Consider the following 111,413-nt stretch of genomic DNA (forward strand, 5'->3'; position numbering starts at 1 on the left):
TCGTCGAGACTCTTGGGGCGCAGCGCGGCGTCGACGTCGTCGGCGCGGCGGGCGGAGGAGAGGAGGCGATCGGTGTCGGTCATTGGTTGAGTCGGCTCTCTTCCGCAGCCTTTTTCATGGCCGGGTCAACGATGTAGCGGTCGATTTCCGACAGGCTGCGCGGCGGTGAAAAGGGCCTGCCGCGGGTGGGGACTGCAAAGAGACGCACCTCCTTATCCCGCTGCACCATTCCCGACACCGGGACAAAGACCGCCCCCCTCGTCTCGCCCATATCCACGCAGTTGGTGCCCCAAGGATATACGGGCAGCTCGATCGTCACGACCTTCTTGCCAACGGCACGTGCAAAAGGCTTGGAAAGCCGGGCCCGGACCTTCAGCCCATCGGTGGAGAGAATCCGGACCTGGATCGCATCCAAAGCGCCCTTGGGCCGCTCACCGAAGAAATAGTACTTCATGTTGCCGCCATCGACACAGGCATGGGCATCAGCCGCAAGCGTGGCAGCTGCGAGAAGCGCAGTGGCACAGAGTGACATCATGCCCCTCATCCCAGCAACCCGCTCAGCAATGCCGGATGGAAGCCCCAGCCCAGGAACCCGCACAGCCCCATGAACAGCCCGAAGGCGCCGAACGCCCAGCCGGCCCAGAGCAGCGATGCGCTCTCGACCAGCGCGGCGACTGCGGCGATCGAGATGGCGGTGGAGACCGCGGCGTCGCTCGCGTCGAACTGGTCGTCATGGACGTTGAGCGCGTCATACTGATCGCTCAGCGCCTTCGCGTCGGCGGCGAGCCGGGGCGCCTCGGCCTTGTATTTGGCGATGTCGCGGTCGAGCCCGGCGAGTACCGGCGCGGCGCGCATGGGCTCCGCGAGCGCGGCGATCTGCACCCGGCTCGCCTCGGCGACGTGCTGCTTGGTCTTGGTCGCCTGATATTCGTTCCACTTGTCGACCGAGGCCGACTGGGCCTGCTGCATCGCCTGGACGATATTGCCGTCCTTGATCCCGCACAGCCCCATGAACACCGAAAGCACGACCACGGTGATCGCCACCTTGCGGTTGAGCGACTTGTCCTTCGCCTCGGCGCTGACTTCGATTTCCATGGTCCCGCCCTATCCTGCCCGCAGCGATGCGACTAGGTCCCGGGCATGCCCCGCCCCGACCTGCTGCTGATCACGAACGTCCCCGCCCCGCTCCGCGCGGCGCTGGCCGAGCGCTTCACCCTGCACGAGGGCGATCCGGTACCCGGCATCCGTGCCGTGGTGGGAGGCGGCATGGCGCGGATCGACGCTGCACTGCTCGACCGGCTGCCGGACCTTGAGATAGTCGCGATCCACGGCATCGGCCATGACGGCATCGACCTCGCCGCGCTGCGGGCCCGCGGCGTGCGGCTGACGCTGACTCCGGACGTGCTGACCGAGGATGTCGCCGACCTCGCCATTGCGCTGATGCTGGCGGTGCAGCGCCGGGTGGCGGCGAACGATGCGCTGGTGCGCAGCGGCGGCTGGGCTGCGCCGCTTGGGCGCCGGGCGAGCGGTCGCCGGATCGGCATCTTCGGGCTGGGCCGCATCGGCCATGCCATCGCCCTGCGCGCAGCGCCCTTTGCCGGGGAGCTGCTCTACAGCGCGCGCTCCGAGAAGCCGGTGCCGTGGCGCTTCGTCCCCGACATCGCCGCGCTGGCCGAGGCGAGCGAGGTGCTGATCCTGGCGGCGCCCGGCGGGAGCGACACGCAGAACATAGTCGATGCGGCAGTGCTCGACCGGCTCGGACCGAACGGCGTGCTGGTCAACATCGCCCGGGGCAGCCTGGTCGACGAGACGGCGCTGGTCACGGCGCTTGCCGAGGGGCGCATCGCCGGTGCCGGGCTCGACGTGTTCGCCGAGGAGCCCGAGGTACCCGAGGCGCTGAAGGCAATGCCGCAGGTGGTGCTCGCTCCCCACCAGGGCAGCGCAACCGAGGAAGGCCGTGCCGAGATGCGCGACCTGGTGCTCGCCAATCTCGACGCGCATTTCGCGGGCCGGCCGCTGGTGACACCGCTGATCTGACGCGCGAACCTCAGCCATCACCGAGCGGCCTGCTGAGATCCTCGCCGCATTGCTTGCAGCGGCGGGTGGGGAGTGCGTCGCTCCGCGTGCCGTTGGGCCTCCCGCAATTCGGGCAGGCCGATAGCAGCGAAAGCCATGCCGAGCCGGCGACTGCGACGAGCAGCGGAAAGAACACCAGAATGAGCAGCGACCACGGCAGGAGAAAGAAGCCGCAAAATGCGATCGCAAAGAAGACCGGCGGCAGCACCAGGCTCATCCAGGAGAGCTGGTACGAGCTCCACCGCTCGGTGAGATAATCTTCCAGACTCATGTGGCCGCCCTTGCGCCGCCGGCAGCGCCTCCCCGCCCGCCCGCCAACCGGGCTGGCAACCGAGGCGACAGGCGCTCAGTCATAATGCTCGACCGTGCCGGTGATGCTCAGCCAGTCGCACTGCCGCTCCTCGAACACCGAGATGCTCGGCGCCGGAAAACCGGGATCGGCGAAAAGGCCGACAGGGACCGCAATCGTGTCCGGGATGCCGCCGCCGACATACCAGACATTGCCGCCGCAAATCGGGCAGAAGTGGAAGCTGGCCGGCGCGCCGCCGCTTTCGGACACGGCAACCCATTCGGTCGACCGGCCGGAGATCGTCACCTTGTCGGAGGGGAAGCGCGCCTGCACCGCAAAGGCCGAACCGCTGCGCCGCTTGCAGTTGAGGCAATGGCAGACCGAGATGCGCACCGGCTCGCCCGCGCATTCGGCCCGGAGCTGGCCGCAGCGGCAGGAGGCGGTGCGGGTGGTCACTTCGCCGCCTTGCGCAGCGCGAGGCGCACCAGCGCGTCGAGCGTCGCGCCCGTGCCCAGTTCGTCGGCGGCGGCATTGACCGCGCCGCTGGCCTCGGCCGGCTTGAAGCCGAGATTGAGCATCGCCGACACCGCATCCTGCGCCGCGCCGCTCGCCGGGGCCGCGCCGGGGGTGCCGCCGGCCAGCGCCACGCCGCCGGCCTTGTCCTTCAATTCGTTGACGATGCGCTGGGCGAGCTTGGGTCCCACGCCATTGGCCCGGGCGATCATCGCCGCATCGGCACGGGCGACGGCGGTCTGCACTTCCTCGGGCGAGAGGATCGAGAGGATCGCCAGCGCCACCTTGGCACCGACGCCCTGCACGCTGGTGAGATGGCGGAACCAGTCGCGCTCGCTCGCCGTGGCGAAGCCCATCAGCCGGATGGAGTCCTCGCTGACCAGCATCTCGGTGTGCAGGGTCGCGAACTCGCCGACCGCGCCCAATGCCGCCAGCGTGCGGGCCGAGGCGCCAGCGAGATAGCCGACGCCGTTGACGTCGATCACCACGCTGTCGATCCCGGTCGCTTCGATGCGGCCCTTCAGATGCGCGATCATGCCGTTCGTCTCCGCCGTTCGACCGCCCGGTTGGGCAAAAATGTTGAATCCCTTGAATCGCCACGCATGCGCGGGCGAGGCAAGATCGAGGGTCGAGAGGGATGCCGGCTCACCACCGGTACATAAGCGGAACAGCCGGGCGTAGGAAAGCGAAATCACCCCGCGGGTTCTGGCGGAATGCCGAGGGGCGCCCCAATTCGCGACTGCCGATTGGGCGGCGAACGACGACGAGAAAGGAGCGGGCTTCTTGCTCGCTGCTTAACATCTCTTCCGTCATCCCGGCCCTGAGCCGGGATCCCGCTTCTTCTTTCGGAACACGATAGCGGGACCCCGGCTCAGGGCCGGGGTGACACAGAAGGATGCCCTAACGCAGCCCCAGGCGCGCGCTGGCGAGGTGATGGGCGTGGCAGATCGCCACGGCGAGCGCGTCGGCGGCATCGGGGCCGTCGATCTTCACGCCGGGCAGCAGGCGCGAGACCATGGCGTGGACCTGCTCCTTCTCGGCATTGCCGACACCCACCACCGACTTCTTGACCGTGCTCGGCTTGTACTCGCCGACATCGATGCCGGTCCGCGCGGCAGCGCACAGCACAACCCCGCGCGCCTGGCCGAGCTTGAGCGTCGACTGGGCGTTGGAATTGACGAACACCTCCTCGACCGCGGCGGCTTCCGGCGCGTGATCGGCGATCAGCGCGGCGAGCATGGCATCGAGATGGGCGAGGCGGCGCGGCAACGGCGCCTGGGCGTCGGTCTTCAGCTTGCCGTTGGCGAGGTGCGACAGGCGATTGCCCTCGGCACGGATCAGCCCCCAGCCGGTGGTGCCGAGCCCGGGATCGAGGCCTAGGATGATCATTGTTCGCAGGTTCCGGGCTTTTGGACAGGCCCCACCCCAACCCCTCCCCCGAGGGGGAGGGGCTTTGAGTGCGGCTGGCTTAGCCCCTCCCCTTCAGGGGAGGGGTTGGGGTGGGGCAAGCCGGACCAGCGATCGGACCCCTCCCGCAATGCGCTGGCGATCGTCAGGACGACACCGTCCAGATTGTCCCACACCTGATGGTTGGTGAACCGCAGCGTCGCAAACCCCTTGGCGGCGAGCCGCGTGTCGCGGCGATCGTCATATGCTGCGTCGTGCGTGTCGCCATCGACCTCGACGATCAGCCCCTTCGAGGGGCAGAAGAAGTCGCAGATGTACGGGAAGATCACATGCTGGCGGCGGAATTTGTGGCCGAGCTGCGAATTGGAGAGGTTGCGCCAGACCCGCACCTCCAGCTCGGTGGGGTTGCGGCGCATTTCATGGGCTCTGTCGAGAAGTTCGCGTTCGGTTATCACTGCCCCACCCCAACCCCTCCCCTAAAGGGGAGGGGCTTTAGAGTAGCAGCTCAGCCCAGCTTCTCCATCACCGCGTCCGAGACTTCGTAATTGCCCCACACCGTCTGGACGTCGTCATCGTCGTCGAGCGCGTCGATCAGCTTGAACAGCTTGGTCGCGTCGTCCTCGTTCACGTCGACCATGGTCTGCGGGCGCCAGGCGAGCTTGGCGCCTTCGGCTTCGCCGAGCACCGGCTCCAATGCCTTGGCGACTTCGTGGAGGTCGCCCTGGGCGGTCCAGATCTCATGGCCGTCCTCGGAGCTGGTCACGTCCTCGGCGCCGGCCTCGAGCGCTGCTTCGAACACCTTCTCGGCGTCGCCGACCTTGGCCGGATAGTTGATCAGGCCCATGCGGTCGAAGCCGTGGCTGACCGAGCCGGCGGTGCCGAGATTGCCGCCATTCTTCGAGACCGCGGTACGCACGTTGGTGGCGGTACGGTTGCGGTTGTCGGTCAGCGCCTCGATGATCAGCGAGACGCCGCCCGGGCCGAAGCCCTCGTAGCGGATCTCTTCGTAATTCTCGCCGTCGCCCTTGCTCGCCTTGTCGATCGAGCGCTGGATATTGTCCTTGGGCATCGACTGCGCCTTGGCCGCGGCGATCGCGGCGCGCAGGCGCGGGTTCATGTCGGGATCGGGCAAGCCCATCTTGGCGGCGACGGTGATTTCGCGGCTGAGCTTGGAGAACATGCTCGAGCGCTTCTTATCCTGCGCGCCCTTGCGGTGCATGATGTTCTTGAATTTGGAATGGCCTGCCATTGCGCTTCTCTTGAATTTGGTCGGGCGGCTTTAGGCCAGGCGCGGGGGGATGGGCAATGCTTGCCCCGAATATCGTCACCCCGGCCAGATACGTCATCCCGGCGAAAGCCGGAATCTCGTGCCACAGGCCGTTCGCTTGCCGCCTGAGATCCCGGCTTTCGCCGGGATGACGCCAACGTCAGATGCCCAGCGCCTGCTTGTAGGTCTCGAGCAGCATCTCCGCCTCGTCGCGGTGATGCTTCTCCATCTTCCGCAGGCGGACGATGTTGCGCATCGTCTTCACGTCGAAGCCGGTCGACTTGGCTTCGGCATAGACATCCTTGATGTCGTCGGCGATGCCCTTCTTCTCTTCCTCGAGGCGTTCGATCCGCTCGATGAAAAGGCGCAGCTGCTCGGCGGAAATCGAATCGGACAAAGGAAAGCTCCTGGAAGAATCTGTTCGGAAAGGGGCGCGATTATCGGAGCGCGGGGCGCCGCTCAACCCCCATCCGCGACGAGGCGAGGGTCCGCGTCTTCCCTCGATTGCCCCGTGCGACCGCCGCCGCTATCCGGAAGCCATGCCCCTTTTCCGCCGAATCGCGCTTCTCGCCGCCGCCACGCTTGCCCTTTTGCCCGCCACGGCGCCAGCCCAGACCCGGCCGACGCCGCCGGTCCAGCTGCCCCCGGCGATGCGGGTGCCGGCTCCGGCGACGATCCGCCCCGCACCGATCCCGATCGAGAAGCAGCCCTTCGCCGCCGAGATCGCCGCGTTCGAGGCGCGCGACAGGGTGGCGAAGCCGGTCAAGGGCGGGGTGCTGTTCCTCGGCAGCTCGAGCATCCGGATGTGGACCGACCTGGCGAAGGATTTCCCGGGCCATAACGTGATCAACCGCGGCTTCGGCGGATCGACCATCCCGGACAGCATCCGCTATGTCGACCGGATCGTGACGCCCTATGCGCCGAAGACGGTGGTCTTCTACGCCGGCGACAACGACCTGGAGGCGGGGCACACGCCCGAGGAGGTCTTCTCCGACTTCCAGGTGCTGGTCGGCAAGATCCGGCTGCGCTTGCCCCAGACGCGCATCCTGTTCGTCTCGATCAAGCCAAGCCTGTCGCGCTGGCGGCTGATCGACGGCATCCGCGCGACCAACGCGCTGGTGCGCGACCATGTCGCGACCGATCCGCTGCTCGGCTATGTCGATATCGTGCCGGGGATGACGGGCCCGGACGGCAGGCCCCGCCCCGAGCTGTTCCTCGGCGACGGGCTGCACATGACCCGCGCCGGCTATGACATCTGGCGCGCGGCGGTGGGCAAGGCGATGAAGTGGAAGCTGCCGCCGCTGCCTGCCCGCCCTCCGGCGCACGGTACCGGCAAGCCGCCGGCGAAGCCGGTCAGCGGCCCGGTTCGGTCATCGAAGGCGGGTCACTAGCCGGGAAGCTCTCGTCGAGCGCCTCGTCCAGCTCGTCATCGAGCACCTGGTTCTTCTTCAGGCTCTCTTCCATCCGCGCCAGCTGCCCGGGCGTGGCCTCGCCCTGGTGCTGCGCCTTCCACTCGGAGAAGGGCATGTCGTAGATGATGCGGCGCGCCTCGTCCTTGGCGATTCCGGGGTCCGCCTCGACGATCCAGTCGGCCAGGCAGTTGCGGCAAAAGCCCGCCAGGCCCATCAGATCGATGTTCTGCGCATCGGTGCGATGGCGGAGGTGACGGACGAGCGTGCGGAACGCTTTGGCCGCCGTAGCGTCGTCCAGTTTGTCGAGATCGTCCATTTATCACACCTCAGCGGTTGATCCTCCGCGATATGAGGCTAGAGCCAGCCGGGCACAAGCCGAGGATATGACAACGATGACAAAGGCAATCAGCCCCCGCACGCGCAAGGTCCGCATCCTCGCCACGCTCGGCCCCGCCAGCGCGACGCCCGAGATGATCGCGAAGCTGTTCGAGGCCGGCGCCGACGCGTTCCGCATCAACATGAGCCATGGCGACCAGGCATCGAAGGTGCCGCTGTTCGCGGCGATCCGAGGCCTGGAGAAGAAGTACGGCCGCCCGACCACGATCCTGGCCGACCTTCAGGGCCCGAAGCTGCGCGTCGGCAAGTTCGCCGACGGCAAGGTCCAGCTGGTCACCGGCCACGAGTTCATCCTCGACCGCGACAAGACGCCGGGCGACGCGACTCGCGTCGAGCTGCCGCACCGCGAGATCTTCGAGGCGGCGCACGAGAATGCCCGGCTGCTGCTCGACGACGGCAAGCTGGTGCTGCGCGTCCTCTCGGTCGCGCCCGACCGGCTGACCACGATCGTCGAGGTCGGCGGCGCGCTGTCGAACAACAAGGGCCTGAACGTGCCCGACATGGTGCTGCCGCTCGCCGCCCTCACCGAGAAGGACCGCAGCGACCTCGCCTTCGCGGTCGAGCAGGGCGCCGACTGGATCGCGCTCAGCTTCGTCCAGCGCCCCGAGGACCTGATGGAAGCCCGTCGCCTGATCGGCGGCAAGGCGGCCCTGCTCGCCAAGATCGAGAAGCCCTCGGCCATCGCCCGCCTCGACGAGATCGTCGAGCAGTGCGACGGCGTGATGGTCGCCCGCGGCGACCTGGGCGTCGAACTGCCGCCGCAGACCGTGCCGCCGATGCAGAAGCGCATCGTCGAGACCGCGCGCCGCATGGGCCGCCCGGTGATCGTTGCGACGCAGATGCTCGAATCGATGATCGAATCGCCGTCGCCGACGCGCGCCGAGGTCTCGGACGTCGCGACCGCGGTCTATGACGGCGCCGACGCGATCATGCTCTCGGCCGAGAGCGCCGCGGGCAAGTGGCCGGTCGAATCGGTGGCGATGATGAATTCGATCGCCGATGCGGTGGAGCGCGATCCGGCGCATGGCGACCGCGTCCACTTCACCGTGCTGCGCCCCGATCCCACCACGGCGGACGCGCTGGCCGAAGCGGCGAAGAACATCGCGCGCACCGTCTCGGCTTCGGGCATCACCTGCTTCACCACCTCGGGCTCGACCGCGCGCCGCATCGCCCGCGAGCGCCCGCCCGTGCCGATCCTGGTGCTGACCCCGCATATCGACACCGCCCGCCGGCTCGGCCTGCTCTGGGGCGTGCACGCGGTGCACACCCGCGACGTCGATTCGTTCGAGGAGATGGTCGCCAAATCGAAGCGGATGGCGCTGCGCCACCATATCGCCGCGGCGGGCGACCGCGTCGTGCTGTGCGCCGGCGTGCCGTTCAAGACGCCGGGATCGACCAACGTGCTGCACGTGGTGACCCTGGTCGGCGACGAACTGAAGAACCACCCGGGCAAGGAAGGCCCGGACGCGATCTGATTTCCACTGTGTCATCCCCGCGAAAGCGGGGCCCATCTCGAGCGCGCGCCGCGAATATGGCGGTTGTGCTTGAGGATAGTCCGGGAGATGGGTCCCCGCTTTCGCGGGGATGACGACAGGGGTTTAAAGCAGCCCCAGCGCCTGCATATCCGCGCGCAGCCTGTCGGCATCGGTGAAAAGCAGCCCGCGCAGCCCCGCGTCGTTCGCCGCGGCGACATTGTCCTCGCGATCGTCGACGAACACCGCGTCCGGCCCCTCCAGCCCGAATCGGGCGAGCGCCAGCGCGTAGATTGCGGGATCGGGCTTCACCAGCTTCTCGTCGCCCGAGACGACGATATCCTGGAAGCGATCGAACAAGGCCGATTCGCGGTTGCGGAATTGCGGCCAGAACTCGCCCGAGAAATTGGTGATCGCGAACAGCGGCACGCCCGATTCGTCGAGCTCCGCGACCAGCTCCGTCATGCCCGGCAGCGCATGCGGGATCTGTTCGTCGAATCGCGGACCCCAGAGCGCGATCATCTCGGCGAACTCGGGGTGCGCGGCGGCCAGCTCCGCCGAGGTCTCGGCAAAGGGGCGGCCAGCATCGTGCTGGAAATGCCACGCCTTGGTGGCGACGTTACCTAGAAACGCGTCGAGCGCCCGATCGTCACCGATCAGGCGCTCGTACAAGTACCGCGGATTCCAGTCGTAGAGGACGTTGCCGACGTCGAAGATGACGGCAGCCGGCGCCTCCACGCGCAGGATCAGCCCTGGCGGGCCTTGAACCGCTTCTGGGTCTTGTTGATGACGTAGATGCGCCCACGACGACGGATCACGCGGTTGTCGCGATGCCGATCCTTGAGCGACTTCAATGAATTCACGATCTTCATGACCGATTCGCTTCTCAATTATGGAATGCCGGAAAGAGGGGCTCGCCTAGTGACCGATCCCCGCCAAGTCAAGGCAGGAGTCGCCCTGTCGCGGTGCGGAACCGACTCGACCTGATCCGTGTTGGAGGGCAAACGGGAGACGTTCCGTTCGCGAAACAGGAGTACGCCCGCGTGAAGAAGCCGCTCAGCATCGCCCTGCTCGTAGCACTGGGGGCCTGCGCGCCCACCTACCGCCCCCAGCCGATCGACGTGACCCGCTACCATCTGGGCAATCCGATGGAGCGCACCACGGTGGCGGTGGAGCCGATGGCCAACACCGATTCGTTCGGGCCCGAATACCAGGCCTATTCGGACGCGGTGCGCGCCGAGCTGGAGCGGCTGGGCTATGTCCAGTCCACTAGCAGCACGCCTTCGGGCTATATCGCCGCGGTCGCCTTCCGCCGGACCAGCAAGGGCGCCTTCAAGGAGCCGCCGCCCGTGACCATCGGCGTCGGCGGGGGCAGCTTCAGCGGCGGGCGCCGCGGCGGCGTGGGCGTCGGCGGCGATGTCGGCTTCGGCATCGGCGGCAAGGTGCGCGAGCTCTACCAGACCGAACTGTGGGTGCAGCTGCGCCGCCGCAGCGACAACACCACCGTATGGGAAGGCCGCGCCCAGAGCGGCAGCGTGAGCGGCACGGATCCCGATCAGCCGTCCGTCGCCGCCGCGCGCATGGCCAAGGCGCTGTTCAAGGACTTCCCCGGCGAGTCCGGCATCACTATCACGGTGAAATGACCATCCAGATCAATTCCGGCTTCGACTCCGGCAACATCCGCCTCGTCGGCATCGAGGGCGACCGCGTCGACCTCGAGATCGTCACCGATCACCTGTCCGACTTCTACCAGTGGTTCCATTTCCGCGTGGCGGGCGCGAAGGGGCGTACGCTCACCTTCCGCCTGCTCAACGCGGGCGGGGCGGCCTATGCGTTCGGCTGGCCGGGCTACAAGGCGCGCTGGTCGACCGACCGCGAGGCGTGGCGCACCGCCGATTCGTCCTATGCCGACGGCGTCCTCACCTTCACCAAGACGATCGACACCGACCTGGTGTGGTTCGCCTATTTCGCGCCCTACTCGATGGAGCGCCACCACGACCTGGTCAGCCGCATGGCACTGATGCCCGGCGTGTCGCACCGCGAGCTCGGCAAGACGCTCGACGGCCAGCCGATGGACCTGCTGACGCTCGGCACCGGCCCCAAGACCGTGTGGATCTATGCCCGCCAGCATCCGGGCGAGAGCATGGCCGAGTGGTGGGCCGAAGGCGCCCTCGAGTTCCTCACCGATCCGACCAACCAGACCGCGCTCGCCCTGCGCGAAAAGGCCGTGTTCCACATCGTGCCGAACATGAACCCGGACGGCTCACGCCGCGGACACCTGCGCACCAACGCCGCGGGCATCAACCTCAACCGCGAATGGCATGCGCCGACGATGGAGAAGAGCCCCGAGGTGTTCCTCGTCAAGGCGGCGATGGACGAGACAGGTTGCGACTTCGCGATCGACGTGCACGGCGACGAGGCGATCCCGGCCAACTTCCTCGCCGGCTTCGAGGGCATCCCCTCCTGGACCGACGAACAGGGCGAGAAATTCTACGAATATGCCCGCCGCCTCGCCAAGGCGACGCCCGACTTCCAGCTCGACCTCGGCTACGAGAAGTCGGCGCCGGGCCAGGCCAATTTGTCCATGTCGACCAACCAGCTCGCCGAGCGTTTCGGCGCAGTGTCGATGACGCTGGAGATGCCGTTCAAGGATCACGAGGCGAACGCCGATCCGGAGTTCGCCTGGTCGCCCGCGCGCTGCAAGACGCTGGCGCATAGCTGTCTTGAGACTTTGGCAGGATTTATCGACCAAGTCTGAGGAAAGCCGCGATTTCGGGGAGGGGAATCGATGTCCGTTGCAATGATGCTGGCGCTCGCCCTTGGGCAGGCGGCGCCGGTCCGCGATCAGCCGATGATATTCTTCTACCTCGAGCCGGCGGACGGCGATCCGGCGCTGCTGCGCGGCGCGCTGCCCCAGGATATCGTCAGCTGGGCGTCGGCGGCGGACTATCCCGCCGCCGCGCTCGCCGCCGGGGAACGGGGCGAGGCGCGCGCGGTGGTGCGTGTCGATGCTTCGGGCGCGATGGTCGAGTGCGTGCCCGACTCCTCCCCCACGCCCTTTGCCGGCGTGATCTGCCCGGTGCTCAAGCGCAGCGCACGCTTCCGCTACGCGCTCGACCGCAGCGGCAGGCCGGTGGCCGACCGGATCACGATGCGCCTGCGCTTCGAGCCCAGGCAGCTGCCCCCCGCACCGCCCGCGATGGGGTGGCAGGGCGGGACCAGTTTCGAGCTGCTCGAGAACCGCCAGAGCCTGTCGCTGACGCGCGAGCCGGATTGGGCGAGCTTCGCGCCCGCGCCGGCGCGCAAGGGCGATGTCGCGGTGAGCCTGTTCGCCTATAATTTCCGCCCGGACGGCCGCCACCAGCTGGTCTGCAACGTGCTCGGCGGCCGCAAAGACACCGCACTGGAGGACGCCACCTGCCGTGCGCTCGCCTCGGCCAGCTTCAGGCCCGTCGGTGCGGAGCGGAGCGGCAGGATGACGCTGCTGGTGCGCTGGAAGGGCAAAAAGGCCGGCGTTGAGCTTCCGAAGCGGGCGCGCGGCACCCCGCTGGGCTTTGTCGTGGCGACACGCAATCGGCGGCCGGGCCTTAGCGGCACGGTCCGGGTCGATCTGCGCTTCCCTGTGGAGGGCAAGCAGCCGATCTGCCGCGTGACCGGATCGTCGGGCAGCGACGCGGCCGATATCGCCGCATGCCAGTATTTCGAAAGCCAGCCCTATCTGCCTCCGGTCGACATCTTCGGCCGCAAGGTCGAGGGCAGGCAACAGACCTCGCTGAGCTTCTATTCATGACCGAAATTCGCGAAGGCGGGCTCGACGATGCCCGGGTCCGGTCGCTGCTCGAGCAGCATTTCGCCGGGATGCTGGCCAATTCGCCCAAGGACAGCTGCCATTTCCTCGACCTGTCCGGCCTGGCCGCGCCCGACGTGACCTTCTGGAGTGTGTGGGACGGCGAGGAGCTGCTCGGCTGCGGGGCGCTGCGCCAGCTCGATCCGGAGCATGGCGAGATCAAGTCGATGCGCACCGCCTCGGAGCATCTGCGCCGCGGCACCGGCGCCAGGCTGGTCGGGCACATCCTCACCACGGCGCGGGCGCGGGGCTACAAGCGAGTGAGCCTGGAGACCGGATCGGGCGAGGCCTTCGACGCCGCCCATGCGCTCTACCGCCAATTCGGCTTCACCGATTGCGGACCGTTCGGCGACTATCGCGAGGATCCGTTCAGCCGGTTCCTGTCACGGGTGGTCTAGGGGATAACGCTATCGGGCCTTCAGTTCCCCGGCGAAAGCCGGGGCCCAGGGTCACAAGCGAGACGGCAGAGAAACCCTGGGCCCGGCTTTCGCCGGGGAACAGGAATGCCTGCAATCAATGTAGGATTTCGCGTGTCAGCCCTTCCCTTGCGGAAAGGGGATCAGTGCATCACCAGCTGGGCGACCGGCAGGGCCGGGGTGATATAGGCCATGCGCTCGGCCTCGATCGCCTCGATGTGCGACAGGCGGTTGTGGAGCGCGCTGGGATCGGGGAGCAGCGAGACCTGCTTGGCGGCAGCGATGCTGCGGCGCGGGCGGGCCGGGGGCATCGCGCGGCGGGCATCGTCGGCCATCATCTCGAAGCGCGGCGTCTCGGCGGCGATCTCGGTGAGCAGCTTGGTCGCCTGCTTGGTGATCTGGCGGATACGCTCCTTGGTCACGCCGGTGTCGTTCGAGACCTCGTCGAGCGTGGCGCTGTCGAACAGGCGGCGCTCGACGATCCGGCGATCGCGGACCAGCTTGGCCTCGAGCTGCTCGAGAGCAACCGGATCGACCGTCTTGAACGGGCCTTCGCGGCGGACCGGGGCATCGGCCTTCTTGGTGCGGGGACGGCGGCGCAGCGCCTCGACGCCGACCTTGCGGAGTTGGTCGACATAGGCGTCGATGAGCTCGGAGACGGCACCCTCGGCGAGATAGTCGGCGGCGGCGGCCTCGGTGCGGGCCAGGGCGAATTCGTCCTCGATCATCGCCTCGGGGCTGATCTCGTCGCCATCGGGCGAGGTGGCGAGGGCGGAGAGCGAGACGGTGGTCGCCTCGACCTTCTTCGCCGACGGGCGCTGGTCGGTCATCAGACGGAAGCGCAGGCTCTGCAGCTCGCCGCGGATCTGCCAGTTCACGAAAGTAGTGAACTGCGCCTTGGTGGGATCATAGCCTTCGATCGCGCGGTGGACCGCGATGGCGCAGACCTGCTCTGCATCTTCCCAGTGGGCGGTGAGGCCGTACTGGCGGACGAAGTGGCGGATGCGCGGGGCGATCAGCTTGAGAATCTGGGCGAAGGCACGATCGACGGTGACGCGCTGGCGGTTGGTCTGCGGCACATCCTTCGGCGTGTTCTCGAGGACGATGGCAACGGCGGCTTCGAGCGCGATCGTGGTCTTCGACATGTCTGCAATCCCCTGCTTCTGCAGCCGCTCGGCTGCTGTCGTGAGGGGTTTATGAACGGCGACTCGGGCGGCGAATATTCGGCGGGAACCCTTATGGTAGTCGCACCTTACGGATGAATCCGGGGCCGGGCGGGAGACATTTCGTTAACCATCCCGCGCGACTCGCGGACTCCTCTCAGGCGAAGACCTCTTCGAGGAAATGCGTCATCGCCTGCCAGCTGCGGCGATCGGCCTTGGGCTCATAGACCACGCCCGGAATGGTGGAGGTCTTGCGGTCCTGATCGGTGAAGGCGTGGCCGGCATGGCCATAGGCATGGATCTGCCAGTCGGCGCCCGACTCGGTCAGCTCCTGCGCCAGCGCCACGGTCTTTTCGGGCGGGGCGACCGGGTCTTCCCAGCCATGGCAGACCAGCAGCTTGGCCCGAATCGGATCGGTATTGGCATAGTCCGGCCGGTCATAGACGCCGTGGAACGACACCCCGCCGAGTATCGGCAACCCGCTGCGTGCCATGTCGAGCACGCATTTGCCGCCGAAGCAGAAGCCGATCGCGGCGAGCCTGGCCGAATCCACGGGCCCGAAACCGGCCAGCGCTTCGAGCGCGGCGGCCAGCCGGTCGCGCAGCAGGCCGCGATCCGCGTTGAGCGCGTCCATATATTCGCTGCGGTTGGGCGAATCGTGGGTCACCCGCTTGCCCTGGCCATAAATGTCCGCCGCCAGCGCGACATAGCCGAGCTTGGCCAGGTTCTCGGCATGGACGTTGTCCGCCTCCTTCTGGCCGAGGATATTTGGGAGGACGAGCACGCCCGGGCGGGCGGTGGTCACTTCGTCCTCATAGGCGATCACGCCCTCGAACGGGCCGCCGGGGCCCTGGTACACCAGAGTCTGTCGAACGATCGCCATCGCCTGTCTCCCTTGTCCCGCTCGCTCCTGCCGCTAAGGACGCTCGCAACCGGTTGCAAGGAGTTCGCATGCCCAAGCTCGTCCTGATCCGCCATGGCCAGTCGGCCTGGAACCTCGAGAACCGCTTCACCGGCTGGTGGGACGTCGACCTGACCGAGCAGGGCGTGCAGGAAGCGCGCGACGCCGGCACGCTGATGAAGGACAAGGGGCTCGACTTCGACCTGTGCTTCACCAGCTTCCAGAGCCGCGCGATCAAGACGCTGCACCTGGCGCTCGAATCGATGGGCCGGCTGTGGCTGCCCGAGGAGAAGAGCTGGAAGCTCAACGAGCGCCATTATGGCGGCCTGACCGGGCTCAACAAGGCCGAGACCGCGGCGCTGCACGGCGACGAGCAGGTGAAGATCTGGCGCCGCAGCTTCGACGTGCCGCCGCCGCTCCCCGAGGAAGGCTCGCCCTGGGACCTCGCCAAGGACACCCGCTATCACGGCGTGGCGATCCCGCAGACCGAATCGCTGAAGGACACGATCGCGCGCGTGCTGCCCTATTGGGAAGAGACGATCGCGCCGGAGCTAAAGGCCGGCAAGCGCGTGCTGATCGCGGCGCACGGCAATTCGCTGCGCGCGCTGGTCAAGCATCTGTCGGGCATTCCCGACGACGAGATCGTCAGCCTGGAGATCCCGACCGGCCAGCCGATCGTCTATGAGCTGGACGACCAGCTCAACGCGCTCGACCGCTACTATCTCAACGAGCGGTGAGATGCGCGGCGCGGCCCTGATCGCCGCACTCGCACTGATGGGGTGCGGGCGTGATCCCTTCGCCGATGCGCAGCGCGCGATCGACGACGGCTCCGCCCGTGCCGCCATCCAGAAACAGCTGGACGGCTATCGCCAATGCGCCGGGTTGCTGAACGGTTTCCTGCCGCTCGACATGCCTGTCGACAAGGGTGCGGCACCGCCGCCCGGCGTGGCCGCGCTGGTCGAGCTCGGGCTGATCCGCCCGGCGGGCATGGGCTACGCGCCGACCGCGCTTGCCCGGCCGCAGCTCAAGCTGCGCGACATCGGGGCGGACAAGAAGCCGGTCGAGCTCTGCTATGGCCGGCGGGTGGTCACCGGGCTGAAGATGAAGCCCCGGGACGCGGGCGATACCGTTCCGCAGCTGCTCTATCGCTTCCGCATCGTCGACGCCCCGGCCTGGGCCCGCGATCCGCGCATCACCCGCAGCTTCGCCGGCATGAACGAGGCGCTGGCCCGCGAGCATGTCGCGCGCGACTTGGTGATGTACCGCGACGGCAAATGGGCGATCGGCGAGAGCGGGATCGAATCCTACCTCCACGACATCGCGCTGGACCGGCAATATTTCGCGCCCTGCCCGCCGGTGGAGGGGAAGAAGGTACATGGCTGCCGGTAGCGGAAACGCTGAACTATCCACGGTAGTAGGCGGGAGCCCGCATTTAAACTGACGGCGGTAACCCCCATCGAATCACCCGTCCAATGGGTGTCTCTCACTTTCTGGAGAGCACTCATGGCAAACCTACCTTCTCGATCGACCGCCAAGCGCATTCGTCCGCGAGCGCTTTGGTATCACGACAACTGCATCATTCCTGTTCTCACGGAAGTGTTGCCCTCTCCCGCCCTTCCCTCTAGTCAGCCCGCTTCCAACAGCATGGGGCAAGACGTGGCACCTCTGGTCGGCATCATCATGGGCAGCACTTCCGACTGGGAGACGATGCACCACGCCGCCAAGATCCTCGAAAAGCTCGGCGTGGCGCACGAGACCAAGGTCGTCTCCGCGCACCGCACCCCGCAGCGCCTCTATGACTATGCCACCGGCGCGGCGGAGCGCGGGCTCAAGGTGATCATCGCCGGGGCCGGCGGCGCGGCGCACCTGCCGGGCATGGCCGCTTCGATGACGCATCTGCCGGTGCTCGGCGTGCCGGTCGAATCCAAGGCGCTGAAGGGCATGGACAGCCTGCTCTCGATTGCCCAGATGCCCGGCGGCATCCCCGTCGGCACGCTGGCGATCGGCAAGGCCGGCGCGATCAATGCCGGGCTTCTGGCGGCCGCGATCCTGGCGACGGCGGACGAAGCGCTGAGCGAGCGGCTCCAGGCCTGGCGCGCGGCGCAGACCGAGAGCGTGGCGACCGATCCCGAATGAGCGGCATCCTGCCCCCCGGATCGACGATCGGCATCCTCGGCGGAGGGCAGCTCGGCCGCATGCTCGCCGTCGCCGCGGCCCAGCTCGGCTACCGCACCCATGTGCTGGCGCCCGACGAGGAGAGCGTCGCCGCGCAGACCGCATCGAGCTACACCCGTGCCGATTATCACAGCCGCATCGTCCTCGACGAGCTCGCCGCCCAGTGCGACGTGGTCACCTATGAGTTCGAGAATATCGCGATCGGGCCGGTCGAGCATCTCGCGAACAAGGTGCCGGTGCGCCCCGGCGCGCAGAGTCTGTCGATCGCGCAGGACCGGGCGCGGGAGAAGGCGTTCGTAGCAGCCTTGGGAGGCCGCACCGCGCCCTGGGCGCTGGTCGAGACGCGCGAGCAGCTCGACGAGGCCATCGCCAAGATCGGCGCGCCGTCGATCCTGAAGACGCTGCGGCTCGGCTATGACGGCAAGGGCCAGGTGCGCATCCGCGACGTGGCCGAGGCAGCTTCGGCCTGGGAGGAGATCGGGGAGCGTCCCGCGATCCTCGAAGGTTTTGTGACGTTCACCCACGAATTCTCGATCATCACGGTTCGCGGCGTCGATGGCAGCCTTGCGAGCTATCCGCCGCCCTGGAACGAGCACAAGGACGGCATCCTCGACAAGTCGACCGTTCCCGCCCCCGCCGAGATCGCCCGCCACTGGACCGAGGCCGCCGCGCTCGCCGGCCGGGTGGCCGAGGCGCTCGGCCATGTCGGAGTGCTGACGCTGGAGTTCTTCGCGACCGACGAGGGTCCGGTGTTCAACGAGATGGCACCGCGCGTGCACAATAGTGGGCACTGGACGATCGAAGGCGCGGAATGCTCGCAGTTCGAGAACCATATCCGCGCGATCTGCGGACTGCCGCTCGGGTCGACGGCGCTGACCGGCACCCAGGTGGAGATGGAAAACCTGATCGGCGCGGATGCGGACCGCTGGGCCGAACTGCTCGCCGAGCCGGGAACGCACCTGCACCTCTATGGCAAGGGCGATGCCCGGCCGGGGCGCAAGATGGGGCATGTCACGCGGGTGAAGCGGGGCTGAGGCCAGCGCTCCAATCCGTCACCCCGGCCTTGTGCCGGGGTCCACTAAGCCTCTCGCGCTACGCGTTGAGCCTCTTGTCCATGACTCGCCTCCCGGTGGACCCCGGCACAAGGCCGGGGTGACGAGGTTGGAGGCAAGCTCAGTGCGCCGCCTTCCTCGGCACCAGGTGCAGCGCCCCGGCGATCACCGAACCGACGATCAGCCCGCAAATGCCCGCACCGATCGCGCCGACCAGCCACTCCACGAAACCCTGGGCGAAGGGCACGGCATGGCCCGCCACCTCAGCGAGGTGGTGGACGAAGTGCGGGATCGCACCCAAATGGAACACCTCCAGCCCGTGCAGCAGGATACCGCCGCCGACCCAGACCATCGCCGCCACGCCGATATGCGACAGCGCCTGGAGCAGCACCGGCATCGCCTTGACCAGGAACTCGCCGGTCCGCTTGGCGCTCGCCGAGGGGCGCTTGCTCAGGTGGAGGCCGATATCGTCCATCTTCACGATCAGTGCGACCACGCCGTAGACGCCGACGGTGATCGCCACCGCCACCGCGGCCAGCGCGGCGGCGCGCATGCCGAGCGTGGCGTCGGGCAGCTCGGCCAGCGCGATCGCCATGATCTCCGCCGAGAGGATGAAATCGGTGCGGACCGCGCCGGCGACCTGGCGCTTCTCCAGCTCGGCCGGGGTGTCGATCTCGGCGACTTCCTCCTCGGCATGATGGCCGGCCAGCGCTTCGAGGATCTTCTCTGCCGCCTCGAAGCAGAGGTAGGAGCCGCCCAGCATCAGCAGCGGGGTCACCGCCCAGGACGCGAAGGCGCTCAGCAGCAGCGCGACCGGCAGGATGAAGAGCAGCTTGTTGCGCAGCGAGCCGAGCGTGATCTTCCAGATGATCGGCAGCTCGCGGTCCGGCGTGAGGCCGACGACATAGCGCGGGGTGACCGCGGCATCGTCGATCACCACGCCCGCCGCCTTGGTCCCCGCCCGGCCCGCGGCACCCGCCACGTCGTCGAGCGAAGCCGCCGCCAGCTTGGCGAGTGCGGCAACGTCATCCAGCAATGCAACCAGACCGCCCGCCATGTGATCCCCTTTTGTGAATTGTGGTTCAGCCCATAGCGGAGCCGTTGCGCGGTGCAACGCTCGCGCCCACGCCATTTCTCCCCGTGGCCGGGATTGGGCCATCCCCTCCCCTGACCCCTCCCGCAAGCGGAAGGGGAATATGAGTGGATAGCCCTTGCCCCAATCGCTCCGCTTGCGGGAGGGGTCGGGGGGAGGGAATGAAACCAACCCCGAAAACAAAACGCCCGCCCCGCGCGATGCGGGACGGGCGCTTCATCTGCTCGAAAGCTATGCGCTCAGGCGCGCGTGCCGGTCAGCGGGAAGGCGCCGAACGCACCCGCGGTGACGGTACCGGTGATCGTGTCGCCGTCGACGGTCGCCTCGCCGGTCAGCGTCATCGGCATGGGGACCGAGACATCCATCGACCAGGTCAGCGTGTCGCCGTTCACCTTGCCGTCCTTGGCTTCGGCATTGCCCATCGCGCCGGCGAAGGTACCGGTGAAGGTGTCGCCGTTGCTGGTCACGGTGAACACCGCCGCCTGGTCACCGAGCGGCGACTTCACGACCGTGTTCCAGCTGCCATCCACATTCGCCATGAGAGCTCTCCTGATTAGTTGGCCGCCGGCTTGGTGCTTGCCAGCGACGCTGCGGGGACCACCTCGACGGGGAGGCCGATGCTGTCAAGCTGCGGCCGGACCTTGGACGCATCGCCCACGACCACGAAAACGAACTTGTTTGGGTCGAGAGCCGCGCGTGCCGCAGCGTCAAGCTGCGGAATGGTGAGCCCGCGATATTTTTGCGCGATGGTGCTGAAATAGTCGTCCGGACGGCGCCGGATATCGTTCTGCTGCATCGCGTTGAGCACCGCGTCCGAGGTTTCGAAGCGGCCGGGCAACTCGCGAGTCGAGCCATTGACTTCGCGGGTCAGCTCTTCGTTGGTCACGCCCTTGGTGGTGAGGAAGTCCTTCACCTGCTGCTGGATCGCCTTGATCGAATCACCCGTCTTGTCGGCCTGGACCGGGGCGCTGATCGTGTAGGGGACCGCGTGCTCCATGAAGTTGAAGCCGCCGCCCGCACCATAGGACCAGTGCTTGGCTTCGCGCAGGTCCATGTTGATGCGCGACAGGAAGCCCGAGCCGAGCGCCTGGTTGGCCGTCGCCACCGCCAGCGTATCCGCGAACGGATCGACATTGGTGAGCTGCGTCGCGATGATCTGCGACTGGGGCGAGTTCGGCCGGTCGATCAGGATGATCTTCGGCGTCATCGCCTGGGTGGCGGCGGTGAAGCTCTTGGTACCGCCGGCGCCGTCAGCCTTCCAGCTGCCGAAGCGCGACTCGAGCGCCGCCTTGATCTCGGCGAGCGGACGATCGCTGACCACGAAGATCTTCGCCTTGTCCGGGCGGATCCACGCCTTGTGCCAGGCGACCAGATCGTCGCGGCTGATCGTCTTGACCACCGCCGGATCGCCCGAGCCCGCGCCGAGCTTCGCATAGGGGCTGTTCGCCGGATAGAGCACGCGCGGCGTCATGCGGCCGGACAGGCCCTGCGGGCTGGTCAGCTCCTGCGCGATCCCGGTCAGCGTCTGGCCGCGCACGCGTTCCAGCTCGGCCGGGGCGAAGGACGGATGCTCGACGACATCGGCGAACAGATCGAGCGCGCCGGCTAGGTTCGGGCTCGGCGCATCGACGCTGAGATAGGTGCGGTCGGCCGAGCTGCCCGAGCTGATGCCCGCGCCAAGCCGCTCGCGCGCCTCGGCCAGCGCCACCGAATCGAGGCTGGTGGTGCCTTCGTCCATCATGTTGAGCGTCAGGCGCTGGGTGCCGAGCTTGTCCGACGGATCGGCGGCGATGCCGGCATCGAAGCTCATCTCGACCTGGGTGACCGGCACCGCGGTGCGGTTGGCATAGACGATCTCGATGCCGTTGGAGAGCTTGGTGCGCTCCACCTTCGGGAAGACGAGGTCGCCGATCGGCGCCACTGCGGGCAGCGCGCCGCGGGTGCCCTTGAACGGTTCGGCCTTGGCGCCTTCCGCTGCCGGCTTGGCGGCGACCGCGGTCGCTTCCTGATAGGCCTCGCGCTGGCCGGGGACGACCATCACGGTGAGTGCCGGACGGTTCAGCCACTTGTTCGCGGCGGCCTTCACTTCGGCCGGAGTGACCTTCGCGGTCGCTTCCAGCTCCTTCTTGAAGAAGAGCGGATCGGCCGAATAGAGCTCGCCCGAAGCCAGCGCCACGGCCTTGCCGCCGAAGCCGCCAACCGATTCCAGCCCGCCGATGCGGCCCGAGACCTTGGTGGTCGCGACGCGGGTCACTTCATCCGCGGTCGGGCCGTTCTTGAGGAGATCGGCGATGACCTCGTCGAGGCGCTTCGAAACCGCCGCCGGATCGCTGCCGGGCTTCACCACCGCCTGGACGGTGAAGATGCCGAGCTGCGCCATCGACTGGATGTTGGCCGAGACCTGCACCGCGGTCTTGTCCTGGCGGACCAGCGCATTGTCGAGCCGCGAGCTGGCAAGGCCACCGAGCACCGAAGCGAAGACATTGAGCGGAGTCGCGTCCTTGTCGTTCAGCCCGGGCACCGCCCAGCTGCGCACGATCAGCGTCGCGGCGACGCTGTCCTTGATCGTCACCGTCTTGGGCGCCGGCAGCGTCGGCACCGTCACCTTGGGCAGCACGCTTTTCGGGCCGGCCGGGATAGCGCCGAAATATTTCTCGACGAGTGGCTTGGCTTCCTTGGCGTCGATATCGCCGGCGAGGACGAGGATCGCGTTGTTCGGGCCGTAGTGCGAGCGGAACCAGTTCTTGACGTCGTCGAGGCTGGCGGCATCGAGATCGGCCATCGAGCCGATCACGTTATGGCCATAGGGCGTGCTGCCGAGCAGGTTCTCGAGGATCGAATAATAGACCAGGCCATAGGGCTGGTTGTCGCCCTGGCGCTTCTCGTTCTGGACGACGCCGCGCTGCTCGTCGAGCACGTCTTGGGTGATCGCGCCGAGCAGATAGCCCATGCGGTCGCTCTCGAGGAACAGCGCGCGGTCGAGCGCCGGGCGCGGCACGGTCTCGAAATAATTGGTGCGATCGAAGCTGGTGGTGCCGTTGAAATCGGTGGCGCCGACCTGCTTGAGCGGCTCGAAGAAATCGCCGGGGGCGTTTTCCGAGCCGTTGAACATCAGATGCTCGAACAGGTGGGCGAAGCCGGTCTTGCCGGTGGGCTCGTGCTTGGAGCCGACATCGTACCAGGTCGACACCGCGACGATCGGCGCCTTGCGATCGGTATGGACCAGCACGCGCAGGCCGTTCTTGAGCGTGAAGGCCTCATAGGGGATGTCGACCTTCTTCACGAGCTCCGAGACCGGAACCGGCTTGGCCTGGGCCGAGGCGGACGCAGTGGCGGGCGCCTGCTGGGCGATCGCCGGCATCGCGGCGCCGACTGCCAGCGCGCAGATCGACGCACTGCAGAACATCTTGAACGACTTCATCTGATTCCCCCGAACGGACTGGATGGCGGGAGCATAACGCGGTGTATCAGCCCCGCAAGTCAGTTGCGCGCGTTACCAATTGCTCTAGCCTGCCGGAAACTGCGCCATTTCGGGGAGAATCCATGCGCCTGACACCGTTTCTCATCACGCTCTCGCTCGGCCTGGCCCCGGCTCCGGCGCTGGCCCAGACGGCGACGGCGGAGCCGGTGTTCAGCCCCGACGAAGTGCGCGCGCATGTCGAGTTCCTCGCCGACGACCTGCTCGGCGGGCGGGACAACGGTACCGAGGGATTCGATATCGCGGCGCGCTATGTCTCCAGCCGCTTCGATGCGATGGGATTCAAGCCCGGCGGGACCCAGGGCTGGTACCAGCCGGTGAACATCGCCGACTATGTGCTCGACGCCGACAAGCCGGCCTCGATCACCGTGGGCACCAAGGCGTTCGCAGGCGACGAGGACGTGCTGTTCGGGCCGAGCCCGCTCTATGGCGACGAGACCCAGATTCTGACCGCAGACGCGGTGTTCGTCGGCCATGGCCGCGAGGAGGATTATGCCGGGCTCGACGTGACCGGCAAGTTCGTCGTCACGCTGATCGGCAACCCGCCGGGCACGCCCCCCGGCGCGCTCGACCGGCCCGCGATCGCCGGCAAGCACGGCGCGCTCGGCACGATCTACCTGATCACGCCCGACAATCTGAAGGGCGCCTTCCCCTGGGCGCAGGCGGTTGGCTATTTCCAGCAGCCGCAGAGCAACTGGCTCGATGCCAAGGGATTTCCCAAGGGCGAGAATCCGGGGCTGAAGATCGGCGCCTATGTGAAGGGCGCCGCCGCCGACGCGATGTTCAAGGGCGCCCCGATGAGCGCCGCCCAGCTCTATGCCGCGCTCGCCACGCCGGAGGCCAAGACCGGCAGCTTCGCGCTCAAGCAGCGGCTGACGCTGCAGCGGACCAGCATCGTCACGATCAAGAAGAGCAGCAACGTGATCGGCGTGCTGCCGGGATCGGACCCCAGGCTGGCCAATGAATATGTCGTTCTCTCCGCGCACCTCGATCACGAAGGCACCCAGCCCGACATCGAGGGCGAGGACAAGATCTTCAACGGCGCGATGGACAATGCCGCGGGCGTGGCGAGCATGCTCGAGGCCGCGCGCGCCTTCACCCAGACCGGCAAGCGCCCGCGGCGCTCGATCCTGTTCGTCGCGCTGACCGCCGAGGAGGACGGGCTGATCGGCTCCGAATATCTCGCCCGCTATCCGGTGACCGGCAGCGGCAAGGTGGTGGCCGACGTCAATCTCGACATGCCGATCCTGCTCTACGACTTCCAGGACGTCGTCGCCTTCGGTGCCGAGCATTCGACGCTCGGCCCGATCGTCGAGCGCGCCGCGGCGAAGATGGGCGTCACGCTGTCGCCCGATCCGATGCCCGAGGAGCAGTTGTTCCTGCGCTCCGATCACTACAGCTTCGTCAAGGCGGGCGTGCCCTCGGTGTTCCTGGTCACGGGCTTCAAGAATGGTGGCGAGAAAGCGTTCCGCGACTTCCTCAAGACCAACTACCACAAGGTCACCGACGACATCCGCCAGCCCTTCGACTGGAAGGCCGGCGCCAAGTTCGCGAAGATCAACTATCTGATCGCCCGCGAGATCGCCGATGCCGACCAGGAGCCGCGCTGGTATGCCGGCAACAGCTTCGGCGAGCGCTATGCCAAGGATGCCCCCAAGGCGCCGCGGCCCGCGGGTGCCCCCGCCACCGCCCCGGCGCGGTCGCCGGCGGTGATCACCATCCCGGTGCCCGCGAAGAACTGACGCCCCCGGACCGGGGCCATTTGCGCTTTCGCGCGGCGGCCAAAGCCGGCAATCTCGCAGCGAAGCCCTGCGAGGAACCGCCGTGTACGACCGCGCGAACCGCAAGCCGAAGGCGGACCCGCGAGCCAGTGCGGGGCCGGCTGCACGCGCGCCGGTGCAGCGAGCGGCGGCGCCGACGCCCTATCACAGCCTGCCCGGTTCGGTCGGCCTGACCCAGCCCAACCGCACCGGCCTGCCCGACGGGCTGAAGAGCGGCATCGAGGGGCTCTCCGGCCTGTCGATGGACGATGTCCGCGTGCACCGCGGATCGAGCCGGCCCGCCGCGATCCAGGCGCATGCCTATACCCAGGGCAGCGAGATCCATCTCGCCCCCGGCCAGGAGCGCCACCTGGCCCACGAGGCCTGGCACGTCGTCCAGCAAAAGCAGGGACGGGTCGCGCCCACGATGCGGCTCGGCGATACCGCGATCAACGACGATGCCGGGCTGGAGGGTGAAGCGGACCGGATGGGCGATCGGGCGCTGGCAAACCCTTCGCCTTCCGGCATCGGCACGGGCGGCGCTTCCCGCGCCCTGCCCGCATCCGGCGGCGTGGTGCAGGGCAAGCTCTACATGATGGACACGCCGATCGGTCTTACCAAGTCCGCCGTGGAGGCGCGTTGGCTGAGCAAGGCCGGCACATCGGCGCGCAGGCTGGCGGGATCGCAGGTCACCTTCGACGAAGTCATGACCCAGCTCGAGACATGGGCTGCGGACGACGTGACGGAACGGCGTTATTACCGCAAATACGAAACCCTGTTCCGGGCTGCCGTCGGCGCGATCCTCGAACGGAAGAAGGCGGAACGGGGCCCTTCGGCACCCGTCACCAACTTCGATCCGGTCGGCGACCCGTTCGACCTTGGCAGAATGCTCGAAAGCCAGGCCGTCTCCAAGGTCAAGCAGAGTGCAGAGCTGCGCCGCAGCGCCTCGCTTTCCGTCGAAGATACCGAGGGCCTGCGCACGGCCGCCACCCGCAGCTTTCGACACAAGGACGATACTGCACTGAGATATCGCGTGGAAACCTGGGGCCACAAGCTGGAGGGCGGCGCCAGCGATCACACCTATCTCGGCCTGATCAACAAGTTGAAATCACCCGAGAGAACCGAACAGCAGATCGCCGGGATTCTGGCCGACGCACTGATCGGCGGCGACTATCCGGAAGGCGCGCGAGACGTGGTGCGCAAGTTCGTCGCGATCGTGCACAGTTCGGAGCTGGCCCGTGCGGCGATCAATCCCACGGCAATGTATGCTGCACTCCGCAATTTTGCCGCAGGGCGCTCCAAGGATCCCGAAGGCCTGTTCCATTATCTCCAGAACACGGTGCTGTTCGTAATGGCGGAGGACGACAACAAGGGCCTTGGCGGCTCTAAAATGAGCCAGCACCACCGTGGCGAGGTCAAGTTCGACCGCAGCAATGCAGTATTCAGCCGCATCGCGGTCGCCGAATATGATGCGATGGCGAAATTCGGTGCCAGTCTCGGCCATGATGTCAGCACGCCTGAGGGTTTCACGGCGTTCGTGAAGAAGCTCACCGCTTTCCTGGAAGCGGCACGTTCCAAGATATTCCCGGAGGAGCATCGCAGCTTCAAGAGACTGCCGTCCTCGTCCCTGGCGGCATCTAGCGTGCCGGTGCGCGATCCAGGCACATCGAGCACTCCGGTCCATGACCCCGGACCGATGCTGCCGGGCACGCCGCCGCTCGATATCTTATCCGATCCCGGCACCCCGGTGATCGACCTGGGAGAGGAGGAAGAGGAGCCGCCCCTGTCGGCAACACCGCCGCTCAGGCGCTCGTCGTCGAGCGCGAAGCGGAGCCGCAGTGAACGGGACATGGAAGTACCGGCCAAGGGGCAACCCGTGCTCAAGGAGGCGCGTACGCCGCGAGGCGTGCGGATCTCCGATCTTCGCGATGCGGTGGAGTTCGAAGGCCATCTGTTCGCGCCCAATGTCGAAGGCGTGCGCGATCTCGGCGAGTGCCTGTGGGATACGCTGCGCCGATTGGGGGTAACCGATACGAAGCTTGGCGAGGCCGCGGTGGCGGCAGGTGTGACCGTCGACGCGCATGTCGACGTCCAGAAGCTCGCACCGCTGCTCGACGCGCTCAGGGATCGTGGGGTGACGATTCGGGTCCGGCTCGTCACCATCGATCTGGCGTTGCTCTTGGTGACCCATGCGATGACCTATGGCAACGCAGGCCCCACCGCCTATGTCGGCCTGTTCACGCAAGGCGATGAGGGGCATTTCGTCCCGGGCATCCCCAAGAGGAAATAGCCACGAAAAAGGCCGGAGCTTGCGCCCCGGCCCTTCCCCTTTCCTCCCCTGCCGTCCGTGGGGAGGTGCGGCTTAGAAGCCCGCCTTCAGCGTCACGAAGAACTGCTGCGGCGCGCCGACCATCAGCGTCATGTTGTCGCCCGAATTGCCGAAGCCGTTCGTGCCGATCGTCGAAACATACTTCTTGTCGAACAGGTTGGTCGCATTGGCCTGGATCTCCAGGTCGTGGCCGCCCAGGTCGAACTTGTAGCCGAGCGTGGCGTCGACCAGCACCCGGCCACCCACCGACTGGTCGTTGGTGTAGGTGAAGTAGCGCTTGCTCATATAGTTGGCGCCGATGCGGGCGTTGAAGCCGCCCAGGTCATAGGTCAGCTCGCCCTTGAGCAGGTGCTTGGGCGCATCGACCACGGTCTTGCCCCTGGTCGCGGCGAGCAGCGCGCCGGCGGCGTTGCGGACATCGTCGCGATAGGTCGAGTCATTGTAGCTGTACGACACGAAAGCGCCGAAGCCGCTGCCGAGACGCAGGTCACCGGTCGCCTCGAAGCCGATCGAGCGGACGTCGCCGACATTCTGCAGCGTCACCGGGTTGCCGACGATGCCGGCGCCCGTGGTCACGCCAAGCAGGCGGTTGCGGAAGTTGACATAATAGCCGGCGAGCGAGCCGGTGAACGGCCCCGAGCGCAGGCGGCCGCCGAGTTCATAGGTGTCCGACTGTTCGGGCTTGAGCCTGGTCGAGCCCGAGAGCAGCGCGTTGAAACCGGCCTGCGTCGTGGCGAACGGGCCGGTGGTGGCCGAGGCGACGAAGGCGCGCGTCACCTGGCTGAACCCACCGAAGAGCTCGGCGCCGCCGCCGATCTTGTAGTTGAAGCCCGCGGTCGGCTGGAACCAGTCGGTGACGTCGATCTCGCCCGAGGCGAGGCCGCCCGAGACGTTCGGGCTGGCCTTGTCCTTCACCTTGAAGCCCTTCCAGCCCAGGTTCAGCGTCAGGTCGCCGAAGGTCAGCTTGTCCTGGACATAATATTGGAAGGTGTCGGTGGCGTAGTCGAAATCCCACTGGGTGGCGAAGGGGTTCGACTGGAAGTCGAGGCTGTCGCGAGTCACTTCGGTGCGGCTGCTCAGCGCGTAGAAGCGGCGGGCCTGCTGGAAGTCGTTCCGCTCGTACCAGAAGCCGACGGTGACGTCGTTGTGCTCGCCGAACTGGCCGCCGGTGTGGCCGAACACCCCCTTGCGGTCCATGTCGTATTCGGTGGTGCGGATCGAGATCGGCGAGGCGCCGGCGCCCGGGCTGCCGACGTACGGCGTGTACCACAGGCCCTGGCCATGGTTGTTGTGGTAATAGCCCTTGAGCGCGAAGTTGAGCCCGCCGGTCTCACCCTCGACCCCGAAGGAGCCGATCCAGTCGCGGCGAAGGCCCGCAGCGTTGAAATAGGCATCGTCGATGGTCTGGAACGGCGCCGGGAAGACCTTGCCGGCAGCCGGGTTGCTCGGCGCCAGGCCGGTGATGTCGGAGAGGCCATCGGCACCGGGCGCGCCCGTGCTGTTGTTCACATTGTCGATATTGTTGGCGATGTCGGCAAGGCGCACCGCCAGCGCATAATCGTTCGAGATATTGTCCCACTTGTAGCCAAAGTGGTTGATCATGCCGAGCGACAGATCCTGATAGTCGTTCTCGCGGCGATCCGAATAGCTGATCGTGCCGACCAGGCGGACGCCGTCGGCCACCGGCGCGACGATCTTGCCATTGGCCTGGTTGGTGCGCTGCGAGCCCCAGCCCTTCCACTTGTCCATGTCCGAATAGACATAGGACGCATAGGCCTTCACGCCGCCGCCGATATCGCCACTCTCGATGCGGCCGAACAGGCGCACGGTGTTCTCGCTGCCATAGGTGCCCTCGGCATGCACGCCGAACTGATCCGACGGATCGCGCGAGAAGAACTCGATCGTTCCGCCGAGATTGTTGGTCGCCTGGGTGCCGATCGAACCGGCGCCCTGCGACACGCGGACCTCGCCGACATTCTCGCTGCTGACCGCGCGGCTGATGTGCAGGCCGTTGACGTTGCCATAGCTGGCATCGCCGAGCGGGATGCCGTCGAGCGTGAAGCCCAGCTGGTTCTGGTTGAAGCCGCGGATCGAGACGCGCTGCGCCCATTCATAGGCGCCGAACGGATCGGCCGACTGGAAATTGACGCTGGGCAGCTTCTCGATCGCCTTGAGCGGGCTGGTGCCCGCGGCGAGTTCGGCGATGTCGCTGGCCGAGATCTGCTGGACCTGGCGGGTCTCGCCGCGGCCGATCACGACGATCTGGTTTTCTTCCGACGAGCCTTCGTCGGCGGCAGGAGCCGGCGCGACCGTCTGCGCGTCCTGCGCGAAAGCGGCACCGGAAACCAGCATCGAGGTGCCGGCGAGCAGAATGGAAAGCGTGCGCATTGGGCGTGTTCCCCCCGGGATATTATCGGCTCGGGCACTGTGCCCGGCGGCGAGGGGCTAGGATTTGTGCGTTGCAACATCGCGTAGCGGCGATGGCAGTTGCGCGACCGTGAAGTTACAGGTTTCGGACATGCAACGAGCGCCGTAGCGGCAACCGCCATAACGAAGCTAATCGTCGTTCCACTTTGCGACGGCCTGGGTCATAGTCATGACGAGACGGCGCAGAGGAAGGTGCATGCACGCTCGCCTTCAGGCCAGGCCAAGCCGGCCATCGGAAGACCCGCAGGCACGCCAGCCCCTGGCCACCGCGCAACCGGTAGCGCAGCGTGCCGCATCGGCGCACCCGGTGCCGGGGCATGAATCGATCGCCAACTATGCCGCCTCGCATGCATCGAATATGGCCCGTGCGGCTGCAGGACCCAACCGCACCGGCCTGCCCGACGGGCTGAAGACTGGGATGGAAGCGCTGTCGGGCATCGCGCTCGACGACGTCCGCGTCCACCGCAATTCCGCCCGGCCCGCCCAGCTTCAGGCACTGGCGCATACCCAGGGCAGCGATATCCATCTCGGTCCGGGGCAGGAACGGCATCTGGCGCATGAGGCCTGGCACGTCGTCCAGCAGAAGCAGGGCCGGGTCCGCCCCACGATGACGCTTGGCGGCACCGCGATCAACGACGATGCCGGGCTGGAGCGCGAGGCCGACACGATGGGCGCGCGCGCCGCCGGCACGGTGGGCACGCCCGCCGCCGGGATGCCCCATGCTTCCCCTGCAGACACGCCGATCCGGCAGCAGATGCCCGGCGGCGGCGCACCGGTGCAACGCTTCCGCATCGTCAATGCTGGCGGCAAGAAATGGAACGTATCCGACGATGACACCGCCGCAACCGTCGACGTCGTCAACAACAAGGATTTCTACGCCACGCAGACGCGCATCGACCAGTCCAACCGCATGCTCTCCGCGCGGGATGCCAATGTGCGGCTCGATGCCGTTGCCGGCACCGAGAACTTCGGCAACAAGACGCTGCGCAAGATCAAGCCGACAATCGACGAGACAAGCCGTGACCGTAACAGCCTGGGCGCCGACGTGTCGCCCAGAGCGGACGCCAGCGCGCAATCGGTCACCGGCGTGCAACTGCCGTCTGCCTGCGAAAAGGGAGCGATCTCGATCGTCGGCGCCTATCTCAAGGACGAGGTCGAGCAGCCCCATCCCTATGCCCATGGGCGGCACGAGCACAACAACGCCCGTATCGCCAATCTCCTCGCGATCAGCCCGGCATCCGACGTGAGCAAGCAGGCGGCCTATGACAGCTGGAGCAACCTCGACGCACTGCGGGACGATGCCGCCGCGAACTACAACCAGCTGAACCGTTCGCAAAGGGTCGATGCCGCCAGGCTCGACAGGGTGCGGAACCTGGTTCGCCAGACGGACCCCGAAGTCGCCGACGATGAATTCGACGCCAATTTCGAGCTCAGGGCGGGCGTTCCGGACCTGGACCCGGACAGTCCCGACGCCCAGGATCACTACCGGAGCAGGACGACGCAACCGGCGGCGCAGAAGGTGCTGGGCGACATGATCCGGGTAATCGATGAACGCGTGAACCGCATCGAACGGAACGTGATGTCGACCGTCGACAACACCTATGCCCAATATGCACGGGACGTGACGAACGCCCAGCGGATACGCACGCAGCTGCGCGCGCTGTACGGCGCCAACGATTATCCGCAGGCCGTGGTCGACGAGGCATTCCGCATCGTCGGACGAACCGACCGCGGCTATTATTTCAAGCCGAAACAGGGGGACAACACCGCCTATCAGCATAATCTGTGGGTCGATGCGGGTGACCGGATGAAGAGCCTGGTCAACGAGATCGTCGGGCAGCTCGACGCCACGATCGTCCGGCTGGAGGCGCGCCGCGATGATCGGTTCGGCACAGTCGGCAACCGCAACCGGGCGGTCGATCCACAGATCGGCCAAGCCTATGGCATCATCGGCGGCGGCTACAGCATGGATGGCGGCCGGTGGAACTGGCACTGGGCATCCGTGGTGATGAAGACCCCCACCGACAATGTGACGATGGAGGCGCATGCCTCGCACAAGGTGGGGAACGAGACCCATAACGAGCGCTGGGACTTCAAGATGTATGGTCGCCCCCATGCGCAGACCAGCGCCGGGAAGACGTTCCATGACTTCTGGAAGGGGATGGGTTTCGGTAGCACGCCGGTTACCGTGCTGGGACAACCGAGCGTCGATTCAAGCGCGAGCGCCGCGCTCTACAACGTCGACCATCTGGATTTCGATCAGATCGGGGAGCTCAAGCAACGCATCTTCACCTTCTTCCAGATCGAGCGCTATTTCGCCGACAAGAGCCACGACAGCCAGGCGCTTGTCACCCATTACGAGACCAGGATCGACGAGATGCTCGGGCTCACCAACAAGGGGCTTCCCCGCAAGTTCGTCGAGGATCGGATGCATGCCGATCTCAACGCGCAGGTGACGGCATTGATAAAGCTGCGAGGCGCCGACGCCATGGATCCGCTGGAGGCAGCGGCAACGAAGGATGAGGTCGCGGTGTCCGCCGATCGCCTCGTCACCTCCTTGCGTGACATCTTCACCATCGTAGAGTCCCGCGAACGGGTCGTCAGGAGAACCGGTCTCTAGCGCAGCGAGAGGCCCTCTTGTGTTGCACAATGGCAACACTACTTTGGCTCTGACCGAAACAAGGGGCCAGCATGAACCTCGAGAAATTCACCGACCGCGCCAAGGGCTTCCTCCAGTCAGCGCAGACCGTCGCGATCCGGATGAACCACCAGCGGATCGCCCCCGAGCATATCCTGAAGGCGCTGCTCGAGGACGAGCAGGGCATGGCGAGCGGCCTGATCCAGGCCGCCGGCGGCGATGCGAAGCGCGCGCTCAGCGAGACCGACCTGGCGCTGGCGAAGATCCCCGCCGTCTCCGGCTCGGGCGCGCAGCAGACGCCGGGCCTCGACAATGACACGGTGCGCGTGCTCGACCAGGCCGAGCAGATCGCCCAGAAGGCCGGCGACAGCTTCGTCACCGTCGAGCGGCTGCTCGTCGCGCTCGCCCTCTCGCTCAACACCGCTGCGGGCAAGGCGCTGCAGGCCGCCGGCGCACGGCCCGAGGCGCTCAACGCCGCGATCAACCAGCTGCGCGGCGGCCGGACCGCCGACACTGCCGGCGCCGAGGACCGCTATGATGCGCTCAAGAAGTTCGCGCGCGACCTCACCCAAGCGGCGCGGGACGGCAAGCTCGATCCGGTGATCGGCCGCGACGAGGAGATCCGCCGCACCATCCAGATCCTTGCGCGCCGCACCAAGAACAATCCGGTGCTGATCGGCGAGCCGGGCGTCGGCAAGACCGCGATCGCCGAAGGCCTCGCCCTGCGCATCGCCAATGGCGACGTGCCCGACAATCTCAAGGACCGCACGCTCATGTCGCTCGACATGGGCTCGCTCATCGCCGGCGCGAAATATCGCGGCGAGTTCGAGGAGCGGCTGAAGGGCGTGCTCGACGAAGTGAAGGGCGCCGAGGGCCAGATCGTCCTGTTCATCGACGAGATGCACACGCTGATCGGCGCCGGCAAGACCGAGGGCGCGATGGACGCGGGCAACCTGCTCAAGCCCGCGCTCGCCCGCGGCGAGCTGCACTGCATCGGCGCCACCACGCTCGACGAATATCGCAAGTACGTCGAGAAGGACGCCGCGCTCCAGCGGCGCTTCCAGCCGGTGTTCGTCGGCGAGCCGACGGTCGAGGACACGATCTCGATCCTGCGCGGGATCAAGGAGAAGTACGACCTGCACCATGGCGTGCGGATCAGCGACGGCGCGATCGTTGCCGCCGCGACGCTCTCCAACCGCTACATCACCGACCGCTTCCTGCCCGACAAGGCGATCGACCTGATGGACGAGGCCGCCAGCCGGATCCGCATGGAAGTCGAGTCCAAGCCCGAGGAGATCGAGAATCTCGATCGCCGGATCATGCAGCTCGAGATCGAGCGCGAGGCGCTGCGCAAGGAGACCGATGCGGCGTCGAAGGACCGGCTCGCCACGCTCGAGAGCGAGCTCGCCAATCTCAAGCAGCAATCGGCCGAGCTGACCGCGCGCTGGCAGGCGGAGAAGGACAAGATCAACGCCGAGGCGCAGATCAAGGCCCAGCTCGACGCCGCGCGCGGCGAGCTCGACCAGGCGCAGCGGGCCGGCGATCTCGCGAAGATGGCCGAGCTGAGCTATGGCGCCATCCCCGCGCTGGAGAAGCAGCTGGCCGAGGCACAGAACACCACCAAGGGTGCGATGCTGCGCGAGGAAGTCACCGCGGACGACATCGCCGCGGTGGTCAGCCGCTGGACCGGCATCCCGATCGACAAGATGCTCGAGGGCGAGCGCGAGAAGCTCCTCGCCATGGAGGAAGTGATCGGCAAGCGGGTGATCGGCCAGGCCGATGCTGTGAAGGCCGTGTCGACCGCGGTGCGCCGCTCGCGCGCCGGCCTGCAGGATCCGAACCGGCCGCTGGGCAGCTTCCTGTTCCTCGGGCCGACGGGCGTCGGCAAGACCGAGCTGACCAAGGCGCTCGCCGAATTCCTGTTCGACGATCCCAACGCGATGGTGCGCATCGACATGAGCGAGTTCATGGAGAAGCACGCGGTCGCGCGGCTGATCGGCGCCCCTCCCGGCTATGTCGGCTATGAGGAAGGCGGCGTGCTGACCGAAGCGGTGCGGCGGCGTCCCTACCAGGTCGTGCTGTTCGACGAGGTCGAGAAGGCGCATGGCGACGTCTTCAACATCCTGCTCCAGGTGCTCGACGACGGGCGGCTGACCGATGGCCAGGGCCGCACGGTCGATTTCTCGAACACGATCGTGATCCTGACCTCGAACCTCGGCTCGCAGTTCCTCACCAATCTCGGCGAGGGCCAGCCGGTCGAGAGCGTCGAGCCGCAGGTGATGGACGTCGTCCGCGCGCATTTCCGCCCGGAATTCCTCAACCGGCTGGACGAGATCATCCTGTTCCACCGGCTGGGCGCGGAGCATATGGCGCCGATCGTCGACATCCAGGTCGGCCGCGTCGGCAAGCTGCTCAAGGATCGCAAGATCGCCATCGACCTGACCGACGCCGCCCGCGCCTGGCTGGGCCGGGTCGGCTATGACCCGGTCTATGGCGCGCGCCCGCTGAAGCGCGCGGTCCAGCGCTACCTGCAGGATCCGCTCGCCGACATGATCCTGCGCGGCGAGGTGAAGGACGGATCGACGGTGCAGATCGACGAAGGCGACGGCGCGCTGAAGCTCAGCGTCGCCTGACCCGGCGAAGGGGTGGCCGCAAGGCTGCCCCTTCGTCAGTCGTGCACGGGAATCAGCAGCCGCCCTGCTTCTGGCAGCCGCCGACCTGGGCGCGCTCGATATTCTGCCGGTCGAGCATGCGCTGCTCCGCCCATTGGGCGCGGGTCATGCAGGTCTTGTGAAACTGGAGCCGGCTGCCCAGCGTCGGCTCCTTCCGGCAAATGACCTCGTTCGGATCGGGGGCGCCGTCCTTCTTGGGCTTTTCCTGGGCGGAAATCGGCGAGAAGCCGGACAGCGCCACTGCGACCGCGCAGGCGATCAAGGCAGAACGGATCATTGCAACCACTCCCAACAAGACTGCGGCCGCGGAACTTCCGGCCGTGTATCGGTCGAATACTACAGTGAATAGCCGAAGCGTTCCACCCATGGCGCGAGAATCGGCAGCACCGGGCGAAGATGCTCGCGATAGACCTGCCAGCGCCCCGCCGAGCGGGTGTAGATCGGCTCGGTGACCTGCGAATAGCTGGCGGTGGTGATCAGCCCGCGCGATCGTGCGGTGCGCGTGTGATCGAGCGCCTCCGGCCGCCAGTCGAGCCCCAGCCAGTCGAACAGCGGCCGCACTTCCGCCTCGACATCGGCGACGAGCTGCTCATAGACGATCTGGTGCACCGGCATGTCGAAAAGCGCCTGCGCCGCCTCCCAGTGCCGGAAGCTCAGATCGTAGAGGGCCGCCGCGTCTTCGGGGCGCAGGAAGTTGGACATCGCCCGGTTCAGGCGGAAATTGCTCATCAGGCAGCTGAGCAGCACGTCGCACGGATGGCGCAGCGACAGGATGATGCGCGCCTCCGGGAACAGACGGCGGATCAGCGGCAGCTTGTAGAGATAGAGCGGCGACTTATCGACCAGCATCTGCCCCGCGGCCAGATCGACATGCCGCGCGACCTCCTCCAAATAGCGCGCGCGCGCCGCTTCGATCGCGCCGGTATCCATCGCCGCGAGCGCATCGAAGCCACCGATCTCCTGGTCCACCACCAGCAGCGTCGGCTTCTCTTCGAGCACCACCGTATCGGGGTGTCCCATCAATATCGTGTCGAGCAACGTCGTGCCCGAGCGCGGGAAGCCGAGAAGGAATACCGGCGTGGTAGCTGCCGGCGCCGCGTCCGGAGTCCAGCTCCGCGCCCATTCCGGCGTCATCCGCCCGATCTCCTCACGCACCTCGGCGCGCAGTTCGGCGGCACGGCCGAGCGGATCGGAGACATGGGCGGCATGGCGCCGGCCGGCTTCCTCGATCCAGGCAAAGGCTTCGTCGCTGCGCCCCAGGCGATCGAGCAAGGTCGCACGCAGATGCGCGGTGCGCTCCGGCTCGATATCCTCGGGCACCTGGTCCAGGCAGGCCAGCGCCTCCTCGAAGCGCCGGGTGCGGCGATGCTCCAGCGCCGACAGGAAGTTCAGCGTCCCCGCATCGAGAGCATTGGCCCGGGCCAGTTCGACGAGCGGCGCCAGTTCGTCCTCGCGATTGGCATGCTCGTAATGGATCGCCAGGCCGAGATAGGCGAGCTGCTCCTGCGGACGCCCTGCGAGCACGCGGCGATAGGCGGTCTCCGCCTTGTCCGACTCCATCACCAGGCCATATTCGATGGCGAGCTTGAGCTGGACGACCATGTCGTCGCCGTCGCGCGCGGCAGCGGCTTCGAGTGTCTCAAGCGCCTCGGCATGCCGGCCCAGTTCCTTGAGCAGCATGTAGAGCTCGTGCAGCGGACGTGCATCCGCGGGGAAGTCGCGCGCAGCGTCGCGCAGCGCGGCCTCGGCGGCTTCGGCGCGGCCGGCCGCGCGCAGGGTCAGCGCATGATTCAGCCGGGTCGGCGCAGCCTGGCGATCGAGCGCCACCGCGCGTTCGAGCGCGGCGATCGCACCATCGAAATCGCCGAGCGCCGATCGCGCATTGCCGAGGTTGTTCCAGCTCTCGAAATCGTCGGGCACCCGGGCAAGCACGAAGTCATAGGCTTCCGCCGCCTCGTCGAACCGAGCGAGCTCCTGCGCGACAAAGCCGCGGTAGCGGGCAATGCGCAGGCTGGGATCGGCCTGGGCGCGGGCCATGGTCGCCACGTCGAGCGCAGCCTCGTGGTCCTTGAGGTCGATCGCCACGGCAATGCGGTTGCAGGCGATGGTGACGTCGTCCGGGCGCAGGCGAAGCGCCGCTGCGAGGTGGGTCGCCGCATCGGCGAGCGCGCCGCGGCGGGCGCAGACCATGCCGAGAAAGGCGTGCAAGGGCGCGGGATCGTCGGCCTGGGCCAGCCCGGCCTCCACGATCGCCTGGGCGCCGGCAAAGTCACCGGCCTGGGCGCGCGGCATCGCGGCGGCAAGTATCTCCCGGCTCGTGCGAGCCGCGGTGGTAGCCTGGTTCATGGCGATGATTATGGTCCGCTAGATACGCCAGATACAAGAGAGGGCGGCCGGCAGCTGCCGACCGCCCCCTCGTCACTTCGATCCGCGAAGGATCAGAAGTTGAGCGTTGCACCCACGAACAGATAGCGGCCAAGCGCATCATAGGTCGCGGGATAGGTGTTGCCGTTGCACGGACCGGTCGGGCACTGGTTCGAGCCCGGACGGTTGGCATTGCCCGAAGTCACGAGCGGCGGCTCGAGGTCGAACAGGTTGTTGACGCCCAGCCGGAACGTATAGGCCTTGCCGACATTGAAGGTGCCGGTCAGGTCGATATAGTTGAACGGCTTGATCCGCGCACCCGGGTTGTAAACATTGGGTGCGGACAGCGTCGAGTCAGGGCTCCGCGCCTGCGACTGGATGGCGCCGACATAGCGCCACTGCGCCGAAAGGCCGATGCTCTCGTTCGCCTGCCAGCTCGCACGCAGCTTGTGCCGCCACTTGGGCAGCGGCGCGCCGGCGTCGGTGGTGCCGCCGATGCTGCAGGTCGAGCCATAATAGCCGGCGCAATCATAGGGATCGCTCAGGCCATTGTTGATTCGATAGCTGTCGAGATAGGTGCCCTGCATGTTCAGCGAGAGCTTGCCGAGCGAACCGAGGCCGATCGAGTAGCTTGCGCCCACTCCGATGCCCTTGGTCTGCAGCGTGCCGACGTTGTTCGGCAGATCGCTGACATAGCCGCCCGGGGTCAGCCACAGCGAACCCGCCGCGTCGCGGTGCACCAGCGAACAGGAGACCGGCGTGAACGTGGCGGTCGCCTTGTCGACGCAGTCCTGCAGGATCGCGTCCTGGCCGAACGAACGGATCGCGTTCTTCACCTTGATGTCGAAATAGTCGACGGTGATGGCCAGCTTCGGGATGAAGCTCGGCTGGAACACGAGGCCGAGCGTCTTGGTCGTCGCGATTTCCGGATCGAGGTTCGCATTGCCGCCGATCAGGCCGTTATACTGGCCGGCCGGGTTCGGGGTCGTGCCCTGCCCGACTGCGAGGCCCTGCGCACGGCAGCCATAGTCGGTTGCCGCCACCGGACGCGTATTCCCATTGACGTCGGTAAGACCGGCGCAGGGATCGACGGTGCCGTTCAGGCCGACCGTTGCGGTCGAGAACAGTTCCTGCAGGTTGGGCGCTCGGACCGCGCGGTTATAGGTAGCGCGGAAGCGGATGTCCGAGACCGGCGCGAAGTCGATGCCGATCTTGTAGGTATCGGTGTCGAACTTGTTGCCGCCGCTGGTCTTGTACGACGAGTGACGATAGCCCGCGTTCAGCGCCAGCATGTCGATGAAGCTGTTCTGCACGATCGGCACCTGGGCCTCGCCGAACAGTTCGAAGACGCGGAAATTGCCCGAGATCGGCAGCGTCGCGCCGCCCTGGCCGGTCAGGTCGCCGGCCTGGAAGGCGCTGTCGGTCTGGAGGTCGAGCGACGAACGGCGCCATTCCGCACCGATGTTCACGCCGATGCCGTCAGCCGCCCAGGGGAACTTCACGCCATATTCACCGAGATCGCCGGTGAACGAGACGTTCGCCACCTGCTCGGTGGTGTTGCCCTTCTGGAAGCCGGTGGCGCTCAGATAGTTGATCGCCGCCGCGCTGATCTGGCCCGGGCCCGCGAAGACATTGTAGGGCACGCAGGCGGGGTCGCTGCCGTCGAGCACAGAGCGGCAGACCGGGTTCACGCCCGCGACATTGGGATTGTCGACGACATCGAGCGCACGCGCCAGGCGAGCGGCCGAGAATTCGTTCGAATAGACCTGCGAGTAATTGACGCGGCCGTACTGATAGGACGCGTCATAGCTCCATGCGGACGACAGGTCGCCCTTCGCACCGATCACACCGCGGAAATTGGTGTGCTGCAGGTCCGCCTGACGCGGGCCGCCTTCGGTGTTGCGGCGCAGGAGCTGCATGAAAGCGCGATTGTAGGGCGTGCCGGTGATCGGATCGAAGAAGGTCAGCGGCGCCGCACCCGGGTTCGGGTTGTACGGAGCGGCCACGGCGAGCGGGAAGTTGCCGAGGCTGCCGTTGATCAGGTTGCCCGGGGCACAGATCACCGCGCGCTGGGCGGCCGACATCAGCGGGTTGTCGCAGTTCACGACCAGCGTGTTGCCGAAATCGCCCGACGGCGCGATCTGGGCGACGGTGCGGTCGTCCATGAACATGAATTCGAGATACGGCTTGAAGGAGTCGCTGACGTCGTAGTTCACGAACGCACCGCCCGTGAAGCGCTCGTCCGGCCGCTGGAAATAGTTGGTCGGCGCGAAGTTGAAGCGCGTCGTGGTGTTCTCGAAGCCACCATTCGGCATGAAGGTGTAGACGGTCGACGAGTTGGTGTTCAGCGTCGGGTCGAACAGGATCGCGGTGCCGTTGCCCGAAGTCAGCGAGCCGCCGCACTGCAGCGCGCCGGTGCCGCCGTTCTGGATGGTGCAGGCGCTGTAGTCACGACGCGACTGGGTGACGGCGTTGACCTTGCGGTAGCCGAAATAGGCCATCGCATGGCCGCGGTCGCCGAGCGAGGTACCGAACGCGATCGTCCCGTCGAAGGTGCCGCCGTCGGAGATGTTGCCCTTCGGATAGTCGAAGCCCGGCTGGCCCGAGGCGGTACGCGCGTCGAGCAGCTTCGGCGTGACCGTGTTGCGGTTGTTGTGCTGGTAGAGGCTGTACTGGCCGTCGACCCGGAAGCCTTCGAAATCGGTATCGAGGATGAAGTTGACGACGCCGGCGACGGCGTCCGCGCCGTAGGTCGACGAAGCGCCGCCGGTCAGGACTTCGACGCGCTTCACCATCGCCGCGGGGATGATGTTGATGTCAGCCGCCGAGCCGCTGGTCGGGCTCGGGTCGCCCGGCATCAGGCGGCGGCCGTTGACCAGGGTCAGCGTGCGGCTGGTGCCGAGGCCGCGAAGATCGACCGTCGCGGTGCCGTCCGCGCCGTTCGAAAGCGAGCTCGCCTGGCTGGCGGTGACCGACGGCAGCGAGTTCAGCATGTCCTCGACACGGGTCGTGCCCTGCTGCTTGATGTCCTCGGAGCTGACGACGGTGACCGGCGCGGTGGAGGTCAGGTTCGGCTGCGGAATGCGCGAGCCGGTGACGATGATTTCCTGGCCCTGCGGCTCGTCCTGGGCGGTCGCCGCCGGAACCGTGGTGCTGCTGCCGGTGTCCTGCGCCATCGCAGGCATTGCTACAAACGCGCTTGCGAGCGCCAGCGCCGTAAACGCCGTCCCGCCGCGCAGATTGATCTGCGTACTCTTCATGTTGATCCCTCTTTGTTCCGACGGTTGTACTTGCGCACTCCGCCGCGTTGTCTGCCCACTTCGCCATCCATTCGTGTGCAACTCACGTGTCGGGATGGGGAAGCTTGGCGGGATCGTGAATTGAGAGCCTGATACTGTAAACTGCGCATAGGAATGCTGCGCGCGCTTTCAAGCCGACTGTAGCGGAAATATCACAGGCACAATCCGAATATTGCGCAGCAATGCGGATATATGTTTCTTTATGTTGCAGCGCGAAACATTCGCGTCTCAATCGGTGACCGGCATCGCCCCTGCAACCAGCAACGGATCGATCCGCGCGTCACGCCATTTGAGGCTCCAGTGCAGGTGCGGCCCGGTGGCGCGCCCGGTCATCCCCACCGCGCCGATCGGCTGGCCGCGCCGGACATGCTCGCCCACCCGCACATCGATGCGCGAGAGGTGCATGAAGGCGCTGTTGAGCCCCGCGCCATGGTCGACCATCAGCAGATTGCCCTCGAGCGTGAAGGGCCTGGCCGCCGCGAAGATCACCACGCCGTCGGCGGGCGCGAGCACCACGGTGCCGGTCGGCCGGGCGATATCGATGCCCGAATGATAGGAGCCAGGCTCCCCGCGATAGATGCGCTGCGAGCCGAACAACGTGGAGATGCGGCCAACCACCGGCCAGAAGAACGGCATCTGCCGCCAGCCCTGCGCATCGGTCTGCAATTTCCGCGCAACATTGATCTGGGCCAGTTCACCGGGTCGCACGCGATCGAATTCGGGGCGCGGCACCGGATATTTGGGCAGCGTGTTGAGCCGGGAAATGTCCCATGCGCGCGGCGCGATCGCCAGCACCTGGCGTTGCTGCGTCCCGTCGCCCAGCGTCGCCACCAGAGTCGCCGAGGGCCCATGATCGCGGTCGAAGGCGATCAGGAAGCGGCGGTCGGAGGTGACCGGCACGGACTCGCCGTCGAGCGTCAGCAGGCTGGTGCCCCTGGGCGCGGTACCGAGCACCGCGCCGCCTTGGATCAGTTGCCCCTGGAAGGTGAAGGGCCCGGCGACATCGGGCGCGGCCGGGATCGGCGCGGCAACCGCTTCGGGCACCGCGACGCCCGGCACGGCGGGCAGCTGCGCGCTGCCCAGCAGGGTGAAGCCGAGGATCGCGGCAGGCAGCCGGGCAGCGAGTCCCATCAGCCGCGCCCCCCTCAACCGCGCATCGCCTGCATCGCCAGCGCGGCGGAGGCATAGGGTTCCTGCCGCTCCACGCTCCAGTAGCGCAGCAGCGCCAGCGGCACCTTCTCGCCGCTCACCGCGCAGACGACATGATCGCCCGGCACCAGCACGCGGAAGCTGTTCGCCATGAAATGGAGGCGCGCCGCGCGGGCGACGGGGTTCGACATCAGCATGACGGCATCCTCGGGACGTTCATTTTCTACAACAGGCTAGGCTGTTCCGGCTTGGGCGCATCATAGGATTTGCCGGCCGGCCGCTCAACCCGCGCATCCACCGAGCCATCGATGAAGTGGAGCGTCACGGCCCCCGCGGCGCGCGCGCCCTCGGCCGTGCCGATCACCTTCTTGGTCCCTCGCGCCTCGACCCAGGCATAGCCCTTCTCCAGCGGGCGATTGGGGTGGACCAGCTCCAGATGCCGGCCGATCCCCTCCAGCCGCTGCTTCGCCGCCGCCAGCCGGTGGTCGAGCATCGCCGGGCGCAGCGCGCCGGCCGAGCGATCGAGCACGCCCCGCGCCACCGTCACCCGCCGTTCGAGCGCACGGTCGAGCCGACCGCCGAGATCGTCCATCTTCTGCCGCTGCGGGCCGAGCAGCGCGTCGCGGCGCGGCAGCACGCGGACCAGCGCCGCCAGCCGCTCGCCGGCACGCTCGTGATAGCGGCGCGCGCAACGCTCGGTACGGTGCGCGAGCGTCGCAATGGTGTGGCGGACATCGGCCAGCACCGGCACCGCGATCTCCGCGGCAGCCGTCGGCGTCGGCGCGCGCAGGTCCGCGGCATAGTCGCACAGGCTGGTATCGGTCTCATGGCCGACCGCCGAGATCACCGGGATGCGACAGGCGGCAACCGCGCGGACCACCGCTTCCTCGTTGAACGCCCAGAGATCCTCGATCGAACCGCCGCCGCGCGCGACGATCAGCAGGTCGGGCCGCGGCACCGCGCTCCCTTCCCCCAGCGCATCGAAGCCGCGGATCGCGTTGGCGACTTCCTGCGCCGCGCCGTCGCCCTGCACTTTGACCGGCCAGACCAGCACATGGCTGGGGAAACGGTCCGCCAGCCGGTGCAGGATGTCGCGGATCACCGCGCCGGTGGGCGAAGTCACCACGCCGATCACCTTGGGCATATAGGGCAAGGGCTGCTTGCGCTCGCGGTCGAATAACCCCTCCCCCGCCAGCTTGGCCTTCAATTTCTCGAACAGCGCCATCAGCGCACCTTCGCCGGCCAGCTCCATCCGCTCGATGACGATCTGGTACTTCGAGCGCCCCGGATAGGTGGTGAGCTTGCCGGTGACGATCACTTCCAGCCCGTCCTGCGGCGCGAACGGGATCGCATTGGCGGCACCGCGCCAGATCACTCCGTCGATCACTGCGTCGGCATCCTTCAGCGCCAGATAGGCGTGACCGGAAGCCGCCCGCTTCCACCCCGAAATCTCCCCGCGCAGCCGGACATGGCCGAACTCGCCCTCGACCATCCGCTTCAGCGCAAGAGATAATTCGCTGACCGATAGCGCCGGTGCGTTGTCGCCCGCCATCGGCTCGGCTACGAGCCGCGCTGGCGTATCGAAGAAGGGGTCGCTCATGAATGTCCTGTTGCTTGGCTCGGGCGGCCGCGAACATGCTCTGGCCTGGAAGCTCGCGCAATCGCCGCTGCTCGAACGGCTCTACGCCGCCCCGGGCAATCCGGGAATAGCCGAGCATGCCGAAATCGTGGACATCGCGGTGAACGACCACCGCGCGGTGATCGATTTCTGCCTGCGCCACTCGATCGGCTTCGTCGTGATCGGCCCCGAGGCGCCGCTGGTCGCCGGGCTGGGCGACAATCTGCGCACCATGGGCATCGCCGTGTTCGGCCCCAACAAGGCGCCGGCCCAGCTCGAAGGCTCGAAGGGCTTCACCAAGGATTTGTGCGCGCGGGAGAAGATCCCCACCGCCGGCTATGTCCGCTGCGAGAGCCGCGACGGCGCGCTCGCCAGCCTCGAGGATTTCGGCCTGCCGGTGGTGATCAAGGCCGATGGCCTGGCCGCGGGCAAGGGCGTCACCGTCGCCTTCACCCATGAGGAAGCCGAGGGCGCGGTGCAGGCGATCTTCGCCGAAGCCGGTGCCAGCGTGGTGATCGAGGAGTTCCTCGAAGGCGAGGAAGCCAGCCTGTTCGTGCTGACCGATGGCGAGTCGTTCGTATCCTTCGGCTCGGCCCAGGATCACAAGCGCGTCGGCGACGGCGATACCGGCCCGAACACCGGCGGCATGGGTGCCTATAGTCCCGCCCCGGTGCTCACCCCCGCGCTGGAGGCCCAGGCGATCGACGAGATCGTCCGCCCGACGATCGAGGCGCTGGCCCGCGTCGGCACCCCCTATTCGGGCGTGCTCTATGCGGGGCTGATGCTCACCCCGACCGGTCCCAAGCTGATCGAGTACAATGCCCGCTTCGGCGACCCCGAATGCCAGGTGCTGATGCTGCGCTTCACCGGCGACCTGCTCGAACTGATGCTCGCGGTGGCGAAGGGCGAGTTGGCCAGCCACCCGGCGCCGACCTTCGCGGCCAAGACCGCGCTCACCGTGGTGATGGCGGCCAACGGCTATCCCGGCACGCCCGAGACCGGTGGCACGATCAGCGGCATAGACAAAGCCGAGGCGACCGGTGCCAAGGTCTTCCATGCCGGCACCCGGATGGAGGGCGACACGCTCGTCGCCAGTGGTGGTCGCGTGCTCAACGTGACCGCGCTGGGCGATACGGTGAAGGAAGCGCAGGAAGCGGCCTATCGCGCCGTCGACGCGATCGACTTCCCCACCGGCTTCAGCCGCCGCGACATCGGCTGGCGCGAAGTGGCGCGCGAAGGCTAGGGGCGGCCGCACCCGCTGTCGGGGTGGTTGCATGCCTCGACCACCAAGTGACGCAGCAGGAAATCCCGGGGCGCCGGATCGACCGCGACCACGCGGTCGGCGTAGAAGATCCGCGAATATTGGCCAAGATGGCCATATTCCCCCGGCATGACCGTCGCCCAGCCCTCGACGGTGAGCGTGGCGACGGCATCCTCCGCCCCCGAGTCCAGCCCCTTCAGCTTGCGGGCGAGCGCAGGATCCAGCTTGCGGGTCTCGCTGGCCTCATACCAGACGCCGCCGCGCCCGCCCCGCTCCGGCGCGCGCTCAAGGTCGGGCGAATGCAGGCTGGATTCCTCGAAGCCGATGACCAGCACGCCTCGCACCCGCTGCCTGGGGCCGAGGATGGTGCAGCCGAGCCCGTCCGCACTGATCTGAGCCGGGCGGGAGAAATTGGGCAGGCCCATCCTGCAAGCCGCAGCCAGCGCGGCTGTCCGGTCATGCCGATACCAGAGCGTGCCCGCGACCACCGCCGCCACACCCGTCACCAGAAGCGCAAGGCCCGTCCATCGCAACGGCCGCATGACTTTCCCCTTTCGGAGAAGCCTAGGCGCGGCTCGTCAATGATACAAGATATCATGCATGCGGCGTGTCGGGCAGCACGCCATGGCCTTCGATGAGCCTGCGCACCGCAGCGTCCCAGTTGGTGAAGCCCCAATGCGCCGGGTCCTCGGTGCCGACCACCCGGTCGCCGGGCCCGCGGAACAGATCCTCCAGCGGCACCGGCCGGCGCGTGATCGCGGAATGGAAGGCGCGGATCTTGCTGCGCGTCTCCTGCGTGCCATCGGGCAGGACCACGCCCAGCCGCCCGGATTGCATCCGGACCAGCCACCCGGTCGGCGCGACCCCGATGCTGCGGCAGAAGGCGAAGAGCAGTTCGGTATCGAAATGGCCCTTCCACCCATGCATCTCGGTCACCGCCCGCAGCGGCGTCCAGCGGTCCTTGTAGGCCCGGTCGGAAGTCAGCGCGTCATAGACGTCGCAGATCGCGCCCATCCGTGCGGCCAGGCTGATCGCCTCGCCCTTCAGCCCGAAGGGATAGCCGCTGCCGTCCATCTTCTCGTGATGCATCAGCGCCACGTCGAGCGCCTGCTGGTTGATGCCCTCGGCGCCGTGCAGCATCGCATGCCCGGTCTCGGGGTGCTGCTTGATCAGCGCGAACTCCTCCGCCTCCAGCCGGCCCGGCTTGTTGAGGATCTCGGCCGGCACGGTCATCTTGCCGACGTCGTGGAGCAGGCCCGCCAGCCCCATCGCCCGCACGGTCTCGTCGTCGAGCCCGATCTCGCGCGCCAGATTGACCATCAGCCCGCAGACCGAGACCGAGTGGAGATAGGTATATTGATCCTTGGTCTTCAGCCGCGCCATGTCGACGAACATCGCCGGATTGCGCGCGACGCATTCGGCGATCTCGGCGACCACCGGGATGGCGTCACGCGCGTCGATCGACAGGCCGTTCTGGGCATTGTCATAGATTTCCTGCGCCACGTCGCGGGCGTGCGCGATGGTCCGGCGGGCATGCTCGCGATCGGCGCGCAGCGTCTCGGGGGAAAGGACCCGCACGGGCTCCGCAACGGCTTCGGGCAGCGTCGCGGCGGGATCGGGCGCGACGCCGCGCGACACGTCGATGAGCACGGCGGCCACGTCGCTTGCCTTCAGCAAGGCGAGATCGGCGGGACGCTCCAGCAGGAACCGCGTACGCCAGAACGGATGCGCCATCCACGAGCCTTCGAAGCCGTGGATGAACATGCCGAGCTTTGCCTCTCCTGGCGGGATTCGTTTCAGCAATCCATTCTCGCAGTCCCCGGCACAAGCCTTAGGAACGCACCGTTTCGCCGAAGTTAAGGCCGGGTATCCGGGCCTTGGGGAATCTACCTAAGCCCGGACAGATGATACAAAGTTACATCCGTTCATCTGCCGCTCATCGCGCGGGGGCAACATTCCATCCCATGGGCGCGCAGCGACTCGCGCGCCGCACTCTGAAGGGGAGAGGTGCCATGTCGCGTTCCGCCTTGCTGCTCGGTTGTACTGCCCTGCTCACCACCTCGGCTGCGCCGCCGCCCTTGCCCAAGGCCGTGCCGCCCGCCGCCGCCGCGCAGGATCGGCACTCACCCGTCCGCTGCGTGAAGCAGGCGCCGATCTATACTTCGGGCACCGTCGTGCAGCGCGGACGTGGCCCGGTATCCGCGCCCGTGCCGATGCCCCCGCCTATGCCGACGTACGCGCCGCTGCCCTCGCCACCGCCATCCAGCGCAGGCGTGGTGATGCAGGAGTTTCGCGCCGCACCCGCGGCCAAGGTCGCCACCCCCAGCTACGGCACGCCGGGCAATACCGAGCGCTATGACGGCAGGGCCGTCGCCGCGATCCAGTCGGTCACCGACCAGCCCGTCTCCACCTTCTCCGTCGATGTCGATACCGGCGCCTATGCCAATGTCCGCCGCTTCCTCAACCAGGGGCAGGATGTGCCCGCCGAGGCGGTGCGCACCGAGGAGATGATCAACTATTTCCGCTACGACTATCCCCGCCCCGCCTCGCGGGACGTGCCGTTCAGCGTGACCACCGATGTCTCGACCACCCCGTGGAACGCCGAGACGCGGCTGCTGCGCATCGGCCTGCGCGGCTATGACGTCGATGCCAAGGGCCGTCCGCCGGCCAACCTCGTCTTCCTGGTAGATGTCTCGGGATCGATGGAGAGCCAGGACAAGCTGCCCCTGGTCAAGAAGGCGCTGACCCAGCTCGCCGACCGGCTGACTCCACGGGACCGCGTCTCGATCGTCGTCTATGCCGGCGCCGCGGGCATGGTGCTCGAACCCACCAACAAGAAGGAATATGTGAAGGCCGCGCTCGACTGCCTCTCGGCCGGCGGCTCCACCGCGGGCGGCGACGGCATCAAGCTCGCCTATTCGGTCGCCCGCGCCACCTTCGTCCAGGGCGGGATCAACCGCATCTTCCTCGCCACCGACGGCGACTTCAATGTCGGCATCAACGACAAGTCGGCGCTTGAGGCGCTGGTCAAGAAGAACCGCGACGACGGCATCACGCTGACCACGCTCGGCTTCGGCACCGGCAATTACAACGAGGCGATGATGGAGCGCATCGCGGACGTGGGTAACGGCAACTATGCCTATATCGACAGCGCGATGGAGGCGACCAAGGTGCTCGACGACGAGCTCTCCGCCACGCTGTTCACCATCGCCAAGGACGTGAAGGTCCAGGTCGAGTTCAACCCGGCCCAGGTGAAGCAATACCGGCTGATCGGATACGAGAACCGCGCGCTGGCCGAGGAGGATTTCAACAACGACACGGTCGATGCCGGCGATATCGGCGCGGGGCACCAGGTGACCGCGCTCTACGAAGTCGTCCCCGCCGGTGCCAATGGCTGGACCTCGGAGCGGCGCTACGATGCCAACCGCACCGCTGCGCCCGCCGGCAAGGGCGACGAAATGGCCTTCGTCAAATTGCGCTACAAGCTGCCCGGCAACGAGACCTCGAAGCTGATCGAGCGCCCGGTCTCCGCCAGCCTGATGCGCAGCGCCGCCGCTCCGCGCGGCGACATGGCCTTCGTCACTTCGGTCGCCGCCTTCGGCCAGCATCTGCGCGGCGACAAATATCTGAACGGCTACAGCTATATCCAGATCGGCGCGCTCGCCCCGGCCTCCCAGAACTACTGGCGCAGCGAGTTCGCACGACTGGTGAAGCTTGCCGATTCGGGACAGCCGGCGGGCAGTTCCAGCGATTAGCTTGTCGCGCTGCGCCGCACCACGTTATGCATTGGCGAGAATCGACAATAGCACGGACGGGGTTGGCGCAGATGAACAGCACGGAACCGCTCTACGAAGGCGCGCCGATTTGGTTGACGCTCCCGTTCGCGCTGATCGCGGCGGGAGTCGTCTTCGCGCTCCTCATCCTGTTCTGGGGCGCCCGCCTCGCCGGCCGCCGCAGCAGCGCACGCCGGGAGATCGAGGAATATAATGAGGAGTATCGGGAAGAGACGGCCCCGTCGCGCCCGATCACCCCGCCGGTGGCCCCGCCGCCCCCGCCGATCGCCGAGGCCCCGCTCGCGCCGCCGCCGCCAGCGCCCGAGCCTGCCGCAGAGGCTCCTGCGCCCGAACCGGTAGCCGAGGCGCCCGCCCCGGAACCCGAGCCGGTAGCGGAGACCCCAGCACCCGAGCCGGTAGCCGAGCCCGAGATCGTCCCCGCGCCCCTGCCGCCAGTGGTCGAGGAAACCCCGGTCCCCGAGCCGCTCGCGGACGAGCCGATCGCGGCCGCCGCGCCGCTCGAGGCATCGCCGGCCTCGCTCGCCTCGGATATCGCGGAGCCCGCGCCCGCGCCCGCCGCCCCGGCCGCCGATGACCTCACCCGGATGAAGGGCGTCGGCCCGCGCCTCGGCGAAAAGCTCAACAGCGTCGGCATCACCAGCTTCGCCCAGCTCGCCGCGCTCACGCCCGAGGAAGCCGACGCGCTCGACGCGAAGCTCGGCGATTTCCAGGGCCGCATCCACCGCGACCGCTGGATCGAGCAGGCAAGCTTCCTGGCCAGGGAAGACATTGCCGGCTTCGAGGGCGTGTTCGGGAAGCTCTGACGCCCGTCGAGAATTCCCCTTCAGTTCCCCGGCGAAAGCCGGGGCCCAGGGTTTCTATGCCATCCCGCCTGTGACCCTGGACCCCGGCTTTCGCCGGGGAGCAGTTCCACCCGAGGATTTCCTCCGCCTCAGCCGGCCCTTCTGTGATCTGTTGGAAAAATAGGATCACTCGGACGCAAGAAAGTTACGCGATGCGCCGCATACCCCGGAAAACAGGGGAATAGCGCGTCGCAAAACCAGCCTTTGGCGTGTACTTCGTAGACTTTGACGGGTCGCGCCCGCACGCACCGTTGGAAAGCGCAGCCCCCGCCCGTTACTTCTCCGCCCGCTCCACCAGCAGCTTGTCGATCTTGCGCCCGTCCATGTCGACGATCTCGAAGCGCCAGCCCTGCTCGACGAAGAAGTCGCCTTCATTGGGCAGCCGCTTGAGCACCGCCAGCGCCAGGCCGGCGACGGTGGCATAGTCGCGGTCCTCGTCGAGATCGAGGCCGAGCCTGTCGGCGAGCAGGTCCGCCGGCATCTGGCCCGAGACGAGCAGCGAGCCGTCCTCCCGCGTCACGACATTGGGGTTGTCGCCCGGCTCGACGTCCGACGCCAGCTCGCCGGCGATCGCCGCCAGCAGGTTCGCCGGGGTGACGATGCCCTCGAAATGGCCGTACTCGTCATGGACCAGGCCCATCGGCACCTCGGCCCGGCGCAGCGCGCCCAGCGCGTCCATCGCATCGACCGTGTCGGGCAGGATCGGCGCCTCGCGCATCAGCTTGCGCAGGTCAAGCGCCTCGCCGCGGAACAGCGCCGCAGCGATGTCGCGCGCCTGGACCACGCCGATCACCGTGTCGACTGAGCCCTCGGCAACCGGCAGGCGGGTATGCGGGGTGAGCAGCAGCGCCTCGCGGATGCCGTCGGCGTCGAGGTTGACGTCCACCCAGTCGACATCGGTGCGCGGCGTCATCACTTCGCGCACCGGCCGGTCGGCCAGGCGGACGACGCTCGAGATGATCGAGCGCTCATGCTCCTCGATCACGCCCGACTTGCTCGCCTCGGCGACGAGCAGGTGCAGTTCCTCGGCGGTGACCCGGTTCTCCGATTCGCGGTCGAGCCCGATCAGGCGGAAGATCAGCTTGGTGGTCGAATCGAGCAGCCAGACCAGCGGCGCGGTCAGGCGGCTGATCCACAGCAGCGGCACCGAGACCAGCACGGCGATCGGCTCGGGCGAGCGCAGCGCGAATTGCTTGGGCACCAGCTCGCCCGCGACCAGCGAGCCGAAGGTGGTCAGGCCGATGACGATCGCGATGCCGAGCGTGTGGGCCAGCTCGTCGTTCACGCCCAGCAGCGCGATCCGCTGCGCGGTCGGCTCGCCCAGGCTCGCGCCCGAATAGGCGCCGGCGATGATGCCGATCAGCGTGATGCCGATCTGCACGGTGGAGAGGAACTTGCCCGGATCGGCGGCGAGCTGGATCGCGGTCCGCGCCCCCGCCCCGCTGCGCCCGACGCGCGCCATCGCCTCCAGCCGCGCCGTGCGCGACGAGACGATCGCGAGTTCGGACATCGAAAAAAGGCCGTTCAGAACGATCAGCGCGAAGATGATCGCTACGTCTATCCAGGGGAAAGGCGCCAACATGATGTGTGGTCCTCATATCCGCACCGGGGGGCGGACGGCAACTGGCGTTGCGCCAACGGAACGGAAAGCGTGCTAAACGCGCCGTTCGCGAAAGAAATCGCGCAGGATCTCGCCCGCCTCGGCCTCGCCGATGCCGGGATAGATTTCCGGGCGATGATGGCAGGTCGGCTGTCCGAAGAAGCGCGGGCCATGCTCCACCGCGCCGCCCTTGGGATCGCTAGCGCCATAATAGACCCGGGCGATTCGGGCATGGGCGATCGCGCCTGCGCACATCGCGCAGGGCTCCAGCGTCACCCACAGGTCGCAATCCTCGAGGCGCTCGCGCCCGAGCGCCTCGGCAGCAGCGCGAATCACCCGCATCTCGGCATGCGCGGTGGGGTCGTGGAGCATGCGCGGCGCATTGGCCGCAGTGGCGATCACCTTGCCGTCCTGCACCAGCACCGCGCCCACCGGCACCTCGCCCGCCTCGGCGGCCGCACGAGCGGCGTCGAGCGCCAGGCGCATTGGTTCGGGGAGCGGGAACATGGGAGGGACGTAGCGCGCGATGCCTAAGCCGTCACCCTTCGCTTCTGTTTTCCCCGGCGAAGGCCGGGGCCCAGACTAAACAGTGCGCGGCGAAGACGCGCCAAAAGGCCAGTGACTTTCAAGACTGGGCCCCGGCCTTCGCCGGGGAGAAGCTATGCGGAAGCCAGCGTATCCGGCTCAGCCGGCTTTATCCCCGAATCGCCCAGCACGCTCCACAGCGCAAAGGCAACGCCGGGCAGGAACCCCAGCACCGTCAGCCCGGCGGCGATCCAGAAGTCGCGCCCCGCACCCCTGGCCAGGTACGTTCCCAGCGGCGGCAGCAGCACCGCCGCCACGATGGGTCCGGGGCGCGCTGTCATCACTTCGCGGCGGGCGTCGGCGTCGGAGTGGCGCCGGCCTGCTTCACTTCGATGGTGGGCAAGGTGACCGTGGTGTTCTTCATTTCGACCGTCGGGACTGCAACGGTCGTGTTGGTCGATCCGATCCCTACCGAACCCGTTTCGGCCTTGAATTTGGGCAGTTGGCCGCCCTTTGCGTCGAAGCTGATCGACGGCATCGTCGCACCCTGCTGCTGCTCGATGCGCAGCATGCCGACCGACATGAGCACCACGACGGCAAGCGCGACGAGACCGATCAGCACGAGAATTCCACGCATCGCTTCATCTCCCCATTTGAATCGTTTGCGTAATCAACGTCGCATCAACCATGCCGGTTGCATGGGAACAAGGCGTTTCTTGGAGCGAATCGGTTGACGCTCCGTCCCATTACGGTTATTCGCGCCGCCTTTCCGGCCGTGGTTCGCCAGGGCTCAAACCAGGATATCAAACGATGTCGCGCATTTGCGAGCTGACCGGCAAGGGCCGGCAGGTGGGTAACAACGTTTCCCACGCCAACAACAAGACCAAGCGTACGTTCCTGCCGAACCTGCAGAACGTCACGCTGATCAGCGATTCGCTGGGTCGCAGCGTCCGCCTGCGCGTCTCGACGCACGGCCTGCGCTCGGTCGAGCACAATGGCGGCCTCGACAACTGGCTGCTCAAGACCCGCGACGAGGACCTCTCGCTGCGCGCCCGTCGCCTGAAGCGCGAAGTGCGCAAGGCGTCGACCGAGAAGACCGCGGCCTAACAGCCGCGCTGCTTCGGCGGCTCAATGCGAGCCCGTTCTCCACAGCGGAGGGCGGGCTTTTCGCATGTCCGGCGTGGATCGGCTGCAGACTGCGGCTAGACGCCGCCGGTAAGCCACACGTGATGGTAGGGAAAGGCGAGGAGCGAAAGCACGCTGAACACAACGAGCGCCCAGCCCGAGCCCCTGATCCGTCGGGAAAAGCAGATGCCTATGCCCAATAGGGCGGCAAGGACGAGCACCGGGAAACCCGTTGCCACTATCTCCTCGCTGCAAAGGTACGAGCATGGCATGTCCACGAACAACAGGCGGACGGCGATAGCCAGCTCCAGCAACCATGGCAGGCTCACGACGAGCGGCAGCAGATTCCCCCAACGCATCCGTCAAAGCTAGGGACTGGTCCGTGCATTGGCCAGCATCACGCATCGAGTTGCCGCTCAGCGTTTCGCGAACTCGATCCGGAACTTGAGCAGCAGGGACCATTCCCAGAATTGCTGGTTGTCGTCCGATGCGACCCACAGGATCGTGTCATCGCCTTCGCGGGTCACCGCCAGCGCCTCGTAGTTGTCGTGGAGCAGCGGCGCCGCCAGCGTCGCGATCTCGATGCCGCGCACCACCGCGCCGGGACGAATCGCGCGCGGATCGATCAGGGTCAGCTTGGCCGAGAACAGCCCCGGCACCGAGAAGCGCCGGTTGAGCACCACCAGCCGGCCATCGGGTAACTGCACCGCGTCGCTCGGGTCATGGCGCTCGTCGGGCGGCATATAGGTGAAGCGGATCGGCGTGGCTCCCAGCGCAGTCGGGTCGCCGGGGAAGACCAGCCCCACGCGTCCGGTCCGGCTGCCCTTGGGCCGCGTCGTCTCGCCCAGCACGAGGAACCGGCCATCGTGCAGGCGCACCATCGATTCGGGCCCGCCATTCTTCGACCAGTCGCGCATCGCCGCCGGACGGGCACTGCGCTCCGCGCGGTTCAGGTCCGTATCGTAGCGCCAGATCGCATTGTAGTTCTCGAAGCCGACCCAGACCTGCCCCGTGGCCGGGTCGCTGGTCATCGATTCGGTATCGCGCTCGGACTTCAGCCAGCCATGTTCCGGGCCATCGGGCAGGTCGCCGAACCGGAGGTCGCGCGGCGTCCAATCGCTTCCCATGCGGAAGCGGATGAAGGTGCCGCCATCGCTCAGCAGGGTGAAATCATCGCCCAGGATCCGCATCGACGAGAAGCCGCCGAACGCACGGTCAGGGCTCTTCAGCCTTATCCCGCCCAGATAGGTGAGCGCCCCCACCCGGACGCGCCCCGGATCGCGCCGGTCGAGCGGCACGCGCTCCACGGTCATGCGCGGCACCTTGCCCAGCACGTCGCGCCCGTCACGCCCCGATGCGGAGAGCAGCAGGATGAAAATCAGCGAGAACAGCGCGGTTGCGGAGCGGAAAAACATCGCCCTCGCTCATAGCGGCTGGGCGGCGAAGAACCAGCGCCCGAAAGATGAACGCCGGATGACCAGCGCGTTCAGAAGAAAATAAAGGGAACCAGAGTAACTTGCGTTAGTTATCTGACTACGAGTTCCCCTCGCGTAGCGTATCGAGGGCTGAGGGCCGCTCCCGTTGGAGCGGCCCTCGTCGTATCAGTACATGTGCTGGCCGCCGTTGATCGACAGCGTCGATCCGGTGACGAACCCGGCCTCGTCCGAGCAGAGGAAGGCCACGCCGCGCGCGATCTCGTGCGCCTGGCCGAGCCGGCCGACAGGGATCTTGGCGACGATCTTCTCGAGCACTTCCGGCGGCACGGCAGCGACCATGTCGGTGTCGATATAGCCCGGCGCGATCGCGTTGACCGTCACGCCGAAGCGCGCGCCTTCCTGCGACAGTGCCTTGGTGAAGCCGTGGATGCCCGATTTGGCGGCGGCATAATTGACCTGGCCATATTGGCCGGCCTGACCGTTGATCGAGCCGATATTGACGATGCGGCCCCATTTCCGGTCACGCATGCCCGGGAACACCGCGTGCGCCATGTTGAAGCAGCCGCCCAGGTTGATGCGGATCACATCCTCCCACATGTCGCGGCTCATCTTCAGGATCGTGCCGTCGCGGGTGATGCCGGCATTGTTGACGACCACATCGACCGGGCCCAGCTCGGCCGCGACCTTGGCTACGCCTTCATGGCAGGCATCGTAGTCGCCCACGTCCCATTTGTACGACGCGATGCCGGTGCGCTCGGTGAAGGCCTTGGCCTTCTCCTCATTGCCCGCATAGTTGGCGGCGACGATCATCCCGGCATCCTTGAGGGCAAGGCTGATCGCCTCGCCGATGCCGCGGGTGCCGCCCGTCACGATCGCTACGCGTGCCATGCTGTATCTCTCCTTCGTCGGTGAGCCGAAACGCTAGGCAGGCTGCGTCCAGCCCGCAAGCGCTTCGCGCAAAATTGTCTGCAGCATTTCGGTGCCAGCGGGACTGTCGTTGAGACAGGGCAAATAGCCGAAGTGAGTGCCGCCTGCGCCAAGGAACGTCTCGCGCCCGCGGATCGCCAGTTCCTCCAGCGTTTCCAGGCAATCGGCCGAGAAGCCGGGCGCGACGATCGCGACCTTCTTCACGCCCTTGCCCGGCAGCGCGGCCAGCGTCGCGTCGGTAGCGGGCTCCAGCCATTTCGCCCGGCCGAAGCGCGACTGGAAGGTGACGATCAGCTCGCGGCCCAGCGCCTCGCTCAGCAGCCGCGCGGTCTTCCGGCAGTGGCAATGATAGGGGTCGCCCAGCTCGAGCGTCCGCTGCGGCATGCCGTGGAAGCTGGCGAGGATCGCGTCCGGCTCGAAATCGAGCCTCGACAAGCTTTCTTCTACCGAGGCCTTGAGCGCGGCGATATAGGCGGGATGGTCGTGATAGGGCGGCAGCGTGCGGATCGCCGGCTGCCACCGCATCTTCGCCAGCGCCTCGAACGCCTTGTCGTTGGCGGTCGCGGTCGTCGCTGCGCAATATTGCGGATAGAGCGGCGCGATCAGGATACGGTTCGCGCCATATTCCTTCATCGAAATCAGCCGGTCGGCGATCTTCGGATCACCATAGCGCATCGCCCAGTCGACGAAATTGCCTTCGCCGAACGCGCCCTGCAGCGCATCGCTCTGCGCCCGGGTGATCGCGGCGAGCGGCGAGCCGTCGGGGCGCCAGACCTGCTGGTAGGCATGGGCCGACTTCCTCGGTCGGGTACGCAGGATGATCCCGCGCAGGATCGGCTGCCAGACCAGCGGCGGGATCTCGACCACGCGTCGATCGGACAGGAACTCGGCCAGATAGCGTCGCACCGAAGCGGGATCGGGCGCGCTCGGGGTGCCGAGATTGACCAGCAGCACGCCGATCTTGTCGGGCGGGAAAAAGGGCGGATGCCCGTCGGGAATACTCATTCGACGTCCGAAAGCAGAGGCAATACGCGGAAGCGCACGCCGCTCGCCGATTGCAGCGCATTGGCGATGGCAGGGGCGACCGGGGGCACGGCGAGCTCGCTCGCGCCGCCGGGGTCGGCACCATTGCGGATCAGTTCGACGGTGATGTCCGGCGCGTCGGCCAAAGTCGGCAGGCCGAGCTCGGAGATGTCGCGCACGTCCGCCACATTCTCGGTGAAGCCGGTCGACCCCGCGATCGCCGCTGCCATGCCGAAGAGCAGCCCGCCCTCGATCTGCTGCGCCACCAGATCGGGATTGACCACCCGCCCGCAATCGACCGCCGCGACCAGCCGCTCGACCTTGACCTTGCGGCCCTCGAGCCGGGCCTCGGCCATCACGGCGATATAGGAGCCGCGAAAGGCGTGGCAGGCGATGCCCTGTCCGCTGCCGGGCTGCCCGCCCTGCCAGCCCCCGAGCTGCGCCGCGGTCTGCAGGCAGCGTGCCAGCCGGGTCTCGCCGCCGAGCATCGCCATGCGGAACGACACCGCATCCTGCTCGGCGACATGCGCCAGCTCGTCCATGAAGCTCTCGACGAAGAAGCAATTGTAGCTGTGTGCGCCCGAGCGCCAATAGCCGGTCGGCACGCCGATCACCGCTGGGTGATGATCGACCGCGTAATTGGGAATGGCATAGACCGGCTGCGCGCCAGCCACGGCGGAGGGATCGCCCTTGCCCGGCAGCGCGAGCGAGGCCTGGACCACCGGATCGCCGCCCAGCAGCCGCGTCGCCAGCTCGCGTCCCGTCTCCGGCGCGGCGATCTTGGCGAGCAGGCCCGAGATCTGGCCGTGCGCATTGAGCTTGCCGGTCATCCGACCGATCGCCGGCGGGCGGTAGCGGTCGTGCCGCATGTCCTCGCCGCGCGGCCAGGTGAGCTGCACCGGCCGGCCGACGCTCTGGCTGAGCAGGGCCGCCTGCGCCGCCACTTCATGCTCCAGCTTGGCGCCGAACGAGCCGCCCGCCATCGTCGCGTGCACCGTAACCGCGCTCTCGGAAATGCCGATCGCCCGCGCCGCCGCCGCGCGCGCCAGCCCCGGCGCCTGGGTCGGCAGCCAGAGCGAGAGATAGCCGTCGTGATAATTGGCCGTGCAGGTCATCGGCTCGAGCGCGGCGTGCAGCGCGACATCGACGCGATACTCGGCCGAGACCACCTTGGCTCCGCGGAAATCCGCCGCGAGATCGCCCGCCTCGTGCAGCCGCGCGCCATCTGCGTTCAGCGCATTGCCCAGCGCATCGGCGATCGAATCATTGTTGATCACGTCCTCGGGCGTCTTGAAGCGCGGGCGCATCGCGTCGATCGCCTTCTCCGCCGCCCAGCCATTATTGGCGATCGTCGCGACCCAGTCCTTCGTCGTCACGATCGAGAGCATGCCGGGGATCTTGTTCGCCGCCGCCCGGTCGAGCTTGACCAGCTCGGTCTCGCCGATCGGCCCCATCCGGATCGAGGCGAATGCCATGTTCGGCAGGCGGATGTCGGCGGCGAAGTTCAGGCTGCCATCGACCTTGGCCGGCGCGTCGAGCCGCGGCAGCGGCTGGCCGTAGAGCCGGTTGGTCTCGGCAGTGCGCAGCGGCACGTCACCGGGCACGCTCTCGTCCGCCGCCTCGGCCGCCAGCTCGCCGAAGCCAAGCTTCGAATTGCCATGGACCACCTGGCCGCCTACCGTGTCGCAGCTCTGCCATTCGGTGCCCCAGCGCCGCGCCGCCGCCTTGCACAGCAGCACCCGCGCGGTGGCGCCGGCATGGCGCAGCTGGTCCTCGAAGTTGCGGATCGAGGTCGAGCCGCCGGTCAGCATCAGCCCGGTGCGCGCCGCGTGGGTGCGGCGCAGCTGCTCGGGCAGCCCGCCCAGCGCCAGCTCGAACAATTCCTCGGCCGCCAGCGGATTGGCGTAGAGCGGGTTGAGCGGCGCCGGCTCGACGCCGACCAGCTTCCAGTTCGCGCCCAGCTCGTCGGCGATGATCTGCGGCATGGCGGTGAACACGCCCTGCCCTTCCTCGCATTGCGGGATGGCGACCGAGACATGCCCGTCGGCGCCGATCTTGATCCAGGCGCCGAACAGGCTCTCGCCCGGCGCCGCGCTGAGATTGGGGAGATAGGTGCGCGGCCATACCGCCCAGGCGACCACCAGCCCCACGCCCACGCCGCCGCCGATCAGCAGCGTGCGCCGATCCAGCTTCCGGAGCTTGCCGAAATCGACCTTCATCGGGACTGCTCTATCCTGCGGGCTGGAGGCTGTCACCCCGCCGCCCCGATCGCCACCCGCTCCTTGCGTCATCCCACGCCACTTCGTCACCCCGGCGAAAGCCGGGGCCCATCTCGGAGAGAAGTCCATGGTGTACGTCAGCTGTGGTTCCATCGGGCGAGGGCACGAGATGGGTCCCCGCTTTCGCGGGGATGACGCGGGAAGTCATAGCTCTTGGGTTTGCAACAAGCCTGTTCTATCGGGGTCGCACACCCTGGAGGGAAATACGTGCTGCTTGCCACCCTTGCCGCCGCCGCGGCAGACCATATCCATTTCGCGGATCTCGGCCTGAACAAGGTCGCGCTCAATCTCGGCTTCTTCGAGATCAAATGGTATTCGCTGGCCTATATCGCCGGCATCCTGGTCGGCTGGTGGTACCTCACCCGCCTGCTCAAGCAGCCCGGCGCCCCGATGAGCCGTGCCCATGCCGACGACCTCGTCTTCTACGCGACGCTCGGCATCATCGTCGGCGGGCGGCTCGGCTATGTGATCTTCTACGGGCTCGACCGGTTCCTCGCCCGCCCGCTCGACATCTTCAAGCTGTGGGACGGCGGCATGTCCTTCCATGGCGGCGTCATCGGCACCACGCTGGCGATCATCCTGATGTGCCGCCGCCAGGGCCTGAACTGGCTGCGCGTCCATGACTATGTCGCCTGCTGCGCGCCCTTCGGCCTGTTCTTCGGCCGCCTCGCCAATTTCGTGAACGGCGAGCTGTGGGGCAAGCCGGCGGACCTGCCCTGGGCGATCGTCTTCCCCGGCGCCGGCCCGCTCGCCCGCCATCCGAGCCAGCTCTACGAGGCGCTGCTGGAAGGCCTGCTGCTTGCCGCCATCCTCGCCTATGCCTTCTGGCGCACCAAGGCGCGCTACGAGCCGGGCAAGCTCGTCGGCATCTTCCTGCTCGGCTATGGCTGCTTCCGCTTCTTCGTCGAATATTTCCGCGAGCCCGATGCGCAGTTCGCCGGCACGATCTTCGAGCATGTCATCCATATGGGCCAGGTGCTCTGCCTGCCGATGATCGTCGGCGGCATCTATCTGATCGCCACCGCCAAGGGGCGCCGCGAGCGGGTGGAGCCGATCGCGGGCACGGAGAGCGTGGCCTGACGTGAGCGAGAACCCCCTCGACGCCGGGCAGCAGGAGCGCGCCGCCAATGCCGCCGAGCCCCTGCTCGCCGAGCGGCTCTCCCGCGCCATCACCATGGCCGGGCCGATCCCGCTCTCCCAGTTCATGGGCGCCGCCAACGCGCATTATTACGGCACCCGCGATCCGCTCGGCGCGCGCGGCGACTTCACCACCGCACCGGAAGTCAGCCAGATGTTCGGCGAACTGATCGGCCTGTGGGTCGCCGACCTGTGGCACCGCGCCGAACAGCCGCCGGTCCGCTATGTCGAGCTCGGCCCGGGCCGCGGCACGCTTGCCGCCGACGCGCTGCGCGCCATGGCCAAGGTCGGGCTCACCCCGCCGGTCGACCTGGTCGAGACCAGCCCGACGCTGCGCGCCGTCCAGGCGGAGCGCGTGCCGGGCGCCGAATTTCATCTCGACCTGGTCGGCCTGCCCGACGATGCGCCGCTGGTCTTCGTCGCCAACGAGTTCTTCGACGCGCTGCCGATCCGCCAGCTCATCGCCACCCAGGAGGGCTGGCGCGAGCGGCTCGTCGCCTGCCAGGACACGCTGTTCCTGCCGATCGCCGGCGACCGCAGCTTCGACATGATCATCCCGCGCGACTTCAAGCAGGCCGAGCCCGGGTCGATCCTCGAGACTTCGCCGGCCAGCGTCGCGGTGCTGCGCCAGCTCGCCAAGCGCCTCAACGACCAGGGCGGCGCGGCGCTGGTCATCGACTATGGCTATATGGGTCCGGCGATCGGCGACACGCTGCAGGCGGTGAAGGGCCATGCCTATGCCAACCCGTTCGACACGCCCGGCGAGGCCGACCTGACCGCGCATGTCGATTTTGCCACGCTGGCCGAGGCCGCCCGCACCGAGGGGTTGGTCGTGCACGGACCCGTGACCCAGGGCGAGTTTCTCACCCGGCTCGGCATCACCGAGCGCACCGCCAGCCTGTCGCTCGCATCACCCGAGCGCGCGGGACAACTCGCCACCGATCGCGAGCGGCTGACCCATCCCGAGCAGATGGGCGAGCTGTTCAAGGTCATCGCCTTCACCGCCCCGGGCTGGCCGGTGCCGGCGGGGTTCGGCGAATGACAGGCGCTCCGAGCCGTCACCCCGGCGAAAGCCGGGGCCCATCTCGGAGAGAAGCCGCAGATGCGGCAGCTGTGGTTCCATCTGGCGAGGGCACGAGATGGGTCCCCGCTTTCGCGGGGATGACGAAGTGAACATGAACTACCGCGACGCCACCCCGGCCGACCTCCCCGCGATCGACGCGCTGTTCCGCGTCAGTTTCACCGCGACCTTCGGCCATCTCTACACGGCGGAGAATCTCGCCGCGTTCTTCGCCGGCTTCACGCCCGAGGCCTGGGCCGCGGAGTTCGCCCAGCCGGACCTGCGCTTCCGCCTCGCCGAGGACGAGCAGGGGCTGGCCGGTTTCGCCAAGACCAGCGCGCTTACCCTGCCCGCAACGGTGACCTCGCGCCCCCATGAACTCCGCCAGCTCTATCTCGACGAGCGCGCCAAGGGCAGCGGCGCCGCGCAGGCGCTGCTCGACTGGGCAGTGGAAGAGGGCCGTTCGCGCGGCGCCGACGAGCTCTGGCTGTCGGTCTATATCGACAACCACCGGGCGAAGCGCTTCTACGAGAAGAACGGGTTCGAAGATCGTGGCCCCTATATCTTCCTGGTCGGCGACCATGAGGATGAAGACCGGCTGATGCGCCGCGCATTGTGAGTGACGAGATGACGAGCGAAGTCGAAGTCCATCAGGCGCGCGCGCTGAACGGGATCGCCCATGGCTTTCTCGGCCGCAAGGGCGGGGTCTCGACCGGCGCGATGGCCAGCCTCAATGTCGGCCTCGGCTCGACCGACGATCCCGCGCTGATCGCCGAGAATCGCCGCCGCGCGGTCGAGGCGGTGCTGCCTGGCGGCCGGCTCGTCTCGCTCTTCCAGGTCCATTCGGCCGACTGCGTCACCGTCGCCGAGCCCTGGGAGGAGCGGCTGCGCCCGCATGCCGATGCGCTGGTCACCGATCGCCCGGGCCTCGCCCTCGGCATCCTCACCGCCGATTGCGCGCCGGTGCTGTTCGCCGACCGCGAGGCCGGCGTCGTCGGCGCCGCCCATGCCGGGTGGAAGGGCGCGCTCGGCGGCGTCACCGATTCGACCCTCGCCGCGATGGAGGCGCTGGGCGCCCGCCGCGACCGGATCACCGCCGCGGTCGGCCCCTGCATCGCCCGCGCCTCCTACGAGGTCGATGTCCTGTTCCTCGCCCGCTTCGCCGATGCGGATCCGGAGAACGAGCGCTTCTTCACCGAGGGCCGGCGCGAGGATCACTGGCAGTTCGACCTCGAAGCCTATGTCGCGCACCGGCTGGCCTCGGCCGGCATCCGCACGGTCGAGATGCTCGGCCAGGATACCTATGCGCGGGAGGAGCATTTCTACAGCTTCCGCCGCGCGACGCACCGGCAGGAGCCGGATTATGGCCGCCAGATCAGCATTATCGGATTGGCTTAGCTCCATCCTTCACCCCGGCCTTGTGCCGGGGTCCACTGTGCCGCGCCTGCTGCCCTTCGAGCCTCTTTTTCCATGGCTCGCCTCGCGGTGGACCCCGGCACAAGGCCGGGGTGACGCTTCGCTGCGCCCAATGTCTGGCAATCCCCTTCCAATGTAGGATTTTCCATGTTTCCCTCGGAAGCATGCGCAGTCCGCCGACTCCATATCCCACGCGTCCGTCCCGGCGCCACGTCGTGCCGCGCCCCGGCTGAAGTGCCCGCTGGCCTCGCGCGTGGAGGTCGTGAATTTAGTGAACTTCCGCGCGTTTCGGGCTCCCCCAAGCCCGGCCGAATCGTTACAGATGATACGAAATATACCCGGAGAGACAGCATGACCGACGAGACCGAAGCCGATCTGACCGGTGGCACCCCGCGCCGCCGCCCCAAGCCTTCGGCGGACAAGGTCGGCGATCGCAAGCTCAAGCCCAGCACGATGATGATGGGCCATGGCTATGATCCGATGCTCTCCGAAGGCTCGCTCAAGCCGCCGATCTTCCTCACCTCGACCTTCGTCTTCCCCAATGCCGCGGCCGGCAAGCGCCATTTCGAAGGCGTCACCGGCAAGCGCCCGGGCGGCGCCGACGGGCTGGTCTATTCGCGCTTCAACGGCCCCAACCAGGAGATCCTCGAAGACCGGCTCGGCATCTGGGAAGGCGCCGAGGACGCGCTGGCCTTCTCCAGCGGCATGTCGGCGATCGCCACGCTGTTCCTGTCGATGGTCAAGCCGGGCGACACGATCGTCCATTCGGGCCCGCTCTATGCGGCGACCGAGACGCTGATCGCCCGCATCCTCGGCCGCTTCGGCGTCCACTGGCTCGACTTCCCCGCCGGCGCCACCCGCGAGGAGATCGACGCGGTGCTGAGCAAGGCCGCCAGCGGCAATGTCGCGCTGATCTATCTCGAATCGCCGGCCAACCCGACCAACGCGCTGGTCGATGTCGAGGCGGTCGCCGCCAGCCGCGACGCGATCTTCAAGGGCGCCAGCAAGCCGCCGATCGCGATCGACAATACCTTCCTCGGCCCGCTCTGGGCCCAGCCGCTCAAGCAGGGCGCCGATATCGTCGTCTATTCGCTGACCAAGTACGCCGGCGGCCATTCGGACCTGGTGGCGGGCGGCGTGCTCGGCTCGAAGGAGCACATCAACACGATCCGGCTGATGCGCAACACGATCGGCACGATCTGCGATCCCAACACCGCCTGGATGCTGCTCCGCTCGCTGGAGACGCTGGAGCTGCGCATGAGCCGCGCCGGCGAGAATGCCGCCAAGGTCTGCGCATTCCTGCGCACCCACCCCAAGGTCGAGCATGTCGGCTATCTCGGCTTCCTCGAGGAGGGCTCGCGCCAGGCGGACATCTACAATCGCCACTGCACCGGCGCCGGCTCGACCTTCTCGCTCTACCTCAAGGGCGGCGAGAAGGAGGCCTTCGCCTTCCTCGACAGCCTCAAGATCGCCAAGCTCGCCGTGTCGCTCGGCGGCACCGAGACGCTCGCCAGCCATCCGGCCGGCATGACCCATTTGTCGGTACCCGATGCTCGCAAGCAGGCACTCGGCATCACCGACAATCTCGTCCGCATCTCGATCGGCGTCGAGGATGCCGACGATCTGATCGCGGACTTCGAGGAGGCGCTGAAAGCGGTCTGAGGATAGCATTTCCCCGGCGAAGGCCGGGGTCCAGACTAAGCGTGCGCGTCGCAGACGCGCCAAGGCGCGTGACTTTCAAGTCTGGGCCCCGGCCTTCACCGGGGAAAAGGGTGTTGATTGAGGTTAAACCACGAAACGGGTAATCTGCTCGTCCGGGGAGACTCGGCCATGAAACTTTCGCGCTCCATCGCATTGCTCGCGGCACCGCTGCTCGCACTACCCGCCATCGCCCAGACAGCGGACCCGATGGCCGGCATGCACGCCGGTCACGCCACCTTCCCCCAGACCCTCGCCGACTGGGCGGCGGGCGCGCAGCTCTTCCCCGATCTCGGCGGCTTCCACCGCGACAGCGGCAGCAAGATCCCCCAGGCCCAGGCCTATTTCGATCAGGGCATGCGCCTGCTCTGGGCGTTCAACCATGACGAGGCGGCGCGCAGCTTCGCCAGGGCAGCCCAGGCCGATCCGGGGTGCGGCATCTGCCATTGGGGCGTCGCGCTCACCCTTGGCCCCAACTACAACATGCCGATGATGGCCGAGGCCCGCGCCCGGGTCGCCTGGGAGTCGCTGCAAAAGGCCCAGGCGCTCGCCCCCTCCGCCACCCCGGCCAACCGCGCGCTGATCCTCGCCTTGGCCAAACGCTATACCGGCCCTCAGCCGGTCGACCCGACCAACAGCGCCCCGCTGCTCGCCGCGTTCGGCGACGCGATGCGCGGGGCGGCCAGGGCCTTCCCCCAGGACGACGACATCCTCACGCTCTTCGCCGAAGCGCAGATGAACCGGAACCCGTGGAAGCTGTGGAATGCCGACGGCACCCCGGCGAAGGACACGCCCGAGATCGTGACCGCGCTGGAGACCGTGCTCGCCCGCAACCCGCACCATCCCGGCGCCAACCATTATTACATCCACGCGGTCGAGGCCTCGACCGATCCGGGCAAGGCAATCGACTCCGCGGAACGGCTCAAGACGGCAATGCCGGGCGCCGGCCATGTCGTGCACATGCCGTCGCACATCCTCCAGCGCGTCGGCCGCTATGCCGAATCGGCGGAGGCCAACCGCCTCGCCGACGCCGCCGACAAGGCCTATTATGCGAAGACCGCGGCGATCGACTATTACCCGATGTACTCGGCGCACAATCTCCAGTTCCTCGCCGCCGCCGCATCGATGGAGGGGCGCAGCGCCGAGACGATCAAGGCGCTGCGCGACGTGCGCGCCGTCTTCACCGACGAGATGGCGGCGGGCATGCCCGGCATGGATTGGGGCATCGGCTATCTCTACCAGGCGCTGGTCCGCTTCGGCCGCTGGGAGGCGATGCTCGCCGAGCCCCAGCCCGATGCCCGGCTGCTCGACCTGACCGTCAACTGGCTCTCGGCCCGCACCATCGCGCTCGCCGCCACCGGCAAGCTGCCAGAAGCCGATGCCGAGCTGGCCAGGCTCAAGGCAAAGGTCGCCGCCGCGCCCGCGGATGCGCTGGCCGGCATGAACCTCGCCACCCCGCTCTTCCGGATCGCGACGCTCCGCGCCGAGGCCCGCATCGCGCTGGCCCGCAAGGACGCCACCAGGGCGATCGCGCTGCTCCGCGAAGCCGTCACCGTCGAGGACGGCCTGTCCTACAACGAGCCCTCGGACGAGTTCTTCCCGACCCGCCACCTGCTCGGCGCTGCCCTGCTGGGCAGTGGCGCCGCTGCGGAGGCCGAGGCGGTGTTCGTCGAGGACCTGAAGCGCAACCCGCACAATGGCTGGGCGCTGCTCGGACTGGCCCAGGCGCTCAAGGCGCAGAAGAAGGACGCGCGCGCGGCGGAGAAGGACTTCGCCGCCGCCTGGACCCGCGCCGATGTGAAGCTCAACGCGCCGGCGTTCTGAGCGCTGCGGCGAGCAGGTCGGCCATGACGCGGTGGTCCTTGAGCGACGGGTGCCAGTTGCACCCCGTCATCTCCAGGGTGGGCACCTTCACCGCCTTGACCCCGGTGGCCTCGGCCACCGCGGCGACGTCTGGGTAGAAATTCTCGGCACCCATCAGCAGGATCCGCGCCCTGGGCTGCGCTGCCTGCCGGGCGCGGACAAAGGCGATATAGCGCTCCCGGTAATCGGCCCGCAGCGCCGCATCGTCCGCCCAGGCCTCGCCGGCATGGAGCTTGGTCGAGAAGTCGTTGGTGCCCAGGTTGATCACGATGATCCCCGGCCGCCAGCCATCCGCCCGGGCCGGCGCCGGCTCGCCGGGAATGGCGCGGGGATAGAGGAAGGGCAGGTTCTCGCCCGGCTTGCCGCCGGCATAGTTGCGGACCACGCCGTAGCCCGAATAGGCGATGATCCGGTAATCAGCACCCAGCCGCCGCGCCAGCACCGGCCCGAACGCCTGGCTGGTGTCGGTGGTGTCGTGCACCTTCTTCTCGTCGCAGTCGCGGGTCGGCGAGGTGTTGCCATAGCCGACGCTGTGCGAGTCCCCGATGAACTCGATACGCTGCGCCCGCACCGGCGGCGCCAGCGGCGTGCCATGGGTGAAGAAGCCCAGGAAGCGGCTGCTGCCCGACTGGCTCTCGGTCAGCTTGTCGATGCGGATGCTGTGGATGCCCGGCCTGAGCCGCGCCACCTTCACCACCGCCGGCCCCGACGTCACCAGCGTCTGGAACGGCTTGCCGTCCACGCTCACCCGCAGCCAGTCGCCCTGCGTCTCGACATGGGCGCTGACCTCGGTGCCGCGGAACCGCCCCTCGACATAGACGCCCGGCCAGCCGAAGCGGATCGCCTTGCCCTGGACGACCATCCGGCCGCCCATATGGACGTCGAGCATCTGGCCCTCCGGGGCAGGCGCGGCGGAAAGGGCGAGCGGCGCGAGCAGCGCAAGTACGGCGAGCTTCATCCGCCCAGCCTATGCGCAGCCGGGCGCGGCGTCAGCCCCAGAGATGGTCGCGATAGGCCTGGAAGCAGCGCGCGCCGCACTTGAGCCGGATCAGCGCCCCCTCGGCCATCGCCGTGGCCCGGGCGGGATCCTCCTCCACCGCTGGGCGGATCGCCTCGCGGTTCCAGTCCTCGCTATGCTTGATGTCGAGCACCGCGTGCAGCGTGAAATAGCGCGCTTCCTTCGGGCTCAGCCCGACGCGCTTCAGCCCTTCGGCGACCAGCGCCGCGCGGCCCGGCGCGGTCAGCTCGATCACACCGAGCGCCCCCACCGAATGCCAGGCATAGCGCCGATTGGTCGCCATCGCGGTCATCGCATTGGCCAGGCACAGGCTCTCCCAGACGGTGTTCTCGATCACCGGCTCGACCGCCAGCGTCTCGACCAGCGCATCGAGCATCGGGCCGTGCATGCCCTTCGCGGTACCGTGTCCCATCTCGTCCCAATAGTTGCGGGCAAGCTCCAGCTTGGGGCGCACCGGCAGCTTGACCTGGGTCATCGCGACGAGATCGTCGAACCCTGCCTCGCCCGCAGCCTCCTGCTCGAAGAACCATCGAAGCTGGTCTCGGTCGGCCGTCTCGGCCAGCCAGGGGAAGAGCGGATCGCCCTGCCCCGGCCCGGTCGCCTTCAGGTCTTCGAACCATGCGATGAAGCCTTCGACGTCGGTCGGCGCCGCGACTGCCTCTTCGACGACTTCGCTGCGCAGTTCCTCGAGGAACGCGCCTTCGAGCCGCTGCATCTTCACGTCGCGTTCGAAAGTCTTCTGCCAGTCGTTATCGGGGAAGCCAGGCTCGAGCCGCTCCCGGTTCCAATGCGCGAGCCCGCGCTGGAAACTATGCTTCAGAAATTGCGAGCCGGGGTCGTTCGCGAAATCGCGGGCGCGGGTTGCCATGTCGATTGTCTCTCCTGCTTGCCCGTCTGAACCGGCAAGCATTTGGGAGAGTTCCGGCAACTAACTTGGATCAAAGGCTTTTCGGCCCGGCTCCGGCTAATCCATCGCCTCGTCGAGATGCCGCAGGTCCTTGCCCCGCGTCTCGCGTCCGAACCAGCCCACCAGGATCAGGGCCGCGAGCATGGGCACCATGATCGCGCCCGCCACCACGCCGATCGAGGGCACCAGCTTGGCGATGAACAGCGCCTGCGCGATCACCCCGCCGGCCTTGGTGCAGGCCGCCACCCAGCCCGTCGCCCGGCCGCGGACGCGCAAGGGAAAGCTCTCGGCGGTATAGGGCAGCAGGATCGCGATGATGCCGTTGATGCCGATGATCAGCAGCGCCACCGGCAGCACCGGGCTGCCGCCGCCGAACAATTCCATCCGCAACACGCCCGCCAGCCCCAGCAGCGTCACCGCGATCGAGGCGCCCAGCGCCCATTTGGTGCTCCACAGGCTGTAGAGCAGTGCACCGACGAAGATCGTCGGGAAGGCGATCAGCGCGCTCTCGGCAAGCAGCCGGCTCGCCACTTCCATCGAATAGCCTTCATTGACGAAATGGTTGGGCAGCCACAGCAGCAGGCCGAAATTGATCAGGCCCCAGGTGATGCCGGTCAGCGAAAGTGCGGTGAGCTTGCCATAGAGGTGCATGCCCTTCAGCGCGCCATGCCCGGGCTGGGCCGCGGCGGTGGCGGACGGCGCGTCTACCTTGCGGACCACTGCGCCGAACTTGCGCATCACCGCCTGCGCTTCCACCACGCGGCCGCGCGCCAGCAGGAACTTGGCGCTTTCGGGGATCAGCGCGCCGAGCAGCACCAGCGTCAGCCCGGTCGGCAGGTTGAGCAGCCAGAGGATGCGCCAGCTATATTCGGGCACCAGCAGCGTCGATGCCCCGCTCGCGGCGAAATAGCCGCCGCCCGCGCCCAGCCCGCCGACCAGCACCAGGCTCCAGCCGCGGTGCCGGTTGGGCATCATCTCGGCGAGCAGCGCATAGGTGACCGGCAGCATGCCCCCTGCGGCCGCGCCCATCATGAAGCACATGCCGATATTCCAGGCGAGGCTCGGCATCGCCCCGCAGATCGACGTGCCGACGAACATCACTGCGGAAAGTAGGATCGTCGCCTTGCGACCATAGATGTCGGCGAGCACGCCCCATACCACCGATCCGGTGACCGTCCCGATCAGCGCGAAGAAGGGGACCAGGCTCACCGTTTCCTTGGGCACCATATATTCGCCGACCATGCCAGGCACGGTGAAGCCCAGAGAGGCAGGCTTCATCGTGTCGATGATCAGCGCGATCACCAGCACCGCCATCAGCCCCCAATGCGCCGGCCCCAGGGGCGCGTCCTCCGGCGCGGCCACTTCGATTCTCGCGCCCGCCGCGCGCTGTTCCGCGACGTTGCGGGGAAGCAGGCCATAGGCGGCGACCAGGCAGCCGCCGATGATCAGCCCCATGCCGGCGACCATGTCCCAGCCCATCGGCATGCCGGCGAGCATGAAGTGCATATCTCGGCCCATCAGGAACATCGGGATATGCAGCAGCACGCCGAGAGTGACCGCTGCGCAGCCCAGCGCGAAGGCCCAGAGCGCCCGACGATCCGAAAGACTTGCCTGCACCGCGCGCCCCTTCCTCTTCCCGTGCCGCAAATCTGGCACGAAGCACGGGTCGGGGAAAGCGGCTGGCAAGCGGCATCAAGCCATGCTCTAACCCGCACCCATGACCGCCCAGTTCCGTACCGGCCTCGCCGCGCTCGCCGCCCTGTCGTTCACCTCCATCGCGCCTGCCCTGGCGCAGACGAGTCCGGAGCCGACCGCGGCCTCGGCCGATCCGAGGATCGGCACCGGTGGCGAGGGGCATACTTTCCCGGGCGCCGTTGCGCCCTTCGGCATGATCCAGCTGAGCCCGGATACCGACACGACCTGCCAGATCCGCAAATGCTACGACCATGCCGCCGGCTATCGCTACGAGGACCCGACGATCCAGGGCTTCTCGATGACCCATTTCTCGGGTGCCGGCCATTCGGACCTGGGCGACTTCCTGATCCAGCCGATCTCGGGCGACACGATCGGGCTGGAGCCCGACGACTATCGCTCGTCCTTCGACCACGCGACCGAGCAGGCAGTGCCCGGCTATTATGCGGTGACCCTGGCCAAGCCCGGCGTCCGCGCCGAGATGACCGCGGGCACGCGGGTGGGCGTCCAGCGCTACACTTTCCCCGCCGGCAAGCCCGCGCAGCTGCTGCTCGACCTGCGCAGCTCGCTCTACAACTATCCCGGCAAGATTCTCTGGTCGTCGATCCGCATCCGCCCGGACGGCACCATCACCGGTGCGCGTGAGACCCGCGGCTGGGCGCCAGCCCGCAAGCTGTTCTTCGCGATCCGCCCCTCGCACCAGATCACCGGCCACGCCTTCCTCAACCGCGAGGAGAAGGTGGAGTATAAGGGCTTTCAGGGCCCGAGCCGCGGTGCCGACGATGCCCAGCAGCTCGCCGGGCGGGAGCTGGTCGCACGGCTCGACTTCGGCCAGATCGACGGTCCGCTCGAGTTGAAGGTCGCGATTTCGGCAGTCGACGAGGACGGCGCGATCGCCAATCTCGACAGCGAGCCCGGCAGTTTCGACGCGATCCGCGCCGCGACCGGCAAGGCCTGGGAACAGGCGCTCGGCGCGGTCGAGCTGGAAGGCTCGGCGCCAATGAAGAAGATGGTCGCCACCGCGCTCTATCACAGCCTGATCGCGCCCAGCGTCTTCTCCGACGCCGATGGCCGCTGGCGCGGGCCGGACGATCAGGTCCACGCGGCGAAGGGCTTCACCTTCCACTCGACCTTTTCGCTGTGGGACACGTTCCGCGCCGAGCATCCGCTGCTTCTGCTCACCCAGAGCGAGAAGAAGAACGCCGATTTCGTCAACTCGCTGATCGCCAGCCAGCAGGTCAGCCCGTTCGGCATCCTGCCGGTCTGGCAGTTCCACGGCCGCGAGACCTGGACGATGATCGGCTATCACGCCGTGCCGGTGATCGCCGACGCGTACATGAAGGGCATCCGCGGCTTCGACCCCAATGCCGCGCTCGACGCGATGGTGAAGAGCGCCACCTATGGCCCTTACGGCGGCCTCGACCAGTATATGAAGCTCGGTTACGTGCCGATCGACAAGGAGCCGGAAGCCGCCTCCAAGACGGTCGAATATGCCTATGACGATTGGACCATCGCCCGCATGGCCCGGGCGATGGGCAAGACCGACCTCGCCGCCCCGTTCGAGGCCCGCGCCGGCAACTGGCGCAACAGCTTCGACGTGAAGACCGGGTTCCTGCGTGCCCGCAAGGCGGATGGGACCTACCGCACGCCCTTCGATCCCACCGCGATCAACTATGGCTCGGACTATACCGAGGGCAATGCCTGGCAATATTCCTGGTTCGTGCCGCAGGATCAGGCCGGCATGTTCAAGCTGCTCGGCGGCGACGCCGCGGCGGTGAAGAAGCTCGATGCGATGTTCGACTTCGACAATTCGAAGATCGACTACAGCCATGCCGAGGACATTGCCGGGCTGATCGGCCAGTACATCCATGGCAACGAGCCGAGCCACCACGTCGCCTATCTCTACAGCTATGCCGGCCAGCCCTGGCGCACCCAGGAGCGGCTGAAGCAGATCGTCGACAGCCAGTACAAGCCGACCCCGGACGGCCTGTCGGGCAATGATGATCTCGGCCAGATGTCGGCCTGGTTCGTGTTCACCGCGCTCGGCTTCTATCCGGTCGCGCCGGGCTCGAACGAATATGTCATCGGCCGCCCCTTCCTCGACCGGGCGACGCTCAACCTGCCCAACGGCAAGCGCTTCGCGATCGTCGCCGAGGGACTGTCGGACGCCAACAAATATGTCGGCAAGGTCACGCTCAACGGCAAGCCGCTGGCGCGCGGCTATCTGAAGCATGACGAGATCGTCGCCGGCGGCGAGCTGCGCTTCACCATGAGCGCGAAGCCCAACAAGAGCTGGGCGACGGGCAAGGCGGCGCGGCCCTATTCGATGAGCACCGCCCGCTAGGCGCCGCGGCGCACCGCATCGATGAATGCCCGCACCGCCGGCGCCATGTGGCGCTGCTGCGGGTAGCAGAGATAATGGCCGGGGAATGGTGCCGACCAGCGCTCGAGCATCGGCACCAGCCGGCCCGCCGCGATGTGGTCGCGCACCTTGGGCTCGATCGCGAAGGCGATGCCGGCGCCCTGCAGCGCCGCTTCGAGACAGGCCTGCTTGTCGTCGAGGATCAGCGGCCCGTCGACCGCGACCTGGAACCAGCCGCCTTCCCAGAACTCCCAGTGATAGGGCGCGGCATTGCCCGGCCAGCGCCAGCGGATGCAGCGGTGGCGCAGCAGATCGCGGGGATGCTCGGGTACGCCGTGCGCGGCGACATAGTCCGGCGTGGCGACGGCAAGCTGGCGCATCTCCGCGCCCAGCGCCACCGCGACCATGTCGCGCTCGACCAGCTCGCCGATGCGGATCGCCACGTCATAGCCGCCCGCGACGATGTCGATCACCGTGTCGTCCAGCGAGATGTCGAGCACGACATCGGGATAGTCCCGCCCGAACCGGGCGAGGATGGGCAGCACGTGCAGCTCGCCGGCGAAGCGAGAGGCGTGGACGCGCACCCGCCCCGCGATCCCCTCGCGCCCGGCGCGGGCCTGCAGCATCGCCTCGCCCAGCTCGGCCAGCGCCGGCCCGGTGCGCGCGAGCAGCGCAGCCCCCGCCTCGGTAAGCGAGACGCTGCGGGTGGTGCGGTTGAGCAGCCGCGTGCCCAGCCGCGCCTCCAGCCCCCGCACCAGCTGGCTCAGTGCCGAGGGTGTCACCCCCATCGCCCCGGCGGCGCGGCTGAAGCTCAGCACCTGCGCGACGGCGACGAAGCCGCGCAGCTGCTGGTAGTCGGCGGAGAGCAGGGTGGTATCCATCCCGACTGTTTAGCAGGACTTACAAGTCCATGGCAAAACCGCGCCATTATCCTGGAGGCTGCCCGCACCAATCTCCTGTCGCGAAGGAGATTGCATCATGAAGACCTGGTTCATCACCGGCATTTCGCGCGGGCTCGGCCTTGCGCTGGCACAGGCGGCACTGGCGCGCGGCGACACCGTCATCGGCACCGTGCGCGGCGCGGCGCCCGAACTCGTGCAGGGCAGCGGCACGCTGCATGTGCTGCATCTCGACATGACCGATCCGGCGGCGATCGCCCCGACGGTCGAACAGGCCTTCGCGCTGACTGGACGCATCGACGTCCTCGTCAACAATGCCGGCTACGGCCTGCTCGGCGCGATCGAGCAGGCGAGCGATGCCGATGTCGCCCGGCTGTTCGAAGTCGACCTGTTCGGCCCCTTCCGCCTGATCCGCGCCGCGCTGCCCCGGCTGCGCGCGCAGGGCAGCGGCCATATCGTCAACGTCACGTCGATCGCCGGCCGTGCCCCGGGCGCCGGCTCGGGCCTCTACGCCTCGGCCAAATATGCGCTCGAAGGCCTCTCGGCCGCGCTCGCGCAGGAGATCGCCCCGCTCGGCATCCATGTCACCGCGGTGGCGCCGGGCGCCTTCCGCACCGACTTCCTGTCGAATCGCTCGATCCGCAAGAGCAGGGCGGACGCGAGCTATGCCGCGGTCGGCCGTTCCTCGGCGGCATTCGACGCGATGGCCGGCAAGCAGCTTGGCGATCCCGCCCGTGCCGCCGCCGCGATCCTCGCGCTGACCGATTCGGCCAACCCGCCGGTCCACCTGCTGCTCGGCAGCGATGCGCTGCGCCGGGCCCGCGAGAAGCTCGATGCGGTGATCGACGAGATCGATCGCTGGGAACCGGTCACCCTCGGCACCGACTTCGCGGAATAGCCGGCCTAGGGCGCGCCGATCGTTCCGCGCAGGAAGCCGCCCACGCGGCGCGCCCATTCTTCATCGTGGAAATTGCTGACCTTGCCATGGTCCAACCCCGGCACCAGCCACAGCCCCTTGCGGTTCGGCGCGGCCGCGAACAGCATTCGGGTCTCGACCGGCGGCGTATAGCGATCCTCCGCCCCGCCGATCACGAACACCGGCGCGCGAAAATCGCGGATCGCCGTGACCGGCGCGATCCGCGCGGGCCATACGCCATAGCGCGGCAGCGACTGGAGACTGAGCAGCGGTTCGCCGATCGTCCCGCCGACGCTTCCCAGCATCGCCGCCATCCGGTTGTAGATCGCATGGCGGATGTCGGGGAACACCGCGACCAGCACCAGCGCATCGGCAGGCACCGCGCCGTCGCGCCCGACGAGCGCCGCCGCCCCGCCCAGCGAGACGCCGATCACCCCGACCTTGGACTGGTGCTGCCGCGCCTTCAGCCAGTCGAAGGCGGCGCGCGCGTCGAGCCCCTCGTCCAGGCCATAACTATGGTCGGTGATCGCCGATTCGCCATGCCCGCGCAGATCGATGGTGAGCGCGGCAAAGCCCTGCGCGACCAGCGCCTCCGCCATCGGCGCAGTCTGATTCCGCGAGGCGCCGACGCCGTGGAGCAGCAGCACCGCCGGCGCATCGGGCCGGCGCCCGGGCCAGTACGTCCCGGCAATCGCGACGCCGTCGCGCGCCTTGAGCCGCACCGCCTGCGCGGGCGGCGGCACGGGATCGACCGCGGAGGCATGGCCAGCCGCAGCCATCGAGCCGAAGCGCCAGCTGGCGCCAAGCACAACCACCAGCAGCAGCAAAGCCGTCGCAATCGCCAGCCTGGTGCCCCGCCCCCGCAAGGTCCTAGCCGTCGCCGACGCGCTCGATATCGGCGCCGACCGCCTGAAGCTTCTCCTCGAGCCGCTCGTACCCGCGGTCGAGGTGATAGACGCGATTGACCTGGGTCTCGCCCTCGGCGGCGAGGCCGGCGAGGATCAGGCTCATCGAGGCGCGCAGATCGGTCGCCATCACCTGGGCACCGACCAGCTTGGTCGGCCCGTGCACCACGGCGGTGCGCCCGCGCACGTCGATATGCGCGCCCATGCGGGTCAGCTCGGGCACGTGCATGTAGCGGTTCTCGAAGATCGTCTCGGTGAACACGCTGGCGCCCTCGGCGACCAGCTGCATCGCCATGAACTGCGCCTGCATGTCGGTGGCGAAGCCCGGGAAGGGCGCGGTCGACAGCGTCAGCGGCTTGAGCGGGCCATTGGCGGCGACGCGGATGCCGGTCTTGGTCTCCTCGACCGTCACGCCGGCCTGGACGAGTGCGTCGAGCGTCGCGCGCATGTCGCCCGCCGCCGCGCCGACCAGCTCGATGTCGCCGCCGGTGATCGCCGCGGCACAGGCATAGCTGCCCGCCTCGATCCGGTCGGGCATCACCGCATAGGTCGCGCCGTGCAGGCGATCCACGCCTTCGATCTCCAGCCGCTCGGTGCCGATGCCGCCGATCCTGGCGCCCATCGCGACGAGCAGGTTGCACAGGTCGACGATCTCCGGCTCGCGCGCCGCATTGTCGAGCACGGTGGTGCCCTTGCAGGTCACCGCCGCCATCAGCGCATTCTCGGTCGCGCCGACCGAGACCACCGGGAAGCTGAATCGCCCGCCAGGCAGGCGGCCGCCAGGCGCCGTCGCCTTCACATAGCCGGCAGCCAGCTCGATCTCGGCGCCCATCGCCTCCAGCGCCTTCAGGTGCAGGTCGATCGGGCGGTTGCCGATCGCGCAGCCGCCCGGCAGCGACACCGTCGCCTCGCCCGCGCGGCCGAGCAGCGGGCCGAGCACCAGGATCGAGGCGCGCATCTTGCGGACGATGTCATAGGGCGCGACCGTCGAGGTCAGCTTGCCCGCGCGCACCGTCATCACCCGGCCGAAATCGGTCGGCCGCGTGCCTTCGATCGAGGTCGAGGCGCCCAGCTCGTTGAGCAGGTGCCCGAAGCTGTCGACATCCGCCAGGCGCGGCAGATTGCGCAGCGTCAACGGCTCGTCGGTGAGCAGCGCGCAGGGCATCAGGGTGAGCGCGGCGTTCTTCGCGCCGGATACGGGGATCTTGCCGGAGAGGCGGTTGCCGCCGCGAATGAGAATACGGTCCATGCCGGGCTTCTAATCGTTGGCCAGCGCCGCGCAAGTGCAGGCGTTTTTTACGGGCTTGATCGATTTTAATGCATTGATTCCACGGCACTGCTTTGCATCGGCGCTCGGGGGGAAGCCAGCGCGTGTCGGGCAGTTGTTTCGCGGAAATGTTGAGTCAGCTGATCGACCTCTCAACGGTCGAGCAGAAGGCGCTCGAAAAATTGGAGGAACGCCACCGGTCCGTGCGCCGGGGCGCAGTGTTGCAGCGTGAGAACGAAGGGAGCAACGAGCTCTACATCCTGCGCAAGGGCTTGATGATGAGCTATGTGCTGCTCGACGATGGCAGCCGGCAGATCCTGCGCTTCCTGTTCCCGGGCGACATGCTCGGCGTCTCCAGCGCGGTCTATCGCGAAGCTCCCGAGACGCTGGCTGCGCTTTCGGACTGCGTCGTCTGCCCGTTCGACCGTGCCGCGCTGTCGGACCTGATGCTCGAGCATCCCCGGCTCGGCGCGATGGTGCTGGTCTATTCGCAGATCGAGCGCGTGGCGCTCACCGATCGGCTCGCCGCGCTCGGCCGCACCAGCGCCAAGGCGCGCGTCGCCGCGCTGCTGCTCGACCTGCGCAACCGCCTGCGCGGCACAGACAAGGACCTGACCAACGTCTTCACCCTCGGCCTGACCCAGGAGGAAGTCGGTGACGCAACCGGGCTGACGGCAGTGCACGTCAACCGCATGCTGCGCCAGCTGGAGGAAGAGCATCTGATCGCGCGCGAAGGCGGCCGGGTGACCCTGCTCGACGAGCGCGCGCTCGCCCGTGCGGCCAATTATGTGAACCGCTACGAAGGGCTCGATCTCAGCTGGCTCCCCAAGGGGCCCTGAGTGGCTTCCGGTGATTTCGAGAAAAAGGGTGGGCCGGACGTCTGCGGTGACAAGCTCGCGCCGCCCGGCCCTTTGTTCCCGCCAAAACCCCCCGGTTCCCAGGAACTGCGGTCCTTCTACCGATTCGCGACTGGGCTGTGTCGCCCGGAAAAACGCCTATGGTGGAAGCCCTTAGGCAGAGGCGTAACGACAGCTTGCACGAACGGGAGCGCGCGGTCACCCTGGTCCGGCAAGGGGGATGCGCGATGAAGTGGCCAAGGGACATTCCGTTCGATCCGGCACGCAGGCGCTATTACCAGCTCGATTCGTCCTTCCGGCACAATCCGAGCGATTACGAACTGCTCAACCCGCTCGAAATCTATCCGGTCAGGACCACGCTGAGCGGCGACACCGTCCCGATCACCGCGGGACCGCGCAAATATGTCGCCTGGGGATCCCGCACCGAGAGCAGCTACGGCCTGCCCGCGCTGCGGGCCAAGCCCCGGGTGATCGTCGCCCATCGCAACAAGCCGCTGGACATCTACGGCTTCCTCACCCGCCGGCTGGTTTCCAGCCGGGCCCGGGAGTTGCTCCACGCAATCGACCCGGAGGGCTTCGACTTCGCCGAATGCGATACCGTCACCCGGGGAGGGCGCCCGATCGAACCCTATTGGCTGATGGACGTCGCCAGGCTCGCTCCCGGGTTCGACAAGTCGCGATCGGTATTCGACATCAGGCACGGCGAGGACGGAATTACCGGAGAGAAATATTCCTGGATCGGCGATCTCTACGACATCCACATGGCGCCCGACCTGCCCGCCGACCACCATGTCTTCCTGCTGCCAGAACACAGCCTCCACATGGTGTTCGACGAAGTGCTGGCCGATGCGTGGCGCGCCCATGGCTTTCTCGGCGCGGCTTTCCAGCCGATGCAGCCGCCCACGCGGCGCGAGCGGTCGCCGTCCGCCCTCCGGTACGCGAATTTCGACTATTGGGTTAATGGCCGGTTCCGCGAGCGGACGGCGGGCGCCTAGGCCGGGGTCACGCCTTCTCCAGCGTGCACTGCAGCGGGTGCTGGTTCTGCCGGGCGAAGTCGATCACCTGGCTCACCTTGGTCTCGGCGACTTCATAGCTGAACACGCCGCACACGCCCACGCCGCGCTGGTGGACATGCAGCATCACCCGCGTCGCCTCTTCCATGTCCATGCGGAAGAAGCGCTGCAGGCACAGCACGACGAACTCCATCGGGGTGTAGTCGTCGTTGAGCATGAGCACGCGGTAGGGCGTCGGCTTCTTGGTGCGGGTGCGCGTGGCAAGGCCGATCGAGGGGTTGTTCCCCCGATCGTCGTCATTGCCGTCTTCGGCCATGCGGATCTGAAATTTCACGGGATTTGTCACGGTGCGGAAAATATGGGTTCGCGTCCGCTAGGGCAAGGCCGCGGCGAACGCGTAAACCCCGATTGGGACCGGATAAAAGGAAAGGCGGCCCTTCCCGGAGGAAGGACCGCCCTGATTCCTGACTTCCGGCTGGCCGGAAGCGCCCGCTTACGCTGCGGTCTTCACCTTCTCGGCGGCGACGGCAACGCGGTTCGACAGCGGCTGGGCCGCGTCGCTGGCGAGCTTGATCAGCGCCTCGGTGTTCTTCGAAGCCTCGGCGACGTACGAGTCGAACGCGCCGCGGAAATAGTCGCTCTGCAGGCGGAAGAAATCGGCCGGCGACTTGACGGTGGCGAGGTTCTTCAGCGCGGCGGTCGCGCTCTCGAACGACTTGCGGCCGTACTCGGCGGCGTCCTGGCCCAGGCCCTCGAAGCCCTTGGCGGCGATGCGGCCCGACTCGACCAGCGCCTCGACATTGCCCTTGGCGAAGTCATTGGCTTCCTCGACCAGCTTGGTCGACTTCTCGACGGCGGCCTTGGTACGCTCGTTCCACTCGCCGAACAGGGCCTGGGCCTTGGCAGTGGCGTTCTCGACGGTGCTGTTGTCGAAGGTAGTTGCCATTTTCACGGTTTCCTTGACTGCCGGCGCGGCGAGCGTCTCTTCGACGGCTTCCACGGCGGTGGGTGCGGTTTCCGCGGCAGCCTCGATGACGGGCTCGACCACGGCTTCAACGGTTTCGGTCACTTCCTGCGGTGCTGCCTCGAGAACCGGGACCGGCTCGGCGAAGGGCACCTGGACAATCGTCTCGGCGGCCTCGACCGGCGCGGGCTTCTCAGCCTCGGGCACAGCAACTTTCCCTGGCGCGGCCTTGGCGCGCGCCGCAGGCTTCTGAACGACGGGCTTTGCCGCGCCGGACTTCGGTCCCTTGGTGGCCATGATGTGCCTTCCCTAAAGCTATTGCTGCGATGCAGCATGTAGGGACTTCTGCGCGGCAATGCAAGCACTTTTGTGCAGTGCACAAAAATACCCAAGCCCTTCAATTTAGATGATAAATCAGCGCGCCCGCACGTAGCTCCCCGGGGCATCCTCGATCGCCTCGAGCTTGCCCTTGCCGGGTATCCGCGCGCCCTTGACCGGGACCTTCGCGGCATCGAGCGCATCGAGCCAGCCGATCCAGTCGGGCCACCAACTCCCCTTAGTCTCTTTCGCTCCCGCAAAAAACTCGGTGAGCGTCTCAACCTTGTCCGAATTGGTCCAATACTGGTATTTTTGCGCCGAAGGGGGATTCACCACCCCGGCGATATGCCCCGATCCGGCCAGCACGAACCTGAGCGGCCCCTGGAAATAATGGGTGATCTTCCAGACGCTCTGCGCCGGCGCGATATGATCCTCGCGCCCGGCCTGGACATAGGTCGGCGTCCGCACCTTCGACAGGTCGAGCGGCGTCCCGCCGATCGCCAATGCGCCGGGCTGGACCAGCTTGTTGTCGCGGTACAGGTCGGTCAGGTAGCTCATGTGCCAGCTGGCCGGCAGGTTGGTCACGTCCGAGTTCCAGTGGAGCAGGTCGAACGGGGCATAGTCCTTGCCCATCAGGTAATTGTTGGTGACGTAGTTCCAGATCAGGTCGCGCCCGCGCAGCAGGTTGAACGTCGCTGCCATGTAGCGCCCGTCGAGAAAGCCCTCGGTCCCCAGGCTGCGGATCATCGCCAGCTGGTCGTCGTCGACGAACATGCCGAGCTCGCCCGCTTCGGAGAAATCGACCTGCGCGGTGAAGAAGGTCGCGCTCGCCACCTTCTCCGCTTCCCCGCGTGCATGCAGCACCGCCAGCGTCGCGGCGAGCGTGGTGCCGGCGACGCAATAGCCGATCGTGTGCACGCCCTTCACGCCGAGCAGCTCGCGCACCGTGTCGATCGCGTCGATCTGCCCGCGCTCGACGAAATCGTCCCACACCACGTCCTTCATCGACGCGTCGGCGGACTTCCAAGAGACGACGAACACGGTCAGCCCCTGCTCCACCGCCCAGCGGATGAAGCTCTTCTCGGGGTTGAGATCGAGGATGTAGAAGCGGTTGATCCAGGGCGGGAAGATCAGCAGCGGCGTCGCATAGACTTCCTTGGCGCCCTCCGCCGGCGCGTACTGGATCAGCTCGTAGAGCGGCGTGCGCTTCACCACCTTGCCCGGCGTCATCGCCAGGTTGCGACCGAGCTCGTACGCCCCCTCCGCCGTCTGGGTCATCTGGCCCTTGGCGAGGTCGCCCATCATGTTGCTGAGGCCCTTGAGCAGGCTCTCGCCCCTGGTCTCGACGATCTTCTCGAGCACTTCGGGATTGGTCGCGGGGAAGTTGGTCGGGCTCACCGCGTCGAGGAAGCCCCTGGTCGCGAAGCGCACCTGCTCCTTCTGTTTCGAATCCATCCCCTCCAGCGCATCGACGCCGCGCAGCATATGGTCGGCGATCATCAGATAGCTCTGGCGCAGGAAGTCGAACACCGGCTCCTCGCGCCATTGCGGCGCCTTGAAGCGCTTGTCGCGCGCCTGCTCGGGCGTCTCCTCGAAGGGCATCGCGTTCTGCGGATCGAGGAAGCGCTGCCACAGCTGCATCGTGTCCGACCAGAAATCGGTGGTCGCGCGGATCGCCGCTGTCGGATCGAGCATCGCGCCGAAGGGCGCTGCCGCCGGCATATGCTCCATCATGTCGAAGCCATGCTCAAGCATCATCTGCTGCGCGCGGCCCAGCACCCAGGTCCAATGCTGCAGGTCCGCAAGGTCGGGAATCGGCGGATTGGTCGTTTCGGCCATGCTTATCCTCTTCAAGCGCCGCTTTAGCGCACCACAGGCAACTCGTCATTCCCGCAGCCGCGAACATGGCGTAGGAGGTGCGCACGGCACAAGATCGTGTCGCGCTCCAACCCCTGAGAGATGAGGAAATGTCCGAAGAATTCTACCGCATGAAGCGCCTGCCCCCGTACGTCATCGCCGAAGTCAATGCGATGCGGGCAGCGGCGCGCGCGGCGGGAGAGGACATCATCGATCTCGGCATGGGCAATCCGGACCTGCCGCCGCCCCCGCACGTGATCGAGAAGCTGGTCGAAGTCGCGCAGAAGCCCGACGCGCATGGCTATTCCCAGTCCAAGGGCATTCCCGGCCTGCGCCGCGCCCAGGCCAATTATTATGCCCGCCGCTTCGGCGTCGAGATCGATCCCGAGACCGAAGTCGTCGTGACCATGGGCTCGAAGGAGGGTCTGGCCAGCCTCGCCACCGCGATCACCGCGCCGGGCGACGTCGTGCTGGCGCCCAACCCGAGCTACCCGATCCACACTTTCGGCTTCATCCTGGCGGGCGCGACGATCCGCGCGGTGCCGACCACGCCGGACGAGCATTATTTCGAGAGCCTCGAGCGCGCGATCGCCTTCACCGTACCGCGTCCCTCGATCCTGGTCGTCAACTATCCGTCGAACCCGACCGCCGAGACGGTCGACCTCGCCTTCTATGAGCGGCTCGTCGCCTGGGCGCGCGAGAACAAGGTGTGGATTCTCTCCGACCTCGCCTATTCGGAGCTCTATTTCGACGGCAAGCCGACCGTGTCGATCCTGCAGGTCAAGGGCGCCAAGGACGTGGCGATCGAGTTCACCTCGCTCTCCAAGACCTATTCCATGGCCGGCTGGCGCATGGGCTTCGCGGTCGGCAACAAGCAGCTGATCGCGGCGATGACGCGGGTGAAGTCGTATCTCGATTACGGCGCCTTCACCCCGATCCAGGCCGCCGCCTGCGCCGCGCTGAACGGCCCGCAGGACATCGTCGAGGCGAACCGCCAGCTCTACCACAAGCGCCGTGACGTGCTGGTCGAGAGCTTCGGCCGCGCTGGCTGGGAAATCCCCAGCCCGCCCGCATCGATGTTCGCCTGGGCGCCGCTCCCGCCCGCGCTCGCGCATCTGGGCAGCCTTGAGTTCTCCAAGCAGCTGCTCACCCATGCCAAGGTCGCGGTCGCGCCCGGCGTCGGCTATGGCGAGAATGGCGAAGGGTTCGTGCGCATTGCGATGGTCGAGAACGAGCAGCGCCTGCGCCAGGCCGCGCGCAACGTGAAGCAGTATCTCAAGTCGATGGGCGTCAACACCACGGCAAAGGCGGGCTGAGCCCCAGCCGGTGCCGCATATCGACCTGCTCTACTCGCTGGCCGGGGTGCTGGTCGGCCTGCTCGTCGGGCTGACCGGCGTCGGCGGCGGCTCGCTGATGACGCCTTTGCTGGTGCTCGTCTTCGGCTTCCACCCGGCCACCGCGGTCGGCACCGACCTGCTCTATGCCTCGGGCACCAAGGCGGTGGGCACCGCCGTCCATGGCTGGCGCGGGTCGGTCGACTGGCGGGTGGTCGGCCGGCTGGCAACGGGCAGCGTGCCGGCGACGATCCTCACCCTGCTCTACCTCGCCGCCGCGCACCGCGACGCCCGGGATACCGGCCATCTGATCTCGACGATCCTCGGCGTTACTTTGGTCCTCACCGCGATGGCGGTGTTCTTCCGCGTCCGCATCGTCCGCGCGGCGGGGCGGCGCTTCGCGAAACTGGACGAGCAGAAGGTCGCGGCGCTGACCGTGCTGCTCGGCGCCGTCCTCGGCGTGCTGGTCTCGCTCACCTCGGTCGGCGCCGGCGCGCTGGGGATGACCGCCTTGCTTGTCCTCTATCCCGGCTCGCCGGTCGCCCGGCTGGTGGGATCGGACATCGCGCATGCGGTGCCGCTCACCTTCATCGCCGGGCTTGGCCACTGGTCGATGGGCTCGGTCGACCTCGGCCTGCTCTTCACCCTGCTGCTCGGCTCGATCCCCGGCATCGTCGTCGGCAGCCTGATCGCCACCCGCGTCTCCGACCGGGTGCTGACCCCGATCCTCGCCACCGTGCTGGCGATCGTCGGCTTCAAGTTGCTGACCTAGGACCCCGCCTCTCTCTTCGTCACCCCGGCCTTGTGCCGGGGTCCACCGGGAGGCAAGTCATGGACAAGAGGCTCTACACCTGCGGGCGCGGCACAGTGGACCCCGGCACAAGGCCGGGGTGACGGCGTATCGATGCTAGTTGACGCGCCCTCCACACCGCGCCACCCCACTCCCATGCGCCAGGGCTTCCGCTTCTCCACGCGTTTCCGCGTCCGCTATTCCGAGATCGACGGGCAGAAGATCGTCTTCAACTCGCGCTATCTCGAATATGCCGACGTAACGCTCGGCGAGTTCTGGCGCTGGGCCGACCTGGGCGAGATCGGCCCCGACTGGCTCGACGCCGAATTCAACGTCGTCAGCGCCCGCGTCGACTATCGAAAGCCCTTCGTATTCGACGACATGGTCGAAGGCTTCGCCCGGGTCGAGCGCGTCGGTACCTCGAGCATGACGATGCGCATCGAGCTCTGCCACGCCGACACCGGCGAGCTGCACACCGAGATCGAGATGGTCAGCGTCCATGTCAACCTGGAGACGCGCAAGTCGAAGCCGATCCCGGAGAATGTGCGGGCACGGCTGGAGGGGCTCGGCGGCTAGTCCGCTAGCCTGCCTGCCATTTCGGGAGATCTGGTGCGCGCCGTAGCAATACGGACGGACGCCCTTGCTTGCCCCTTACCCTGAACATCCAAGCGTGAAGATGCAGGCTTGACAAAATGCATCATATATGACACATCCCCATTACCGGGCGGTGGTCCGGATAAAGTCCCTCCGATGGGCAAACACGCGGCAATCCCGCCGCACACAGAAAAGGAGATGCTTATGAGAAATAGAATGTTCGAAAGGCGAAGATATGAAGAAGGTTACATTCTATCAGACCGCTAATGGCAATCAGCTTGTAGCGGATTTCATCCGATCGCTTCCCGGTAATGACCGCAAGGTTGTCGGCACCGACTTGATGCGGCTGCAGATCGGCTACCCCATGGGCCCGCCTCTCTGCAAGCACATCAAGGGGCCTATCTGGGAGCTTCGGAGTACTGTTCCCTCCAAACGGGAGGTTCGGTTGCTCTACTTCTTTGATGCCAACAGTCAGCAGATCATCGTTGTTCACGCTTTCATCAAAACGACACGAACAACGCCAAAGTCTGACATCGATCTGGCGGATAAGAGGCGGAGCGAGTTTTAAGGAGTAAAAATGGTGGAGAAGCAGGGTCCTAGAGATCCTAGCAACTTTACGAGCCTGAACGATCTTCTGGATGAGGATGGCATTCGTGAAGAAGTCACCGCCATGGCGATCAAGCAAGTGATTGCTGACGCCCTTCGTGGGGCCATGAAGGATCATGGCCTCACGAAGGCTGCCATGGCAGAAAGAATGCAAACCAGCCGGAAGCAGCTCGATAGAGTGCTTGATCCGAACGAACACAATGTAACACTTGAAACGCTGGCTCGCGCAGCAAAAAGCGTTGGACGGACACTGAAGGTGGAGCTGGCATAAGCAGCTCCGCCTGCTTTTTATGCCTAGCGATGCAGAATATCGTTGCTTAACAACGCTCGCGAGCGAAAGGGCGAGCTGTTGAAGGGAAGCTACTCCGCCGCCTTCACCTCGGGCACGTCGTCGCTCACCACATCCTCCGGCAGCGCCCAGAGCAGGTCGCCCTTGCCCAGCGCCCGCCCGTCATGGCTCAGCACCTGGACGGCACGGATCGGCCGGCTGTCGCGCGCGTCGACCAGCACCGGATAGGCCGGAGTGCCCGTCTCCCAGCGCTCGCCCCATTGCCGCAGCGCGATCATCGCCGGCAGCAGCGCATAGCCCTTGTCGGTCAGGCGGTATTCGATCTTGCGGCGATCGTCGGCACAGGGCTCGCGAACCAGGATACCCTTGTCGACCAGCCGCGCCAGACGGTTGGCCAGGATGTTGCGGGCGATGCCCAGCTCGGACTGGAATTCCTCGAAATGATGCAGCCCGTTGAACGAGCCGCGCAGGATCAGGAACGACCAGCGCTCGCCCATCGCTTCCAGCGCGGCCGGCAGGCTGCAGTCACTGGCCAGTTGCCGCAGGGATTCTCGAATGGCACCACCCATGACTTGTCATCCTATCGCAAAAGCTGACGCTACGGAATGCCGTAACTTCTTGCATTGCAGCAAAAGTTTCTCGTTGCAACTTACTTCTATGTCAATTAGAAACTGAGTCGCGACTCCGGTCGCAGGTTCACGACCCCCAGGAGGATTTCCCATGACCCGCTTCTTCGCCGCAGCGGCCGCGGCCACGCTGGCCCTCGTCCCCGCCGCCGGCATCGCGCAGGGTGCCCCGAACGGCTATTACGCCGCCACCCCGGTCGCCGCGCCGGCCAAGACCAGCCTCGTCACCCGCTCGACGCTGTGGAAGTGCGGCGCCGGCACCTGCACCGCCGCCAAGGCCAATGCCCGTGACGGCATCGTCTGCGAGCTGGTCGCCCGCGAAGTCGGCAAGCTCTCGGCCTTCCGCGCCAACGGCACCGATTTCGACGCCGCCGCCCTCGAGAAGTGCAACGCCAAGGCGCACTGATCGGTATGGCGCCAGCGCCACACCAGCACCGATAAAGCAGTTGAGCGCGGTTCGGAACTTCCGGATCGCGCTCAATTTTATTGCAAAGCAACAGCCCCGGGCCCCATCTAGTTCCCGTGCTGCGCCAATATGAACTTGTTGACCGGGTCCTGAGCTACGACCCCGATGCCGATGAAGCGATGCTCAACCGGGCGTACGTCTTCTCGGTCAATGCGCATGGCAGCCAGAAGCGCGCGTCGGGCGACCCCTATTTCAGCCACCCGATCGAAGTGGCCGGCATCCTCACCGACCTGCACCTGGACGACGAGACGATCGTCACCGCGATCCTGCACGACACGGTCGAGGACACCGTCGCCACGCCCGAGGACATCCAGCGCCTGTTCGGCGACAATGTCGCGCGCATGGTCGACGGCGTCACGAAGCTCTCCAAGATCGAGGCGCAGACCGAGAGCGAGCGCGCCGCCGAGAACCTCCGCAAGTTCCTGCTCGCCATGTCGGACGATGTCCGCGTGCTGCTCGTCAAGCTGGCCGACCGGCTGCACAACATGCGCACGCTGGTCCACATCAAGAACCCCGACAAGCGCAAGCGCATCGCCCGCGAGACGATGGAGATCTACGCCCCGCTCGCCGAGCGGATCGGCATGTACGAGTTCATGAAGGAGATGCAGACGCTCGCCTTCAAGGAGCTCGAGCCCGAAGCCTATGAATCGATCCACAAACGGCTCGACAGCCTCAAGGTCGAGGGCGAGGACCGCATCGCCAAGATCGCCTCGGGCCTCAAGCTGCTCCTGTCGCGCGGCGGCATCGATGCCGAGATCACCGGGCGCGAGAAGCATCCCTATTCGATCTGGAAGAAGATGTCGGAGCGCCACGTGTCGCTCGAGCAGCTCAGCGACATCATGGCCTTTCGCGCGATCGTCGACACCGAGGAGGAATGCTACCGCGCACTCGGCGTGATCCACCGCCGCTGGCCGATGGTGCCGGGCCGGTTCAAGGATTACATCTCGACGCCCAAGCGCAACGGCTATCGTTCGCTCCACACCAGCATCATCCATGCCGGCGACACCCGCATCGAGATCCAGATCCGCACGCGCGACATGCACGCCCAGGCCGAGTTCGGCCTCGCCGCGCACTGGGCCTACAAGGCGAGCAACGTCCGCCCCGACACCCAGGTCAGCTGGATCAAGGACCTGATCGAGATCCTCGAGCATGCCGACAGCCCCGAGGAGCTGCTCGAGCATACCCGGATGGCGATGTATCAGGACCGGATCTTCGCCTTCACCCCCAAGGGCGAGCTGATCCAGCTGCCCAAGGGCGCGACGCCGATCGACTTCGCCTATGCGGTCCATTCCAACCTGGGCGATCAGGCGGTGGGCGCCAAGATCAACGGCCGGGTGGTGCCGCTGCGTACCGAGATCGCCCAGGGCGATCAGGTCCAGATCCTGCGCTCCAAGGCGCAGGAGCCCCAGGCCAACTGGCTCAACTTCGCGATCACCGGCAAGGCGCGCGCCGCGATCCGCCGCCACATCCGCCACAAGGAGCGCGAGGAGACGATCGCGCTCGGGCGCAAGCTCTATGACGAGATCGTCGAGCGCCTGCCCACCCCGCCGGGCGAGGCGGCGATCCCCGATGCGCTGAAGCGGCTGAAGCTCCAGGACGAAGCCTCGCTGATGGAAGCGATCGCCCGCCGCCAGTTCACCGACGGCCAGGTGATGGAAGCGGTGATGCCCGGCTCGACCGATGGCGAGGACGAGCACGACCTGCCGCCGCAGCAGCACGCGATCGAGATCAAGGGGCTCACCCCCGGCGTCGCGTTCCACTTCTCGGTCGATTGCCGCCCGGTCCCCGGCGACCGCATCATCGGCATCCGCCGCCCCGGCGAGCCGATCGAGGTCCACCGCATCGACTGCCCCAGCCTCGCCGACACCACCGAGGAGGACTGGGTCGACCTCACCTGGGGTGACAAGGCCGAGGGCGGCATCGCCCAGATCGAGATCACGCTGAAGAACGAGCCCGGCGCGCTCGGCGCGGTCGCCACGCTGATCGGCCAGCAAAAGGCCAACATCCTCGGCCTGCGCATGGACAACCGCGACACCACCTTCCACACCAACACGATGGACCTGGAAGTGCGCAACGCCGCCCATCTGATGCGGCTGCTCGCGGCGCTCCGCGCGGCCGACGTGGTCAGCTCGGCCGAGCGGGCCTAGCGCACCGCCGCGCTTGCGCACCGAAACGGATACAGGCTCGATTGCGCGCTGCGATTATCTCGGAATAACTGTCCCCTGCGTCGGGGGAGGGCAGGATGACAACGCCGCGCCATTTGAAGCAGGTCCTGAAATTACTGTCCAACTATGACGGACCGCCGCCAGCCGACTTGCCCGAATGGACACGACATCATTACGAACGCATGCGCCGCATCGTTGCGAGCCCCGACCTTGTCGGGCTGGGGATCGCCCAGAAGGAAATCGGCGGCACCAAGGTCGATGAACTCGCGCTGATCTTCTATGTCCGGCACAAGGAGGACGGCTCCAGGATTGCGCCCGAAATGGCGATTCCTCCCGTCATCGCCGCCCCCAACGGCAAGGCGATCTACACCGACGTCGTCGAGATCGGAGAGGTCGTGCCGCAGGCCACCCGCAGCCCGATCGCGAGCGGCCACAGCGTGGGCGGCGCTGGCCAGGCGGGAACCCTCGGCGCCATCGTGAGCAAGAACGGCAAGGCGGCGATCCTCAGCAACTCACATGTGCTGGCCGCCGCCGGCACCGCCGCGTTCGGCGACCCGATACTCTATCCCGCCGCACCCGACGGGGGCATCGATCCCGCCGACCGCATCGCGCTCCTATCCGCCTTCCGGCCGTTCAAGACCGGAGGGCAGTATGTCAACAGGGTCGATGCCGCACTGGCCGAGCTGCTGCCCGCGGCACTGAACCGGATCAGCCGCGTCATTCCCAACGCAGCCTCGCCCCTCGACATCGCCGATCCGGTCCGCGGCATGACCGTCACACTCACAGGCCGTTCGAGTGGTTCGGTGGGATCCACGATCGACGATGCCGATGCCACGCTTCGAGTACCCTATCCAGGGCCGGGCCTGGTCGGCTTCGAGAAGCAATGCCTCTGCAAACCCGCCTATACGAGAGAGGGAGATTCGGGCGCACTCGTGCTAGACAGCAATAACGGGAAGATCGTCGGCCTGCATTTTGCCGCCTCGACTCTTGGAAGTTACTTCACGCCGATCCGTGCCGTGATGAGCGCACTGGGATTTTCCTTGTGATGCGCAAGGAATAACCGACCACAACGGATCAATTTGGCATATGACTTGGCATTAACCATAAAAATACGGTAAACCGCGTCTCGGGAATAGGGGGATTTCCATGAGAAACGCGATCATGCGCGCATGCGGCGCAGCAATACTTGTGCTGCTGGGCGGCTGCACCACCAGCCTTTCGACGCGTCCTGACTTCAATCGGACATCCAGCCACGATGCCCTGCCGGGCATTTCCTATGCGCTGCCTATGCTCCAATACGAAATCAAGGCGACCTACAAGATCGTGGACTGTCCGCGCGCTGCCGTCGGCGCCGATCCCAAGAGCGATCTGGACATGACCGTCGAGGCAACTGCCACCTCGGGCTACGTCGCTGGGGAACGGTATGTCATCGACTATCGGGCATTGGGCAACAAGCTGAAGATCACGGACTTCTCGATCGAGACGCACCCCGGATCGGGAACCCTCAAAGCGATCAATGCCAGCGCGGAAGACAAGACGGGCGATGTCATCAAGGCTGTCGTGGATACTGCGGTCACCGGCGCCTCGTTGGCGACCGGCGTACCGGCAACTCCGCAAAGCGTAACCCCGGCCGAAGCGGCCGCCGCCGCGTTCGTCAAGAACGCGACCGTCCAGAAGGTCAAGCTCGTCTGCAATGATGATGCACAGCGGCTGACCACCGACTCGGTCACGGCGCGCAAGCGCGTCAAGGAACTGATCAAGTTGCTCGAGCAGGGCGGCAAGGAAGCCGACACCCTTGCGGTACGCGCGACACTGAAGCTCAGCGACGCCAATGACGCGATAAAGCTGCTCAAGCTGCATGAGAGCCAGCTCGCCTTGTCCAAGGAACTTACCGAGCTCCAGGCGAAGCTCGCCGAGAATGACGGGAAGCTGACCTTCACGGAGACCACCCGCTGGCCCGGCGCGTTCGACACGACACCTGGCCCGATCACCAGCTCGGAATTGTTCAAGGCCTGGGCGGACAAGTGGGTCGATGTGGATATCGCTCCGTACTCGGCCACCGATCCCGTGAAACTCGCCGCCGCCATCGACCAGCTCGACGCATCGCCCAAAGCCGCCGCGCCGGAAGCGGCCAAGCTCGCTACGGACACCATATCGATATTGAAGGTAACGCTCGAAGGCGTCGCAGCCGATGACGGTTGCGACATCGGCGAAGAGGCATCGCGCTGTGCGCGCAGGCGGCTTGGCCTCTATGCCTCGCTCGAAACCGATCAGGCCGCCCCTCCCGAATGCAAGAAGGTGAAATTCGGCGTGCCTTGCCTCGTGGAGAATGGCTTCACCCCGGCCAGGGACGCCACCAACGACAAGGGGATCTTCATCCGGGAACCGGTGCTGGCCCGGCTGGTGCTCTGCGACCGGGACAAGGCCTGTGCGAACACGAAGGTAAAGCCAATCTTCGAGGGCAGCATGGTCATGGCGCCGCAAAAGGGGCAGCTGCGCTTCCTGCAGTTCAGCAATGGCCCCTTCCAGAACAACGTGCTGGGCGTAAGCCTCCGGCTCGATGGCGGCATCGAGAAGATGCAATATTCGGAGAAGTCTGCGGTCATGGCCGGGGCACTCGCCAGCATCTCCGCCTCCGCCAGCAAGGTCGATGCGTATCTGAAGGCCCAGGAAGCGGCCCGCGACAAGGCGGAAGCCGATGCGAAGGCGGAGATCGCCGCGAACCGGGCCGAAGCCAAGGCGATCCGCGACGATCAGTTGTCGCAACTGCAGTTCCAGCGCGACAAGTTCGCGACCGAGAAGGCGATCCATGACCAGCTGAATCCCCCGCCCCCGGAGGAACCGGCGGTGTCAAAGGAATATGCCAACGAGACTCTTCGCCTTCAGGCGGAACTCACGCGCGCGAATACGCTGATCGGCATCAAGGAAGCGCAAGCCAAGTTCGCCGCATTGCCTTGACGGCGGGCACCACAGCCTGGGCCGGCAATAAAAAAAGGGGCGAGCCCGGCGGGCTTGGGATCCGCCTGACTCGCCCCGACCCTCTCCGACCAAGGAAAGAGGGCCTTTTCCCGAGGGGGAAACTCTATCGCGCCGCGCGCGTCGCCTGGTCCATCAGCGCCTTGGCCGTCTTGATCCCGTCCGCCTCGCTGGTCTTGCCCTGCTGGATTTCGTCGGCGATCTCGAGCACGCGGCCGGCGATCACGGTGCCGTGATCGGCTTCCTCGGTGATACGGATCCCGCCCTTGGCTGCGGCGATGCGGTCCCATTCACCGCGGATCGCCCCCCAATAGCCCTTGGTCGCCGCCCAGTAATCGTCCGCCGCCTTCACGTCGAAGTCGCTGAACTTGGTATAGCTGTTGAGGACATATTCCTGGACCACCGGAGTGGTGGCGCCGTCCATCTTCAGATTGTCCTGCCAGTGGATCCAGCCGGCCGGCGCAATGGCGTGGCGATTTACGCCCAGATAGCGGTCATAGACCGGCCCGCGCACCGCGTCGCGGCGCGCCAGCGGGCGCCAGGTCTCGTTCGACACCCAGCGGCGCTGCCCACCGACCGCGGCCCATTTGCCCCAGCCGCCATAACGCGGCGAGTCATCCACCTGATAGACGGTCTGCGACCACGCGCCCTTGCGCTCGCCGGCGGGCACCTCGGTCCAGGTCCAGGCGTCGCGGTCCGAATAGACCAGCACCCTGGCCGGCTCGTACTGCCAGTCCTGGCGCCAATGCTTGATCACCATCTTCTTGCCCTCGCCCATGTCGACGACGAGCAGGTGCTGGAGGCGGATGGTCTTGCCATTATCCTCGATCACCCGGACGACCTCGTTGCCGCCCGACACCTTCACCGGGATCGGGGTATAGTCGGCGCGCCAGGAGGTGCTCTCCTGCATGTCGAACTTCACCTTGTAGGTCCCGGCCATCGCCAGGATGTCGGCCCGGTCGGCCTCGAAGGCCGACTTGGCCGCCGGCGCCGCGGCCGGCGCCTGGGCGAGCGCCGGCATCGGCGCGAGCAGTGACAATGCGATCGGGAGAAGAAGCTTCATGATCCTGGTCCTCAGAAGCGGTTAGAAACGATAGCTGATCGACACCGAGCCGTTGCGGCCCGGCTGGGTGTAGGAATCGGCGCTGTCCGGCGCGGTCAGCACGCCGTTCCTGGTCACCAGGGTCAGCCCCCGCACGTCGTTCCACAGCGTGTATTTGGTGTCGAAGATGTTGAACACGCCGGCACGCAGCGTCAGCCCGTCGGTGATCCGGACAAAGGCGGTCGCGTCGAGGACGGTGAAGCCGTCCGGACGATAGCAGGTCCCGCCGACGCACACGCCATTGGCCGCAGCGGCTTCCTTGGGCGCGCCGTGCGTCGCGGTCAGGTCACCGCCGAAGCGCCCATCCGGCGCGCGATAGCCGAGGCCGAGCACCACCCGGAGCGGATCGATCGTCGACAGCGGCACGCGCGCGCCGTTCGGCTCGATCTGGTCGCCCTGGGCATAGGCGATCGCCAGCGTGCCGGTAAGGCCATAGGATGAGCGCAGCTGGAGCCGGGCCTCGGCACCCTTCACCTTGGCGCGGTCGATGTTGATGAACTGGTAGATCGAAGGATTGGCCGGGGTGCCCGCACCGCCCGTCACTTCCTGCGAGATGAAATTGTCATAGTCGGCGATGAAGCCGGTCACGTCGAGGCTCACCGGGCCGCTGTTCAGGCGGAATCCGCCTTCCCAGCTCTCGCTGGTCTCGGGCCGCAGGTTCGGATTGGGCCGCGAGGTGTAGCCGAATGCGAGGTTGGAGAAGAACTGGTTCACCTGGCTCGGCTCGGGCGCCTTGAAGCCCTGGGCATAGTTGGCGAAGAAGCGGATCTCGTCGCTCAGCTTCACCACCGCGCCGATCTTGGGCGAGACGCGCGAGCCGGACTGGGCCGCCGCCGCGAAGGCCGGCAGCAGCGGGTCCTTGTCGGGCGACAGGTCATAGGCGTCGAAGCGCAGTGCCGGGTAGAGCGTCAGCGGACCGACCGCGATCTCGTCGGCGATGAAGGCGCCGGCCAGGGTGAAGTCGGTCTCGGGGAAGGCGCGGGTCGGGAAAACTTCGCCCGCCGGCGGCACCTTGCCGTCGCGCAGTCCTTGCTGGTGCGTCCTGCTGATGTCGCCGCCGAACACCACGCGGTGTTTCAGCGCGCCGGTCTCGAAGCGCATGCCGACTTCGGCCGAGCCGCCGAACACGGTGTTCTCGAAGGTGTTGAGCCGCTCGCGATCGGCGGCGGGCGTGCGGTCCTCGTCGGTGAACTGGCGGTTCTCGCCGTCCTGCCAGTATGCGCTCACCCGGGCATGGTCGAACAGGCCGTCGCCCTTCCAGAACCAGTCGCCGGCGATGCGGCCGCGCTTGGTGCTGTCGCGGGCCTGGAGCAGGTCCACCGTGGTGCTGAGGCCGGTCAGCACATTGGTGTCGATATGGCTGTCCTGATATTCGCCGGTGATGCGGAAGCGGTTCTGCGCATCGGGCTCGTAGACAAGGCGGCCGAGCACGGCGTTGGAGCGGCCGTCCTGCGGATTGGGCTCGGTGCGCAATGCGCCGGTGCCCCCGACCGTGCCCTTGTTGTCGAGCTCGTGGAAGTCGCGGCGGGTGTACGAGATCATCGCCGACAGGTCGCCGAAGCGGGCGGCGGCGATGCCGGTCTCGGCGAACTCGTTGTCCGCCGAGCTGTAGCCGGCGCGGACCAGCCCGCCGACCTTCTTGTCGCCGCCCAGGAAGTCGGCGGGATCGCTGGTGGTGAAGCTGATCGCGCCGGCCAGGCCGTCGCTGCCATAGAGCGCGGAGGCCGGACCGCGCAGGATCTCGACCGACTTGACCTGCCCGACATCGACATAGTCGCGGCCCGAGGACTGGGCGCCGAAGGTGAAGCCGTCGGGCACGCGCACGCCGTCGACCTGGATCAGCACGCGGTTGCCGCCGATGCCGCGGACGATGAAGCCCTCATTGCCCGCACGGCCGGTGACGCCCAGCGCCGCGCCGAAGCGCGTCGGGCCGCGCGGCACGCTGATGCCCGGCTCATAGCGGACCAGGTCTTTGATGTCGGTGACGAGCTGGTCGGCGATCTTCTTCTCGTCGATCACGCTGACCGTGGCCGGCACTTCCTTCACGTCGGTCGGGATGCGGGTGGCGGTGACGGTGATCGTCGAATCCTGCTGCGCGTCGGCCTTCTTGTCCTGCGCCTGCGCCAGCGCGGGCATCGCCGCCGCCAATGCCCACAGGCTGATCCCCACCCCCAAAGCGCCGCGCATGCCCCGAAATCCTTTCTGCTAATGCAAGTGATTCTCAATCGCGGATTGCGTTAGACGGACGGGACGATTGGCGTCAACCCCGTAACGACGGGCGGAGCCGGGCTGGGCCTGTCCTACAGGGCCTGGTTCTGCTAATGTTCCAGTCAGCCTCAGGGCCGCTCTTTGAACACGTGGATCGCAAGTGGAGCACTGTCCCTGCGCCAGAAATGCGCGGGTTTCGCGGAGTGGGTCGAAGTGCCGTGCCAACTTCCGTGAGCCGGAGTGTCCGCGCGCACGGCACGCCGCACTCCCCGCAGCGTTTCGCTACCGCCCCCACCATGCTGCGACTCGCGCGAACCGAGCCAACTTCCGCGTCCACAGTGTCCGCAACGGGCCGCTCGACGTCGGCTCGTCTCGCCGCTAAGGCGTCCGGTCATGCAAAAGCGCCCGCAACTCTCCGTCGTCATCCCCTGCTACAATGAAGAGGCGTGCCTCGAGATGCTGCACAGCCGCGTCTCCGGCGCGGCCCGCGCGGCGGTGGGCGACGATTACGAGATCGTGCTGATCAACGACGGCTCGCGCGACAAGAGCTGGGAAGTCATGCAGCGCCTCTCGGCCGGCGATCCGCGCCTCGTCGCGATCAACCTGTCGCGCAACCACGGCCACCAGCTCGCGCTCACCGCCGGGCTCGACCTCTGCTCGGGCGACGAGATCCTGATCATCGACGCCGACCTGCAGGACCCGCCCGAATTGCTCACCGACATGCGCGCCGCGATGCGCTCGCAGGGTGCCGACGTGGTCTATGCGGTGCGCCGCAAGCGCGACGGCGAGACGATCTTCAAGAAGATCACCGCCGCCTTCTTCTACCGCATGCTCGACAAGATCACCGACACGCCGATCCCGCTCGACACCGGCGATTTCCGGCTGATGACCCGGCGTGCGCTCGACGCGTTCCTGTCGCTGCCCGAGCAGGCGCGCTTCATCCGCGGCATGGTCGCCTGGGTCGGCTTCAAGCAGGTGCCCTTCCCCTATGACCGGCACGAGCGCCATGCCGGCGAGACCAAATATCCGCTCGGCAAGATGATCCGCTTCGCGCTCGACGCGATCACCGGCTTCTCGACTGCGCCGCTGCGCTTCGCCAGCCATGTCGGCCTGATCCTCACCGCCGCCTCGGCGCTGCTGGTGCTCTACATCGTCGCCGGCTGGCTGATGGGCGCGGCGATCCCCGGCTGGACCTCGCTGATGCTGGTCGTCGTCGTGCTGGGCGCGGTGCAGATGTTCGTGCTCGGCATGATCGGCGAGTATCTCGGCCGGCTCTATGTCGAGTCCAAGCGCCGGCCGCTCTACATCGTGGCGGATGTAGCCGGCCCGGTGATGGGCCATGCGTCGCTCGGCTATCGCTACGCCGATTCGGGCGAAGTCAGCGTCTCGCCGGTGACGCCGCGGGGCGAGAATTAAGCCGTCATCCCGCGCCCAAGTCGTCATCCCGGCCACTATCCGTCACCCCGGCGAAAGCCGGGGTCTCGTGCGGCTCCTTCCCCGCGCCATCGCCTGAGATCCCGGCTTTCGCCGGGATGACGATTTTGGCGCGGGATGACGAATGTTACTTCGGCTCGGCCAGCACGATGATCGAAAGCCCCGGCGGCATCGGCAGCCGGCCGAGCAGGTGCCGCTCCACCCCGAACACCGCCTCGAACGCCGCGTTGAGCGGCCTGGGCGGCGGCGAATCGTCGCTGTCGTCCTTACCGGTCAGCTTGCCGAGCAGGCGCGCCGCCACCGCCACTGGGAAGAGCAGCGAGTTGAACCAGCGCAGCTTGCGCCAGCCCAGCCCCGCCTTTTGCAGCGAAGCAATCAACGTGCCCTTGGAATAGCGGCGCTTGTGGTGGTTCACCACGTCGTGCGCGCTCCACATCCATTGATGCGCCGGCACGGTGATCAGGATCTTGCCGCCGGGCTTGAGCACGCGCGCGATCGCCTTCAATGCCGCGACATCGTCCTCGACATGCTCGATCACGTCCAGCACCGCGACCATGTCGTAGCTGCCGTCCGCCACGCCCGCGAGCTCGGGCAGCGGCGAGGAGCCGACCTTCTTGCCCAGCCGCTCGCTCGCCTTGGCGGCGGCGGTCTCGTCGATCTCGATCGCGTCGATCTCGCCGAACTGGGCAAGCATCGGCAAATTGTGGCCGGTGCCGCAGCCGATCTCGAGGATGCGCGCGCCGGCGGGGATCGCGCCGTAGCGCGTCAGATAGTCGGAGAGGATCTCGCGGCGCGCGCGGTACCACCAATGGGTGGTGTCATGCGCGGCCATGCGCTCGTAGACGATGCGGTCCATCTTATTTGAACACCAGATAACGGTTGAGCGCGAAAGTGATGACGGGGGTCACGAAGACCACGGGCAGCAGCGGCACCCAGGTCGGCTGGTGCAGCGGCCCGGTGAACACCCAGGTGAAGGTGGCGTTCATCGCCATGCCGACCGACTGGACCGCGACGAACTTGGACTGGGTCCCCACCCCGCCCTCGGCCTCGTGCCCCTTGAAGCTCCAGCGGCTATGGAAGACATAGCCGAACACCACCGCGACGAGGAAGCCCGCGATCGAGGCGAGCACCGGCGGGATCGCATAGGTGGCGAGCGGCCAGTAGACCACGGCATAGACGAAGGTCGATGCCAGTCCGACAATGCCGAAGCGGACGAGCTGTCCCAGCACGCCATTCGCCCACATCTCTTCAAATCGCTTGAGTACCGCTGTCACTATCGCTTGCCCAGGAACCGAACGCGGCCCTAATGCCTGCATCAATGCGAGGGAAGCGATTTTGAAGCCGAACGTGCCGGGCGGGTTCCGCCTCGACCAGGAACTGGACCGTAACTGGCTGCGCTGGATGGGGCTGTTCTGGCTCTGCGTGGTCCTGTGGTTCCTCTATGACCGCCAGGGCAATATCTACTGGCTGGTCCTCGGCGACACCGACGACAATATGCGGCTGATGCAGGTCCGCGCCTGGCTCGCCGGCCAGGGCTGGTACGACCTGCGCAACTATCGCCTCGATCCGGCGCTGGGCGGCTTCGACATCCACTGGTCGCGCCTCGTCGACCTGCCGATCGCCGGCTTGATCCTCGCCTTCAAGCCGTTCGTCGGCACCGCCACCGCCGAGCGCTGGGCGTGCGGCCTCGCCCCCCTCCTCCCGCTCGCGCTTGCCATGACCGGGCTCTCGCTCGCCGTCCGCCGGCTGATCACGCCCTGGGCCTGGCCGGTCGCGCTGATCGTGCTGATGGGCTGCACCTCGACCATGTCGATGTACGCCCCCCTGCGCATCGACCATCATGGCTGGCAGCTCGCCTTCCTCGCGCTCACCGTCGCCGGCCTGGCCGACCCGAAGCGTGCCCGCGGCGGCGCCACCGTCGGCCTGTCGAGCGCCGCATCGCTCACCATCGGGCTGGAGATGCTGCCCTATTGCGCGATGGCCGGAGCGATCATCGCGCTGCGCTGGATCTGGGACCGCGAGGATGTCCGCCGCATGCAGGTCTATGGCCTGACGCTGGGCGGCGGCTCGGCGCTCGGCTTCGCGCTGTTCGCCTCCAACGCCAATCAGGTGCTGCGCTGCGACGCGCTCACCCCGGTATGGCTGAGCGTGATGATCGCCGCCGGCGCGCTGCTGTTCGGCCTGTCGCTGCTCAACCCGGCCAATCGCTGGATCCGCCTCGCCCTCGCCGCGCTGGCGGGCGGCGTGATCGTCGCCGGCTTCGCATTGCTCTTCCCGCAATGCCTGGGCCGGCCCGAACAGGTGTCGGACGAGCTCGCCAATACCTGGCTCAACAATGTCCGCGAGGCGCGGCCGATCTACAAGCACCCCTTCAAGACCGCCTTCCCGATGGCCGTGCTGCCGGTGATCGGCGTGCTCGGCGCGCTGTTCGCCACCTGGCGCGCGCGGCGCAGCGCGGCGCTGGTCGGCTGGGCCGCCATCGCGCTGTTCACTGCCTTCGCCAGCGCGATGCTGCTCTGGCAGGTCCGCGCCGCCCCCGCCGCGCAGCTGCTCGCGGTGCCGGGCTCGACGGCGCTGCTGGTCGTGGTGGTGCCCTGGTTCCTCGGCCTCAGGGCACCGCTGGCACGCTGGATCGGCGAGGTCCCCGCGATGGTCCTCGGCGTCGTCCTCCGCGTCTTCGGCACGGTCGCCGCCTTCCTGCTGCTCTCGGGCCTCTGGGCCGGGCTGGTCGTGCCGTGGTTCTCGGCCGACAAGGGCGCCAAACCCGGCAAGCCCGCACCGCCCGACAAGGTCGCCGCCGCCAACGCCGCCTGCGCGCGGCTGAGCAATCTGCGCGTGCTCGACGACATCCCCGCCGCGACGATCTTCACCCATGTCGATCTCGGGCCGCGGCTTATCGTCACCACGCATCACAATGGCATCGCCGGCCCCTATCACCGCAACGGCCGCGCGATCCTCGACGTCCACCATGCCTTCACCTGGCCGACGCCGAACTTCCGCCCGATCGCCAAGGCGCATGGCGCGCAATATCTGCTGGTCTGCCCGAACATGTCGGAGACGACGCTTTACCGCTCGCGCGGCCCGAACGGCTTCTATGCGCAACTCGCCCGGGGCGAGGTGCCGAACTGGCTCGAGCCGGTTCCGCTCCGCCAGGTCCGCCCGGGCACGCCGCTGCCGTTCAAGCTGTGGAAGATCCGCTACGATCTGCCGGATATGGCGGCGAAGCCAAACACTTCCGCAAAGTGACTTCCTCTTTCCCCGGCGAAGGCCGGGGCCCAGTCCTTGAAATCACGCGCCCTTGGCGCGTCTGCGACGCGCACGCTTAGTCTGGACCCCGGCCTTCGCCGGGGACAGCAATGCATTTGGAGAGGGAGATTAGTGCCCGCTCACCGCCCGCCCGGCGACCAGCGCGGCGCTGATCCCGTCGATTACGAACTGAACCGCCAGCGCGCCCAGCAACACGCCGAGCAGCCGCGACACCACCGCCTCGATCTTGGCACCGACCACCCGCATCAGCGGCCCCGCCGCGAGCAGCGCCAGCAAGGTCAGCAGCAGGATCGCGGCCATCGCCGCGAGCACCACGGCGGTGCGCTCCAGCCCGTTGTTCTGCGACATCAGCAGCATGGTCGAAGCGATCGAGCCGGGGCCCGCGATCATCGGCATCGCCATCGGGAAGATAGAGATGTCTGTCGGCTCCTCCGCCTTGATCTTCTCGGCCCGGTCCTCGCGACGCTCGGTGCGCTTCTCGAACACCATCTCGAGCGCGATCAGGAACAGCATGATGCCGCCGGCGATCTTGAAGGCGTTGAGGCTGATGCCCAGCGCGCGCAGCAGCGCCTCGCCGAACAGCGCGAAGCCGAACAGGATGACGGCCGCGACGATCACCGCGCGCACCGCCATCGCCCGGCGATGCACCGCGCTCGTCCCGGCCGTCAGCCCCGCGAAGATCGGCGCGCAGCCCGGCGGGTCGATTACCACGAAGAAGGTGATGAAGGTGGAGATGAACAGCTCGATCATTTGGCGGGCGCCGCTCCCTCGTCAAACACCGTTTTCCAACCGCGCCCGGTCCAGATCACGACCGAGAAGACAACGGTATCGCCCTTCCGATCCCAGCGCGCCTGAAGCGACTGGTCCCGCGCGGCATGGCATCCCGTGCTATCCGCGTCGGAGAGGCAGCCGCCCATGTCGATCTCCGGCTTTCCCGCGCAGGAAGCCCGCACGACCTTCGGTCGCGAAGGCCGGGCGCGCGGCACGGCGACCGCGCCGCCATGATCGGCCAGCCACTTCCAGCTGCCGTCACCCTGCTTCGCCCATATCGTGGAGAAATAGCCGCTGGAGCCGTCCGGCCAAAGCGCCCCGCCGGTGTTGACCGCAAGATTTCCCGAGCAGGAGACATAGCTCTCGGTCGGCCACCATTCGACCGACTTCGCAGGATCCTTGCGACCCTTGAGCCACTCCTGCGCGTTGGTCGCCTGCGGCACGAACATCACCGCCTCATCCGACGCATAGTCGCGGAACGCCGTCCACTGCCCCCTGGCCTGCGCCGCCGTGGCAAAGGCGCGCTCGGCTTCCACCGCCGTCTGCGGCGCCGCGGCCTGCAGGACCAGCGCGGCCAGGAGCATCAGATCGCGCCCTTCTCGAGCGGCACCCCGGCATTGCGGTACGCGGCGACCAGAGTGTTGCGCAGCAGGCAGGCGATGGTCATCGGGCCGACGCCGCCGGGCACCGGCGTGATTGCGCCCGCCACGCTCGCCGCGCTGTCGAAATCGACATCGCCGACCAGCCCAGCCTCGGTGCGGTTGATGCCCACGTCGATCACCGTAGCGCCCGGCTTCAGCCACTCGCCCTTGACGAAATGCGCCCGGCCCACCGCCGCCACGACGATATCGGCATGCTTCAGATAGTGCGGCAAGTTGCGCGTCTTCGAATGGACCAGGGCCACCGTCGCACTCGCCCGGGTCAGCAGCGCCGCCATCGGCTTGCCGACGATGTTCGAGCGGCCGATCACCACGGCGTCGAGCCCGGCCAGGTCGCCCAGCCGGTCCTCGAGCAGCATCAGGCAGCCGAGCGGGGTGCAGGGCACGAAGCCGTCGAGCCCGGTGGCGAGGCGACCGGCGTTGACCGGGTGGAAGCCGTCCACGTCCTTGTCCGGATCGATCCGCAGCAGCACCGCCTGCTCGTCGATATGCCTGGGCAGCGGCAACTGGACCAGGATGCCGTCGACCTCGGGATCGGCGTTGAGCTTGTCGACCAGCGCCATCAGCGTCGCCTGGGTCGTGTCGGCGCCGAGCTTGTGCTCGAAGCTCTCCATCCCCGCCTCGCGGGTCTGCTTGCCCTTGGAGCGGACATAGACCGCGCTGGCCGGATCCTCGCCGACCAGCACGACGGCGAGCCCGGGCGCGCGCCCGGTCCTTGCCTGGAACGCGGGAACCAGTTCCGCCACGCGGGCACGCAGGCCCGCGGCGAACGCCTTGCCGTCGATGATGTCAGCCGTCATGCGCCCCGCCATAGAGACGTTGGGCCCGTTCTTCCAGCGCTGTGGGGTCGCCGATGACACGAAGTCGCTTGAGCCGCGCGGTATCGCCCGCGATCAGGCTGACGGCGCGCTTGGGTACGCCAAACGCCGCCGCCACCAGCGGGACGAGCGCGGCATTGGCCGCGCCCTCCAACGGCGGCGCGGCGAGCCGGGCGGCGAAATGCGCTTCGGGGCCCGCGGCGAAAGCGTCGCGCGACGCGCGCGGCGTCACGCGGACTGCGATCTCGATCCCGTCCGCGATGCGCCGCCAGGGGGGCACGCCGGCGTCAGTAGATCGCGCCGGCGAGCTGGGCGATCGCCCAGTTCAGGACGAAGTCCTTGAGGATGATGATCAGCAGCAGCGCGACCAGCGGGCTAAGGTCGAGCGCGCCGAAATCGGGCATGATCCGCCGGATCGGCCGGTAGATCGGCCGGGTGATCGCCTCCAGCGTCTGCCACACCGAGCGGACGAAGTCGTTGTACGTGTTGATCACGTTGAACGCGATCAGCCAGGACAGGATCGCCTGGATGATGATGATCCAGCTGAGCACCCACAGCAGATACTGCGCGACCTGCAGGAGCATGATGAGAAAGGACAAGGCGATCTCCGAGAAAGGTTGGGCGGGAACTTAAGCAAGGCGGCGCCCCGCAACAACCCCGGCGCAGGCCTTCCTTGCAATGTAGGATTCCACCTGTTTGGCTTCCCGGCGCTGCGCGCGGAACGCAGCCGCTCTTTGACAGGTAGGAACCATAGGATTCGCGCGGATGCGCAGCGCCATGGCAAAGTTGCGCCGACGCATGCCCAGGCGTGACGCCTGGCTGTCGAGACTTTTTGTGACTTTCAGCAGCGGCCCGCCGAGTCGCACGGCCGCAAGTGTAGGAAATTCAGGCGTGGACCAAAGTACCCGCACCGCGCCGGGTGAAGATCTCGAGCAGCATCGCATGCGGGATACGCCCGTCGAGGATCACCGCCGCATCGACGCCCTGCTCCACGGCGTGGACGCAAGTCTCGACCTTGGGGATCATGCCGCCCTTGATCGTGCCGTCAGCTTTCAATGCTTCCACCCGAGCCCTGTCGAGATCGGTAAGCAGCTCGCCCTGCTTGTCGAGCACGCCGGCGACATCGGTCAGCAGGAAAAAGCGCGAGGCGCCGATCGCGCTGGCGATCGCCCCGGCCATGGTGTCGGCGTTGATGTTGTAGGTATGCCCATCGGCGCCCAGCGCGATCGGGGCGACCACCGGAATGAAGTCCTGCGCGGCTAGCGAATGGAGGATCGCCGGATTCACTGCCACCGGCTCGCCGACAAAGCCCAGGTCGACATGGCGCTCGATACCCTGCAGCGGATCGGCCTCGCGTCCTGTGACCTTCTCGGCGGTGACCAGGCCGGCGTCCTTGCCGGAGATGCCGACGGCGCGGCCGCCCGCGGCGCCGATCCAGCTGACGATCTCCTTGTTGATCGATCCGGCCAGGACCATCTCGGCGATGCGCGCGGTCTCGGCATCGGTGACGCGCAGGCCGCCGACGAAGTTCGATTCGACGCCCAGCCGCTTCAGCATTGCGCCGATCTGCGGGCCGCCGCCATGGACGACGATCGGGTTGATGCCCACTGCCTTGAGCAGCACCACGTCCTCGGCGAAGTCGCGCTGCAGCTCGGGATCGCCCATCGCATGGCCGCCATATTTCACGACGAAGGTCGCACCGGCGTAGCGCTGCAGATAGGGCAGCGCCTCGACGAGCGTTTCGGCCTTGGCGAGCAGCGCGGGATCGGGGGCATTGGTCATGGCGGCCCCATAGGGCCACCGGGGCGCCCCCGCAACTTTCAGCGGAAGCGGAACATGTCTAGCGGAAGACGGCAGTCGCGCGGAAGGTGGTGAGCCAGTTGGTCGAGCCGCGGCACTCGCCCATCGAGCGCGCCCGGGTCAGCCGGAAGCGGGTGCCGTCCCAGACATAGGTCGCGCTATCGCCGCAGTCGCCGATGCCGCGCCCCTTGGCATAGGTCGACAGCTCACCCTTGTCGAAGCCGGCATTGACCAGCATGCCGTCATTGCCGTCGTCGAAGACCGCGCGGGCGGGCTTGCCGCCGGCGATGACGAAGGCGACGGTACTGTAGTTATAGGCGCCGGCTCCGCAGGGCAGCAGCGCCAGCGTCTTGCCGCCGCCCAGCGCATGGGTCTCGACCTCGGGTGCGCTCTCGGCACCGTCATAGAGGCCGTCGCAATCGCTCTGCTTCTCCAGCGTGAGCCGCATTGCCCTGGAGACGGCCACGGGCGCACCGCTCGGGCGCAGCGCGGCGATCCGCTCGGCAACCTTCGCGGCGGGAACCGCACCGGCAGGCTTTGTTCCCCGGGCGACAACCGCGGTCACCGTGCCGGCCCGGCCCTGGTCGGCGTCGATGTGGCGCAGCGAGGCCGAGGACCCGGCGAGCGAGATGCGCGCGACGGTCTTGCCGTCGCCATCGACGAGCGCCAGCGCCTTGCCGTTCGGCATGGCGGCGGCGATCCTCGCAGCGTCGGCGCCCTGGAAGGTCACCGCTTCGTCCCCGGCCGGTGCGGTGGCGATCGTCACGTCGTCGATCTTGAGCGTGGCCCTGCCGCTCGGCTTCTCGGCCGGCCAGACCTCCACCGTGAAGCCGCCCGCTGGTCCGGCTTCACGGATGACTGACATGGTCGCATCATAGCCTGATCCTTCCTCGGGCATCGCCTGGTCGCCCGGCAGGAGCGAGGTCATCTCGCAGCCGTGCAGATTGTCGCAAGCCACGACCCAGTCGCCATAGAGTTTCTCGGGACCGTCTTGCGCGGCCTGGGCGGCGAGGAGGAAGGCGAGGAGCAGCATGGCGTCGAGCCTAGCCGATTCGGCTTCGAATCGATAGGAGCGGCGCCAAAGGAGAGACGATGATGAAGACGGTTGGCGTGATCGGTGCGGGGCAGATGGGCGCGGGCATTGCGCAGGTGTCGGCCCAGGCGGGCTATGCGGTATTGCTCTCCGACGTCGACCAGGCGCGTGCCGAAGCCGGCAAGGCAGGCATCGCCAAGCAGCTCGCCCGGGCAGTCGAGAAGGAGAAGATCAGCGCCGGTGACGCAGAAGCGGCGCTTGACCGCATCACCTGCGTCGGCGGCACCGACAGTTTCGCGCCCTGCGACCTGGTGATCGAGGCGGCGACCGAGCGGGAGGCGATCAAGCGCCAGATCTTCGAGAGCGTCGGCAAGGTGCTGGGCGCCGACGCGATTCTGGCGAGCAACACCTCGTCGATCCCGATCACCCGCCTCGCCCAGGCCTCGCCCGATCCGGCACGCTTCATGGGCGTGCACTTCTTCAATCCGGTGCCGGTGATGGGCCTGATCGAGCTGATCCGCGGCCTCGCCACCTCGGATACCACCGTCGCAGCGGTCGAATCCTTCGGCCAGTCGCTCGGAAAGCGCATCGTCCATGCGAACGACGCCCCCGGCTTCATCGTCAACCGCGTGCTGATGCCGATGCTCAACGAGGCCTGCTTCGCGCTCGGCGAAGGCGTGGCGACGATCCCGGACATCGACGCCGCCTGCCAGCTCGGCCTCAACCATCCGATGGGGCCCTTCACCCTGGCCGACTTCATCGGGCTGGACACCTGCCTGGAGATCACCCGCGTGCTGTTCGAAGGCACCGGCGATCCCAAGTTCCGGCCGGCGCCGCTACTGGTGAAATATGTCGAAGCCGGCTGGTACGGCCGCAAGACCAAGCGCGGCTTCTACGACTATAGCGGCGCGGAGCCGGTGCCGACGCGCTAGGCGCCGGCCTCGGCCTGGGTCAGCTCGGCCTGGCGGTCGAGCGCCCATTTGGCGAGCGTGTCGAACGGGATCGCTGCGAGGAAGGCGATCCCGGCGCGGCCGTCATGCGCCCAGCGCACCACGCCGCGGCGGCCCTCCAGCCCGTGCACGCCCACCGTCACCTCATCGCCTTCGCGGAGGAAATCCGCCTCGACCTTCACCCCGCCCTGCGACACGTCGACCAGCGTGACGCTGACCCGCAGTCCCTCGGCGACCAGGCTGACCGGACAGGCGATCCGCAGCCGCGGCATGCGCTGGGTGAGGCCGGGATCGCCGTGGACCGGCGCGTGCAGCACCTCGAGCACGTCGATCTTCTCGTCGAACTGCACGCCGACCGTGCCGTCCGCCGACCAGGCGACATGCCCGGCGATCTCGTTGCCCGAGCGGATCTCGACCGTCACCGGCTCGCCGGGGGGCAGGCTGGTGTGGAGCTTCCCCATCAGCCCGCCTGGCGAGATGTTGCGGATCAGGCAGAGCGCCTCATAGCCGTCCCATCGCAGCATCGCGGATCGATAGACCGAGATCTTCGAACGATCGTCGCTTCGGCGTTCCATGGTCGGCACTTCGGGCTGGAAGGAGATTTCGGTGCGGGAAATGTGCGCCTCCAACGGCTTTTCTGTTGTGACCCGCGGCGAATATGCGTCCGTCAGATGTCTGTAACGTTTCGAGGTCGCAACGGCACGCGGCAGCGGCGGATGCGAGGGCACGCTGCCCTCGCCGGCAGGCCGGAAGGCCAGCTGCAGGCAGTCCCGCACCCGGCCCAGCGCTTCCTCGCCCGGCGTCGGCGGCGGGCGGCGCAGGATGCGGAGCGGACGTGCATCCGGACCAGTGGCGATGAAATTGGTCACGCGTCACTCCAGCTACTGTCCTGGAGAGCGCACATCCCTGGGCCGGCCTTCGGCACGGTCCGATGATGGCGCGCGACCCGCTCTCCACCCGATGTCGATTGTCCCCGGCAAGTACAGCGCGCCCCCGGCGCAGCGTTGTCCTGCCGATTTGGTCCGAATCTAGGTAACCGAGGTATCCAAAAGGTTAACGACTCAGGGAAGCAGCAGCCCGGCCAGCGCCGCGCTCATCAGATTGGCGAGGCTGCCGGCGATCAGCGCGCGGATGCCGAGCTTCGCGATCATCGGCCGCTGGTTCGGTGCGAGGCTGCCGGTCGCCGCCATCTGGATGGCGATCGAGCTGAAATTGGCAAAACCACAAAGTGCGAACGTGACGATCGCGCGGGTGCGCGGCGCGATGTCGGTCATCGCGCCGAGATCGATGAAGGCGACGAACTCGTTGAGCACCACCTTGGTGCCGAACAGCCCACCCGCCGCAGTCGCCTCGTGCCAAGAGATGCCGAGCAGGTACATCACCGGCGCGAAGATCGTGCCGATGATTTTCTGGAAGCTGAGATCCTGGAGGAAGCTCGCCCAGGCGGCATGACCCGTCTGGTAATAGAGCCAGTTGCCCGCCCCCGCGAGCAGGCCGTTGGCGAGCGCGACGAGGGCGACGAAGGCGAGGACCATCGCGCCCACCGCCACGGCGATCTTGACGCCGGTCGAAGCGCCCGAGGCGGCGGCCATGATGAGATTGGCGGCGCGCTCTTCCTCGATGTCCTGCTCCGCGACCTTGATCGCCGCTTCCTCGGCATCGTCGCCGAGCGGCAGCTCGCCGTCCTGCACCGGGCTGTCGGGCATGATGATCTTGGCCATCAGCAACCCGCCAGGCGCCGCCATGAACGAGGCGGCAAGGAGATAGGGCAAGGATGCCGCGCCGAGCAGGCTGGCATAGGCGGCGAGGATCGTGCCGGCGACGCCGGCCATGCCGACGGTCATCACCGCAAAGAGCTGCGAGGGGGTCAGCCGGGCGAGATAGGGGCGGATCACCAGCGGCGATTCGCTCTGGCCGACGAAGATGTTCGCCGCCGCGCAGAGCGACTCGACCTTGGTGGTGCCGACCACCTTCTCGATCGCGCCGCCGATCCAGCGGATAACGAACTGCATCACGCCGAGATGGTAGAGGATCGAGACCAGGGCGGCGAAGAAGATGATCACCGGCAGCGCCGCGATGGCGAAGCTCTGGCCGCCCAGTTCGGGCTTGGCGAGCGGGCCGAACAGGAAGCTGGTGCCGGCGCCGGCATAGCCGAGCAGCGCCGAGACCGCGCTCGACAGGCCGTGCAGCGCCGCCTGGCCCCAGCTGGTCCGCAGCACGAGCGCGGCGATGCCCGCCTGGAGGAGGAAGGCGGCGCCGACCACGCGCAGGTTGATCCCGCGCTTGTTCGACGAAAGCACGAAGGCGATGCCAAGGATCGCGAGCACGCCGAAGATGCCGACCGGAAACTGATTCAACTTCTACCCCCAAGGCAAACGCCCAAGCCTGTGAGCATACACGCTCGCACCCGCATGGCCAGAGGCAGCCGATTCCGTTCCCCGCAGAAGCTGCGGGGCGGAAGTTCACAAAGTTCCCGACATCGCCGCGTGCGATCGCAGGCGCCCGCACGCGCGGGCCAACGCTCCGCGGCCCCGCCCGGCGAGGACAGCCGGGCGGATGACGGAAGGAACGGGATTTTCGAGATCTCGGAACCGCCGATAGAACAAAACAGGAACTTTGTCAAGTCCCAAAGTCCCCGGGACTTGCGGTGCAGGCATTTCTCGCTAGCGTCCGCCCATGGACACCATTCGCATCCCGCGTTCGCTCTTCTTCCTATCGATCTTCTATGGCGGCATGGTCTGCATCGCTGGCGTGCTCGGCAACAAGCAGGTCTCGCTCGGCCCGATCTCGCAGATCGGCAACTGGGTGGGCGTCGGCCCGCTCGCGGTGGAAGCGGGCATCTTCGCTTTCCTGCTGCTCGTCGCAGTCTCCAGCGCGGTCGCCGAGCTGCACGGGCCGGACACGGCGCGGCGGCTGGTGCTGATCGGCTTCGTGCCGCTGGTCACGTCGGTGCTGCTGTCGATCCTGGTCCTCACCCTCCCCGCCTCGCCGAGCATGGCGCCCGACCGGCTGCATGCCTTCGAGCTGATGATGAGCGGCACGCCGCGCATCTGGCTGGGCGGGATCATCGCCTATGGCATCTCGCAGATCCTCAACGTCACCATCTTCTCGGCGCTGAAGAGCGGCGGCGGCAAGCTGCTCTGGCTGCGCGCCGCGATCGCATCGGTGCTGAGCCAGATCGCCGACACGCTGATCTTCGTCAGCGTCGCCTTTTACGGCGTGTTCCCGATCGGCGAGCTGCTGGTCGGCCAGATGCTGAGCAAGGTGGTGCTGAGCATCGTCCTGGTGCCGGCGCTGATCTACCTGTTCGTCGCATTCGGGCGCAGCCTGGACAAGAGGCGGGCGCTGCATTGAGCTGAACCTCCTCAATTATTGTCATCCCGGCCTTGTGCCGGGATCCACCGCGCCGCGGCGTCTAGCCTCTAACCTGTAGGTCAGCGCTCGCCTCCCAGTGGACCCCGGAACAAGTCCGGGGTGACGAAGGAAGAATGGCTCCCCTTACGGCGCCAGCCTTATCGGCTGGGCTTCGCAGAGGATCAGGGCGAACCAGTCGTTCGGATCGGTCCATTCGCGGATCGGGGTCCAGCCGCCGGCGCGCAGCAGCATGCGGGCGCCGTTGCGGCCATATTTGTGGCTGTTCTCGGTGTGGATCGTCTCGCCCGCCGCCATCGCGAACGGCCGGTCATCGACGCTGAACTCCATGTCGCGCACCGCCTCGAGATGCATCTCGATCCGCGCGGCATCGTCGTTCCACAAGGCGACATGGCGGAAGGCCTCGACCGGGATCGTGCCGTCCAGCTCGCGGTTGATCCGCTCGAGCAGGTTGAGGTTGAACGCCGCGGTGACGCCCTGGGCATCGTCATAGGCAGGGACCAGCACCTCGGGCGCCTTGACCCGGTCCATTCCGATCAGCAGCCGCGCACCGTCGCCCAGCCAGTCGCGCATCGCGCGCAGCAGGTTGACCGCATGCCAGGCCTGCATGTTGCCGATCGTCGAGCCCGGGAAGAAGCCGAGCTTGGGCATGCCGCTCACCTGCTCGGGCAGCGGCACCGGGCGGAGGAAATTGGCCTCGACCGGATAGACCGGCAGGCCGGGAAAGGCCTGGCCCAGTTCAGCGGCGGACTGGCGGAGGAAATCGCCCGAGATGTCGATCGGCACATAGGCCGCGGGATCGATGGCACGCAGCAGCAGCGGCGTCTTGATCGAGGAGCCCGAGCCGAACTCGACCACCGCGGCACCGCGCGCCGCCAGCGCGCCGAGCTCGGGGCCGGTCTTGCGGAGCAGCTCGGTCTCGGTGCGGGTGGGATAATATTCGGGGAGCTGGGTGATCTCCTCGAACAGCTCCGAGCCGCGGCGATCGTAGAACCAGCGCGCCGGGATGGCGCGGGGACGCGCTTCGAGGCCGCTCAGCACATCGGCGCGGAAATGCGGATCGGCGAGGCTGGCCTGGCCGTCTTCGAGTTCCTGTTTCAGCATGACTGGCCGGCCTTTCGGTTTTGATCGTCATCCCCGCGCAGGCGGGGATCCAGAGCCACGAAGGTCATCGCTCTGTTACCCTGGATCCCCGCCTGCGCGGGGATGACGAGGAAGGGAGCGAAGGTGGCGGTGAAGAGGGGCTGGTGCGGGAAGGCCATCACAGGTCCTTCGCCAGGCGCACGCCGGTGAACTGCCAGCGCTGATGGGGATAGAAGAAATTGCGGTATGAGGGCCGCGAATGGCCGCGCGGCGTGGCGCAGGACGAGCCGCGCAGCACGAACTGCCCGCTCATGAACTTGCCGTTGTACTCGCCGACCGCGCCCTCTGCGGCCTTGAAGCCGGGGTAAGGGCGGAAGGCACTGCCGGTCCATTCCCAGACATCGCCGAAGAAAGCGGGACCGCCCGCCGAGGGCCGCGGCTCGACCGGGCTGGCAGCGTCGAGCTGGTTGCCACTCTCCGGATCGAAAGCCGAAGCGGCGGCTTCCCATTCGAACTCGCTGGGCAGGCGCACACCGGCCCAGCTGGCATAGGCATCGGCCTCGAAGAAGCTGACATGGGTGACCGGCGCGGCGGGATCGACCGGGCGGCGGCCGTCGAGCCCGAAGCGGGTCCAGGCGCCGCCCTCCTGGCGCCAGTAGAGCGGCGCCTCGATGCCTTCCTTCTGCACCCAGGACCAGCCGTCCGACAGCCAGTGCCGCGGGTCCCGATAGCCGCCATCGGCGACGAAGGCGGCCCATTCGCCATTGGTCACCGTGCGATCGGCGATGGCGTGCGGGGTGAGCAGCGCCTGGTGGCGCGGCCCCTCGCAATCGAACGAAAATGTTGAATCGCTTGAATCGACACCCAGCTGCACGAGGCCGGCCTGCCCCTCGATCCAGCCGATCGGGCCAGGCATCGCCACCGGCACCTTAGGCGCACCGCGCCAGACCGCGGGCTCGAGCGGGTTGACCGAGAAATGGTGGAGGATGTCGGTGAGCAGCAACTCCTGATGCTGTTGCTCATGATTGCAGCCGAGCAGGACCAGCGCCTGGGCGACTTCCGGCAGATCGGGCAGCGCGTCGATCAGCGCGGCGTCGACATGGGCGCGATAGGCCAGCACCTCGGCCAGGCTGGGGCGCGACAGCATTCCCCTGCGAGGACGCGCATAGCGCTGGCCCTCGGCCTCGTAATAGCTGTTGAACAGGAAGGGCCAGCGTTCGTCGTGGAGCGCATAGCCGGGCACATGGTCGCGCAGCACGAAGGTCTCGAAGAACCAGCTGGTGTGGGCGAGGTGCCATTTGGCCGGCGAGGCGTCATCCATCGACTGGATCGTGGCGTCGGCATCGGAGAGCGGCCGGACCAGCGCCTCGCTCAGTGCGCGGGTGTGGTGGAACTTCGCGCCAAGCGCGCCGGAGGCCGGAGCGGATCCCGTTTCCGTTCGCATTATGTTCTCCTAGCGCGGCCGGGTGCGCCGGTCAACCGGGGGAGATATAGGTTCGCGGAAAGCCCCTGGTACCCCATCAGAACGTTACGTCGCCGGCTTTTGTTCACGCCCTGCCGATAGCGGGCGGCCCAGGGCCGTGAAGCTATGCCAAGGTATCGGTCAGCGTGACGCGCCGGGTACCCAGAGCACGTCGCCGGCCTCGCTCTGGTTGACCGCGCGGGCAGCGACGAACAGCAGGTCGGACAGGCGGTTGAGATAGGCGAGCGGCTGTGGCCCGGCACCGGCAGCGACCGCGGCGCGCTCGGCCCGGCGGGTGACGGCGCGGGCGAGATGGAGTTCGGGCGCACCCGGGGCGCCGGCGGGCAGCACGAAACTGGTCAGCGGCTCCAGCGCCGAATTGATATGGTCGATCCGTTCCTCGAGCCATGCGACCTGGCCGGGGGTGATGCGCAGCGCGCCCTGGATCCCCTCGGGCGTGGCGAGATCGGCGCCCAGATCGAACAGGTCGTTCTGGATATGCGCGAGCATGCCGCCGAACGCGTGATGGCCGAGCGTGGCGCGGGCGACCCCGATCGCGCAATTCGCCTCGTCGACATCGCCGATCGCCGCCATCAGCGCTGCGGCCTTGGAGATGCGCGAGCCATCGACCAGGCCGGTGGTGCCGTCATCGCCGGTGCGGGTGTAAATCTTGTTGAGCTTGACCATCGCGGCGGAGCCTACGCCCCCGCGCGCGCCATCTCAATCGCTCAGGCGTGCTTCGAGCGGAGCAGCAACAGGCCGAAGCCGATGAAGATCGTGCCCGTCATCCGGTTGAACCATTTCTTGAGCGCCGGCCGCTCAAGATGGCGGGCGAGGCCGCGGCCGCCCAGCGCATAGACCAGGTACCAGAAGCACTCGACCACCGCGAAGGTGAGCACCAGGATCGCGAACTGCGGCGGCTTGGGTGCGGCGGCGCTGACGAACTGGGGGAAGAAGGCGGCGGCGAAGAGCAGCGCCTTGGGGTTGGAGATGGCGATCACGAAGCCGCCGCGGAAGAGCTGGGCGGCGGTGAGGCGCTTGTCCGCGAGGGCGGCATCGTCGGTCACGTCGAGCGGGGCCGGGTCGGACCGCCAGGCCTTGATGCCGAGCCAGACCAGATAGGCGGTGCCGGCCCAGCGCAGCACTTCGAACGCGCCGGGAATGGCGAGCAGCAGCGCGGTGAGTCCGGCGGCGGAGGCGGCGAGGAGCGCGATCAGCCCAGCCAGGCAGCCGGCCATTGCCGCGACGGTGCGGCGCAGGCCGAAATCGACGCTGCGCTGGAGGATGTGGAGCATGTTGGGGCCGGGCGTCCCGCAAAGCAGGAACACGGCCATGACGAACAGCCACCAGGTCTGGAGAGTCATCGCGGCAACCTTGGCATCTTGGAAAGGGCCGTGCGGCCCGGTGCGTCAGCCCTTGGCCGACATCATCATC

General features: G+C 67.2%; 105 protein-coding genes (2 of these 105 only partly in view). 42 read left to right on the forward strand and 63 right to left on the reverse strand.

Features of this window, described 5'->3' with window-relative positions; genetic code table 11:
* The 3 genes from ruvB to J2W22_RS00830 form a co-directional block, all read right to left on the reverse strand.
* Positions 1-83, reverse strand: partial view of a Holliday junction branch migration DNA helicase RuvB gene (gene ruvB, locus J2W22_RS00820; protein WP_307116373.1) — the 5' end (the start) only. 940 nt of this gene lie to the left of the window's left edge; only the first 83 of its 1,023 coding nucleotides appear in the window; the start codon lies at positions 81-83; its stop codon lies beyond the left edge, outside the window.
* Positions 80-454 carry a hypothetical protein gene (locus tag J2W22_RS00825; protein WP_307116374.1) on the reverse strand — a complete coding sequence of 125 codons (375 nt, stop codon included), beginning with the start codon at positions 452-454 and terminating at the stop codon, positions 80-82. The genes ruvB and J2W22_RS00825 overlap by 4 nt, the downstream gene beginning before the upstream one ends.
* Positions 455-540: 86 nt before the next feature.
* Positions 541-1,095 (reverse strand): DUF4337 domain-containing protein, encoded by a 555-nt coding sequence (locus tag J2W22_RS00830; RefSeq protein ID WP_307116375.1) that lies wholly within the window; start codon positions 1,093-1,095, stop codon positions 541-543.
* A gap of 45 nt (positions 1,096-1,140) precedes the next feature.
* Here J2W22_RS00830 and J2W22_RS00835 point away from each other — a divergent pair, with 45 nt between their 5' ends.
* Positions 1,141-2,037 carry a 2-hydroxyacid dehydrogenase gene (locus J2W22_RS00835; protein ID WP_307116376.1) on the forward strand — a complete coding sequence of 299 codons (897 nt, stop codon included), beginning with the start codon at positions 1,141-1,143 and terminating at the stop codon, positions 2,035-2,037.
* Between the two features lie 10 nt (positions 2,038-2,047).
* Here J2W22_RS00835 and J2W22_RS00840 read toward each other — a convergent pair whose 3' ends face one another.
* The 7 genes from J2W22_RS00840 to J2W22_RS00870 all read right to left on the reverse strand — a co-directional run bounded on the left by J2W22_RS00840 (position 2,048) and on the right by J2W22_RS00870 (position 5,949).
* On the reverse strand, positions 2,048-2,347 hold the full coding sequence (locus J2W22_RS00840) for a hypothetical protein (protein WP_307116377.1): 300 nt from the start codon (positions 2,345-2,347) through the stop codon (positions 2,048-2,050).
* 75 nt (positions 2,348-2,422) lie between these two features.
* Positions 2,423-2,821, reverse strand: a complete 399-nt coding sequence (locus J2W22_RS00845; RefSeq protein WP_307116378.1) for a GFA family protein — start codon at positions 2,819-2,821, stop codon at positions 2,423-2,425.
* On the reverse strand, positions 2,818-3,414 hold the full coding sequence (gene ruvA, locus J2W22_RS00850) for a Holliday junction branch migration protein RuvA (protein WP_307116379.1): 597 nt from the start codon (positions 3,412-3,414) through the stop codon (positions 2,818-2,820). The genes J2W22_RS00845 and ruvA overlap by 4 nt, the downstream gene beginning before the upstream one ends.
* A gap of 364 nt (positions 3,415-3,778) precedes the next feature.
* Complete coding sequence (gene ruvC / locus J2W22_RS00855; protein ID WP_307116380.1) at positions 3,779-4,267, reverse strand: crossover junction endodeoxyribonuclease RuvC; 489 nt, start codon at positions 4,265-4,267, stop codon at positions 3,779-3,781.
* Positions 4,264-4,701 (reverse strand): endonuclease domain-containing protein, encoded by a 438-nt coding sequence (locus J2W22_RS00860; RefSeq protein WP_307116381.1) that lies wholly within the window; start codon positions 4,699-4,701, stop codon positions 4,264-4,266. The genes ruvC and J2W22_RS00860 overlap by 4 nt, the downstream gene beginning before the upstream one ends.
* A gap of 89 nt (positions 4,702-4,790) precedes the next feature.
* Complete coding sequence (locus J2W22_RS00865; protein ID WP_307116382.1) at positions 4,791-5,534, reverse strand: YebC/PmpR family DNA-binding transcriptional regulator; 744 nt, start codon at positions 5,532-5,534, stop codon at positions 4,791-4,793.
* Between the two features lie 178 nt (positions 5,535-5,712).
* The gene (locus J2W22_RS00870) at positions 5,713-5,949 is read right to left on the reverse strand and encodes a DUF2312 domain-containing protein (protein WP_183999475.1); all 237 of its coding nucleotides are present in this window, start codon (positions 5,947-5,949) and stop codon (positions 5,713-5,715) included.
* Between the two features lie 142 nt (positions 5,950-6,091).
* On the opposite strand from J2W22_RS00870, the gene J2W22_RS00875 reads away from it, so the two are divergent.
* Positions 6,092-6,943: an SGNH/GDSL hydrolase family protein gene (locus tag J2W22_RS00875; protein ID WP_307116383.1), complete on the forward strand. Its 852-nt coding sequence runs from the start codon at positions 6,092-6,094 to the stop codon at positions 6,941-6,943.
* Here the strand turns inward: J2W22_RS00875 and J2W22_RS00880 are convergent.
* Positions 6,906-7,280, reverse strand: coding sequence for a DUF1244 domain-containing protein (locus J2W22_RS00880; RefSeq protein ID WP_307116384.1), 375 nt, complete (start codon positions 7,278-7,280; stop codon positions 6,906-6,908). The genes J2W22_RS00875 and J2W22_RS00880 overlap by 38 nt on opposite strands.
* A 76-nt stretch (positions 7,281-7,356) precedes the next feature.
* On the opposite strand from J2W22_RS00880, the gene pyk reads away from it, so the two are divergent.
* Positions 7,357-8,835, forward strand: coding sequence for a pyruvate kinase (gene pyk / locus J2W22_RS00885; RefSeq protein ID WP_307116385.1), 1,479 nt, complete (start codon positions 7,357-7,359; stop codon positions 8,833-8,835).
* Between the two features lie 123 nt (positions 8,836-8,958).
* Here the strand turns inward: pyk and J2W22_RS00890 are convergent, their stop codons facing one another.
* Positions 8,959-9,570 carry an HAD family hydrolase gene (locus J2W22_RS00890; RefSeq protein WP_307116386.1) on the reverse strand — a complete coding sequence of 204 codons (612 nt, stop codon included), beginning with the start codon at positions 9,568-9,570 and terminating at the stop codon, positions 8,959-8,961.
* Between the two features lie 8 nt (positions 9,571-9,578).
* Entirely contained in the window at positions 9,579-9,704 is a 126-nt protein-coding gene (ykgO, locus tag J2W22_RS00895; RefSeq protein ID WP_086130464.1) for a type B 50S ribosomal protein L36, read from the reverse strand.
* Between the two features lie 171 nt (positions 9,705-9,875).
* Here ykgO and J2W22_RS00900 point away from each other — a divergent pair, with 171 nt between their 5' ends.
* From J2W22_RS00900 to J2W22_RS00915, 4 genes are read left to right on the forward strand one after another with little or no spacing between them, the layout of a single operon-like run.
* Positions 9,876-10,475 (forward strand): DUF4136 domain-containing protein, encoded by a 600-nt coding sequence (locus J2W22_RS00900; RefSeq protein ID WP_307116387.1) that lies wholly within the window; start codon positions 9,876-9,878, stop codon positions 10,473-10,475.
* Positions 10,472-11,590 (forward strand): M14 family metallopeptidase, encoded by a 1,119-nt coding sequence (locus J2W22_RS00905; RefSeq protein WP_307116388.1) that lies wholly within the window; start codon positions 10,472-10,474, stop codon positions 11,588-11,590. Before J2W22_RS00900 ends, J2W22_RS00905 begins: the two co-directional genes overlap by 4 nt.
* Positions 11,591-11,620: 30 nt before the next feature.
* Positions 11,621-12,622 (forward strand): hypothetical protein, encoded by a 1,002-nt coding sequence (locus J2W22_RS00910; RefSeq protein WP_307116389.1) that lies wholly within the window; start codon positions 11,621-11,623, stop codon positions 12,620-12,622.
* Positions 12,619-13,077, forward strand: a complete 459-nt coding sequence (locus tag J2W22_RS00915) for a GNAT family N-acetyltransferase (RefSeq protein WP_307116390.1) — start codon at positions 12,619-12,621, stop codon at positions 13,075-13,077. Before J2W22_RS00910 ends, J2W22_RS00915 begins: the two co-directional genes overlap by 4 nt.
* A gap of 161 nt (positions 13,078-13,238) precedes the next feature.
* On the opposite strand, the gene J2W22_RS00920 is transcribed toward J2W22_RS00915, so the two are convergent.
* Both J2W22_RS00920 and J2W22_RS00925 read right to left on the reverse strand, forming a co-directional pair.
* Positions 13,239-14,240, reverse strand: coding sequence for a sigma-70 family RNA polymerase sigma factor (locus J2W22_RS00920; protein WP_307116391.1), 1,002 nt, complete (start codon positions 14,238-14,240; stop codon positions 13,239-13,241).
* 175 nt (positions 14,241-14,415) lie between these two features.
* Positions 14,416-15,141: a dienelactone hydrolase family protein gene (locus J2W22_RS00925; protein WP_307116392.1), complete on the reverse strand. Its 726-nt coding sequence runs from the start codon at positions 15,139-15,141 to the stop codon at positions 14,416-14,418.
* A 68-nt stretch (positions 15,142-15,209) separates the two neighbouring features.
* Here J2W22_RS00925 and gpmA point away from each other — a divergent pair, with 68 nt between their 5' ends.
* The 4 genes from gpmA to J2W22_RS00945 all read left to right on the forward strand — a co-directional run bounded on the left by gpmA (position 15,210) and on the right by J2W22_RS00945 (position 18,368).
* A complete protein-coding gene (gene gpmA / locus J2W22_RS00930) occupies positions 15,210-15,896 on the forward strand; it encodes a 2,3-diphosphoglycerate-dependent phosphoglycerate mutase (RefSeq protein WP_307116393.1) in 687 nt (228 codons plus the stop codon).
* 1 nt (position 15,897) lies between these two features.
* Entirely contained in the window at positions 15,898-16,548 is a 651-nt protein-coding gene (locus tag J2W22_RS00935; RefSeq protein WP_307116394.1) for a hypothetical protein, read from the forward strand.
* Positions 16,549-16,803: 255 nt separating this feature from the next.
* On the forward strand, positions 16,804-17,295 hold the full coding sequence (gene purE, locus J2W22_RS00940) for a 5-(carboxyamino)imidazole ribonucleotide mutase (protein WP_307116395.1): 492 nt from the start codon (positions 16,804-16,806) through the stop codon (positions 17,293-17,295).
* A complete protein-coding gene (locus J2W22_RS00945) occupies positions 17,292-18,368 on the forward strand; it encodes a 5-(carboxyamino)imidazole ribonucleotide synthase (protein ID WP_307116396.1) in 1,077 nt (358 codons plus the stop codon). The genes purE and J2W22_RS00945 overlap by 4 nt, the downstream gene beginning before the upstream one ends.
* Positions 18,369-18,507: 139 nt before the next feature.
* On the opposite strand, the gene J2W22_RS00950 is transcribed toward J2W22_RS00945, so the two are convergent.
* The 3 genes from J2W22_RS00950 to J2W22_RS00960 all read right to left on the reverse strand — a co-directional run bounded on the left by J2W22_RS00950 (position 18,508) and on the right by J2W22_RS00960 (position 22,900).
* Positions 18,508-19,443 carry a DUF808 domain-containing protein gene (locus J2W22_RS00950; protein WP_307116397.1) on the reverse strand — a complete coding sequence of 312 codons (936 nt, stop codon included), beginning with the start codon at positions 19,441-19,443 and terminating at the stop codon, positions 18,508-18,510.
* A gap of 275 nt (positions 19,444-19,718) precedes the next feature.
* Complete coding sequence (locus J2W22_RS00955) at positions 19,719-20,018, reverse strand: hypothetical protein (protein WP_307116398.1); 300 nt, start codon at positions 20,016-20,018, stop codon at positions 19,719-19,721.
* A 14-nt stretch (positions 20,019-20,032) separates the two neighbouring features.
* Entirely contained in the window at positions 20,033-22,900 is a 2,868-nt protein-coding gene (locus J2W22_RS00960) for a M16 family metallopeptidase (RefSeq protein ID WP_307116399.1), read from the reverse strand.
* 122 nt (positions 22,901-23,022) lie between these two features.
* Here J2W22_RS00960 and J2W22_RS00965 point away from each other — a divergent pair, with 122 nt between their 5' ends.
* Positions 23,023-24,699 carry a M20/M25/M40 family metallo-hydrolase gene (locus J2W22_RS00965; protein WP_307116400.1) on the forward strand — a complete coding sequence of 559 codons (1,677 nt, stop codon included), beginning with the start codon at positions 23,023-23,025 and terminating at the stop codon, positions 24,697-24,699.
* Between the two features lie 82 nt (positions 24,700-24,781).
* The gene (locus tag J2W22_RS00970) at positions 24,782-27,007 is read left to right on the forward strand and encodes an eCIS core domain-containing protein (protein ID WP_307116401.1); all 2,226 of its coding nucleotides are present in this window, start codon (positions 24,782-24,784) and stop codon (positions 27,005-27,007) included.
* Positions 27,008-27,079: 72 nt separating this feature from the next.
* Here the strand turns inward: J2W22_RS00970 and J2W22_RS00975 are convergent, their stop codons facing one another.
* Complete coding sequence (locus J2W22_RS00975) at positions 27,080-29,434, reverse strand: TonB-dependent receptor (RefSeq protein ID WP_307116402.1); 2,355 nt, start codon at positions 29,432-29,434, stop codon at positions 27,080-27,082.
* Positions 29,435-29,669: 235 nt separating this feature from the next.
* Here J2W22_RS00975 and J2W22_RS00980 point away from each other — a divergent pair, with 235 nt between their 5' ends.
* The gene (locus tag J2W22_RS00980) at positions 29,670-32,093 is read left to right on the forward strand and encodes an eCIS core domain-containing protein (RefSeq protein ID WP_307116403.1); all 2,424 of its coding nucleotides are present in this window, start codon (positions 29,670-29,672) and stop codon (positions 32,091-32,093) included.
* Between the two features lie 71 nt (positions 32,094-32,164).
* Positions 32,165-34,744 carry an ATP-dependent chaperone ClpB gene (gene clpB, locus J2W22_RS00985; RefSeq protein ID WP_307116404.1) on the forward strand — a complete coding sequence of 860 codons (2,580 nt, stop codon included), beginning with the start codon at positions 32,165-32,167 and terminating at the stop codon, positions 34,742-34,744.
* 52 nt (positions 34,745-34,796) lie between these two features.
* On the opposite strand, the gene J2W22_RS00990 is transcribed toward clpB, so the two are convergent.
* The 6 genes from J2W22_RS00990 to xseA form a co-directional block, all read right to left on the reverse strand.
* Positions 34,797-35,060 (reverse strand): hypothetical protein, encoded by a 264-nt coding sequence (locus J2W22_RS00990; RefSeq protein WP_307116405.1) that lies wholly within the window; start codon positions 35,058-35,060, stop codon positions 34,797-34,799.
* A 59-nt stretch (positions 35,061-35,119) separates the two neighbouring features.
* The gene (locus J2W22_RS00995; protein WP_307116406.1) at positions 35,120-37,129 is read right to left on the reverse strand and encodes a tetratricopeptide repeat-containing sulfotransferase family protein; all 2,010 of its coding nucleotides are present in this window, start codon (positions 37,127-37,129) and stop codon (positions 35,120-35,122) included.
* Between the two features lie 92 nt (positions 37,130-37,221).
* On the reverse strand, positions 37,222-40,407 hold the full coding sequence (locus J2W22_RS01000; RefSeq protein ID WP_307116407.1) for a TonB-dependent receptor domain-containing protein: 3,186 nt from the start codon (positions 40,405-40,407) through the stop codon (positions 37,222-37,224).
* 267 nt (positions 40,408-40,674) lie between these two features.
* A complete protein-coding gene (locus J2W22_RS01005) occupies positions 40,675-41,577 on the reverse strand; it encodes a M23 family metallopeptidase (protein ID WP_307116408.1) in 903 nt (300 codons plus the stop codon).
* 14 nt (positions 41,578-41,591) lie between these two features.
* Positions 41,592-41,792 carry a DUF2093 domain-containing protein gene (locus J2W22_RS01010; protein WP_307116409.1) on the reverse strand — a complete coding sequence of 67 codons (201 nt, stop codon included), beginning with the start codon at positions 41,790-41,792 and terminating at the stop codon, positions 41,592-41,594.
* 26 nt (positions 41,793-41,818) lie between these two features.
* Positions 41,819-43,195 carry an exodeoxyribonuclease VII large subunit gene (xseA, locus tag J2W22_RS01015; RefSeq protein ID WP_307116410.1) on the reverse strand — a complete coding sequence of 459 codons (1,377 nt, stop codon included), beginning with the start codon at positions 43,193-43,195 and terminating at the stop codon, positions 41,819-41,821.
* Here xseA and purD point away from each other — a divergent pair.
* Complete coding sequence (gene purD / locus J2W22_RS01020) at positions 43,194-44,456, forward strand: phosphoribosylamine--glycine ligase (protein WP_307116411.1); 1,263 nt, start codon at positions 43,194-43,196, stop codon at positions 44,454-44,456. The genes xseA and purD overlap by 2 nt on opposite strands.
* Here the strand turns inward: purD and J2W22_RS01025 are convergent.
* Entirely contained in the window at positions 44,453-45,016 is a 564-nt protein-coding gene (locus J2W22_RS01025; protein WP_307116412.1) for a hypothetical protein, read from the reverse strand. The genes purD and J2W22_RS01025 overlap by 4 nt on opposite strands.
* A gap of 52 nt (positions 45,017-45,068) precedes the next feature.
* Positions 45,069-46,277 (reverse strand): HD-GYP domain-containing protein, encoded by a 1,209-nt coding sequence (locus J2W22_RS01030; protein ID WP_307116413.1) that lies wholly within the window; start codon positions 46,275-46,277, stop codon positions 45,069-45,071.
* Positions 46,278-46,486: 209 nt separating this feature from the next.
* Here J2W22_RS01030 and J2W22_RS01035 point away from each other — a divergent pair, with 209 nt between their 5' ends.
* Positions 46,487-48,229, forward strand: coding sequence for a vWA domain-containing protein (locus tag J2W22_RS01035; protein ID WP_307116414.1), 1,743 nt, complete (start codon positions 46,487-46,489; stop codon positions 48,227-48,229).
* Between the two features lie 71 nt (positions 48,230-48,300).
* Positions 48,301-49,071: a hypothetical protein gene (locus J2W22_RS01040; protein WP_307116415.1), complete on the forward strand. Its 771-nt coding sequence runs from the start codon at positions 48,301-48,303 to the stop codon at positions 49,069-49,071.
* A gap of 313 nt (positions 49,072-49,384) precedes the next feature.
* On the opposite strand, the gene J2W22_RS01045 is transcribed toward J2W22_RS01040, so the two are convergent.
* The 4 genes from J2W22_RS01045 to J2W22_RS01060 all read right to left on the reverse strand — a co-directional run bounded on the left by J2W22_RS01045 (position 49,385) and on the right by J2W22_RS01060 (position 51,872).
* Positions 49,385-50,692, reverse strand: a complete 1,308-nt coding sequence (locus J2W22_RS01045) for a hemolysin family protein (protein ID WP_307116416.1) — start codon at positions 50,690-50,692, stop codon at positions 49,385-49,387.
* 72 nt (positions 50,693-50,764) lie between these two features.
* Positions 50,765-51,196 (reverse strand): nucleoside deaminase, encoded by a 432-nt coding sequence (locus tag J2W22_RS01050; RefSeq protein ID WP_307117964.1) that lies wholly within the window; start codon positions 51,194-51,196, stop codon positions 50,765-50,767.
* Positions 51,197-51,369: 173 nt separating this feature from the next.
* Positions 51,370-51,576, reverse strand: a complete 207-nt coding sequence (locus J2W22_RS01055) for a YqaE/Pmp3 family membrane protein (RefSeq protein WP_307116417.1) — start codon at positions 51,574-51,576, stop codon at positions 51,370-51,372.
* Positions 51,576-51,872 carry a hypothetical protein gene (locus J2W22_RS01060; protein ID WP_307116418.1) on the reverse strand — a complete coding sequence of 99 codons (297 nt, stop codon included), beginning with the start codon at positions 51,870-51,872 and terminating at the stop codon, positions 51,576-51,578. The genes J2W22_RS01055 and J2W22_RS01060 overlap by 1 nt, the downstream gene beginning before the upstream one ends.
* 173 nt (positions 51,873-52,045) lie before the next feature.
* Between J2W22_RS01060 and rpmB the strand changes: the two genes are divergently transcribed.
* Positions 52,046-52,342, forward strand: a complete 297-nt coding sequence (gene rpmB, locus J2W22_RS01065) for a 50S ribosomal protein L28 (protein ID WP_307116419.1) — start codon at positions 52,046-52,048, stop codon at positions 52,340-52,342.
* A gap of 434 nt (positions 52,343-52,776) precedes the next feature.
* Here the strand turns inward: rpmB and J2W22_RS01070 are convergent, their stop codons facing one another.
* The 4 genes from J2W22_RS01070 to J2W22_RS01085 form a co-directional block, all read right to left on the reverse strand.
* Positions 52,777-53,775, reverse strand: coding sequence for an esterase-like activity of phytase family protein (locus tag J2W22_RS01070; protein ID WP_307116420.1), 999 nt, complete (start codon positions 53,773-53,775; stop codon positions 52,777-52,779).
* Positions 53,776-53,961: 186 nt separating this feature from the next.
* Complete coding sequence (gene phbB, locus J2W22_RS01075; RefSeq protein WP_307116421.1) at positions 53,962-54,684, reverse strand: acetoacetyl-CoA reductase; 723 nt, start codon at positions 54,682-54,684, stop codon at positions 53,962-53,964.
* A gap of 33 nt (positions 54,685-54,717) precedes the next feature.
* On the reverse strand, positions 54,718-55,728 hold the full coding sequence (gene hemH / locus J2W22_RS01080; RefSeq protein WP_307116422.1) for a ferrochelatase: 1,011 nt from the start codon (positions 55,726-55,728) through the stop codon (positions 54,718-54,720).
* A complete protein-coding gene (locus J2W22_RS01085) occupies positions 55,725-57,965 on the reverse strand; it encodes a xanthine dehydrogenase family protein molybdopterin-binding subunit (RefSeq protein ID WP_307116423.1) in 2,241 nt (746 codons plus the stop codon). The genes hemH and J2W22_RS01085 overlap by 4 nt, the downstream gene beginning before the upstream one ends.
* A gap of 270 nt (positions 57,966-58,235) precedes the next feature.
* Here J2W22_RS01085 and lgt point away from each other — a divergent pair, with 270 nt between their 5' ends.
* From lgt to J2W22_RS01115, 6 genes are all read left to right on the forward strand, one after another.
* The gene (gene lgt, locus J2W22_RS01090) at positions 58,236-59,105 is read left to right on the forward strand and encodes a prolipoprotein diacylglyceryl transferase (protein WP_373422954.1); all 870 of its coding nucleotides are present in this window, start codon (positions 58,236-58,238) and stop codon (positions 59,103-59,105) included.
* 94 nt (positions 59,106-59,199) lie between these two features.
* Positions 59,200-60,204, forward strand: a complete 1,005-nt coding sequence (locus tag J2W22_RS01095; RefSeq protein WP_373422955.1) for a class I SAM-dependent methyltransferase — start codon at positions 59,200-59,202, stop codon at positions 60,202-60,204.
* 133 nt (positions 60,205-60,337) lie between these two features.
* Complete coding sequence (locus tag J2W22_RS01100) at positions 60,338-60,841, forward strand: GNAT family N-acetyltransferase (RefSeq protein WP_307116425.1); 504 nt, start codon at positions 60,338-60,340, stop codon at positions 60,839-60,841.
* Between the two features lie 8 nt (positions 60,842-60,849).
* Entirely contained in the window at positions 60,850-61,620 is a 771-nt protein-coding gene (gene pgeF / locus J2W22_RS01105; protein ID WP_307116426.1) for a peptidoglycan editing factor PgeF, read from the forward strand.
* A gap of 369 nt (positions 61,621-61,989) precedes the next feature.
* Positions 61,990-63,300: a cystathionine gamma-synthase family protein gene (locus J2W22_RS01110; RefSeq protein WP_307116427.1), complete on the forward strand. Its 1,311-nt coding sequence runs from the start codon at positions 61,990-61,992 to the stop codon at positions 63,298-63,300.
* Between the two features lie 168 nt (positions 63,301-63,468).
* Positions 63,469-65,160 carry a hypothetical protein gene (locus tag J2W22_RS01115; RefSeq protein ID WP_307116428.1) on the forward strand — a complete coding sequence of 564 codons (1,692 nt, stop codon included), beginning with the start codon at positions 63,469-63,471 and terminating at the stop codon, positions 65,158-65,160.
* On the opposite strand, the gene J2W22_RS01120 is transcribed toward J2W22_RS01115, so the two are convergent.
* The 3 genes from J2W22_RS01120 to J2W22_RS01130 form a co-directional block, all read right to left on the reverse strand.
* Positions 65,141-66,157: an SGNH/GDSL hydrolase family protein gene (locus J2W22_RS01120; protein ID WP_307116429.1), complete on the reverse strand. Its 1,017-nt coding sequence runs from the start codon at positions 66,155-66,157 to the stop codon at positions 65,141-65,143. The genes J2W22_RS01115 and J2W22_RS01120 overlap by 20 nt on opposite strands.
* Positions 66,158-66,188: 31 nt before the next feature.
* The gene (locus J2W22_RS01125) at positions 66,189-67,085 is read right to left on the reverse strand and encodes an iron-containing redox enzyme family protein (protein ID WP_307116430.1); all 897 of its coding nucleotides are present in this window, start codon (positions 67,083-67,085) and stop codon (positions 66,189-66,191) included.
* A gap of 96 nt (positions 67,086-67,181) precedes the next feature.
* On the reverse strand, positions 67,182-68,741 hold the full coding sequence (locus J2W22_RS01130; RefSeq protein WP_307116431.1) for an MFS transporter: 1,560 nt from the start codon (positions 68,739-68,741) through the stop codon (positions 67,182-67,184).
* 100 nt (positions 68,742-68,841) lie between these two features.
* Here J2W22_RS01130 and J2W22_RS01135 point away from each other — a divergent pair, with 100 nt between their 5' ends.
* The gene (locus J2W22_RS01135; protein WP_307116432.1) at positions 68,842-71,160 is read left to right on the forward strand and encodes a GH92 family glycosyl hydrolase; all 2,319 of its coding nucleotides are present in this window, start codon (positions 68,842-68,844) and stop codon (positions 71,158-71,160) included.
* Here J2W22_RS01135 and J2W22_RS01140 read toward each other — a convergent pair.
* A complete protein-coding gene (locus J2W22_RS01140) occupies positions 71,157-72,059 on the reverse strand; it encodes a LysR family transcriptional regulator (protein ID WP_307116433.1) in 903 nt (300 codons plus the stop codon). The two genes, J2W22_RS01135 and J2W22_RS01140, sit on opposite strands and share 4 nt — an antisense overlap.
* 97 nt (positions 72,060-72,156) lie before the next feature.
* Between J2W22_RS01140 and J2W22_RS01145 the strand changes: the two genes are divergently transcribed.
* Positions 72,157-72,975, forward strand: a complete 819-nt coding sequence (locus J2W22_RS01145; protein ID WP_307116434.1) for an oxidoreductase — start codon at positions 72,157-72,159, stop codon at positions 72,973-72,975.
* A gap of 5 nt (positions 72,976-72,980) precedes the next feature.
* Here the strand turns inward: J2W22_RS01145 and J2W22_RS01150 are convergent, their stop codons facing one another.
* Positions 72,981-73,820 (reverse strand): alpha/beta hydrolase, encoded by an 840-nt coding sequence (locus J2W22_RS01150; RefSeq protein WP_307116435.1) that lies wholly within the window; start codon positions 73,818-73,820, stop codon positions 72,981-72,983.
* A gap of 43 nt (positions 73,821-73,863) precedes the next feature.
* Positions 73,864-75,147 carry a UDP-N-acetylglucosamine 1-carboxyvinyltransferase gene (murA, locus tag J2W22_RS01155; protein ID WP_307116436.1) on the reverse strand — a complete coding sequence of 428 codons (1,284 nt, stop codon included), beginning with the start codon at positions 75,145-75,147 and terminating at the stop codon, positions 73,864-73,866.
* 146 nt (positions 75,148-75,293) lie between these two features.
* Between murA and J2W22_RS01160 the strand changes: the two genes are divergently transcribed.
* Both J2W22_RS01160 and J2W22_RS01165 read left to right on the forward strand, forming a co-directional pair.
* A complete protein-coding gene (locus J2W22_RS01160; RefSeq protein ID WP_307116437.1) occupies positions 75,294-76,004 on the forward strand; it encodes a Crp/Fnr family transcriptional regulator in 711 nt (236 codons plus the stop codon).
* A 245-nt stretch (positions 76,005-76,249) separates the two neighbouring features.
* Entirely contained in the window at positions 76,250-77,017 is a 768-nt protein-coding gene (locus J2W22_RS01165; protein ID WP_307116438.1) for an imm11 family protein, read from the forward strand.
* 7 nt (positions 77,018-77,024) lie between these two features.
* Here J2W22_RS01165 and clpS read toward each other — a convergent pair whose 3' ends face one another.
* The 3 genes from clpS to J2W22_RS01180 form a co-directional block, all read right to left on the reverse strand.
* Complete coding sequence (gene clpS, locus J2W22_RS01170; protein WP_307117966.1) at positions 77,025-77,351, reverse strand: ATP-dependent Clp protease adapter ClpS; 327 nt, start codon at positions 77,349-77,351, stop codon at positions 77,025-77,027.
* A 177-nt stretch (positions 77,352-77,528) separates the two neighbouring features.
* Positions 77,529-78,206 carry a phasin family protein gene (phaP, locus tag J2W22_RS01175; RefSeq protein WP_307116439.1) on the reverse strand — a complete coding sequence of 226 codons (678 nt, stop codon included), beginning with the start codon at positions 78,204-78,206 and terminating at the stop codon, positions 77,529-77,531.
* A gap of 207 nt (positions 78,207-78,413) precedes the next feature.
* Positions 78,414-80,156, reverse strand: a complete 1,743-nt coding sequence (locus tag J2W22_RS01180) for a PHA/PHB synthase family protein (protein WP_307116440.1) — start codon at positions 80,154-80,156, stop codon at positions 78,414-78,416.
* A 128-nt stretch (positions 80,157-80,284) separates the two neighbouring features.
* On the opposite strand from J2W22_RS01180, the gene J2W22_RS01185 reads away from it, so the two are divergent.
* The 5 genes from J2W22_RS01185 (at position 80,285) to J2W22_RS01205 (ending at position 83,769) form a co-directional block, all read left to right on the forward strand.
* Complete coding sequence (locus J2W22_RS01185; protein WP_307116441.1) at positions 80,285-81,490, forward strand: LL-diaminopimelate aminotransferase; 1,206 nt, start codon at positions 80,285-80,287, stop codon at positions 81,488-81,490.
* Positions 81,491-81,500: 10 nt separating this feature from the next.
* A complete protein-coding gene (locus J2W22_RS01190; protein WP_307116442.1) occupies positions 81,501-82,280 on the forward strand; it encodes a sulfite exporter TauE/SafE family protein in 780 nt (259 codons plus the stop codon).
* A 132-nt stretch (positions 82,281-82,412) separates the two neighbouring features.
* A complete protein-coding gene (locus J2W22_RS01195) occupies positions 82,413-82,874 on the forward strand; it encodes an acyl-CoA thioesterase (RefSeq protein WP_307116443.1) in 462 nt (153 codons plus the stop codon).
* 253 nt (positions 82,875-83,127) lie between these two features.
* On the forward strand, positions 83,128-83,460 hold the full coding sequence (locus J2W22_RS01200) for a type II toxin-antitoxin system RelE/ParE family toxin (RefSeq protein ID WP_307116444.1): 333 nt from the start codon (positions 83,128-83,130) through the stop codon (positions 83,458-83,460).
* A gap of 9 nt (positions 83,461-83,469) precedes the next feature.
* Positions 83,470-83,769 (forward strand): Fis family transcriptional regulator, encoded by a 300-nt coding sequence (locus J2W22_RS01205; protein ID WP_307116445.1) that lies wholly within the window; start codon positions 83,470-83,472, stop codon positions 83,767-83,769.
* An 89-nt stretch (positions 83,770-83,858) separates the two neighbouring features.
* Here the strand turns inward: J2W22_RS01205 and J2W22_RS01210 are convergent, their stop codons facing one another.
* Positions 83,859-84,356 carry a winged helix-turn-helix transcriptional regulator gene (locus J2W22_RS01210; RefSeq protein WP_307116446.1) on the reverse strand — a complete coding sequence of 166 codons (498 nt, stop codon included), beginning with the start codon at positions 84,354-84,356 and terminating at the stop codon, positions 83,859-83,861.
* A 151-nt stretch (positions 84,357-84,507) separates the two neighbouring features.
* On the opposite strand from J2W22_RS01210, the gene J2W22_RS01215 reads away from it, so the two are divergent.
* The 4 genes from J2W22_RS01215 (at position 84,508) to J2W22_RS01230 (ending at position 90,002) form a co-directional block, all read left to right on the forward strand.
* Positions 84,508-84,819 (forward strand): CC_3452 family protein, encoded by a 312-nt coding sequence (locus J2W22_RS01215; protein ID WP_307116447.1) that lies wholly within the window; start codon positions 84,508-84,510, stop codon positions 84,817-84,819.
* A 116-nt stretch (positions 84,820-84,935) separates the two neighbouring features.
* The gene (locus J2W22_RS01220) at positions 84,936-87,026 is read left to right on the forward strand and encodes a RelA/SpoT family protein (RefSeq protein WP_307116448.1); all 2,091 of its coding nucleotides are present in this window, start codon (positions 84,936-84,938) and stop codon (positions 87,024-87,026) included.
* 95 nt (positions 87,027-87,121) lie between these two features.
* Positions 87,122-88,090: a hypothetical protein gene (locus J2W22_RS01225; RefSeq protein WP_307116449.1), complete on the forward strand. Its 969-nt coding sequence runs from the start codon at positions 87,122-87,124 to the stop codon at positions 88,088-88,090.
* 100 nt (positions 88,091-88,190) lie between these two features.
* Positions 88,191-90,002, forward strand: a complete 1,812-nt coding sequence (locus J2W22_RS01230; protein WP_307116450.1) for a hypothetical protein — start codon at positions 88,191-88,193, stop codon at positions 90,000-90,002.
* A gap of 124 nt (positions 90,003-90,126) precedes the next feature.
* On the opposite strand, the gene J2W22_RS01235 is transcribed toward J2W22_RS01230, so the two are convergent.
* Both J2W22_RS01235 and J2W22_RS01240 read right to left on the reverse strand, forming a co-directional pair.
* Positions 90,127-91,083, reverse strand: coding sequence for a DUF6607 family protein (locus J2W22_RS01235; protein ID WP_307116451.1), 957 nt, complete (start codon positions 91,081-91,083; stop codon positions 90,127-90,129).
* A 21-nt stretch (positions 91,084-91,104) separates the two neighbouring features.
* Entirely contained in the window at positions 91,105-93,309 is a 2,205-nt protein-coding gene (locus J2W22_RS01240) for a TonB-dependent hemoglobin/transferrin/lactoferrin family receptor (RefSeq protein ID WP_307116452.1), read from the reverse strand.
* Positions 93,310-93,723: 414 nt separating this feature from the next.
* Here J2W22_RS01240 and J2W22_RS01245 point away from each other — a divergent pair, with 414 nt between their 5' ends.
* Positions 93,724-94,746: a glycosyltransferase family 2 protein gene (locus J2W22_RS01245; protein ID WP_307116453.1), complete on the forward strand. Its 1,023-nt coding sequence runs from the start codon at positions 93,724-93,726 to the stop codon at positions 94,744-94,746.
* A gap of 145 nt (positions 94,747-94,891) precedes the next feature.
* Here J2W22_RS01245 and J2W22_RS01250 read toward each other — a convergent pair whose 3' ends face one another.
* On the reverse strand, positions 94,892-95,620 hold the full coding sequence (locus tag J2W22_RS01250) for a class I SAM-dependent methyltransferase (RefSeq protein ID WP_307116454.1): 729 nt from the start codon (positions 95,618-95,620) through the stop codon (positions 94,892-94,894).
* Between the two features lies 1 nt (position 95,621).
* Entirely contained in the window at positions 95,622-96,038 is a 417-nt protein-coding gene (locus J2W22_RS01255; RefSeq protein WP_307116455.1) for a GtrA family protein, read from the reverse strand.
* 127 nt (positions 96,039-96,165) lie between these two features.
* Here J2W22_RS01255 and J2W22_RS01260 point away from each other — a divergent pair, with 127 nt between their 5' ends.
* Positions 96,166-98,010 (forward strand): AcrB/AcrD/AcrF family protein, encoded by a 1,845-nt coding sequence (locus tag J2W22_RS01260; protein ID WP_307117967.1) that lies wholly within the window; start codon positions 96,166-96,168, stop codon positions 98,008-98,010.
* A 129-nt stretch (positions 98,011-98,139) separates the two neighbouring features.
* Here J2W22_RS01260 and J2W22_RS01265 read toward each other — a convergent pair whose 3' ends face one another.
* From J2W22_RS01265 to J2W22_RS01295, 7 genes are all read right to left on the reverse strand, one after another.
* Entirely contained in the window at positions 98,140-98,781 is a 642-nt protein-coding gene (locus tag J2W22_RS01265) for a MarC family protein (RefSeq protein ID WP_307116456.1), read from the reverse strand.
* On the reverse strand, positions 98,778-99,386 hold the full coding sequence (locus tag J2W22_RS01270; protein ID WP_307116457.1) for a hypothetical protein: 609 nt from the start codon (positions 99,384-99,386) through the stop codon (positions 98,778-98,780). Before J2W22_RS01270 ends, J2W22_RS01265 begins: the two co-directional genes overlap by 4 nt.
* Positions 99,386-100,261: a bifunctional methylenetetrahydrofolate dehydrogenase/methenyltetrahydrofolate cyclohydrolase FolD gene (gene folD, locus J2W22_RS01275; protein WP_307116458.1), complete on the reverse strand. Its 876-nt coding sequence runs from the start codon at positions 100,259-100,261 to the stop codon at positions 99,386-99,388. The genes J2W22_RS01270 and folD overlap by 1 nt, the downstream gene beginning before the upstream one ends.
* Positions 100,251-100,559 carry a DUF167 family protein gene (locus tag J2W22_RS01280; protein ID WP_307116459.1) on the reverse strand — a complete coding sequence of 103 codons (309 nt, stop codon included), beginning with the start codon at positions 100,557-100,559 and terminating at the stop codon, positions 100,251-100,253. The genes folD and J2W22_RS01280 overlap by 11 nt, the downstream gene beginning before the upstream one ends.
* Before the next feature lie 7 nt (positions 100,560-100,566).
* Positions 100,567-100,863 (reverse strand): YggT family protein, encoded by a 297-nt coding sequence (locus J2W22_RS01285; RefSeq protein WP_307117968.1) that lies wholly within the window; start codon positions 100,861-100,863, stop codon positions 100,567-100,569.
* A gap of 301 nt (positions 100,864-101,164) precedes the next feature.
* Entirely contained in the window at positions 101,165-102,061 is an 897-nt protein-coding gene (gene argB / locus J2W22_RS01290) for an acetylglutamate kinase (protein WP_307116460.1), read from the reverse strand.
* A gap of 58 nt (positions 102,062-102,119) precedes the next feature.
* Positions 102,120-103,112 carry a DUF1176 domain-containing protein gene (locus tag J2W22_RS01295; protein ID WP_307116461.1) on the reverse strand — a complete coding sequence of 331 codons (993 nt, stop codon included), beginning with the start codon at positions 103,110-103,112 and terminating at the stop codon, positions 102,120-102,122.
* A 62-nt stretch (positions 103,113-103,174) separates the two neighbouring features.
* Here J2W22_RS01295 and J2W22_RS01300 point away from each other — a divergent pair, with 62 nt between their 5' ends.
* Positions 103,175-104,044: a 3-hydroxyacyl-CoA dehydrogenase NAD-binding domain-containing protein gene (locus tag J2W22_RS01300; protein WP_307117969.1), complete on the forward strand. Its 870-nt coding sequence runs from the start codon at positions 103,175-103,177 to the stop codon at positions 104,042-104,044.
* On the opposite strand, the gene J2W22_RS01305 is transcribed toward J2W22_RS01300, so the two are convergent.
* Entirely contained in the window at positions 104,041-104,931 is an 891-nt protein-coding gene (locus tag J2W22_RS01305) for a PilZ domain-containing protein (protein WP_307116462.1), read from the reverse strand. The genes J2W22_RS01300 and J2W22_RS01305 overlap by 4 nt on opposite strands.
* A 192-nt stretch (positions 104,932-105,123) precedes the next feature.
* Positions 105,124-106,419, reverse strand: coding sequence for a NupC/NupG family nucleoside CNT transporter (locus tag J2W22_RS01310; protein ID WP_307116463.1), 1,296 nt, complete (start codon positions 106,417-106,419; stop codon positions 105,124-105,126).
* Between the two features lie 319 nt (positions 106,420-106,738).
* Between J2W22_RS01310 and J2W22_RS01315 the strand changes: the two genes are divergently transcribed.
* Entirely contained in the window at positions 106,739-107,416 is a 678-nt protein-coding gene (locus J2W22_RS01315; RefSeq protein WP_307116464.1) for a queuosine precursor transporter, read from the forward strand.
* A gap of 144 nt (positions 107,417-107,560) precedes the next feature.
* Here J2W22_RS01315 and egtD read toward each other — a convergent pair whose 3' ends face one another.
* The 5 genes from egtD to J2W22_RS01340 form a co-directional block, all read right to left on the reverse strand.
* The gene (gene egtD / locus J2W22_RS01320) at positions 107,561-108,538 is read right to left on the reverse strand and encodes an L-histidine N(alpha)-methyltransferase (RefSeq protein WP_307116465.1); all 978 of its coding nucleotides are present in this window, start codon (positions 108,536-108,538) and stop codon (positions 107,561-107,563) included.
* A 157-nt stretch (positions 108,539-108,695) separates the two neighbouring features.
* On the reverse strand, positions 108,696-109,961 hold the full coding sequence (egtB, locus tag J2W22_RS01325; RefSeq protein ID WP_307116466.1) for an ergothioneine biosynthesis protein EgtB: 1,266 nt from the start codon (positions 109,959-109,961) through the stop codon (positions 108,696-108,698).
* 159 nt (positions 109,962-110,120) lie between these two features.
* Complete coding sequence (locus J2W22_RS01330) at positions 110,121-110,666, reverse strand: cob(I)yrinic acid a,c-diamide adenosyltransferase (RefSeq protein ID WP_307116467.1); 546 nt, start codon at positions 110,664-110,666, stop codon at positions 110,121-110,123.
* A 41-nt stretch (positions 110,667-110,707) separates the two neighbouring features.
* A complete protein-coding gene (locus J2W22_RS01335; RefSeq protein WP_307116468.1) occupies positions 110,708-111,343 on the reverse strand; it encodes a LysE family translocator in 636 nt (211 codons plus the stop codon).
* Positions 111,344-111,388: 45 nt separating this feature from the next.
* Positions 111,389-111,413: the end of a twin transmembrane helix small protein gene (locus J2W22_RS01340; protein WP_307116469.1), read on the reverse strand. Its footprint extends 209 nt past the window's final position; 25 of the gene's 234 nt are visible here — the last part of the coding sequence; its start codon lies off the right edge, out of view; its stop codon occupies positions 111,389-111,391.

The organism is Sphingomonas kyeonggiensis (genome assembly GCF_030812785.1).
In the GTDB taxonomy this organism is placed as follows: Bacteria; Pseudomonadota; Alphaproteobacteria; order Sphingomonadales; family Sphingomonadaceae; genus Sphingomonas; species Sphingomonas kyeonggiensis_B.

Excerpts from the sequence above, each read along its gene's own strand:
- J2W22_RS01270 (WP_307116457.1), bottom strand. The coding sequence starts at position 99,386 with ATGCTCCTGGCCGCGCTGGTCCTGCAGGCCGCGGCGCCGCAGACGGCG.
- J2W22_RS01025 (WP_307116412.1), bottom strand. The coding sequence starts at position 45,016 with ATGCGGCCGTTGCGATGGACGGGCCTTGCGCTTCTGGTGACGGGTGTG.
- J2W22_RS01295 (WP_307116461.1), bottom strand. The coding sequence starts at position 103,112 with ATGCTGCTCCTCGCCTTCCTCCTCGCCGCCCAGGCCGCGCAAGACGGT.
- J2W22_RS01125 (WP_307116430.1), bottom strand. The coding sequence starts at position 67,085 with ATGGCAACCCGCGCCCGCGATTTCGCGAACGACCCCGGCTCGCAATTT.
- J2W22_RS01265 (WP_307116456.1), bottom strand. The coding sequence starts at position 98,781 with ATGATCGAGCTGTTCATCTCCACCTTCATCACCTTCTTCGTGGTAATC.
- egtD (WP_307116465.1), bottom strand. The coding sequence starts at position 108,538 with ATGCTGAAACAGGAACTCGAAGACGGCCAGGCCAGCCTCGCCGATCCG.
- J2W22_RS01115 (WP_307116428.1), top strand. The coding sequence starts at position 63,469 with ATGAAACTTTCGCGCTCCATCGCATTGCTCGCGGCACCGCTGCTCGCA.
- J2W22_RS01260 (WP_307117967.1), top strand. The coding sequence starts at position 96,166 with ATGGGGCTGTTCTGGCTCTGCGTGGTCCTGTGGTTCCTCTATGACCGC.
- hemH (WP_307116422.1), bottom strand. The coding sequence starts at position 55,728 with ATGAGTATTCCCGACGGGCATCCGCCCTTTTTCCCGCCCGACAAGATC.
- J2W22_RS00935 (WP_307116394.1), top strand. The coding sequence starts at position 15,898 with ATGCGCGGCGCGGCCCTGATCGCCGCACTCGCACTGATGGGGTGCGGG.
- J2W22_RS00840 (WP_307116377.1), bottom strand. The coding sequence starts at position 2,347 with ATGAGTCTGGAAGATTATCTCACCGAGCGGTGGAGCTCGTACCAGCTC.
- J2W22_RS01225 (WP_307116449.1), top strand. The coding sequence starts at position 87,122 with ATGACAACGCCGCGCCATTTGAAGCAGGTCCTGAAATTACTGTCCAAC.
- J2W22_RS01045 (WP_307116416.1), bottom strand. The coding sequence starts at position 50,692 with ATGTTGGCGCCTTTCCCCTGGATAGACGTAGCGATCATCTTCGCGCTG.
- J2W22_RS01120 (WP_307116429.1), bottom strand. The coding sequence starts at position 66,157 with ATGAAGCTCGCCGTACTTGCGCTGCTCGCGCCGCTCGCCCTTTCCGCC.
- J2W22_RS01215 (WP_307116447.1), top strand. The coding sequence starts at position 84,508 with ATGACCCGCTTCTTCGCCGCAGCGGCCGCGGCCACGCTGGCCCTCGTC.
- J2W22_RS00915 (WP_307116390.1), top strand. The coding sequence starts at position 12,619 with ATGACCGAAATTCGCGAAGGCGGGCTCGACGATGCCCGGGTCCGGTCG.
- J2W22_RS00965 (WP_307116400.1), top strand. The coding sequence starts at position 23,023 with ATGCGCCTGACACCGTTTCTCATCACGCTCTCGCTCGGCCTGGCCCCG.
- rpmB (WP_307116419.1), top strand. The coding sequence starts at position 52,046 with ATGTCGCGCATTTGCGAGCTGACCGGCAAGGGCCGGCAGGTGGGTAAC.
- J2W22_RS01145 (WP_307116434.1), top strand. The coding sequence starts at position 72,157 with ATGAAGACCTGGTTCATCACCGGCATTTCGCGCGGGCTCGGCCTTGCG.
- J2W22_RS01185 (WP_307116441.1), top strand. The coding sequence starts at position 80,285 with ATGTCCGAAGAATTCTACCGCATGAAGCGCCTGCCCCCGTACGTCATC.
- J2W22_RS01100 (WP_307116425.1), top strand. The coding sequence starts at position 60,338 with ATGAACTACCGCGACGCCACCCCGGCCGACCTCCCCGCGATCGACGCG.
- pyk (WP_307116385.1), top strand. The coding sequence starts at position 7,357 with ATGACAAAGGCAATCAGCCCCCGCACGCGCAAGGTCCGCATCCTCGCC.
- J2W22_RS00980 (WP_307116403.1), top strand. The coding sequence starts at position 29,670 with ATGCACGCTCGCCTTCAGGCCAGGCCAAGCCGGCCATCGGAAGACCCG.
- J2W22_RS01250 (WP_307116454.1), bottom strand. The coding sequence starts at position 95,620 with ATGGACCGCATCGTCTACGAGCGCATGGCCGCGCATGACACCACCCAT.
- J2W22_RS00945 (WP_307116396.1), top strand. The coding sequence starts at position 17,292 with ATGAGCGGCATCCTGCCCCCCGGATCGACGATCGGCATCCTCGGCGGA.
- J2W22_RS00955 (WP_307116398.1), bottom strand. The coding sequence starts at position 20,018 with ATGGCGAATGTGGATGGCAGCTGGAACACGGTCGTGAAGTCGCCGCTC.
- J2W22_RS01135 (WP_307116432.1), top strand. The coding sequence starts at position 68,842 with ATGACCGCCCAGTTCCGTACCGGCCTCGCCGCGCTCGCCGCCCTGTCG.
- folD (WP_307116458.1), bottom strand. The coding sequence starts at position 100,261 with ATGACGGCTGACATCATCGACGGCAAGGCGTTCGCCGCGGGCCTGCGT.
- J2W22_RS00925 (WP_307116392.1), bottom strand. The coding sequence starts at position 15,141 with ATGGCGATCGTTCGACAGACTCTGGTGTACCAGGGCCCCGGCGGCCCG.
- purD (WP_307116411.1), top strand. The coding sequence starts at position 43,194 with ATGAATGTCCTGTTGCTTGGCTCGGGCGGCCGCGAACATGCTCTGGCC.
- J2W22_RS01195 (WP_307116443.1), top strand. The coding sequence starts at position 82,413 with ATGCTAGTTGACGCGCCCTCCACACCGCGCCACCCCACTCCCATGCGC.
- J2W22_RS01240 (WP_307116452.1), bottom strand. The coding sequence starts at position 93,309 with ATGCGCGGCGCTTTGGGGGTGGGGATCAGCCTGTGGGCATTGGCGGCG.
- J2W22_RS01000 (WP_307116407.1), bottom strand. The coding sequence starts at position 40,407 with ATGAAGAGTACGCAGATCAATCTGCGCGGCGGGACGGCGTTTACGGCG.
- J2W22_RS01210 (WP_307116446.1), bottom strand. The coding sequence starts at position 84,356 with ATGGGTGGTGCCATTCGAGAATCCCTGCGGCAACTGGCCAGTGACTGC.
- J2W22_RS00960 (WP_307116399.1), bottom strand. The coding sequence starts at position 22,900 with ATGAAGTCGTTCAAGATGTTCTGCAGTGCGTCGATCTGCGCGCTGGCA.
- J2W22_RS01335 (WP_307116468.1), bottom strand. The coding sequence starts at position 111,343 with ATGACTCTCCAGACCTGGTGGCTGTTCGTCATGGCCGTGTTCCTGCTT.
- J2W22_RS00860 (WP_307116381.1), bottom strand. The coding sequence starts at position 4,701 with ATGCGCCGCAACCCCACCGAGCTGGAGGTGCGGGTCTGGCGCAACCTC.
- J2W22_RS00995 (WP_307116406.1), bottom strand. The coding sequence starts at position 37,129 with ATGAACCAGGCTACCACCGCGGCTCGCACGAGCCGGGAGATACTTGCC.
- J2W22_RS00990 (WP_307116405.1), bottom strand. The coding sequence starts at position 35,060 with ATGATCCGTTCTGCCTTGATCGCCTGCGCGGTCGCAGTGGCGCTGTCC.
- J2W22_RS01285 (WP_307117968.1), bottom strand. The coding sequence starts at position 100,863 with ATGCTCCTGCAGGTCGCGCAGTATCTGCTGTGGGTGCTCAGCTGGATC.
- J2W22_RS01330 (WP_307116467.1), bottom strand. The coding sequence starts at position 110,666 with ATGGTCAAGCTCAACAAGATTTACACCCGCACCGGCGATGACGGCACC.
- J2W22_RS01230 (WP_307116450.1), top strand. The coding sequence starts at position 88,191 with ATGAGAAACGCGATCATGCGCGCATGCGGCGCAGCAATACTTGTGCTG.
- phbB (WP_307116421.1), bottom strand. The coding sequence starts at position 54,684 with ATGGCACGCGTAGCGATCGTGACGGGCGGCACCCGCGGCATCGGCGAG.
- J2W22_RS01110 (WP_307116427.1), top strand. The coding sequence starts at position 61,990 with ATGACCGACGAGACCGAAGCCGATCTGACCGGTGGCACCCCGCGCCGC.
- argB (WP_307116460.1), bottom strand. The coding sequence starts at position 102,061 with ATGACCAATGCCCCCGATCCCGCGCTGCTCGCCAAGGCCGAAACGCTC.
- J2W22_RS00865 (WP_307116382.1), bottom strand. The coding sequence starts at position 5,534 with ATGGCAGGCCATTCCAAATTCAAGAACATCATGCACCGCAAGGGCGCG.
- J2W22_RS01205 (WP_307116445.1), top strand. The coding sequence starts at position 83,470 with ATGGTGGAGAAGCAGGGTCCTAGAGATCCTAGCAACTTTACGAGCCTG.
- J2W22_RS01140 (WP_307116433.1), bottom strand. The coding sequence starts at position 72,059 with ATGGATACCACCCTGCTCTCCGCCGACTACCAGCAGCTGCGCGGCTTC.
- egtB (WP_307116466.1), bottom strand. The coding sequence starts at position 109,961 with ATGCGAACGGAAACGGGATCCGCTCCGGCCTCCGGCGCGCTTGGCGCG.
- J2W22_RS00905 (WP_307116388.1), top strand. The coding sequence starts at position 10,472 with ATGACCATCCAGATCAATTCCGGCTTCGACTCCGGCAACATCCGCCTC.
- J2W22_RS01245 (WP_307116453.1), top strand. The coding sequence starts at position 93,724 with ATGCAAAAGCGCCCGCAACTCTCCGTCGTCATCCCCTGCTACAATGAA.
- J2W22_RS01050 (WP_307117964.1), bottom strand. The coding sequence starts at position 51,196 with ATGCGCCTGGCGCTCGACGCCGCTCGTGCGGCCGCCGAGGCGGGCGAG.
- J2W22_RS01085 (WP_307116423.1), bottom strand. The coding sequence starts at position 57,965 with ATGAAGGTCGATTTCGGCAAGCTCCGGAAGCTGGATCGGCGCACGCTG.
- J2W22_RS00875 (WP_307116383.1), top strand. The coding sequence starts at position 6,092 with ATGCCCCTTTTCCGCCGAATCGCGCTTCTCGCCGCCGCCACGCTTGCC.
- J2W22_RS00830 (WP_307116375.1), bottom strand. The coding sequence starts at position 1,095 with ATGGAAATCGAAGTCAGCGCCGAGGCGAAGGACAAGTCGCTCAACCGC.
- J2W22_RS01035 (WP_307116414.1), top strand. The coding sequence starts at position 46,487 with ATGTCGCGTTCCGCCTTGCTGCTCGGTTGTACTGCCCTGCTCACCACC.
- J2W22_RS01070 (WP_307116420.1), bottom strand. The coding sequence starts at position 53,775 with ATGTTTTTCCGCTCCGCAACCGCGCTGTTCTCGCTGATTTTCATCCTG.
- J2W22_RS01165 (WP_307116438.1), top strand. The coding sequence starts at position 76,250 with ATGAAGTGGCCAAGGGACATTCCGTTCGATCCGGCACGCAGGCGCTAT.
- J2W22_RS01005 (WP_307116408.1), bottom strand. The coding sequence starts at position 41,577 with ATGGGACTCGCTGCCCGGCTGCCTGCCGCGATCCTCGGCTTCACCCTG.
- xseA (WP_307116410.1), bottom strand. The coding sequence starts at position 43,195 with ATGAGCGACCCCTTCTTCGATACGCCAGCGCGGCTCGTAGCCGAGCCG.
- J2W22_RS01095 (WP_373422955.1), top strand. The coding sequence starts at position 59,200 with ATGGCCGGGCCGATCCCGCTCTCCCAGTTCATGGGCGCCGCCAACGCG.
- J2W22_RS01235 (WP_307116451.1), bottom strand. The coding sequence starts at position 91,083 with ATGAAGCTTCTTCTCCCGATCGCATTGTCACTGCTCGCGCCGATGCCG.
- J2W22_RS01300 (WP_307117969.1), top strand. The coding sequence starts at position 103,175 with ATGAAGACGGTTGGCGTGATCGGTGCGGGGCAGATGGGCGCGGGCATT.
- J2W22_RS01055 (WP_307116417.1), bottom strand. The coding sequence starts at position 51,576 with ATGACAGCGCGCCCCGGACCCATCGTGGCGGCGGTGCTGCTGCCGCCG.
- J2W22_RS00920 (WP_307116391.1), bottom strand. The coding sequence starts at position 14,240 with ATGTCGAAGACCACGATCGCGCTCGAAGCCGCCGTTGCCATCGTCCTC.
- J2W22_RS01040 (WP_307116415.1), top strand. The coding sequence starts at position 48,301 with ATGAACAGCACGGAACCGCTCTACGAAGGCGCGCCGATTTGGTTGACG.
- clpS (WP_307117966.1), bottom strand. The coding sequence starts at position 77,351 with ATGGCCGAAGACGGCAATGACGACGATCGGGGGAACAACCCCTCGATC.
- J2W22_RS01315 (WP_307116464.1), top strand. The coding sequence starts at position 106,739 with ATGGACACCATTCGCATCCCGCGTTCGCTCTTCTTCCTATCGATCTTC.
- J2W22_RS01060 (WP_307116418.1), bottom strand. The coding sequence starts at position 51,872 with ATGCGTGGAATTCTCGTGCTGATCGGTCTCGTCGCGCTTGCCGTCGTG.
- J2W22_RS00880 (WP_307116384.1), bottom strand. The coding sequence starts at position 7,280 with ATGGACGATCTCGACAAACTGGACGACGCTACGGCGGCCAAAGCGTTC.
- ruvA (WP_307116379.1), bottom strand. The coding sequence starts at position 3,414 with ATGATCGCGCATCTGAAGGGCCGCATCGAAGCGACCGGGATCGACAGC.
- ruvC (WP_307116380.1), bottom strand. The coding sequence starts at position 4,267 with ATGATCATCCTAGGCCTCGATCCCGGGCTCGGCACCACCGGCTGGGGG.
- pgeF (WP_307116426.1), top strand. The coding sequence starts at position 60,850 with ATGACGAGCGAAGTCGAAGTCCATCAGGCGCGCGCGCTGAACGGGATC.
- murA (WP_307116436.1), bottom strand. The coding sequence starts at position 75,147 with ATGGACCGTATTCTCATTCGCGGCGGCAACCGCCTCTCCGGCAAGATC.
- J2W22_RS00950 (WP_307116397.1), bottom strand. The coding sequence starts at position 19,443 with ATGGCGGGCGGTCTGGTTGCATTGCTGGATGACGTTGCCGCACTCGCC.
- gpmA (WP_307116393.1), top strand. The coding sequence starts at position 15,210 with ATGCCCAAGCTCGTCCTGATCCGCCATGGCCAGTCGGCCTGGAACCTC.
- clpB (WP_307116404.1), top strand. The coding sequence starts at position 32,165 with ATGAACCTCGAGAAATTCACCGACCGCGCCAAGGGCTTCCTCCAGTCA.
- J2W22_RS00825 (WP_307116374.1), bottom strand. The coding sequence starts at position 454 with ATGAAGTACTATTTCTTCGGTGAGCGGCCCAAGGGCGCTTTGGATGCG.
- J2W22_RS00975 (WP_307116402.1), bottom strand. The coding sequence starts at position 29,434 with ATGCGCACGCTTTCCATTCTGCTCGCCGGCACCTCGATGCTGGTTTCC.
- J2W22_RS01010 (WP_307116409.1), bottom strand. The coding sequence starts at position 41,792 with ATGCTGATGTCGAACCCCGTCGCCCGCGCGGCGCGCCTCCATTTCATG.
- ykgO (WP_086130464.1), bottom strand. The coding sequence starts at position 9,704 with ATGAAGATCGTGAATTCATTGAAGTCGCTCAAGGATCGGCATCGCGAC.
- J2W22_RS00835 (WP_307116376.1), top strand. The coding sequence starts at position 1,141 with ATGCCCCGCCCCGACCTGCTGCTGATCACGAACGTCCCCGCCCCGCTC.
- J2W22_RS01160 (WP_307116437.1), top strand. The coding sequence starts at position 75,294 with ATGTTGAGTCAGCTGATCGACCTCTCAACGGTCGAGCAGAAGGCGCTC.
- purE (WP_307116395.1), top strand. The coding sequence starts at position 16,804 with ATGGGGCAAGACGTGGCACCTCTGGTCGGCATCATCATGGGCAGCACT.
- J2W22_RS01180 (WP_307116440.1), bottom strand. The coding sequence starts at position 80,156 with ATGGCCGAAACGACCAATCCGCCGATTCCCGACCTTGCGGACCTGCAG.
- J2W22_RS00910 (WP_307116389.1), top strand. The coding sequence starts at position 11,621 with ATGTCCGTTGCAATGATGCTGGCGCTCGCCCTTGGGCAGGCGGCGCCG.
- J2W22_RS01200 (WP_307116444.1), top strand. The coding sequence starts at position 83,128 with ATGAAGAAGGTTACATTCTATCAGACCGCTAATGGCAATCAGCTTGTA.